We start from the raw sequence: 113805 nt of genomic DNA on the forward strand, positions 1-113805 counted from the left end.
ACGACCTCAACCATGCCGCGCGCTACGCCGATCACATCATCGCGATGCGCGACGGTCGGATCCTCGCGGAGGGCCCGCCGGCCGACGTGGTCACGAGCGAACTCGTGGAGCGGATCTACGACCTGCCCAACGTCGTCATCGCCGATCCGATCACCGGCGGGCCGCTCGTGGTCCCCCGCGCCGCGCCGCTCTCGCAGACCGCGCGCACCGCGACGGAGCGAATGCGATGAATGCCGCTCCGTCACGGCCCTGGGAGTACAGCGCGTTCCGCGTGCGCGTCGATCGGACCGCCCGGCTGAGCCCCGGTTTCGTGCGCATCACCCTCGCCGGGGACGCGCTGCGGAATTTCGCTCCGTGGGGGCTCGATCAGCGCATCAAGCTGGTGCTGCCGATGCGCGACGGCACGACGCCCGAGTTCGGCCTTCAGACGGATCCGACGCCGCATCCGCGGGAGTGGTACGCACGGTGGAAGGCGCTCCCCGAGGATGAGCGGAACGTGCTGCGCACCTACACGCCGTCGGCGATCCGGTCGGATGCCGGGGAGATCGACGTGGACGTGTTCGTGCACGAGCCCGCGGGTCCCGCGTCGACGTGGGCGATGACGTGCGCGCCGGGCGACGAGCTGACGATCACCGGTCCCGATGCGCGCGCGGGCTGGACGGGCTACGGCATTCACTTCGTGCCCCCGCACGGGTGCGAACGCCTGCTGCTGATCGGCGACGAATCGGCGTTGCCCGCCGTGCGCAACATCGTGCGCGCGATGCCGACGACGGCTACGGACGCGCTGCTCGAGATCGCCGATCCCGACGATGCGGTGCTCGCGGCATCCGTCGCGCCGGAGAGCCGGGCACGTATCCGGGTCGTCGAGCGCGACGGGATGCCGGGAGAGAGCCTCGAGAAGGCGGCACGCGCGTGGCTCAGAGCGCACGGCGGCATGCTCGCGGGCGCGTATGCATGGATCGCCGGCGAGGCATCCACGACGACGCGCATCCGCGGGCTGCTCACCGCCGCGGGCATGACGAAGGAACAGGTCGCGTTCCTCGGGTACTGGAAGAGCGGAGGCCCGCTCGTCGGCTGATACCGGGGCGGTGCCGGGCGCGCCCGTCGCAGGCCGACATCGCCCGCCGGTAACCTGGCCGGACCGACGAAAGGACCCTCGATGAACCTCGCCGCCCTGCAGCGCTTCGCGGCGGTGGTCGATGCGGACCTGCATCTGCCGCGCGCAGCCGACGCCCTCGGCATCCCGCTCGCGTCGCTGCACACCTCGATCGACAGGCTCGAAGCCGACGTCGGGCACCCGCTGATCGATCGTCGCGGTACGCCGTGGCGCCTCACGCAGGCAGGGATGCTGCTGCTCGAGGAGGCCCGCCGGCGCATCACCGAGGCGCCCGCGCCGGTCGCACCGGCGACGCCCCGAGCCGCCGCCGGCGGCAAGGCGAAGGCTTCGAAGGGCCGCGGCCGCGCGCCCATCGTGAAGGGCCAGCCCAAGCCCTACAAGAAGCGCCAGGGCCGATAGCTCGCCTCCCTGGCGCTCGCCTGCCCGGTTTGGGGTCGTGTGGGGCCGCTCCGCGGCGCGGACACCGACCACACGAGGCCCCGAACCCACCCCACACGGCCCCAGGAGACCCCCGACCACCGGATCCGACCACACGGGACCCCAATCCACGGTGGCGCCCCGCGCGCCGGTTTCGGGTCGCGTGTGGTCGCTCCGCGGCACGGATGCCGACCACACGAGGCCCCGAACTCACCTCACCCGACCACACGGGGTCACGCCCTGGGTGGCGGGGATCCGATCTACGCTGGATCGGTGCGCATCCGGCCCGAGCAGTTGCCGCCGTGTCCGACGTGCGGTGACCCTCTCTCGTTCGAGATCCTCGACGATGAGAGGTTCCTGGTGGCCTGGTCATGCCTCGGGTGCGGACTCATCCGGACCACCGAACCGGTCTGAGTCCGGCCGCTGCGTCAGTGGCCGCGGATGTCGAACTCTTCGAACAGCTCACCGGGCCCGTCGCCCCAAGCCCACACGATCCGCGTGCCCGATGGCAGCCCAGCGCCGATCGGGCCCCCGTGCATGTCGTCGAGGGCACCGGCATCCGAGACGGTGACGGACAGTCCGGTGGAATCGCTGGCGTCGTCGTAGTACGCCTGGAGGTCTGCGATGCTCAGCTCACTTCGGACGAAGATCGCTCCCAGATACTGCATGCCGTTGCCGTTCCCGGTCAGCTTGGCCGCCCGGGATGCGGAGCCCACCCGTTCGGTGCAGGCCGGCAGCGGCAGCGCGACCAGCTCGTTCTCGATGCGCCGAGCGGCGGCGTCGTTGACGAGAGTGATGGTGACGGGCAGCCCGACGACGACAGCGACGACGATGACGATCGCGCCGAGGCATCCGCCGCGGCGACCGCGCCCGCGCGAGGGGCCGGGCGCCGGTCCGGACGGCATCGCTGTGGCATCCATCGTGCTCACACGCCGGCGTCGCGCACGACGCCCCGATCGACGCTCCACCGGCGATCGACCCGCACCGCGTCGAGCATGCGACGGTCGTGGGTGACGAGCAGCAGAGTGCCGTCGAAGGAGTCCAGCGCCTGCTCGAGCTGCTCGATCGCGGGCAGGTCGAGGTGGTTCGTGGGCTCGTCGAGGACGAGCACGTTCACGCCGCGCGCCTGCAGCACCGCGAGTGCGGCGCGTGTGCGCTCACCCGGCGACAGTTCGCCCGCGGACCGGTCGACGTGATCGGCACCGAGCCCGAACTTGGCGAGGAGCGTGCGCACCTCTTCGGGGCTGAGCTCCGTGACGACGGCACCGAACGCATCGCGCAGCGGACGGTCCCCCGTCAGCAGCGAGCGGGCCTGGTCGACCTCGCCGATCCGCACGTTGGAGCCGAGGGCCGCGGTGCCCCCGTCGGGACGGATGCGTCCGAGGAGAGCAGCGAGCAGGGTCGACTTGCCGGCGCCGTTCGGGCCCGTGATGCCGATGCGCTCGCCCGCGTTGACCTGCAGCGACACCGGTCCGAGCGTGAACGAACCGCGCCGGTAGACAGCGCCGGAGAGCGTGGAGACGACCGTGCCCGAGCGGGGTGCGGCTCCGATCGTGAACGACAGCTGCCACTCCTTCCGCGGCTCCTCGACCTCGTCGAGGCGCGCGATGCGGCTCTCCATCTGGCGTACCTTCTGCGCCTGCTTCTCGCTCGATTCGGTCGCCGCACGACGGCGGATCTTGTCGTTGTCGGGGGACTTCCGCATCGCGTTGCGCACGCCCTGGCTCGACCATTCGCGCTGAGTGCGCGCTCGCGCGACGAGGTCGGCCTTCTTGTCGGCGAACTCGTCGTAGCGCTCGCGGGCGTGACGACGCAGCGTCGCGCGCTCTTCGAGGTACGCATCGTATCCCCCGCCGTACAGGTGGTGCGTGTGCTGGGCGAGGTCGAGCTCGAGCACACGGGTGACCGACCGGGCGAGAAACTCGCGATCATGACTCACCAGCACGATGCCCGAGCGGTGCGAGCGCACGAACTCTTCCAGCCTTGCCAGTCCGTCGAGGTCGAGGTCGTTGGTGGGTTCGTCGAGGAGGGCGATGTCGAAGCGGCTCAGGAGCAGGGCGGCAAGGCCGACGCGGGCCGCCTGCCCTCCCGAGAGCGAGGTCATGAGGGCATCCGCTCCCACCTCGAGCCCGAGGTCGGCGGCGACGGTCGGGAGCCGGTCGTCGAGGTCTGCCGCGCCGCTCGCCAACCACCGATCGAGCGCGACCGAGTAGACGTCGGCGGGGTCGGTTCCGGGCTCCGCGAGGGACGAGTCGGCGAGGGCGGCGGATGCCTGATCGAGGTCGCGCGTCGCATCCGCGCACCCCGTGCGGCGGGCGATGTAGGCGGCGACGCTCTCGCCGTCGCGACGCTCGTGCTCCTGCGGCAGAAAACCGACGAACGCATCCGCCGGGGCGAGTGAGACTCGCCCCGCGAGTGGCCGATCGACGCCGGCGAGCAGACGCAGCAGAGTCGACTTGCCCGCACCGTTGGACCCGACGACCCCGACCACGTCGCCCGGAGCAACGGTCAGGTCGACACCGTCGAAGAGCACGCGATGGCCATATCCGCCCGACAGGTCCTGGGCGACGAGAGTGGCGGTCATCCCCCTATCGTGTCATCTGAAGGCCGCAGGGACGCCCCGTGGCAGCAGGATCAGACCGGATCGGCGACGAGCTCGACCTTGAACCCGGCGGAGTTCTCGAGCCAGCCCGCATAGTGATCGGGACCGCCGGCGTGCGGATAGCGATCGTGATACAGCGGGCGCCAGCCGTGACTGTCGGATGCCTCAATGATCGCGTCGACTCGTTCGCGGGACCCCGCCGAGAATGCCAGATGGTTCATCCCCGGCGCTCGACGGTCGTGGACCGCGCCGGAGAGATTCGGCGATGTCGTGAGCGTGAGGTAGGCCGAACCGGCAGACCACGATTCGCCCTCGGGCCATTCGGTCGCCGGCTGAAAGCCCGCTTCACTCAGCAGCCAGCCCCATTCGGTTCGTGCCTGGTGGAGGTCGGCAACCCAGACCTCCACGTGATGAAATCCCGCCACGCCACCAGTCTGACGCCTCGGGGCTGCGCGCCTGACCGGATTCCGGACCTCAGTCGCTGCAGGAAGCGTTCCCGTATCGTCGCCTGAGCACCGGGGATCGGCGTGCTGTCAGGACAGAACCTTCTTGACGACGCTCGACTTCAGCTGCATCTGCCCGAAACCGGGGACCTTCGCGTCGATGTCGTGGTCGTCCACCCCATCGGCGATCAGCCGGATGCCGCGGACTTTCGTCCCGACCTTGACGACGCCGCCGCCCGCACCCTTCACCTTGAGGTCCTTCACGATGGTCACGGTGTCGCCGTCAGCGAGGACGTTGCCGACGGCATCCTTCACCACAGGGTCGCCTGCCGGGTCTGCCTGGCCGTCCGCACCGGGCGCCCATTCGTGGCCGCACATGGGGCAGGTGAGCATCGCGCCGGACTCATACGTGTAGTCCTCGGCGCACGCGGGACAGGCAGGCAGACCGTCAGACATTGAAGCGGAACTCCACGACATCGCCGTCCTGCATGACGTAGTCCTTGCCCTCGAGGCGGGCTTTGCCGGCAGCGCGCGCGGCGGCGACCGAGCCGGTCTCGACGAGGTCGTCGAACGAGATCACCTCGGCCTTGATGAAGCCCTTTTCGAAGTCGGTGTGGATGACGCCCGCCGCCTGCGGCGCCTTCCAGCCCTTGCCGATCGTCCAGGCTCGGGCCTCTTTGGGCCCTGCGGTGAGGTAGGTCTGCAGGCCGAGGGTGTCGAAGCCGATCCGGGCGAGCTGGTCAAGGCCCGACTCGTCCTGCCCGGTCGAGGCGAGCAGCTCAGCGGCATCCGCGGGGTCGAGGTCGATGAGCTCCGACTCGATCTTCGCATCGAGGAAGACGGCCTTCGCGGGGGCGACGAGGGCCCCGAGCTCGGCCTTGCGCGCATCGTCGGTGAGCACGCCCTCGTCGACGTTGAAGACGAACAGGAAGGGCTTGGCGGTCAGCAGCCCGAGCTCCCTGATGGGGTCGAGGTCGAGGCCGGACGCCGACAGCAGCTCGCCGCGCTGAAGGGCGTCGCGGGCGGCGACGGCGGCCTCGAGGACGGCGGGGTCGAGCTTCTTGCCCCGGACCTCCTTCTCGTAGCGCGTGATGGCCTTCTCGAGGGTCTCGAGGTCGGCCAGCTGCAGCTCGGCGTTGATGGTCTCCATGTCGGAGGCCGGGTCGACCTTGCCGTCCACGTGCACGACGTCGCCGTCGGCGAAACCGCGGACGACCTGCGCGATGGCGTCGGCCTCGCGGATGTTCGCGAGGAACTTGTTGCCGAGGCCCTCGCCCTCGCTCGCGCCGCGGACGATGCCGGCGATGTCGACGAACGAGACTGCGGCGGGCAGGATCCGCTCCGAGCCGAAGACCTCGGCGAGCTTCTCCAGCCGCGGGTCGGGCAGGTTCACGACACCGACGTTGGGCTCGATCGTCGCGAACGGGTAGTTCGCCGCGAGCACGTCGTTCTTGGTCAGCGCGTTGAAGAGCGTCGACTTGCCGACATTGGGGAGACCGACGATTCCGATGGTAAGAGCCACGGGAGACCAGTCTAGATGGGGGCGCTCCCCGTCATCGCCCGGAAGGCGTACGTCACGTACGGGAGCGCGACGACGGCATCCCCCACGGCGCCGATCTCGTCGAAGAGCGCCGAGATCTCGTGATCGATCCGGGCGCGCTCGTCGGCGGATGCCGTGATGACGTAGCTGCGGGAGTGTACGAGCGATGTCAGCCCGGCCCGCGTGAGCGGGCGCGTCCACGTCCACGTGCGCACCTGGAGGTCGCCGAACGGCGCCGCGACGACCGGACCACCGCCGGCGAGGAGTTCCTCGGCGTGGCTGCCTTTCATGATCTCGCCGAGCCGCGCGACCCACGGCGTGGTCTCGTCGCGGATGTTCCAGACAAGGCCCAGTACTCCCCCGGGCCGGAGCACGCGACCGACCTCCGCCGATGCCGCGACGGGGTCCACCCAGTGCCAGGACTGTCCGAACACGGCCGCGTCGACGCTCGCGTCGGGCAGATTCAAGCGTTCCGCCGTGCCGACGAGGGTCTCCACTCCGGGCAGCGCCGCCCGCAGGGCGTCGAGCATCGCCGCATCCGGCTCGACGGCGATGACATCCGCGCCGCGCTCGGCGACCAGAGCAGCGACGACGCGTGTGAGTTTGCCGGTGCCCGCCCCGACGTCCGCGATCCGCGGATGCGGGCCGACCGTCTCGAGCAGCCACGCCACCGCCTCGGCCGGGTAGTCGGGACGCCCCTGCTCGTACGCCGCCGCAGCCGCCCCGAAACTCATCGCCAGCTCATCGCGCGTCACCATGCTCCAACGATACGCCGCAGCGCCCACGCGGCGGCAGAACCCGACCCTGCGCGGCCGAGGGCCGCCTCGCAACCACATGCAACGTTGCCGCGCCTACCGTCGAGGCCATCGGGCGGAATGGCTCCGCCGAGAGGAAGTGATGTCAATGACGACTCTGACCGACACCCCCACCGTCACCGAGCGCACCGCCGGCACCGACACGATGCGCGCCGCGGTCGTGAAGACCGCCGGCGAACCGCTGGTGGTCTCGGACGTCCCGATCCCGACGCCCGGACCGCACCAGGCCCTCGTCAAGGTCATCACGAGCGGTGTCTGCCACACCGACCTGCACGCCGCGCACGGCGACTGGCCCGTCGCTCCCAAGGGCGACCTGATCCCCGGGCACGAGGGCTACGGCGAGGTCGTCGCCCTCGGCCCCGACGTCACAACCCTCGAGGTCGGCCAGAAGGTCGGCAACGCGTGGCTCTGGTCGGCGTGCGGCGTCTGCGAGTACTGCCGCACCGGCTGGGAGACGCTCTGCCCCGAGCAGCAGAACGGCGGCTACTCCGTCGACGGCAGCTTCGGCGAGTACATGCTCGTCGACGAGCGCTTCGCCGCCCGCATCCCCGAGGGGGCCGACCCCGTCGAGGTCGCGCCGATCCTGTGCGCCGGCGTCACCGTGTACAAGGGCCTCAAGATGACCGGCGTCCGCCCCGGCGAGTGGGTCGTCATCTCCGGCATCGGCGGCCTCGGCCACATCGCGGTGCAGTACGCGCGCGCCATGGGGATGCGCGTCGTCGCGGTCGACGTCGACGACGCGAAGCTCGCGCTCGCCCGCAGCCACGGCGCCGAAGTCACCGTCAACGCCGCCGAGCACGAACCCGGTTCGAAGATCCAGGAGGTCACCGGCGGTGCGCACGGCGTGCTGGTCACCGCCGTGCATCCTCGCGCCTTCGACCAGGCCCTCGGCGCCGTGCGCCGGGGCGGCACGATCGTCTTCAACGGTCTGCCTCCGGGGACGTTCGACGCTGACATCTTCGACATCGTGCTGCGCGCCATCACGGTGCGCGGCTCGATCGTCGGCACACGTCAGGACATGATCGAGGCGCTCGACTTCTACGCCCGCGGTCAGATCCACCCGACGGTGGCGGTCGAGACCATCGACGACATCAACGACATCTTCGATCGGATGCAGCGCGGCAAGATCGAGGGCCGCATCGTGATGAAGTACTGACGCCACGAAGACCCCCGGCCCGGCGCACGCCGGACGCGGAGAACCGGCGGGGAGCGATCGCAGCAGGATCGCTCCCCGCTGTCGTGCGCGACGCCGCTCGCGACCGGCGCGCCTTCGCGGCAGTGTCGGCGCCCGGAGAGAGAGTGGGGGCGTGCCCCTGGATTTCACCGCCATCGACTTCGAGACGGCGAACTCTTCGAGCGCCTCGGCCTGCGCCGTGGGGCTCGCTCGGGTGCGAGACGGGCGCGTGGTCGAGACGGCCGGCTGGCTCATCAAGCCGCCGCCGGGTCACGATCGCTTCTTCGAGCTGAACATCGGCATCCACGGGATCCGCCCCGAGCACGTCGAGCACGCCGACGACTGGTCGACCCAGCTGTCCGATCTGTCGGCCTTCGCGGGTGACGACGTTCTGGTCGCGCACAACGCCGGTTTCGACATGAGCGTGCTCCGTCGGACGTGCGAGGCGACGGATGCCGCGTGCCCGCCGTATCGGTACGTGTGCAGTCTGCAGGTCGCCCGCAAGACGTATGAACTCGACTCCTACCGGCTGCCGTCGGTCGCGGCGGCGGCGGGATTCCTCGATTTCGCCCACCACGACGCGGCCGCCGACGCCCTCGCCTGCGCCCACATCATGATCGACGCCGCACGACGCGCCGGCGCCGAGGATGTCGTCGAGTTGGCGATGCTGCTCGGTGTGCGGGTGCCGCGGATTCCGGCGGCGCGCGCCGCGGCCGGCGCCGTGCTGCACGCCTGAACCGATCCCCGACCCCGGCCGCGCGACGACCGGTCCGGGCGGCAGCGCGACGTGTCGCGGCAGCGATGTCGCTGGCCCGCGACACACTGTGGTCATGGATGCCGCCCTCGTCACCGTCCTCGCCATCGCCTGTCTGGTGGCGGGCTTCGTCGCCGGCTGGTTCGGTCAGTCCGCACGCGCCGCCGAGCGATCCGCGACGGATCGGGCGGCGCTGAGCGAGCGCGCCGCCGCCGCCGAGTCCGCGGCGCGCTCGCTCGCGGATCAGCTCGAGCAGCAGCGCGCGGTGACCCGTGACCTGGGCGCACAAGCCCGCGCCGATCAGGCCGCCCAACACGATCGGGAACGGCGCGAGCAGGTCGTCCTGCGCGCCCTCGCACCGGTGCAGGAGACACTGCAGACGATGCAGCACAAGGTCGACGAGCTCGAGCGCGAGCGTCAGCAGCAGTACGGATCGATCGCCGAGCAGCTCCGGCGCGCGCACGATTCCGATGAGGCGCTGCGGGCGACGACCGAGTCCCTCGCCGGTGCGCTGCGCTCGAACGCCACCCGCGGCGTGTGGGGCGAGACCCAGCTGCGACGCGTCGTCGAATCGGCCGGCCTCACCCGGTACGTCGACTTCGACACGCAGTCGTCGCTCACATCGGATGCCGGGGCGGGGCGGCCGGACATGGTCGTCCGCCTGCCCGGAGGGAAGGCGCTGGCGGTCGACGCGAAGGTGCCGCTGGATGCCTACCTCGAGGCATCGGCGATCCCCGCGACCGCTCAGGGCGAACAGGCGGCTCGACGCACACAGCTGCTGCAGAAGCATGTGAAGGCTGTGCGGGCCCATGTGGACGCGCTCGCGGCGAAGCGCTACTGGACCGGACTCGAGTCCAGTCCCGAGTTCGTGGTCTGCTTCATCCCCAGCGAGTCACTGCTGGGCGCCGCACTGGAAGAGGATCCCGCTCTGCTCGACTACGCGTTCTCGCGTCGCGTGGCCCTGGCCTCACCCGTGAACCTGTGGGCCGTGCTGAAGACCGTGGCGTACACGTGGACGCAACAGGACGTGTCGACCGAGGCGCGACGCCTGTTCGATCTCGGGAATGAGCTGTACCAGCGCCTCGGCGCTCTGGCGACGCACACGGACGACCTCCGACGTGCGATCGAGCGCACGGTCGACAGTTACAACCGCTTCGCGGGGTCTCTCGAATCGCGCGTGCTGGTGAGTGCCCGCCGCTTTCCGGGGATCGACGACACGAAGCTCGCCTCCACCGCGACGCCGTCCGCGATCGAGAAGACGCCCCGCCGCCTCATGGCCTCGGAGTTCACCGAGCATCTGGAGGGCCTCGGGTCTCCCGCCGAACAGCCGGGCGACACCTCGACGGACGATCAGAGGGACACCGATGCGCTCACCGCGGATGTCGGGCAGGTGCGCGACCGTCTGGTCTGACTCCGCCCGGAGGCCGCGGTCATCGCCGCCCCGGCTCGCTGCCAGGTGATGCGAGCCGCCTCAGTAGCCGCTGGGGAAGAGGTTGAGCAAGCCCACCACGGCGACCGTGACGCCGACGAATGCGCCGATCATCCACCACGCGCTGACCTGGTGGCCCTCCGGCATCCGGCGTCGAAGAAGGACATCGGGCCGACGCGCCGCGTCGACGGGGACCGCGAACTGACCGGTCCGAGGACTGCTGGTTGCTGCGGACATGTGGGAACCCCCGGTGATGACGTGGACGACGTACAGGTCATCGGTGACCGGGATCCATTGTGCCAGAGCGCCCCGCGATAGCGGGAGGAGCGACCGTTTCTTTGCCGAAACGAGATCTATCCTCGCAGGGGGCCGCTCACCACGGACGCCGTCAGAGCCACTTCGACGTCAGATGCTCCGAGCTGATGCGACGGAGAGTCCCGGAGGCCCCGCGCAGCACGATGCTCTCGGTGTACACGAAGTCGCCGTCGCGACGCACACCGGCCACCAGTTCTCCGTTCGTGACTCCCGTCGCGACGAAGATCGTGTTCTTGCCGGTGACCATCTCGTCAGCCTCGTACACGTAGTCGTCGAGCTTGAGACCGGCGTCGATGCCCCGCTGCTTCTCGTCGTCGTCGCGCGCCCACAGTCGGCCCTGGATGTGCCCGCCCAGTGCCTTGATGGCGCACGTCGTGGCGACGCCCTCGGGGCTTCCGCCGATGCCGATGCACATATCGGTGCGCGCGTTGTGGCGTGCGGCGTTGATCCCACCGGCGACGTCGCCGTCGCTCATCAGGCGCGTGCCGGCGCCGGAGGCACGGATCTCCTCGATGAGCCGCGCGTGGCGCGGACGGTTCAGCACCGAGACCACCAGCTCGTCCACAGGCTTGCCAAGCGCCTTGGCGAGCAGCCGGATGTTCTCGCCGACGGGCAGCCGGATGTCGACGACGCCTACGCCGGCCGGTCCGGTCACCAGTTTGTCCATGTAGAAGACGCTGGACGCGTCCAGCATCGCACCCCGGTCGGCGACCGCGAGCACCGAGAGCGCGTTGTTGCGCCCCTCGGCGGTGAGGGTCGTCCCGTCGATCGGGTCGACGGCGATGTCGCACTGCGGTCCGCGCCCGGTGCCCACATGCTCGCCGTTGTAGAGCATCGGCGCGTTGTCCTTCTCGCCCTCGCCGATGACGATCACGCCGTCGAAGTTCACCGTCGTCAGGAAGGCGCGCATGGCATCCACCGCCGCACCGTCGGCCAGCTCTTTCTGCCCCCGACCGATGAAGGGCACGGAGCGGATCGCCGCCGCCTCGGTGGCGCGCACCAGCTCGAGCGCGAGGTTCCGATCGGGATGCAGCGGACTCATGTCCGCGGTCAGGCTCACCATGCCCCGAGCCTACGTCCAACACGGTGCACGTCGAGGAGAATTCTCCTGTCTCGGGCGTGAAGGATTCGGCATTCTTACCGATGCGGCAACGGGGGGTGCGCGCCCACGATCGGAGCGCCCTCGCATCGCCGGCAGTGTTCGCGCTCACACCGCGACGTTGCTGCTTTTGCCCGGTGTCCCGACCGATGCACCCCCATGCCCTTCGATAGAGTGACGGTGCAGACAATCGCACACCTGAGGAGTGGAAATGCCCGTCGCAACCCCCGAGCAGTACGCCGAGATGCTGGACAAGGCGAAGGCGGGCGGCTATGCCTTCCCCGCGATCAACGCCGCGAGCTCGCAGTCGATCAACGCGGTCCTGCAGGGTCTGACCGAGGCCGGTTCCGACGGCATCATCCAGGTCACCACCGGTGGCGCCGACTACTTCGCCGGACACACCGTCAAGGGCCGCGCCACGGGCGCGATCGCGTTCGCGAAGTTCGCCACCGAGGTCGCCAAGAACTACCCGATCACGGTTGCGCTGCACACCGACCACTGCCCCAAGCCCGCGCTCGAGGACTTCGTCCTGCCGCTCATCGCGGCCTCGGAAGAAGAGGTCAAGGCCGGTCGCAATCCGCTGTTCCAGTCGCACATGTGGGACGGATCGGCCGTTCCGCTCGATGAGAACATCGAGATCGCGAAGGAGCTCCTCCCCCGCATCAAGAACATCAACGCGATCCTCGAGGTCGAGGTCGGCGTCGTCGGCGGCGAGGAAGACGGTGTGAAGCACGAGGGTTCGAACGAGGCCCTGTACACCACGACGGCCGACGTCTCGAAGTTCGTCGACGCTCTCGGTCTCGGTGAGAACGGCCGCTACATCGCGGCGCTGACGTTCGGCAACGTGCACGGCGTGTACAAGCCGGGCAACGTCAAGCTCCGCCCCGAGCTCCTGGGCGAGATCCAGGCCGGCATCGCCGAGAAGTTCGGTACCGCCGCGAAGCCGCTCGACCTCGTCTTCCACGGCGGCAGCGGCTCGACTCCCGAGGAAATCGCGCTGGCAGTCGCGAACGGCGTGGTCAAAATGAACATCGACACCGACACCCAGTACGCCTTCACGCGCTCGGTGGCGGGTTTCATGTTCCAGAACTATGACGGCGTGCTCAAGGTCGACGGTGAGGTCGGCAACAAGAAGGCCTACGACCCGCGGGCGTGGGGCAAGGTCGCGGAAACCGCGATGGCCGCCCGTGTCGTGGAGGCCACGACGCAGCTCGGCTCGGCTGGTCACTCGATCAGCGCCTGAGCCTCACCGGACACGGACGCCCCGGACCTCCCGACTCGGAGGGCGGGGCGTCCGTTCTTTCTTCGACGAGGCCAAGGATGCCTCCAACACCGGACTTCCGCGGGCAGCAGAGGCCAAACCCAGCGCCCAGAGCCGATACCGCTCAGCGCGAGAAGTGCGCCACGACGGCGGGATCGGACAGCAGCGGCACCGTGAGGCACACGCTGACGATGAGGAAAGTCACGATCGCGCCGACGAGCGGGATCCACCAGCTGAGCCGTGAGCGACGCAGCGATCGCCACGAGATCACGGCGGTGACGAGCCAGCCGAACACGAAGACACCCGCGCCGATGCGGCCCCACAGGTCGCCTTGCGCGGTGTTGGTGAAGGTCGCGTCGATGCCGGCCAGGGTCATCCACGTCTGGGCGAACTCCGCGAAGGTCCACAGCTGCGGCACCGCGCTGAGAACGGTGATGAGTCCATAGGCGAGGAGCGCGACAGTGATGATCCGGTCGGCAGTTCGGGTGGGCCGTGCCGCACTGGTGGTGGGGTGCGGACGGGTGGTCGGCTGAGCCGGCGCATGCGGAAGAGGCGCGTGGGGCGCAGGAGAGCCGGTGCCTTCGGGCGTCGACTCAGCGGGTTGCCGGATGGCGGCGCGCTGTTCTTCGGGCGTCGCGTACTCACCGTACGCCGGACGGGGACGCGGCTCGGAGGTCTGGTCGCTCACGACCGCACTCGACCCCCCAGCGCACGCCCATCGCGCGCGCCCGAGGCATCCTGGCGGAGTTCCTTCGGCAGGGAGAACATGAGGTCCTCCTCCGCGGTGCGGATCTGCTCGACGTCGCGGTAGCCCGCGCCCGACAGCTCTTCCAGCACCTCTTGCACGAGCACCTCGGGAACCGACGCACCGCTGGTCACGCCGACGGTTGCGACGCCGTCGAGCCAGCTCTGCTGGATCTCGTGGGCGTAGTCGACGCGATACGCGGCAGCCGCGCCGTACTCGAGGGCCACTTCCACCAGACGCACCGAGTTCGACGAGTTGGCCGAACCGACCACGATCACGAGATCGGCGTCCGCGGCGACCTTCTTGATCGCGACCTGGCGATTCTGCGTCGCGTAGCAGATGTCGTCGGACGGCGGGTCGTTCAGCTCGGGGAAGCGTTCCCGCAGACGGCGGACCGTCTCCATGGTCTCGTCGACCGAGAGCGTCGTCTGAGAGAGCCAGACCACCTTCGAGGGATCCTTCACCTCGACGAGGTCGGCGTCGTCGGGCGAGTTGACGACCGTGACATGGTCGGGCGCCTCGCCTGCGGTGCCCTCCACCTCTTCGTGACCGTCGTGGCCGATCAGCAGGATCTCGAAATCATCGCGGGCGAAGCGGACCGCCTCACGGTGCACCTTAGTGACGAGCGGGCAGGTGGCGTCGATGGCGTGCAGGCCGCGGTCGGCGGCGGCGCCGACGACGGCCGGCGAGACGCCGTGGGCACTGAAGACGACGTGCGCGCCCTCGGGGACCTCGTCGACCTCATCGACGAAGATGGCGCCCTGCGCCTCGAGCTCGGTGACCACGTGGATGTTGTGGACGATCTGCTTGCGCACGTACACGGGCGCACCATACCGCTCGAGCGCCTTCTCGACCGCGATGACGGCACGATCGACGCCGGCGCAGTAGCCGCGCGGCGAGGCGAGCAGCACCTTCTTGTGTCCGGCCACGGGGTTATCCTGAAGCCGTCCACGCGGGCCCGGAACACGGGGCGAGGGAAGACGGACGGCAGTGCTGCTCACCCTTGCGATTGTACGGATCCGAGGCTGGGTGCGGGCCGCACGTGCTCCGCTCGTCGCGCGCGCTCACCGATCCGACCACGAGACGATCCCTCCGGATCCATGAGAGGAGACCCAGCGATGGCCTCGTTCACTGCGGCATCCGGTCAGACGCCCCCGCCCGATGCGGTGCATCCTCGGGATTCCGCACCGGAGTCACCGACCTCGGTCACGCGCCTGAACGAGACCATCCGCGGCTTCGTGGCGAACTGGGGCGCCGTGTGGGTCGAGGGCGAGATCACGGCGTGGAACCTGCGCGGAGGTCACGTCTTCGGTCGCCTGAAGGATGCCTCCGCCGACGCCATGATCTCCTTCCGCCTGTGGTCTTCGACGCTGCAGCGCCTGCCCGACGATCTCAAAGTCGGCGACCGGGTGGTCGCGTGCGTCAAGAGCGATTACTTCGTGAAATCCGGCGACTTCACGTTCACGGTGTCGTCGATGCGTCGCACGGGCCTCGGCGACCAGTTGGAGCGTCTCGAACGACTGCGGTCCCAGCTGCGCGGCGAAGGCCTGTTCGACCCGTCGCGTAAGCGGCGACTCCCGTTCCTGCCCCAGGTGATCGGTCTCATCACGGGCGAACGCAGCGACGCCGAGAAAGACGTGCATCGCAACGCGGAGCTGCGCTGGCCGGGTGTGCGCTTTCGCACGATCCACGCCGCCGTCCAGGGCGACCGCTGCGTGCCCGAGACGATCGCCGCCCTCGGCACACTCGACGCCGATCCCGACGTCGATGTCATCATCATCGCGCGCGGCGGGGGCGACCCGCAGACGCTGCTCGGCTTCAGCGACGAGCGCCTGGTGCGCGCGGTCGCCGCGGCGACCACGCCGGTCGTCTCGGCCATCGGTCACGAGAACGATCATCCGCTGCTGGACGATGTCGCCGATCTGCGCGCGTCGACGCCGACGGATGCCGCCAAACGCGTCGTCCCCGACGTCGCCGAGCAGCGCGCACTTGTCGCACAGCTGCGCTCTCGCGCGCGTTCGCGGCTCACGCAGCGCCTGTCGCACGATGTCGCGCAGCTGGAACAGTTGCGCACGCGCCCGGTGCTTCGCACCCCAGAGACGATGCTGACCACGCGAGCGCACGAGCTGTGGACCCTCACGGCGCGCGGACGCGACCGGGTGACCCGCGCGATCGAGGCCGGGGAGCGGGTCACCGCGCAGCTGCGCGCATCGCTGCGCGCCCTCTCCCCCGGCGCGACGCTGGCCCGGGGCTACGCCATCGCGCATCTGGACGGAGGCGTCATCGTGCGCACGGCGACCCAGGCGCCCGCCGGCGCCGGGGTCGTCGTGACGGTCGCCGAAGGATCGTTCGCGGCCGTCTCGGACGGCCCCGTCGCGGAGTCGGACGCGTGAGGCGACGTCGGCCGTCCGCCGTAGGATGGACCTCATGAGCGCCGACACCGCAGCCGATGTCGCCACCCTCTCGTTCGAGCAGGCGCGCGACGAGCTCGTGCGCGTGGTCGCCGAACTCGAGCAGGGCGCCCCGACGCTCGAGCAGTCGCTGACGCTGTGGACGCGCGGTGAGGCGCTCGCCGCGCGGTGCGAGGAGTGGCTCTTGGGCGCGAAGCGCCTGCTCGACGAGTCACGTCCGGCGGATGCCGCTTCGTCCGCACGCGTCGACGAAACCGGGCGGTGAGCTGATGGGTGCGCCCCGTATCGTCGCCGAGCTCGGCCGTCCCGAGACTGCGCAAGAGACCGCCGACCGCAAGGCGGCCGCATCCGCCGCGTACCGGTCGAGCAAGACCTTCCGCAATCTCATCGCTGCGCTGCTCATCACCGTCGCGGTGGTCGCCGTCGTCTATCTGGGGGTTCCCCGGGGGTCGTTCGCCGAACCCGAGCCCGTCGATGTGCCTGCCGCTGCCGCGTCGGCGACGGCGTCGCTCGGGCATCCGCTGATCGTGCCGACCGCCCCGGCGGACTGGCGCGCGAACTCGGCGGGACTCGAGGGCGGCACCTGGCGCGTCGTCTACGCGTGGCCGTCCGGTTTCGTGCGGGTCGCGCAGGGAATCGATGCGCCCACGGGCTGGGCGAGCCGGCAGCTCGGCGGTTTCGCACCGACCGGAACCGTGACGATCGACGGGGTCGACTGGGACGAGTACCGGATCTCGACGTCCGCCAGCAAGGACTCGATCTCGTACGCTCTGGCCACGCCCGCGGGGCGCGACACCGTGCTCGTCTACGGATCGACGGACGCCGCCAGCGCGGCCACCGTCGCCTCGGGCCTCGCCGACCAGATCCGATCCCTGCGTGAGGAGACACCATGACGGATGCCACGACCGAGGCCCGGCCGACGCCGACGGCGGTCTGGGACGACATGCGCGACGGCAACGCGCGCTTCGTCGCCGGAGAGCCGCGCCACCCGCGTCAGGACGTCGAGCGTCGTCACGAGCTCGCATCGGCTCAGACGCCGCGCGCCGCACTCTTCGGCTGCGCCGATTCGCGCCTCGCCGCGGAGATCATTTTCGACCAGGGGCTCGGCGACCTCTTCGTGGTGCGCAACGCCGGCCAGGTCGCCTCGGACTCGGCCATTGCGAGCCTCGAATACGCGGTAGCAGCCCTCGACGTTTCGCTCATCATCGTGCTCGCGCACGATGCCTGTGGTGCGGTGCGCGCGGCGATCGACTCCACGGCACTCGACAGCCCCGAGCTGCCGCCGCACATCTGGCGCCTCATCGCGAAGATCGTGCCCGCGGCCCGCACCGTGCTCCGCAAGAGCGGAGGGGTCGACCCGCGCGAGCTCGACGCGGAAGACGTCGGGATCGAGCACCTGGGCAACACGATCGATGACCTGCTGGCGTCGTCTCGCCTGATCAGCGACGCCGTTGCCGAAGGGCGCCTGGGCATCGTCGGCGCGAACTACCGCCTCGGCGAGGGCACCGCCGTGCCGCACGTCACCGTCGGCATCGACGGCTGACCCGCACCGAATCCCACCGAACCACCGCGAATCACACGAGGACGTGACCATGACAGAGAACATCGAGTACCGGATCGAGCACGACACCATGGGCGAGGTGCGCGTCCCCAAGGACGCGCTGTACGCGGCCCAGACGCAGCGCGCGGTCGAGAACTTCCCGATCTCGGGCACGGGCCTCGAATCCACCCAGATCGCCGCCCTCGCCCGCATCAAGAAAGCCGCGGCTCTGGCCAACAAGCGCCTCGGAACCCTCGACGGTGCGATCGCCGATGCGATCGCCGCTGCTGCCGATGACGTGATCACCGGTCGCTACGACGCGCAGTTCCCCGTCGACACGTACCAGACCGGTTCGGGCACCTCGTCGAACATGAACATGAACGAGGTGCTCGCCACTCTCGCGACCCAGAAGCTCGGCGCTCCCGTGCACCCCAACGACCACGTGAACGCCTCGCAGTCCTCGAACGACGTCTTCCCCACGTCGGTGCACATCGCCGTCACCCAGGCCCTCATCGACGACCTGATCCCGGCGCTCGACCACCTCGCCGTCGCCCTCGAGACCAAGGCGGAGCTCTGGAAGACCGCCGTCAAGTCGGGTCGCACGCACCTGATGGATGCCACGCCGGTCACCCTCGGCCAGGAGTTCGGCGGCTATGCGCGCCAGATCCGTCTCGGCGTCGAGCGCGTGCAGGCGGTCCTCCCCCGCGTCGGAGAGGTCCCGCTGGGCGGCACCGCCGTCGGGACCGGCATCAACACGCCCCTGGGTTTCCCGCAGAAGGTCATCGAGATCCTCGCGGCCGAGACCGAGCTGCCGATCACCGAGGCGAAGGACCACTTCGAGGCGCAGGCGAACCGCGACGGCCTCGTGGAGGCATCCGGAGCGCTGCGCACGATCGCGGTCTCGCTCACGAAGATCAACAACGACATCCGCTGGATGGGCTCGGGCCCGAACACAGGTCTCGGAGAGCTGCACATCCCCGACCTGCAGCCCGGCTCGTCGATCATGCCCGGCAAGGTCAACCCGGTGGTCCCCGAGGCGACGCTGATGGTGTGCGCGCGCGTCATCGGCAACGATGCGACCGTCGCATGGGCGGGTGCATCGGGAGCGTTCGAGCTGAACGTCGCGATCCCCGTGATGGGCACGGCGCTGCTCGAGTCGATCCGCCTGCTGTCGAACGCGATGCGCGTGCTCGCCGACAAGACCATCGACGGACTCGAGGCCAACCTCGACCGCTCCGCCGCGTACGCGGGCATGTCGCCCTCGATCGTGACCCCGCTGAACAAGCTGATCGGCTACGAGGCCGCGGCGAAGATCGCCAAGCATGCCGTGGCGAAGGGCATCACCGTGCGCGAAGCCGTCATCGACCTCGGCTACATCCAGCGCGGGGAGCTCACCGAGCAGCAGCTCGATGAGAAGCTGGATCTGCTTTCGATGACGCACGCGGGCTGAGCCTTCCGGGGGTCATAATCGAAGCGTGAACCGCACCGTCGACGTCGCGGCCGGCCTGCAGCGTCGGCGCACCGTGAGCCTCGTGGCCGCGTGCGTCGCGGCCGGGTTCGCGGTGTCGGCGATCGCCGTGCTGATGGCTCTGGCGGTTTCCGGCGCCGACGTGTCGTGGCCCGCCGTGTCGGTGTTCTGTGCGGGCGCCGTGGCGACCGTCACGGTCACGGGCTTCGTCACGTGGCATCTGGCCGTTCCGCCGTACGGCGACGCCGCGAACGATGTCGCCGACTCGGCCATAGAGGCCCAGCGCCGGCTGCTCGACGACGTCCGCCACGAGCTGAAGACCCCCATCACGATCGTGCGTGGCCACCTCGAGGTGATGGATCCGCGCGACCCCGACGATGTCGCCGCGACGCGCGCGCTGGGCATCGAGGAGCTCGACCGCATGACCCGGTTGGTGGGCGACATCGACCTGCTCGCCAGCGTCGAGTCCGACGGGTTCACGGTCGACGACGTCGACCTCGAGCATCTCACCGAACGCGTGTTCGGGCTCGTCGGGGTCATCCCCGATCATGCCTGGCATCTCGAACAGATGGCACGCGGCGTGATCCGCGGCGATCGCGACCGGCTGGTGCAGGCGTGGTTGCAACTGGCAGACAACGCCGCGAAGTACACGCCGGCGGGCACGCCGATCGAGATCGGCAGCGCGCTGTACGCCTCGGGCGTGCAGTTCTGGGTGCGAGACCACGGCCACGGCATCCCCTCCGCGATGCGGCACCGCGTCTTCCGCCGCTTCGATCGCGGCGCAGGAAGTCGCACGGTGGGCGGGTCGGGGCTCGGCCTGGCCATCGTCGACACGATCGCGAAGGCGCACGGCGGGCGATGCCACGTCGGCGACACGCCGGGCGGCGGTGCGACGTTCACGCTCGACATCCCGCTCGCAACGTCAGCCACCCTGCCCGCGCCGGTCCGCGCGGGCGATGTCCTGCTGCAGCGGGAGGCCATCGGATGACCCGCATCCTCGTCGTCGACGACGAACCTCACATCGTCTCTCTCATCGAGCGAGCCCTGCATTCGGAGGGGTACGACACCGCCTCGGCGGCCGATGGGCCGCAGGCGCTCGATCTGGCCCAGGAAGGCGGCATCGACCTCCTCATCCTCGACGTCGGCCTGCCCACGCTCGACGGATTCGAGGTGCTGCGAACGCTCCGATCGGCGGGGCACCGGATGCCGGTGATCATGCTCACTGCGCGCACGTCGACGCGCGACACCGTGGACGGCCTCGATGCCGGTGCGAGCGACTACATGCCCAAGCCCTTCTCGGTCGCAGAGCTGCTGGCGCGCGTGCGCTCGCGCCTGCGCGATCGCGCCGAGGCGACGGAGGCTGTGCTCACCCACGCCGACGTGTCCCTCGATCTGCTGTCGCGCCGGGCGAGCGTCGCGGACGAGCACGTCGAGCTGTCGGCACGCGAGTTCGCCCTGGCAGAGCAGTTCCTGCGCCATCCCGGTCGCGTCCTGACCCGCGAGATGCTGCTGAGCCGGGTTTGGGGCATGGACTTCGACCCCGGCTCGAACGTGGTCGACGTGTACGTGCGGTACCTCCGCACCAAACTGGGGTCGGCGCACATCGTCACCGTGCGCGGCGAGGGCTACCGCTGGGACTGACGGGGAAACCCCGTACAAGGCGCGCCCCGGCATCCGTTTCTCGAGGGATGCCGGGGCGCGCCCGGGTGCTCAGCTGAGTTCGCCCTGTTCGAGCAGATCGGTCACGAGCGCGGCGATCGCGGAACGCTCGGAACGCGTCAGCGTGACGTGCCCGAACAGGCCATGACCCTTCAACGTCTCGATCACCGAGGCGATGCCGTCATGGCGTCCCACGCGGAGGTTGTCGCGCTGGCCGACGTCGTGCGTGAGGACCACGCGCGAGTTCTGACCCATGCGACTCAGCACGGTGAGCAGGACGTTGCGCTCCAGCGACTGCGCCTCATCGACGATCACGAACGCGTCGTGCAACGAGCGACCGCGGATGTGTGTGAGGGGCATGACCTCGAGCATCCCGCGTTCGGCCACCTCGTCGAGGACATTGCCCGAGACGACCGACCCTAGCGTGTCGAACACCGCCTGCCCCCACGGGCTCATCTTCTCGGCCTGGTCGCCGGGGAGGTACCCGAGCTCCTGGCCGCCGACGGCGAAGAGGGGACGGAAGACGATGATCTTCTTCTGCTGCTGGCGCTCGAGCACTGCTTCGAGTCCGGCGCACAGCGCGAGGGCGGACTTTCCGGTGCCGGCACGGCCGCCGAGCGACACGATGCCGACCTCGGGGTCGAGCAGCAGATCGATCGCGATCCGCTGCTCGGCCGAGCGCCCATGCAGACCGAACACCTCGCGATCGCCGCGGACGAGCTTATACCCGCCGTCGCCGGTCACGCGTCCGAGAGCGGACCCGCGCTCGGAATGGATGACGAGCCCCGTGTTGACAGGAAGGCCGCGCACCTGCTCGCTTGCGGCCACCTCGCTCTCGTACAGATCACTGATGTCATCGCCCGAGACATCGATGTCGGCGATGCCGGTCCATCCGCTGTCCACGGCCTGCTCGGCCAGGTACTCCTCGGCATTGATCCCGAGAGAGGCCGCTTTCACGCGCATGGGCAGGTCCTTCGAGACGACCGTGACCTCCTGGCCGTCCGAGGCGAGGTTCGCCGCGACGGCGAGGATCCGGGTGTCGTTGTCGCTCAGTCGCAATCCTGTCGGCAGCACCGAGGCATCCGTGTTCGCGAGTTCGACGCGCAGCGTGCCTCCCTCGCCGACCGGAACGGGGAAATCGAGACGGCCGTGCTCGACCCGAAGCTCGTCGAGGTGTCGCAGCGCCTGGCGGGCGAAGTAGCCGAGCTCGGGATCGTGGCGCTTGCTCTCGAGCTCGCTGATCACCACCACCGGGACGACGACGGAGTGCTCGGCGAAGCGGAAGAATGCGCGCGGATCACTGAGGAGGACGGACGTGTCGAGCACATAGGTGCGCAGGTCCTGATCCACCTCCGAGTCCCGCTCGATGCTCAGCTGCTGCTCTGGAACTCGTGTGGTCACAACCCACTCCCGCCCCGGGTGGATCACCCGGCAGTCTCGAGTCGACCAGGGCCACGAGTCGTGGAGAGGCCGACTCGATCGGGCTCCTTGCCCGATGTGATGACCGTACGTCGCCGGCAGGGAACGTGTCGCGCCCGACACGCCGCCGAGCGGTTGCGCGCAGGTTAAATCTGCACGGACTCGCGGTGCTCGTCGTCGCCCGATACGTCGGCGTCGGACTCGCCGTCACTGTGGACGATGAGCGGTACGTCCGCGCCAGAGGACGCGTCCGAGGCATACGGGTCGGTGTCGTCCTCGACCGTCGCGATCACGACCTCGGCCGTGTCGCTGGCGGCGATCTCCACCTGAGCGATGTTCCCGTCGAAGGCGACGGCCTCATCGGACTGTTCGGGCGTGCCGTCGTCGGTCGCATCGCTCGGACGTGCCAGCAGAGCATCCTCCTCGGGGATCTCGATCGTGAAGACCTCGGAAGCGCTCGGGTCGGGTCCCCGTTCGGCGCTGAAGTCGATGGCCACGACCCGACGAGCCGCGGCGTCGGCGAGAGCTGCACCCAGCAGGTCGATGCTCGCCGATCCGCTGCCCAGATGGGTGGACACGCGGATACTGGACCCCCGCGCGGTGACGGTCACACCGTGGTTGGCGAAGGCGGCCGCCAATGCCGCGGCGTCGGCGGGGTCGGGAAGGAGAGCGACGATGCCCGCGTGGGCGTCGCGCGGCGTGAGCACGGGCACACCGAACGCGTCGGCGAGGGAGATGACGTCGCGGGCGCGATCACGCACGTGCGCCGCGACATCCGCGACGCCGACGTCGAGCAACTCCCGCAGTGACGCCGCGAGCCGCGAGGCCGCGAGCGGGTCGGAGGGAGCGACGGAGTACGCCGCAGCGCCCTCGCGCGGGGCGGGAAGACCGAGGGTGCCCGCATCGCCCACCATTCCGGAGATTCCCGACAGGACGGGGACGATGCGCTCCCGCGCCCGGGGTGAGAACCGGGCGAACCCGGTGCCGCGCCCGGCGCGCAGCCACTTGTAGCCGTTTCCGACGACGACATCGGCGAGCCCCCAGTCGACGTCGACGACGCCGAAGGCCTGGATGGCGTCGACGATCAGCAGACGGTCGCCGATCGCCTCGCGCAGCCCCGCCAGATCGACGAGCGCACCGGTGCGGAAGTCGACCAGACTCAGGGCGACCGCCGTGACGTCGTCGGTGAGCGCGGCAGCGACGTTCTCGACGCGGACGATGCCGTCGGGCGGATCGATCTCGCGCACCGTGAGCACACCGCGCGCCTCGGCGGCGCGCCCCGCGGCGACACGTACGGCGGGGAACTCCCGCGCCGGCACGAGCACGGTGCCGGCGAGACCGAACAGGGCATGACTGAGGCCGTGGGTCGTGGACGGCTGGAGCACGATCTCGTCGGCGGGGAGCTCCATCAGCCGGCCCAGCAGCTCGCGCGCCTCGGCGGTGCGGTCGCTGACCAGGTCGATGCCGGAGGGACGACCCGTGCCGAGCATCTCGGCGTCGGCGTGCATCTCGGCGCGCACCGCAGGCGAAAGCGGACCGAAGCGCGCCCAATCCAGATACCCCGGCGCGACGTCGCCGAACGAATCGATCATCGATTCCAGTTCACTCACCGGTACATTCTGACACGCGTGTCATACCCTGCCGCGGCCGGCACCGATCCGCGCGCCGACGAGGTCGTGTCAACCGCCGTAGCGCCGATCGCGTGTGGCGTAGTCGCGGATCGCCCGCAGGAAGTCGACCTCACGCAGATCGGGACCGAGCGCTTCGACGAAATAGAACTCCGAGTGCGCCGACTGCCACAGCAGAAAGTCGCTGAGCCGTTGCTCTCCCGAGGTCCGGATGACGAGATCGGGGTCGGGCTGTCCCCCGGTGTAAAGATGCTCGCCGATCTGCTCGGGCGTGAGGCTCGCCGCGAGTTCTTCGAGAGATCCGCCGTCGCGCTGATGCTGCGTGATGATGCTGCGGACGGCATCGACGATCTCGCCCCGACCGCCGTAGCCGACCGCCAGGTTGACGTGCAGCCCGGTGTTGCCCCGAGTGCGGCCCTCCGCGTCGGCGAGCACACGGGCGAGCTCGGGGGGAAGGCCGGTCGAGCGGCCGACGTGCTGCACCCGCCAGCCCGGTTCGAGCGAGAGCTCGTCGGCGAGCTCGGCGATGATCTCGATGAGGTCCGAGAGCTCTTGGGAGTCGCGTTTGCGGAGGTTGTCGTGCGAGAGCAGGTAGAGCGAGACGACGCGGATGCCGAGGGCATCGCACCAGCGCAGGAACTCGTGCATCTTCGCCGCACCGGCGCGGTGCCCGTCGGCGACCGTCGCAAGGCCCGCCTGGCGCGCCCATCGCCGGTTGCCGTCGATCATCATGGCCACGTGGTGGGGCACCGTCGCATCGGTCAGCTGGCGCCGCAGGTGCGAACTGTAGAGCCGGTAGAGGAACCCTCTGCCCTCACCCGAACGCGTCGCTGTCACAGCCCCTAGGCTATCGCGCGCGCACACCCGCTCCCCGTATGTGCGCTCCGGAATGCCCATCGGTCTAGGCTCGGCTCTGTGCCCGAGAACATCCCCGCTGAGGGCGTCGACATGCCGCAGTTGCCGCTGATCGAGGCGGCCTCCGTCGATGCGCACGTCGAACTCAAGCCCACGTGGCGCGGATGGATCCACGCGGCGACCTTCCCCATCGCGATCGCGGCGGGAATCGTGCTGATCGTCCTCGCCGACGGTGCGCCCGCGAAGTGGGCCTCCGCCGTGTTCATGGCGACCTCGGTACTGCTGTTCGGAAACTCCGCGCTGTATCACCGCTTCCACTGGGGCCCGACGACCAAGGCCGTCCTCAAGCGGATCGACCACGCGAACATCATGCTGCTGATCGCCGGCACCTACACACCGATCGCGACGCTCGCCCTGCCCCCGCAGAAGGGTCTGCTGCTGCTCGTGCTCGTGTGGGCGGGAGCACTGCTGGGCATCCTGTTCCGCGTCTTCTGGATCGGCGCCCCGCGCTGGCTCTACGTCGCGCTGTATCTGTTGCTGGGCTGGGCGGCCGTCATGTACCTCGTCGATCTCCTGCAGGCGAGTGTCGCCATGATGGTGCTCGTCGTCGTCGGCGGTCTGCTCTACACGGGTGGGGCGATCTGTTACGCGCTCAAGCGTCCGAACCCGTGGCCCGGGCACTTCGGGTTCCACGAGATCTTCCACGTCTGCACGGTGCTCGCCTTCCTCTGCCACTGGACGGCGTGCCTGCTCATCGCCCTCGACCCGGTCGTGCCGTCGCTCGGCGCGGCGGGCTGACCGGGCCCCATGGGCTGAGACGGCGCCGTCCGCTCCGCGCTCGCGTGGCGTGGTTCAGGCCCGCGGGCGGTCCTCCGTCGACGCGCTCGGCGCACCGGCATCCGGGTCGATGTCCTGGTCGTCGACCTCGCTGTCTCGCACAGCGGCATCGGCCTGGGCTTCAGCCTCGGCGTCGAGCTGTTCGTTGACGTCGGCGCGGTAGCCGGCGCGACGGATGCGGCGAAGCATGTCGATCAGCAGGAAGACCACGATGACGGCGATGACGGCGATCGCGACGAAACCCACGAATCCCGGGGTGACCGCGTCGGGGTCGACCGTCATCGAGGGCGACGGCGTCGCGAGCCCCAGGCCCCGGCCCTCGCCGGCGATCCACGTGGCGGCGGTGGAGAGAGTCAGCATCGTTCCTCGGTTCGTCATTCGTCGGTCGTCGTTCGCCGGGCGTGCGCGTTCGGCGTAGCCTGGAAGTCCAGCCTAGATCTCTCCCCCGCATCGGATCCGACATGACCACTGCGCCGCCGACCAGCGACCTCTCCGACGAGGTCCGCGCCGAGCTCGACGATCGGTACGGCAGGCGCACGAGCGGCCCGCGGAGGCGGTGGGCGTGGATCGTCACGGGTGCCGTCGCCGTCGCCCTCGTCGGGTATTTCGGATGGAGCACCGTGGCGCAGTCGATCGATGCCGTCGATGTCGACAACACCGCCTTCCGGCTGATCGATCCGCACACGGTATCCGTCGAGTTCCAGGTGACGCTCCGCCGGGGCGCCGCCGTCACCTGCGCCATCGAAGCACAGGACACCGATCACGGAATCGTCGGATGGCGGATCGTGCAGTACCCCGCCGACGATGCGCACAGCCGTCGCTTCACCGAGACGATCCCCACCGTCGCCGAGGCGACGACCGGGTTGGCGACTTCCTGCTGGATCCCGTAGGCTGGCCGGATATGACGCGCCCCGGCAGACGCCGGGGCGTTCGGTTTACCCCGGACGAGACCCACAAGGAGACACGCGTGGCCGAGAACACCGACACCTTCCTCACCCAGGATGCCTACGACCGGCTCGCTGCGGAGCTCGAGCACCTCTCGACAACGGGTCGCACCGAGATCGCGGCCCGCATCGAGGCGGCACGCGAAGAGGGCGACCTCAAGGAGAACGGCGGCTACCACGCGGCCAAGGACGAGCAGGGCAAGCAGGAGGCGCGCATCCGCACCCTCCAGGCGCTTCTGAAGGATGCCGTCGTCGGCGAGGCACCCGAGGCCGACGGCGTGGTGCGCAGCGGCACCGTCGTGACGGCGGTCGTCGCGGGCGGAGAAGAGGTCTTCCTGCTCGGCAGTCGCGAGATCGCCGCCGGCTCGGAGCTCGACGTGTACAGCGAGGCATCCCCCCTCGGCGCGGCGATCCTCGGCCTCGCGGAGGGCGAGACGTCGAGCTACACCGCTCCGAACGGGCGCGAGATCTCGGTCGAGATCGTGAAGGTCGAGACCTACACCGGCCAGTGATCGAGCCGCACTGATCGTGCAGCTCGTGGGGGCGTTCGCAGTCGCACGGTGAACGCCCCGGAGAACGGGTGCGCGCACGGTGCGGACCGCAACGGTCATCGGATGGGTGAGGACGCCGCACGTCCGCAGCCAGGCGCGATGCGCCGCGGTGTCAGTCCTGCACCACGCGCGGAGCGAAACCCGCGTCCTCGAGCACATGGATGACGTGCGCCCGGTGCTCCTCGCCACGTGTCTCGACGCTCAGCTGCAGGATGACGTCGCTGATCTGCAACCCCTGCCCATGACGGGTGTGCATCGCTTCGGTGACATTCGCCCCGGCCTTCGCGAGGAGCTCCGACACACGGGCGAGCTGTCCCGGGCGGTCGGGCAACGGGATCTGCAGGGTCATGTAGCGACCGGATGCGGCGAGCCCGTGCGCGACCACGCGCTGCAGCAGCAGCGGATCGATGTTGCCGCCCGAGAGGACGACGGCCGTCGGTCCGTTCGCGGTGATCTTGCCGGCGAGGATCGCCGCGACGCCGACGGCGCCCGCCGGCTCGACGACCTGCTTCGCGCGCTCCAGCAGCACGAGCAGTGCGCGCGCGATGTCGTCATCACTGACGGTGACGACCTCGTCGACGAGCTCCTTGATCACCGCGAAGGGCACGTCGCCCGGGCGTGCGACCGCGATGCCGTCCGCGATCGTCGGGGTCGTGGCGACTTGCAGCGGCTCACCCGCCGCAAGCGATGAGGGGTAGGCGGCGGAGTTCTCCGCCTGCACGCCGATGATGCGGACGGTACGCCCCTCGGCGGCGGCACGAGCCTTGACGGCGGCGGCGACGCCTGCGATGAGGCCGCCCCCGCCGATGCCGAGCACCACCGTGTCAAGGTCGGGGATGGCGTCCCACAGCTCCAGGCCGAGCGTCCCCTGCCCGATGATGACGTCGCGGTGGTCGAACGGGTGGATCAGCACCGCTCCGGTGCGTTCGGCGAACTCGGCCGCGAGGCGCAGCGGCGTCTCGACCGTCTCGCCGTCGAGGACGACCTCGGCGCCGTACCCCCTCGTCGCGAGGAGCTTCGGCACGGGCACACCGAGCGGCATGAAGATCGTCGCGGGGATGCCGAGCTTCTGCGCGGCCGAGGCGACGCCCTGCGCGTGATTGCCCGCGGATGCCGCGACGACCCCGCGCGCGCGCTCGTCTGCGGTCAGACGCGAAAGACGGTAGGTCGCGCCTCGGATCTTGAACGAGCCGGTGCGCTGCAGGTTCTCGAGCTTGAGGTGCACGGGCGCGCCGAGCACGTCGGTGAGGTGCTCGGACACGTCGAACGGGGTCTGGACGATGACGTCGCGAAGGACGGCGGCGGCGTCCTCGAACTCCGCCAGGGTGGGGATGGTCACGCGGGGTTCCTCCTGCTGCGGGGGACGGTGCTCCAGATGAGATCCGGCGTGGGCGCGGGCGCGCCCCGGGTGTGCCGGGTGGAGAGATGGACGGCCACGACGTTGACGAATGCGGCGAGCGGTACGGCGAACAACGCCCCGGGAATGCCGGCGATCATCGCGCCGCCCGCGACGACGAGGACGACGGCGAGGGGATGGACCTTGACGGCCGAGCCCATGAGCAGAGGCTGCAGCACGTGCCCCTCGAGCTGCTGGACGCCGAGGATGACGACGAGCATCCAGAGTGCGATCCAGGGCCCGTTGTACACGAGGGCGAGGAACACCGCGAGCGACCCGGTGATGATCGCCCCGACGAAGGGGACGAATGCGCCGAGGAAGACGAGCACGCCGACAGGGATGGCGAGGGGGACGCCGAGCAGGAAGGCGCCCAGGCCGATGCCGACGGCATCGATCGTTGCGACGAGCAACTGCGTGCGCGCGTAGGTGACGACGGTCGCCCAGCCGGCACGGCCGGCACCGTCGACATCGTGGCGGGCTCGGCGCGGGAACAGGCGCACTACCCAGCGCCAGATCCCTCCGCCGTCGGCGAGGGTGCACAGCAGGATGAACAGGGCGAGCACGGCCCCGGTGGCGACGTGGCCGACGGTGGATCCGATGACGAGGGCGCCCGACCAGAGCACCTCGACCTGTTGCTGGAGCAGCGACCACGCCTGGCCGAGCAGCTGATCGATCTGCGCGGCGGTGAGGTGCAGCGGGCCGTCGATGAGGTACTGGCGCAGCTGCTCCACGGCCTCGAGAGTGCGCACGCGCACACTCCCCCATTCGCGCGTGATCTGCCAGACCGCGAGCCACAGCAGACCACCGACGACGGCGAACGTGCCGAGGACGGCGATCACGACGGCGAGCCAGCGCGGAACTCCCTTGCGCAGCAGCCAGGTGAACGCGGGCCACAGCAGGGCGGTGACGAGGATCGACACGAGCAACGGCACGACGAGGAGCTTCAGCTGAATGACGAGCCAGACGAGGATGCCCGCCGCCACGGCGATCACGACGAAGCGCCATGCATAGGCGGTCGCGATGCGCAGGCCTCGCGGGAGACCGTCGGTCACCTCGTTGCTGACGGTCCGGGTGCGCAGCGCGTCGAAGAACGTTCCGCGCGGGCGCTCCCCCGCGGCCTCGGCTTCACGAGAGGTGCGGCCACCACTGCCGGAGTCGACGCCGCTCATCCCGCCAGTCTAGGACGGGACATATGCCGCCCGCGTCACGGGTGGTCAGAACTGGATGCGCGGGGGCTCGGCGATCGCGACACCGCCGGTGACCTCGAAGAACTCGCGCTCGTGGAAGCCGAGGTTGCGGGCGAAGAGGTTGTTGGGGAACACCTTGATCTTCGTGTTGAGCTCGCGCACTCCGCCGTTGTAGAAGCGGCGGGATGCCTGGATCTTGTCCTCGGTGTCGACGACCGACTGCTGCAGCTGCAGGAAGTTCTGGCTGGCCTGCAGCTGCGGGTACGCCTCGGCGACCGCGAACAGCGACTTGAGCGCCTGCTGCATGTGTCCCTCCGCGACGCCCGCTTCGGCGGGTGACGAGGCGCCGATGGTCTCGGCGCGGGCGCGGGTGACGTTCTCGAAGACGGCCTTCTCGTGCGCCGCGTAGCCCTTGACCGTCTCAATGAGGTTCGGCAGCAGGTCGGCGCGGCGCTTCAGCTGCACGGTGATGTCGCTCCATGCCTCGTCGACGCGCACGTTGAGCGCGACGAGCGAGTTGTACGTCGCCCACAGATAGACGCCGACGATCACCACCAACGCGACCACGATCAGAACCGGGATCAGCCACGCCATGTCCATTAGGACCCCCCTCGATGCTGTGATCAGCCTATCCGTCCGCTCATGCGTGGTTCGGCACGCACAGACGTACTCTCAGCGGTTACTCACCGAGCACGCGAGCGAGGTAGGGATTGCGGAACGCGCGGCGCGGGTCGAGGCGATCCCGCAGAGCGACGAAGTCGTCGAAGCGCGGGTAGCGTTCGCGCAGGCGCGTGGCATCCAGCGTGTGCATCTTGCCCCAGTGCGGGCGCCCGCCGTGGGCGAGAGCGACCTCTTCGACCGCGGCGAAGTACGCCGACGGATCGGCGCGCCAGTAGCGGTGGACGGCGATGTAACCGCTCGGTCTGCCGGAGGCGGTGGAGAGCCACAGATCGTCGGCGGACGCGGTGCGCACCTCGACGGGGAACTCGATGCGCCATCCGTTCTCGACGATGACGCGCTGCACGTCGCGGAACGCAGCGCCGAGCCGGTCGAGGGGAACGGCGTACTCCATCTCGCGGAAGCGCACGCCGCGACGGGTGGTGAAGACGCGATGCGACACGTCGGAGAATGTGCGGTCGCCCCAGACCCGGGCCGAGACGCGGTTGATGACGGGCACCGCGACGGGCAGTGCGCGCCCGACGCTGCAGACAGCCTGATGCACGACATTGCCGACGACAACGTCGTCGACGAAGCGAGCGGCCGCGGACAGCGGCGCGGTGGGTGCGTCCGCGCCGAGGCGGGTGTGGGTCTTGGTGAGGGCGACGTCGGTGTGCGGGAACCAGTAGAACTCCATGTGGTCGGCCTCGGCCGTCCGCAGCGGCAAGTCGTCGAGGACGACGTCGAGAGGCTCGGGGCGCTCGACGGCCGCGAGCCCGAACGCCGGCACGCACTGGACCGTGACGTCGACCAGGACCCCGAGAGCACCGAGCCCGAGAGCGACCGCGGGCAGGAGATCCGGCTCGTTGTCCTCGTTGATCGCGAGGAGGTCGCCGTCGGCAGTGACGAGGGTGGCCGCGACGATCTGCGTCGCCAGGCCGCCGAAGCGCACTCCGGTACCGTGCGTGCCCGTGGAGATCGCTCCCGAGATCGACTGGCGGTCGATGTCGCCGAGGTTCGCCATGGCGAGTCCGTACGGCGCGAGCAGCGCCGGAATGCGGTGCAGGCGGGTGCCGGCGAGCATGCGCGCCCGCCCGCGCTCGCGATCGACCGAGACGAGACCGCTGAGCTCGCTGAGATCGAGCAGCGTGCCGGGCGCGACGGCGATCCCCGAGAAGCTGTGGCCCGTGCCCACTGCTTTGATCGGGCGACCGCGTGTCGCCGCGGAGCGCACCGAGCGGCGCACCGCCTCGATCGTGGACGGATACTCGACGAGCTGCGGGCGCACGCTCTCGGTGCGCGCCCAGTTCTGCCATCTGCCGCCGGGCCTGGTCACAGGAACGCCTTTCCCTCACCGCGATACGTCACCGCCTCGCCCACCGGGTGCTCGCCGGAGGTGAGGAGGTAGCGGTCGACGCGCTCGGAGAGCTCGCCGCTCTTGGCGTGGCGGAACCACACGCGGTCGCCGATCGCGAGCGCCCGGGCCGCGTCACCGTGAAGGGGCGTCTGCACCTCGCCGGCACCTTCGCGGGCGAGCGTGCGCAGCCCGGCCGGCCATACGGGTAGCGGCTGGCGCGACGGCAGCGGTGGCCCCGATGCGATCCATCCACCGCCGAGGACGGTGGCGGTGTCGGATGCCGGGCGGCGCACCACGTCGAGTGAGAAGGCCGCCGCCGGTGCGGGAGCGAAAGCGCGATAGAGGTCGAAGAGGTGTCCGGCGAGAAGTCCGCTGCCGGCCGTGGACTCGGTGACGGCGAGGTCGGATGCCGTCACCTCGAGGGAACCCGTGCCGCCGCCGTTGACGAACTCGAGTTCGGTGACCTCACGGAGTGCGGCGACGATGGCGGCGCGGCGCTCGAGGAGTTCCTGTCCTGATCGACGTTGCATCCACCGGATCGCGGCGTCGCCGGAACCGGTGTCGTCGGGCTGGCCGGCGATCTGCGCTTCGTACATCATGAGCCCGACGAGGCGGAAACCCGCCCGTGCCGCGATGCCGCGCCCCAGTCGCGCGACCTCGGCGGGATCGTGAACGGGCGAGCGGCGGACGCCGATGCGGCCGAGTACGGGCGCGCGCCACGAGGCATCCGCATCGATCGCGACGCGCAGCTCGGCCCGTGAGCCGGGCGCGGCGACCGCGTCGATGAGGTCGAGCTGGGCCAGGTCGTCGACCATGAGCGTGATGCGCGCGGCTTTCGCCTCGTCTCGCGCGAGCGTACCCAGCGCCGCGCGGTCGACCGTCGGATACCCGAGCACGATGTCGTCATGCCTGTCGGCGAGCCAGAGCGCTTCGGGCAGGGTGAAGGCGAGGATGCCACGGTATCCCGGCACGGCGAGCGTGGCATCCAGCACCTCGCGGATTCGGATCGACTTGCTCGCGACGCGGATCGGGACGCCGCCGGAGCGAACGACGAGATCAAGCGCGTTGTAGCGCAGGGCGTCGACGTCGATCGCGGCGACGGGGCCCGATTCTCCCGCGATCGCCGCCGCGCGAGCGCGCCAGTACGCGGCGGGGTCGTCGACCCACGGCCGCGCCGAGCGGGTCGGGACGGTCGATTCGGCGAGCAGGTCGATACTCATGGCCCTCCTTCGCGCGGGTGTGCTCAGCCTAGTGAGCCACGGCACGTCGGTGACGGGTCACCGCTGGCGCGCGGAGCGCTTCTCACCGCGAGGCACCCACCTCCACCACATGATGTGGTAATCACCCTGCTCCACGTCGAAGATGCGGCCGCACACCGTGCATTCGCACGCGTAAGTCATCGACCATCCCGGCTCGCTCGTCGAGAGGATGCGCACATGGCCCGCGACCATGGTGTTCGAAAAGCTCGTCTAGCCTGGCCGGCCACTCCCGTCGGCCTCCGGGAGCGAAGCGCGCATCGGGCTCGTGCCCGCCGTGGTGTCGGCCGGCGCGGCGCGACGGCGATCACTGCGTACCCCCGGACGGACTCGAACCGACACTGAAGCGATTTTAAGTCGCCTGCCTCTGCCATTGGGCTACGGGGGCCCTCCCCCAGGGTAATGCGCCCGGATGCGACGAACCCCCGCCGCCGACTGTCGGCCGAGGGCGGGGGTTCGCGAGAGTAGCGTCAGGCGGAGGCGTCCGCCGTGGCGGGAGCCTTCTTCTCGGCGGGAGCCGACTCGGGAGCCTTGCCCTCCGCCTCGGCCTTCACCGACTTGGGATCGATCGGCGGAGCGGCCGGAGCCTCGACGGGAGCCGCCGGGCGCGGGCGCGCGGCGAACTCCTCGAAGACGTAGCGCGGGTTCTGCACGGCCTGCAGCGACACGTTGTCGCGGTGCAGCCAGAAGTTGTGCCACCAGTCGCCGATGACGCGCCACTTGCGCTCCCACGACGGCATGGCCAGGCCGTGGTAGCCACGGTGCGCGCACCAGGCGATGAAGCCCTTGAGGGCGATCTTGCCCGACTGGAACACACCGTTGTAGAGGCCCAGACCGGCCACGGCGCCCAGGTTCTTGTGGATGTACTCGCGGGGCACCTCGCCGCGCAGCACGGCCACGAGGTTCTTCGCGAGCAGCTTGGCCTGACGCACGGCGTGCTGGGCGTTGGGGACGCAGTAGCCGCCGACGCCCTTGCCGGTGAGGTCGGGAACGGCGGAGACGTCGCCGGCAGCCCATGCGCCCTCGACGACCTCTTCGGGCGTGCCGACGCGCAGATCGGCACGGGTGCGGATGCGACCCCGTTCCTCGGCGGGCAGGTCGCTGCCGCGCACGACGGTGGGGTTGGCCATGACGCCCGCGGTCCAGATGATCAGATCGGTCGGGATGACCTCACCCGTCGACAGCTCGACGTTGCCGTCGACCGCGCCGGTGAGCTGCGTGTCGAGGTGCACGTTCGCGCCGCGCTTGGCGAGGTCCTTCAGCACCCATTCGCTCGTCTGCAGCGACACCTCGGGCATGATGCGGCCCATCGCCTCGACGAGGTGGAAGTGCGTGTCTTCGAAGCTCAGCTGCGGGTAGTCCTTCAGCAGTGACGACGCGAGGGCACGCGTCTCGGCGAACACCTCGATGCCGGCGAAACCGCCGCCGACCACCACGACGGTCAGCAGGCGATCGCGCTCGGGACCGGCGGGCAGGTTCGCCGCGCGGTCGAAGTTCGTGAGGATGCGGTCACGGATCGCGACGGCCTCTTCGATCGTCTTCAGGCCGATCGCGTTCTCGGCGATGCCGGGGATCGGGAAGGTGCGCGAGACGGCACCGGCCGTGACGACGATCTGGTCGTACGTCTCCTGCCAGGCCTCGCCCTCGGCCGGCGTGATCGTCGCGGTGCGGTTCGCGTGGTCGATGCCGGTCACCTTGGCGGTGATGACGCGCGTCTTCTTCAGGTGGCGACGCAGACCCACGATGACGTGGCGGGCCTCGATCTCACCCGCGGCGACCTCGGGCAGGAACGGCTGGTAGGTCATGTAGGGCAGCGGGTCGACGACGGTGACCTCGGCCTCGCCCTTGCGCAGGTGCTTCTCGAGCTTCCAGGCCGTGTAGAAGCCGGCGTAGCCACCACCGACGATGAGGATCTTGGGCACCGCACGAACGGCAGTGCTGGACGCTGTGTCAGTCACAGGTGAGGGAACTCCTTGGATGGGCGGCTCGAAGGGCGCGGTGCGCGCTCCGATCGGATTCGCCGGGCAGCAGCAGTGACGCCGAGCGCCACCAGTATAGCGGCCAGAGTGCCCGCAGCGAGCGGCACACTGCCATACAGCAGGGTGTCCGTGCTCGGCAGCAGCGGGGAGCGCGCATCGGGGCGATCCGCCTCGGGAAGGTCGGGAACCACGAACGCCGACGACGACGGCGCGGGAGCCGGTGAGGCATCCGCCCGGCGGAACAGCCGCACCCACTCGTGCAGGTTGCCCATGGGGTTCGCGTCGACGGATGCCACGCTGCCGGTGACGGCGGCGTTCGCATCCACGAGCCCGTAGCCGTACTTCTCATCGGGCACGCTCGTCGCGCCCGCCGCGGGTCGCGCCGTGCGGATGATGCGGTTGATGACGTTGTTCGAGTCGAGGTCGGGATGCGCGGCGCGCACGAGCGCGGCGATGCCTGCGACGATGGGCGCAGCGCCGCTCGTGCCGTTCCACTGCACGAGCTGGCCATCGGACGAGACCCCCAGCAGCTGCTCGCTGGGTGCCGAGATGCCGATCGTGATGCCCTGGGTCGAGGCCTCTTCGCTGGCCACCTCGGTGCGTCCGACCCCGCCGACGGTGAGCACGCCGGGAATGGTCGCGGGAGCTCCCACCTCGTCGGTGCCACTCCCCTTGTTCCCCGCGGCGACGACGACCACGACGTCGTGGTCGAACGCGTACAGGAACGCGTCGTCCCACGCACGATCCCACGTGAGGGTGTTCGTCGTGAAGGACAGGTTGATGACGTCGGCACCGTGGTCGACCGCCCAGCGCATGGCATCCGCCACCTGCTGCACGAACGGCACCGACGACGTCGCCCCGAATCCGATGGAGATCGACAGCAGGCTCGCCTCGGGAGCGACCCCGATCATCCCGGTGTCGGGGCCAGTGCCGCGCGCTGCGGCGAGGGATGCCACCCAGCTACCGTGGTTCGCGTCGACGGCGCCGACCGGCTGACGCCCGTCCGAGGCGCCGACGCCCGAGAAGTCCGTGCCACCCACGACCGCCCCGGAGAACTCGACCGGGCCGCGTCCGATGCCGGTGTCGATGACGGCGATCGTCGTTCCCTTGCCCCGTGTGGTCTGCCACGCCGAGCGGATGCCGTACTGATCGAGCCAGTACTCGGCCGCGCGGGCCGGGTCGGCTGTGGGCGTCGGGTCGACGACCGGTACACGGCCGTCCGTTGCGACCGACGCGGATCGCTCGGCGGCCGGCGCACCCGTGATCGACGGCGTGGCGGCGGCGGTCGCGCCCGCAGCATCGGCGACGCCGGGCAGCGCGGCGATCCCGGAGAGAAGCGCCGCGATGGCGAGGGCTGCCGGGACGCGGCGACGCGCGCGACGAGGCATCCGGATCACGAGGATCCCCGCGGGTGCGCGCAGGTGCACCGCGTCGGCGACCAGTCCCCGCGCTCCAGGGCGAGATCGCCGATCGGGTTGACGCCCGGGCCCGCGGCGAGGGCATGCCCCGCGAGAGCGTGCAGGCACTTGACGCGGGTGGGCATGCCACCGGCGGAGATCCCGTCGATCTCGGGGACCTCCCCGTAGACCGCGCGGTCGTCGAGGTAGGCCCGGTGCGCGACCGCATAGCCGGCGGCGACCTCCTCATCCTCGGCGAGCAGGTCGGCGAACTCGCGCATCACCTGCGTGGCTTCCAGCGCCGACATCGCCGCCGTCGCGCCCGGATGCGTGAGGTAGTAGAACGTCGGGAACGGAGTTCCGTCCGGCAGACGCGGCTCGGTGGCGACGACGGTCGGATTGCCGCAGACGCACCGCGCCGCGATCCCCACCACACCGCGCATGGGCCTGCCCAACTGCTCGCGCATGACCTCGAGGTCGGCGTCGGATGCGGGCGTCAGAGAGGGATGTGGCACCGCTCCAGGGTACCGGGAGCGGCTGACGGGCGGCTGGACCGGCGCGGGCGCCGCGCGGTCAGGGCGCGGGGGTCGCCGGGGTGCCGGGCGCGTCCGGCACGGTCGCCGTTTGCGTGAGTCCGGCGCCGGTCACCGAGCGCACGAGCTGAGCCATCCAGTCCGACCGGGTGACCTCGACATCCTTGCTGACGGGCGCCTCGTTCTGCGGGATCGCCGAGGCGGGGAGGTCGTTGTCGACGAGATAGACGATCTCGTCCGGCCGCTTGTAGTAGAGACGCGCCCGGGCCTGCGAAGTGATGAAGGCGGGATCGTTCCAGCGTTCCTTCTGCTGCTGGAGAGCCGCGACCTGCGCGGTCGTGAGCGTCACCGACTGTTCCAGAGCCGCGATCTGCTGACGCTGCGACACGTATGTGCCGACGGTGGGGACCAGCACGAACACCGCCAGCACGACCAGGCCCAGCATGATCGCGGTGAACGCAGAGAAGCGGATGCCCCCGGCCCACTCGCGGACATCGACAGCCCGGCGGGGCGTCGCTCCGGCACCGGATGCGCCGCCGGTACGGGGACGGGAAGAGGGAGCCGGCGCGGTGCGCACGGCTCCCTCTTTCGTCATGGTGAACAGCCTAGGCCTCGCTCGCGCGATGACCCGGCGGCACTCCGGACGGTTCGGCGAATCCTCAGTCGGATCCGCTCCGCGGGGCGGGGCTCAGCCCTTGAAACGCGGGAACGCGGCGCGGCCGGCGAAGACCGCGGCGTCGCCGAGCTCCTCTTCGATGCGCAGCAGCTGGTTGTACTTCGCGACGCGCTCGCTGCGGGCGGGCGCACCGGTCTTGATCTGACCGGCGTTGACCGCGACCGCGAGGTCGGCGATCGTCGTGTCCTCGGTCTCGCCCGAACGGTGCGAGAGCATCGAACGGTAGCCGTTCTGGGTCGCGAGAGCGATGGCATCCAGCGTCTCGGACAGCGTGCCGATCTGGTTGACCTTCACGAGCAGCGCGTTCGCGACACCGAGGTCGATGCCCTTCTGCAGGCGGACCGGGTTCGTGACGAACAGGTCGTCGCCGACGAGCTGGACCTTGTCGCCGATGGCGTCGGTGAGGTGCTTCCACGCATCCCAGTCGTCCTCGGCGAGGGCGTCCTCGATCGTGACGACGGGGTAGTTCGCGACGAGGTCCGCGAAGTAGTCGGTCAGCTTCTCGGCCGACCACGCCTTGCCCTCGACGGTGTAGACGCCGTCCTTGTAGAACTCGGTGGCGGCGACGTCGAGGCCCACGCCGATGTCGGTGCCGGGCGTGAAGCCGGCCTTCTCGATCGCCTTGATGAGGAAGTCGAGGCCCTCACGGTTGCTGGGCAGGTCGGGGGCGAAGCCGCCCTCGTCGCCGAGGCCCGTGTTGAAGCCGGCGGCCTTCAGTTCGCCCTTGAGGACGTGGTAGACCTCGGTGCCCCAGCGCAGCGACTCGCCGTAGCTCTCCGCACCGATCGGCGCGAGGAAGTACTCCTGGAAGTCGATGCCGTTGTCGGCGTGCTCGCCGCCGTTGATGACGTTGAACAGCGGCACGGGCAGAACGTGCGCGTTCGGGCCGCCGAGGTAGCGGAACAGGGGCAGGTCGGCGGCGTCGGCCGCGGCCTTCGCGACGGCCAGCGACACGCCGAGGATGGCGTTCGCGCCGCAGCGGGACTTGTTCTCGGTGCCATCGGTGGCGATGAGGATCTCGTCGATGACGCGCTGCTCGCTGGCATCCACACCCTCGATCGCCGGTCCGAGCTCGTCGATGACGGCGTTCACGGCCTTCAGCACGCCCTTGCCGCCGTACCGGCTCTTGTCGCCGTCGCGCAGCTCGTACGCCTCGAAGGCGCCGGTGGATGCGCCGGAGGGGACGGCCGCGCGCTGGACGATGCCGTCGTCGAGCAGCACCTCCACCTCGACGGTCGGGTTGCCACGCGAATCCAGGATCTCGCGTGCGCCTACAGCCTCGATCAGTGCCACAGGGGACTCCTTGCTTGTGGAGGATGAGTTCGGAGCGTCACGTGTGTGCACCCGCTCCGTCATCGAGCATAGTGACCGGATGCCGCCGCCACAGCGACGCCGCCCGGAACAATCCGCGACCGACGGGCGTCAGACCACGAGCGCGAGGGCGATGCCGTCCCACCCCTTGGCATCCAGCGTCTGCAGCGCCGTCGCGTCGAATCGCGGGTCGTCACGGAGCATCTCGAGGCCCGCGCGCACACCGGCGACCTGAGCGGTCTCGTCGAGGGGGTCGGCGACGCGTCCGCCGCGGACGACGTTGTCGAGCACGACGAGGGTGCCAGGCCGCCCCAGCCGCGCCGCCCAGTCCAGGTAGAGCGTGTTGGACTCTTTGTCGGCGTCGATGAAGACGAGGTCGAACGGGGCCTCTCCTTCCAGCGACGGCAGGACGTCCTCGCCGCGGCCCTCGCGGATCTCCACCTTCTCGCCCACCCCGGCGCGGTCCAGGCTCGCGCGCGCGACCGCGGCGTTGGCGGACTCCGCCTCGATCGTCACGACGCGTCCGTCCCCCGGCACACCGCGGGCGAGCCAGATCGTGGAGTAGCCGCCGAGGGTGCCGATCTCGAGCACGCGGCGTGCGACGATCGCGCGGGCGAGGAGGTGCAGGAGCTTTCCGCCGGTGGGCGCGACCTCGATGTCGGGCAACCCCGCGGCGCGCTGATCGGCGACGGCCGCATCGAGCGCATCGTCGTGCGCGATGAGGGTGCCGACGAGGTAGTGGTCGACGGCACGCGCACCCGCGGGTGTGAGCTCGGTCATCCCGTCAGCCTCACGCGAGCGGAACGCGTCGTCAAGGTACGCGGCGGCCGCGGCGTGCGAGCGACGGTCGCACTCTCAGCCGCGCGCGGCTCGGGCGACCAAAGCCTGCAGCACCGCGGCTCCGGTCTCGGCGTCGTCCACGGTGACCGTGAAGACCTTGCCCGAGCGCCGCCGCACGCGGATGCCCTCTCCCGTTCGCAGCACCACGCCGAATCCACCGCCGAGCGCCCAGCGCAGACCCCATCCACCGAACTCGCCCATGGGCGACACGTGCGCGGCGCTCACCTGATCGATGTCCTGCAGCGGAATGTGGATGCGGGGGAACCCGAACACCGAGGTGACGCTGAGGCCCGACGCATCGACGCGGACATGGAACGCCGTCGCCATCGCGACGGCCGCGACCATGAGAAGTGTGACCGCCGCCATCATGAGGACGACCGGGAGCGGGGCCGTGAGGATCGTGAAGACGAGACAGGCCACGATCAACAGCAGCGAGACACCGAGGACGATCATGCCGCTGACGGCGATGCGGACGCTCTGCAGCCAGACGACCCGTTCCGTCGGTTCCAGCGCGACGCGGTCCAGATCGACGGGTGTGCTCGGGCGGTAGGGCTCGTCGGGCTGCAGTCGCCAGCCGAGCACGCCCGCTCCCGCCGCCGCGACGAAGGCGACGATCGCGGGCAGGGTCGCGGAGGGGGCGTCGGCGGCATCCGCCAACCCCGCCTGCATGAGGGTCGTCCACGTCACGAGCACCGCGATCAGGGTGCTCTCCCCCAGCGCGACGGCGCCGAGGAACCGATAGGTGGCCCCGCGGTCGCCGCGGCGCAGCCCGTTGAGCACCGACGCAGCCAGCAGGAGCGGCAGGCCGAGGCCGACGGCGCCGGTGAGCACGAGCGGCACCCAGACCGGGCCGAAGCCGTTCGGGCCGCCGCCCAGCCCCCAGTGAGTGGCGATCGGATCGGGCAGGGTCGGCACCACCGCGATCTGGGCGATCAGCGACAGGAGTGTGAGCGCGATCGGAAGAGTGATCGCGACCAGCACGAATCGACGGACGGCTGTCGAGCGGGGCGGGGTCATCGGATCTCCTTCTGTCGAGGCCAGGGCGTCGGGCCGAATGCGGGCGTCACTCGCCCGCGGGGCCCGCGGGCGTGAGCGCGGCGGATCGCACGAGGGCTGCGAGGGCATCGGGGGCGACACCGCACTCGCGCGAGAGACGCACGATCGCCGCGATCTCGGAGCCCAGCTCTTTCAGCTGCGCTGCGACGTCGGTCACCACCGCCCCGCGCCCGCGATGGAGGTGCACGAGGCCCTCGTCGCGCAGCAGCTGGTAGGCGTGCAGCACGGTGTGCAGGTTCACGCCGAGCCCGGCGGCGACCTCCCGCGCCCCCGGCAGCCGATCACCGGCGCCCCGTCGGCCCGCGGCGATGTCGGCGCGGATGCCGTCGGCGATCTGGGCGAAGAGGGGAACCTCGCTCGCCGCGTCCACTCGAATCAGCACGCACAAATTCTAGTACAACTAGAACAATTTGCGAGCGCTTCCGCGCGCACGGCGGGGACGAGAGAGGACTCCCGGACGGTCAGCGCGACTCGTCGGCGGCGGCGGGTGCGCTCTCTCGCGCTCGTCACGCTTCCGCGAGGCCCTCCGCGATCGTTCCGGCGCGGGTGTCGGGCATCGAGCGCGCCGCCCCGGCGAGCGCGGCGACGACCTCGGGTACGAGTGCGTCGGCGGTCCGCCGGTAGCCGAGTGCGCTCGGATGGAAGCGGTCGAGGCTGAACATGTCGTCGGGGTTCGCGACGAACAGGTGCCCGACGGCGCGGCGCAGCGAGACGACCCGCGCCCCGGCCCGCGCCGCCGCCCCCGCCTGAGCGCGGGCGAGCTGGCGGGATGCCTGCGCGCCGATGCTGCGCAGCGGCTGCGGCACCGCCAGCAGCGCGCCCAGGTCGGGGCACGTGCCGACGACGACCTCGGCGCCCCGCGCGCGCAGCCGGACGACGGCCTCTTCGAGCTGGGCGGCGGCGACGCTCACGTGCGTGCGATGGGTCACGTCGTTGCCACCGACGATCACGACGGCCACATCGGGCCGGTAGCCGGCCGGGAGTCGATCGATCTGGCGCGAGAGGTCGCGCGATTCCGCCCCGACGGATGCCACCGTGCGCACCTGCACGGGACGTCCGAGGAATCCGGCGACACCCTTCGCGATGCGCGCTCCGAGCACGTCCTTCGGGCGCTCTGCCCCGAGACCTGCGGCGATCGAATCGCCCAGGATCAGCAGTTCGACCCGCGTTCCGCCGAGCTTCGGCCGCCAGACGCGATCGGCGTCGAGGGCGATCTCGCCGAGCGGCTTGCCGATGCGGCGACGGGCGATGGCCGCCTGTCGCGTCAGAAGGGCGCGCGTCGCGAACGCGGTGGCGGCGATCACGGCGGCGACTCCGGCCGCGGCGAGCGCGAGCTGACGGGAATCGCGGTGGCCGGACACACGACGATTGCACCCCCCGCGAGTGAACGGCAGGTGGCCGAGTACCCACGGGCCCGTGGTGACGTGGTTCGGAGCGTCCTCCCGGCGCGCAGGGCTAGACTCCCGCCCAACCCCCGAGCGCTGCGGCGCGATGCGCGGCTCCGCGTCCTCGGACGGTCCCGTACCCCGATGCCGACGGTCACGAAAACAGTCGCCTCCATAAGAGCGCGGGGGTCCCGCCAGGAGAGAGCACCGTGAGCCCACGCACAGATCGCCCCGCACCCGCCCGGCGCCCCGTGGCGCGCCACGGGGTCTTGAGCTCGCCGCGTCCCGTCGGGCAGGTGCTGACCTTCCTGGGGGCGCTGCTCGCGGTGATCGTCGTGAGCGCCGGTGCCGTCGGTGGGTTCTACGTCTGGAATGGGGTGCAGGCGATCGAGGACGCGGGCGTCGCGATCGGGGAGGACGACGCGCCGCTGCCGCCGTCGATCGGCGAGATCGAGGGCGGTGTCAACCTGCTCGTCGTCGGCACCGACTCGTGCGAAGGCCCGAACGCCGCCCTGTCGGGGGCGTGTCAGGAGCACGACACCGACGGCGAGCGCAACGACGTCACGATGCTGGTGCACATCAGCGACGAGCCGCGCCGGGTGACGGTGGTCTCGTTCCCGCGCGACATGCTGGTGCCGATCCCCTCGTGCACGGGAGAGGACGGCACGCAGCATCCGGCGATGAGCGAGCAGATGCTCAACGTCTCGTACATGTACGGCGGCCTGAAATGCACCGCACTCACGATCTCGGAGCTCACCGGGGTGGACATCCGGTTCGCGGCCGCGACGCGGTGGACCGGTGTGATCAACATGTCCGACGCGATCGGCGGCGTCGACGTCTGCGTGCAGAACGACGTCCACGACGCGTACACGGGACTCGACCTGATGGCGGGGACGCACACGCTGGAGGGCGCGGCCGCGCTGCAGTTCCTGCGCACCCGCTACGGCATCGGCGACGGGTCGGACCTCGGTCGCATCTCGAACCAGCAGCAGTTCATGAGCTCGATGGTGCGCAAGCTCCAGTCCGGCGGCGTGCTCGGCGACCCCGCCGCGCTTCTGAACCTCGCGACGACGGCGGTGCGTCAAGTGACCAGCGGCGAGATCACCCTCAGCCGTTCGCTGTCGAACCCTCAGAGCATGGTGCAGATCGCGATGGCGATGCGCAGCGTGCCGTACAAGGACATCCTCTTCGTGCAGTACCCCACCGCGTACGGCGCCGCGGATCCGAACCGGGTGGAGCCCGTCACGAGCGCCGCCGACGTGCTCTTCCAGGCGCTCGCCGCGAACCAGCCGCTCCAGCTCACCGGTGCCGCCAGCGGCGGGTCGAGCACCGAGGTCGTGGGAGAGGCCAGCGCGCCTGCACCGACCGAGGCCGCGTCGCCGGAGCCGATCGCCACAGATGCCGCGCCGTCCGCGGCGGCACCCGTCGCCCTCCCCGCCTCGATCCCGGGGCAGACGTCCGCGGAGGTCACCTGCACCGTCGGTCGGCGTTGAACAGAACGCCGTCCTGACCGATCGGGCCCATCGCGTCCACCGGTCCCTCGGGGTGGGCGCGGGTATTGGGACGGGCACTCCCCGGTCACCGCCGCCCGCTAGGGTGCGCGCATGGCATCCCCCGCCCTCGAACGCCGTCTCGGTCTCGGTGACGCCGTCGCGCTCGGACTCGGGTCGATGATCGGTGCCGGCGTGTTCGCCGTCTGGGCTCCCGCCGCGCATGCCGCCGGCAGCGCGCTGCTCGTCGGGCTCGGGATCGCCGCGACCGTCGCCTTCGCCAACGCGACCGCATCGGCACAGCTCGCCGCGGTGCATCCGACCTCGGGCGGCACGTACGCGTACGGTCGCGCGGAACTCGGTCCCTGGTGGGGATTTCTCGCCGGGTGGTCGTTCGTCATCGGCAAGACGGCGAGCTGCGCCGCCATGGCGATGACCTTCGCCGCGTACGTGGCACCGCCCGGCGCCGAGCGCGTCGTGGCGATCATCGCGGTCCTCGCCCTCACGGCGACGAACCTGCTCGGGGTGACGCGCACGGCGCTGCTCACCCGTGTCGTCGTGGTCGTCGTGCTGATCGGGCTCGCCGTGGCCGTGGGCGGCGCACTCGCCGCGCCCGACGCCGAGGGCCGGCTCACCGGCATCCCGTATGGCGGTGACCTCTACGGCGTGCTGCAGTCGGCGGGCCTGCTGTTCTTCGCCTTCGCCGGGTATGCGCGGATCGCGACACTCGGCGAAGAGGTGCGAGATCCGCAGCGCACGATCCCCCGCGCCATCATCGTGACCTTCGCGGTCGCCATCGTCGTCTACGTCGCCGTCGGGGTGGGAGTGCTGCACGCACTCGGCCCCGACGGCGCGGCTTCGTCGGCCGATCCGGTGGCCACCGCCGCCACGACGGGCTGGCCCTGGGCGGGACCGATCGTCCGCGTCGTCGCGGCGGCCGCATCGTTGGGGGCGCTTCTGGCGCTCATCGCCGGGATCGGTCGCACATCGTTCGCGATGGCGCGCGAAGGCGATCTGCCGCGGGCTCTGGCCGTCGTGCATCCGACCCGTCATGTGCCCCACCGCGCGGAGCTCGCCCTCGCCGTCGTCGTCGTGGCGCTCGTCGCGACGATCGACCTGCGCGGCGCGATCGGCTTCTCCTCCTTCGGCGTTCTGCTCTACTACGTCGTCGCGAACGTCGCCGCCTGGCGACAACACGGCGAAGCGCGACGGTACCCGCGCGCGCTCCAGGTGATCGGCGCGGCGGGATGCCTCGTCCTCGCGTGCACTCTGCCGTGGCCGAGCGTCGCGATCGGAGCGGCGACGGTCGCCATCGGCATCGTCTACCGGATCGTGCGCCTACGCATCGGCGACCACCGGAACTGTCCCCGCTAAGGCGCGGTTGGTCGCTCAGCGCTTCGCTTCGCCGGACCGCGGGCCGACGAGAACAGCGGCGAGGGCCAGAACGACGAGCGCGAGGATGCCGTCGAACACGACGCCGGCGAGCAGTTCGGTGCGTCCGGTCCACGAGGATGCCGTCGCCATCGTCCCCATCGCGATGACGCCGAGCGAGAGGCCGAGCTGCTGCACCGTGCTGAACATGCCGCCCGAGAGTCCCGCAGCCTCGACCGGAACCTCACGAACCACGATCTGGGTGAGAGGAGAGAAGATGAGCGCCTGACCGATGCCGAGGAGCACGAGCGCCGGCTGCAGCCACCAGATGAGCGCGTCGCCCCACGCGATCGCCGTCGTGACGCCGAATCCGAGAAGCGCCACGAGCTGGAGGGCCACGCCCCACACCAGCGTCCTGTCGCCGAGTCGGCGCTGGACGCGGGTGACCGAGAGCGAGACGACGGCGAACACGGCCGCGAACGGCAGAAGCAGCAATCCGGCATCCAACGGGCCGTAGCCGAGCCCGGCCTCGACGGCGCGCGGGATGACGTAGAGCACGGCGGCGTAACCGGCGAAGAACAGGCCCGCCGTGAGCAGCCCGAGCCGCAGCGGACGCAGCCTCAGGACGCTCGGCGGCAGCAGCGGCACCCGCCCGCTGCGCTCGATGCGGTTCTGATGCGCCCACATGACGACGAGCATCGCAGCCCCGCCGGCGAGCGCGGCGAAGGCGGGCCACGTCCAGCCGAGGGCGGGACCGAAGGTCAGCGCCGAGGCGATGAGCAGGATGCCTGCGCCCAGCTCGACGGTGCCGGCGAGGTCCATGGCCACCGCTTCGTGTGCGCGCGAGCGGGGAGCGAGCCGGGCGAGCACGATCGCGGCGACGGCTGCCGCAGCAACGACGACGTAGACCAGACGCCACCCCGAGACCGGCCCGACGGCGACGCCGGCGAGCGCGCCGCCGATGACCTGTCCCGCTGCCGCACCGATGCCACCGCTGGCACCGAACGCCGCGATCGCGCGGGCTCGAGCCGGCCCGGTCGAGGTCGCCTGGATCGTGGCGAGCACCTGCGGCGTGCACAGCGATGCACCGATGCCCTGCACGATGCGTGAGACCACGAGCATCTCGATGGTCGGGCTGAGCGCGCATCCGAGCGCGGAGACGAGGAACAGCCCCATGCCGGCGACGAACATCGCGTGCCGGCCGAATCGGTCGCCCAGACGCCCGCCGAGGATCAGCAGAACAGCGAACGGGATCCCGTACCCGGCGACGACGAGCTCGAGCTGCACCTCCGACGCGGCGAAGGCGGCGTGCACCTGGGGCATGGTGACGGTCACCGCGTTGAAGGCGAACGTTCCCACGCCCGGACCGATGAGCAGTCCGAGGTAGCGCCAGGTCGGCACGGCTCCGGGGAGGGTACGGATCGACGCGGTGGGAGCGTCGGCGAGTGCAGTGGTCATGCGCCCAGCATCGGGCGCAGTTCATGCTGGTACCAGGAGTGTGTTCATCCTGGTACTGGCAGCACTCCTCCCACGGCGCGCGGGAGCGCGCGGGAGGTCTACCCTGGCGGGAGAAGGCCGCACCGATCCGGCCCGAGGAGAACGGCGATGAGTGGACAGAGCGAACGTCGCGAGGAGTTCGCGGCGTTCCTGCGCACCCGCCGGGAGCGCCTGCAGCCCGCCGACGTCGGGCTGCAGGCCGGGAGCCGTCGCCGTGTCGCGGGGCTCCGACGCGAAGAGGTCGCGCAACTGGCCGGCGTCGGGCTCACCTGGTACACGTGGCTCGAGCAGGGGCGCCCGATCGCGGCATCCGATCAGGTGCTGAACGCGATCGCCCGCGCGCTGCGGATGTCGGAGGACGAGCGCGACCACCTGTTCGCTTTGGCGGGTGTTGCCCCGCCCGGGCGCGACGAGCGCGCCTGTGTCGAGCCGGCGCACCTCGACCTGCTCGCGAAGCTCATGCCCTACCCGGCCGCGGTGCAGACGGCGCGCTTCGACATCCGCGCCTACAACCGCTCGTACCGGTTCCTCTTCGACGACTTCGACGCGTACCCGGCCGACGAGCGCAACTGCGCCGTGCGCATCTTCACCGACCCGGTCTGGCAGCGCGCTCACCTGGACCTCGACCATGCCCAGCACCGCATCGCGTCGCGACTGCGCGCGGCGTACGGCCGCCATCACGACGAGCCCGGGTGGCAGCAGTTCGTCGGCCGGCTCGAGCGCGACTCCCCCGTCTTCGCCGACCTGTGGCGACGGGGTGACGTCGGCGGCGAGCAGAGCACGCGGAAGAACCTCCTGCACCCCGAGTTCGGCCCCCTCCACCTCGAGATGACCAGCCTGTGGATCGGTGAGAGCGGAGCGTCTCGTGTCGTCTGGTTCTCGCCGGTCGACGAGGCCACCGAACGTGCGGTCGAAAGGCTCTCCCGGGTCGCGCCCGGCGATCCCGTCGTCTCGACGCCGTCCTCGGCGATTCCCGAACCGGCCGACGGCCGTCGCGCGCTCGGCGCGACCGCCTGATCAGGCGAGCGGCTTCACCTCGAGGTCGTGGCGTTCCTGCCCAGCGGCGACCGTGGCGAACGCGGTGTAGCCGTCGGACGCGGCCCGCTCGAGCAAAGCCTTCAGGTTCTTCGTGCGCTGCTCGAGGCGCACGCGCGATCCCTCCCCGATGAATGCGGCCTTCAGCGCCACGAGGTCGCCGACGGGCACGTCGCGCTCGTGCACCAGAACGACGGCGGCGACACCGGCATCCGTCTCGGATTCCAGCAGCTCCACGAGCCGCTCGAACCCGAACGAGAAGCCCACGGCGGGAACGTCGGTGCCGAGGAATCGGCCGATCATGCCGTCGTAGCGCCCGCCGCCTCCCAGGGAGTAGTCGACGCTCGGGTGCGCGAGCTCGAAGATCGTGCCCGTGTAATAGCCCATGCCCCGCACGAGGAACGGGTCGAACGCGAGCGGCACCTCGGCGACGGCACCGGCGTCGACCGGGCGTGCCGCGGCGACGGCGGTTCCGATCGCGACGAGGTCCTGGACGATCTCGTCCGGCGCCCCGTCGGGAAGCGCCTGTCGGATCTGGCTCTCCCCGAAGGGCCGGTGCTCGAACGTCTGCGGGCGCCCGAGGAAACGCGCGAAAGCGTCGACCGCGGATGCATCCGCGCCGCGTCCGTGCAACTCGGCGACGACACCGTCCGGACCGATCTTGTCGAGCTTGTCGATCGTGATCAGGACACCCGGTCGCTCCCCCTCGGCGAAGCCGAAGTGTCCGAGCATCCAATTCAGGGCTCGGCGATCGTTGATGCGGAACGTGCCGCCCTCGAGCCCGAGGGCATCCAGCGCGTCGAGGCTCGCGACGAGCAGTTCGGCCTCGGCACGTGCGGTGCCGTCGCCGATGATGTCGATGTCGCACTGCACGAACTGGCGGTAGCGCCCCTTCTGCGGCCGCTCCGCGCGCCAGACCGGCGCCATCTGGATCGACCGGAAGACGCTCGGCAGCTCTGCTCGGTGCGTCGCGTAGAACCGCGCGAGCGGCACCGTCAGGTCGTAGCGCAGGCCCAGGTCCGACAGCGCGGCCGGGTCGCCTCCGGCTGCGCGGACCGCCTCGGCGTCGAGGCCGCGCTTCAGGATGTTGAAGGCGAGCTTCTCGTTGTCGCCGCCGATTCCCGCGTGCAGGCGGCCGTACTCCTCGAGGACGGGCGTCTCGATCTCATCGAAGCCGTGCGCACGGTAGCGCCCCCGGATCACGGCGAGGATGCGCTCGCGTCGGGCCTTGTCGACGGGGAGGAAGTCGCGCATGCCGCGCGGCGGGTTCACGGATGCCACGCGCCCATTCTTCCAGGTCCATCGCGGCGCAGCCGCGCAGCGCGGCGCGCCACGACACGGAGTGACTCGCGCAGCGCGGGAGCGCTACCCGGTCTGCTCCGCGGTGCGGATATCGCTCTCGAGTCGCCGGATCGCGCTGCGGAGCGCGCGCTCGGCATCCCAGCCGTTCGCCCGGGCGCTGCCGACGAGGGCGAGCAGCCGCTCCCCCAGCTCGTCCTCGGAGCCGGCCTGGAGGTCGCCGGCGGCCCCGTCGGCCGGTGACGTGATCGCGACGCGAGCGGGAAGCGCTGCGGCGCGACCGAGGAGTTTCTGCGCCAGCGCGAGTGAGGGCATGTGCGCCGAGACCCCGTCGAGCACCGATCGGCGATCGCTCTTCTCGGCGGCTTTGGCCGCGTTCCAGTGCACGAGCACGTCCTCGGGCGTCGTGGCGACCGCGTCGCCGAAGACGTGCGGATGCCGTCGCACCATCTTCTCCACCAGGACGGCGGCCACGTCGTCGATGTCGAACGGGTCGTCGGCGTCGTCCGCCGCGACCGCCGCATGGAAGAGCACCTGCCAGAGGAGGTCGCCGAGCTCCTCGCGCAGGTCGGCGCGCGTTCCGGTCTCGACCGCATCGATGAGTTCGGCCGACTCCTCGACGAGATACGGCACCAGATCGTCGTGGGTGATCCGCTGCGACCAGACGCACCGCTCGCGAATCGCGCGCATCGTCTCCACCGCCGCACGCAGAGCGTCGCCGGCCGCCTCGCTCGACGGGGGAAGGACGCCCGACGACGCCTCGTCGCCCGCGACGCCGGCGAGGCTCATGGGATGTCCGGAATCGTCGCCGGAACGGGACGCGCGCGTCGATGATGCCATGACCGCCACGATACGAGCATCGCCGCGACGACGAGCGCGATCGACGATCCCGCCAGCACACCGAGCGTCGCCTGATCGCGCGTGTCCGGCTGCCCGGCGAAGGCGAGATCGCCCAGCAGCAACGAGACCGTGAAGCCGATGCCGCCGAGCGCGGCGACCGCGAGCAGGTCGCCGAACGCCAGCCGCTCCGGATGCGGAACGCGCAGCACCACGGAGCCCAGGGCCGTCGCCACGGCGATGCCGAGGAGTTTTCCGAGCGGAAGCGCGACGACGACACCCCAGAACGCGGGTGACAGCTCCGTCACCGATGCCGCGGGTAAGGGCACGAGCGCGGCGGTCAGCGCGAACAGCGGCAACACGACCACGGCGACCCACGGCTCGAGCGCGTGTCGGGCGCGAGCGGCGCCGCGGGGCGTCATCGCGAGCCCGAGTGCCACGCCCGCGATCGTCGCGTGCACCCCCGATGCGTGCACGGCGCCCCAGACGGCGACGGCCAGCGCGATCAGGACGACGCGCCAGGCCACGCGCACCGTGACACTCTCGCTCGCGCGCATCGAGACGTGCCGCACGCTGAGCCATCCGAAGACGACGACCAGGATCGCGGCGATGCCGAGTGGCACGACCTCGAGGTGCGCGGTGAACAGGACGGCGATCAGCACGATCCCGACGACGTCGTCGAGAATCGCCAGCGCGAGAAGGAACACGCGAACGCCCGCCGGGAGGCCCGGCCCGAACACGGCCAGCACGCCGAGCGCGAACGCGACGTCGGTCGCCGTCGGGATCGGCCAGCCGCGCGCGGTATCCGATCCGCCCGCGATCACGAGGTAGACGAGGACCGGCACGACGACCCCGCCGGCGGCGGCAACCGCCGGGAGCAGCGCGCGACGAACGGATGCCAGCCGTCCGCGCGTCAGCTCGTGCCGCAGCTCGACGGCGGCCGCGAAGAAGAACAGCGCGAGGAGGCCGTCCGAGACGACGTGTCTGCCCGAGAGCTCGATCAGCCCGGGCACGCCGACACGGGCATCCGCGATCTCGAAGACGGAGTCGCGCATCGGCGAATTGGCGAGCAGCAGCCCGGTCGCTGCGGCCAGCAGGAGCAGAACGGCGGGGAAACGGGGCGAGCGCGTCAACGGCATCGGCACCTCCGGGGTCGACGGACGAGAACCGCCGACCAGACTTCCCGGCACACCAGGACGAATCCTACCGTGTGACGCGCGGGAAACATCCCGGGACTACCGTGGAGTAATGCGCGAACTCACCCGCACGGAAGCCATCGATCTCGTCGGCCGCGACGAGGCCGAGCAGGAACTGCCCGAACGCATGCGCGCCGACGTGCGGCTGCTGGGCTCGCTCCTCGGCCGCGTGCTCCGCGAAAGCGGCTCGCCCGGACTCTACGAAGACGTCGAACGCCTGCGCCGCGCCACCATCGCCGCGTATACCGACGAGTCGCCGGAGGCGTTCGAACGCGCCGCCGCGATCGCCGAGTCGTTCTCGATCGAGCGCGCCGAAGAAGTGGCGCGCGCCTTCACGGTGTACTTCCACCTCGTCAACCTCGCCGAGGAGCATCAGCGCGTGCGCGTGCTGCGCGAGCGCGACGGCCGCCCCGACAAGGAGGAGGCCGCCGACTCCGTCGCCGCTGCCTTCGTCCGCCTGTCGGCCGAGGTCGGCGACGACACCGCGCTGCAGCGCCTCCGCGACCTGCGCTTCCACCCCGTGTTCACGGCGCACCCCACGGAGGCACGTCGCCGCGCGGTGTCCTCCAGCATCCGCCGGCTCGTGCGCCTGCTCGGGGAGCGGGACTTCCTGCTGAGCGGTGGCGCCGACGAGCGCCGCGCCGAGCGCCGGATGCTCGAAGAGGTCGACACCCTGTGGCGCACCGCGCCGCTGCGTGCCGAGAAGCCGACCCCGGTCGACGAGGTGCGCGCGATCATGGCGGTCTTCGACGAGACCCTCTACACGGCGGTGCCGCACGTGTACCGTCGCGTCGACGACGCCCTGCAGGGCCCCGCCGCGGGAAGCAGAGCCCCGATCGTGCGCCCCTTCGTGCGCCTCGGCACCTGGGTCGGCGGCGACCGCGACGGCAACCCGTTCGTCACCGCGTCGATCACCCGCAAGGCGGCGGGGATCGCCTCCGAGCACATCCTGCTCGGCTTGGAGAAGTCGTCGCAGCGCATCGCGAAGACCCTCACTGCTGCCGCCGAGACGACCCCGGCCAGCACGGAGCTCGAGGCTCTGCTGCAGCGCCTCACCGCCGCCGACGAAGACGGGGCATCCGACTCCGCCAAGCGCGCCGCCACCGAGCCGCACAAGCGGGCGATGCTGCTGATCACCCGCCGCATCGGCGCCACGCGGCGTCGCGACGCCGACCTCGCGTACCGCGAGCCCGCGCAGCTGCTGGCCGACCTGCGCGTCGTGCAGGAGTCGCTCGCCGCCGCCGGCGCGCCCCGGCAGGCCTACGGCCATCTGCAGCAGCTCGTGTGGCAGGTCGAGACGTTCGGCTTCCACCTGGCCGAGCTCGAGGTGCGGCAGCACTCGGCCGTGCACAGGAAGGTGCTCGCGGAGTGCGAAGCGCTCGCCGCGGGCGAGGGCGGTGCGCTCAGCACGCAGGCCGAAGAGGTGCTCGAGGTCTTCCGCACGATCGCGCAGATCCAGCGCCGCTACGGGCCCGACGCCGCCGGTCGCTACATCGTCTCGTTCACGCAGTCGGCCGCCGACCTCGCGAACGTGCGCACGCTCGCACGGTTCGCCGTCGGTGCCGGCGGCACTCCCCCGGTGCTCGACGTGATCCCGCTGTTCGAGACGTTCGCCGACCTGCAGGCCGCACCCGAGATCATGGCGGAGATCATCACCGACGCCGAGTTCGCCGCACGCTTGGATGCCACCGGCCGCCGCCTCGAAGTCATGCTCGGCTATTCGGACTCGTCGAAGGACGTCGGCCCGGTCGCCGCGAACCTCGCGCTGTACGAGGCGCAGGCGAAGATCGCCGCGTGGGCGCAGGACGAAGGCATCCGCCTCACCCTCTTCCACGGTCGCGGCGGCGCGCTCGGCCGCGGCGGCGGCCCCGCCAACTCCGCGATCCTGGCTCAGCCTCCGCATTCGGTCGACGGGCGTTTCAAGCTCACCGAGCAGGGCGAGGTCATCTTCGCGCGCTACGGCGACCCGAACATCGCGATGCGCCACATCGACCAGGTCGCCGCGGCGGTGCTGCTGGCATCCGCGCCGTCGATCGAAGAGCGCAACAGCGCGGCGGCAGAGCGCTACGCCGAGGTCGCGGCGACGATGGATACCGCGTCGCGCGAGCGGTTCTTCTCGCTGGTGAAGGCGGACGGCTTCGCCCCGTGGTTCGCGACCGTGACGCCGATGGAGGAGATCGGTCTTCTCGCCCTCGGCTCGCGGCCCGCCCGTCGCGGGCTGTCGGTCGAGTCGCTCGAAGACCTGCGCGCGATCCCGTGGGTGTTCGCCTGGTCGCAGGCCCGCATCAACCTCGCCGGCTGGTTCGGCCTCGGCACCGCCCTCGAGGCCGTCGGCGACGTCGAGCTGCTGCGCCGGGCCTACGACGAGTGGCCGCTGCTGCGCACCGTGATCGACAACGTGGGCATGAGCCTCGCCAAGGCGGACGAGCGCATCGCGCAGCGCTACCTCGGCCTCGGCGACCGACCCGACCTCGCGGAGCTCGTAGCCGACGAGATGGCCCTCACCACGCGCTGGGTGGTCGCGATCGCCGGCGGCGACGAGCTGCTCGCGAACAAGCCGGTGCTGCAGCGCGCCGTGAAGATGCGCAGCCCGTACGTCGACGCGCTGTCGCTGCTGCAGCTGCGGGCCCTGCGGACACTCCGGACCGCCGAGGTCTCCGAATCGAATCTGCCGCGCTGGCAGCGGCTTCTGCTGCTGTCCGTCTCCGGCGTCTCGGCCGGACTCCAGAACACGGGGTGACACTCGGCGACGCCCGATCACGACGGCCTCTCGACACCCCGGTTCCCGCGCGGAATCGGCGCGGCGAGGGGCCGTCGTGCGTGAACCCGCCGGTGTGCGAGGCCGCTGCTCGCGAAGAGGACACCGGCGAGACGCCGGCACAGCCCTCGAAGCCTCGGAGAGGCGGGATCAGTCCAGGCGGCGGTCGTCCCCGTGACGGGCGAGGGCTGCGGCGTAGCGCTCGGTGAGCTGGACCATCAGATCGGGGGTGTCACGGTCGAGTCCGAAGACATAACCGGGAAAGTCGAGCTCTTTCTGCAGCGCCCAGATCTCGTCGTGCCGGTCGGGTGAGAGCACCCGCGCAGGATCACCGACCGCGACCCATCCGATCGGGACGACCGAATCGGCGGGAAGGACGGTGCGCAGGTGCACGATCGCGCCGATGCGCACTTCGCTGCGGTCGCCGACACGCGCGCCGTTGAACACGCGGATGCCGGTGGCGAGGAAGACCTCGTCGCCGATCGTCGCCCCGGCGATGCTCGCGGTCGGCCCCACCAGCACATGCGAGCCGATGTGGACGGGGTGGGTCGAACTCGCCCGGATGAGCGCGTTCTCCATGACGATGACATGGTCGCCGAGGGTGACTGGGCCGCCCTCGGCGGTGATGACCGCGCCGTGCAGCACCTGGCATCCGGCACCGATCGTCACGTCGCCCGAGACGACGGCCGTGGGCGCCACGACGGCATCCGGATGAATCCGGGGCTGCGCCCCCAGGTGCTCGAATCGCATGTCGACCTCCATCGCCAGCGTAGAGCCGGATCGTCATGTGCGTCGAGCGACCGACATGCGTCGATACAGTGGAAGCTCCCGTGCCCGCACGCCTCTGCGGCGGGCCGTATCGTCTGTCGTCCGGCCAGAAAGCTCCACCGTGCCCGAAACGCTCTCCCCCCTGCCCGCTTCCGTCGCCCCCGTGTTCGAGGCCGTGCTCGCACGCAGCCCTCACGAGCCCGAGTTCCAGCAGGCGGTGCACGAGGTGCTCGGATCGATCGCACCGGTGCTCGATCGGCATCCGCAGTTCGTCTCGGCGGGAGTGCTGCCTCGGCTGGTCGAGCCGGAGCGCCAGATCATGTTCCGCGTGCCGTGGGTCGATGATGCCGGCACCGTGCACGTCAACCGCGGCTACCGCGTGCAGTTCTCGTCGGTGCTCGGTCCGTACAAGGGCGGCCTGCGGTTCCATCCTTCGGTGAACCTCTCGATCATCAAGTTCCTCGGCTTCGAGCAGATCTTCAAGAACGCCCTCACCGGGCAGGGCATCGGCGGCGCGAAGGGCGGCAGCGACTTCACCCCGCACGGCCGCTCGGACGCCGAGATCATGCGCTTCTGCCAGTCGTTCATGAGCGAGCTGTGGCGTCACCTCGGCGAGCACACCGACGTCCCCGCGGGCGATATCGGCGTCGGCGCGCGGGAGGTGGGCTACCTCTTCGGCACCTACCGCAAGATCACGAACCGCCACGAGTCGGGCATGTTCACCGGTAAGGGCGTGCAATGGGGTGGCGCCGAGGTGCGCACCGAGGCGACCGGCTACGGGGCGGTCTTCTTCGCGGAAGAGATGCTGCGCGTTCACGGTGACTCGCTCGATGGCAAGCGTGTCGCCGTGTCGGGCTCGGGCAATGTCGCGGTCTACGCGATCGCGAAGGCTCTGCAGCTCGGAGCGACGCCCGTCACGGCATCCGACTCGTCGGGCTACGTCGTCGACGACGCGGGCATCGACGTCGACCTGCTGCGTCAAGTGAAGGAGATCGATCGCGCGCGCATCTCTGCGTACGCGGCCCAGCGGCCCTCGGCCCGGTTCGTGGAGGGCGCGCGGCCGTGGGATGTGCCGGTCGATGTCGCGATCCCCGCCGCCACTCAGAACGAGCTCGACGAGGACGACGCGCGTGCGCTGATCGGACGGGGCGTGCGCGTCGTGTCGGAGGGCGCGAACATGCCGTCGACGCCCGGAGCGGTCGCCGCGTTCCAGGAAGCCGGTGTGCTGTTCGGCCCCGGCAAGGCGGCCAACGCCGGCGGTGTGGCCACCTCGGCGTTGGAGATGAGCCAGAACGCGTCGCGTCAGCGGTGGAGCTTCGACGACAGCGAGCGCAAGCTGCGCGACATCATCGCCGACATCCACGCGGCCGCCTTCGACGCCGCGGAGCGATACGACCGTCCAGGCGATTACGTCGCCGGCGCGAACATCGCCGGTTTCGAACGTGTCGCCCACGCGATGCTCGCGCAGGGCGTGATCTGACGCGCTCTCGGGCGTTCCCGGCCGTTCAGGGCGCAGTCCTGCAGCCGCACATCTGGGCGTCGCGTATCTAGAACGGCGCGGGATCGGCCGAAACGGGGATGGTCGGCGTGAAGTGGACGGGTGGGGCGGGGGCATCCTCGCGGTAGATGCGCCCCGTGGGCGAGGTCCATTCGAGGACTCCGCCGCCGAGTTGGCGCGCCCGCCACCGGGTGAACTGCTTCATACTGTGATGCCGTTGACACAGGTGCGCGAGATTCCACAGTGCGGTCGGTCCGCCGAGGGCCGCATCGACGGTGTGGTCGATCTCGCAGCGGATCGCAGCCCTCCGGCATCCCGGGAATCGGCAGTGCTGGTCGCGCGCCCGCAGGAAGCGCCGTTGCGGCCACGGCGTGCGGTACCGATCGACGGCGAGAACCGTGCCCTCGACCGGCTCGGTCAGCACCCGCGCCCAGCACGAGGCGTTCGCCGCCAGCGCTCGCGCGGTCTCGGCGTCGATCGGTGACCGTCCCACCAGGTCGGCGGGACCGTCGTCGGCACCCAGCAGCGTCAGCGCCGGAACGATCACCTGCACCTGCGCGCGGATCGCGCCGAGGCTACCCGGGCCGTCGCCGCCCGCGGTCGGGTCGAGGGATGGCGCGCCCGCGAGGAGCAGATCGGCGAACACATCAGCACGCACCTGGTCGATGCGGCGATCATCCTCGTCATCCGACTCTCGCGCATCGACCACGGCCCGCGCCTGCTGGGTGAGTCGATCGAGGATGCCGTCGGCGATGATCGTGGGAAGATCGGCCACGAGCTCGGACATCCCGTCCCGCCCCGGCACGACCCGCACGCGCCGATCGCTCGCGGCGATGCGATGCCTCTCGCCGAAAGAGACCTCTGCCACCCGCTGCGCGAGGATCTCGATCTCCGCACGCACGCGGTTCGGCGTGTCGCGCGCGCACCGGTCGATCGCCTCGCGCTCGAAATCTGCACGCCGCTCTGACGGGACGACGTTTCCCGCCTCCACGATCACCCGCACGTGCCCACGGGTGATCCGGCCCGACTCCCACGCCGCCAGCGCAGCCGGGTACCGCTCGACGATCTCGCGCGCCTCATCGATCCGCACCTGCACGGTGCGGTCGGTGACGCGCAGCACGCCGCCGAGCTCCGCCGCCACCGACCGCAGCGCCATATCGTGCACGCGCATGTTCTCGGGCGACCCGGCCGCCTGTCGCGCGGCGAGCTGCCCGGCACGGGCCAGCAGGCGCATCTGCGCGACCTGCGCCGCCGTCAGCTGCGCATCGACGGACGCGACGCCGGCGACGATCTCGGCCAGCACGGCGATGTCGCCGTCGCTGCCCGAGATCGTCGCAAGCTTCTCCATAACCCCATTCTGACCGGGGGTTCCGACATCGCATGGTCGCTGCATCACCCGCACCCCGCACCGCCCCGCACGCAACCTGACACCGCACCCGAGCGCCCACACTGTCCCCGCCAAACCTCGCGTATGTCACGCAAAACGCCCCGAAACCGTACATACGGGAGGTTTCGCGGGGCATCCAGCTCCGGAACACCGGCGCCATTGAGGCCGGTCCCCGACCACGAGGAACGACCGCGACAGCGAGGGGCACCCGGGCAGCGCGCGGCGAGCGTCAGGCGGCGTCGGCAGGTTCAGGCAAGGGGTAGAGCTGATCGAGCAGTTGCTCGACCCATGCGATGAGGTCCGCGCCGGGCACGGGCTCCCCGCCGGCGTTCGGCAGCGGCACGACCATCGCCTCTCCCCCGGCCAGCACCTTCGACTTGGGGTAGAGCCGCTGCAAGCGCACGCGCAGCGAATCGGATGCCGGGGCCGGCACGACCCGCAGGTTTGGGCCCATCGCGACGACGTCGCTCAGCTGCGACTGCGCAGCCCGCCGCCGCAGACGCGCGATCCGGAACAGTCCGTCGACCTCCGCCGGCGCCTGTCCGTAACGGTCCTCGAGCTCCTCGCGGACGAGGTCGATCGGGTCACCGGCATCCGCCCCCTGCGGCCGCGTCGGCGACGCCGCGGCGGACAGCTTCTGATACGCCTCGAGGCGCAGGCGCTCGCTGTCGATGTAGCTCTCGGGGATCCGCGCATCGACGGGGAGCTCCAGGCGCAGTTCGGCGGGCCCCTCGACCTCGTCGCCGCGGAAGGTGGCGACCGCTTCGCCGATCATGCGCAGGTACAGGTCGAATCCGACCCCGGCGATGTGCCCCGCCTGCTCGGCACCGAGGAGGTTGCCCGCGCCGCGGATCTCGAGGTCTTTCAGCGCGACCTGCATGCCCGAGCCGAGGTCGTTGTTGACCGCGATCGTCTCGAGGCGGTCGGCGGCCGTCTCGGACAGCGGCTTCACGTCGTCGTAGAGGAAGTAGGCGTACGCGCGCTCGCGCCCGCGACCCACACGGCCGCGCAGCTGGTGCAGCTGGCTGAGGCCGTACTTGTCGGCGCGGTCGATGATGATCGTGTTGGCGTTCGAGATGTCGAGCCCGGTCTCGATGATCGTCGTCGAGACGAGCACGTCGTACTTGCGCTCCCAGAACCCGTCGACCACCTCTTCCAGCGCGTGCTCGCCCATCTGGCCGTGCGCGACCGCGATCCGCGCCTCGGGCACGAGTTCGGCCAACTGCGCGGCCACCCGCTGGATCGACTGCACCCGGTTGTGCACGTAGAAGACCTGACCTTCGCGCAGCAGCTCGCGCCGGATCGCGGCAGCGATCTGCTTGTCGCTGCGTGCACCGACGTACGAGAGGATCGGATGCCGGTCCTCCGGCGGGGTCGCGAGCGTCGACATCTCGCGGATGCCCGTCACCGCCATTTCCAGCGTGCGCGGGATCGGCGTCGCGCTCATGGCGAGGATGTCGACGTTCGTCTTGAGCTTCTTCAGCGCGTCCTTGTGTTCGACGCCGAACCGCTGCTCCTCGTCGATGATCATGAGCCCGAGATCCTTGAAGATCACCTTCTCGGTGAGGATGCGGTGCGTGCCGATGACCATGTCGACCGTGCCGTCGGTGAGCCCCGCGAGGGTCTCGCGCGCCTCTTTGTCGGTCTGGAAGCGCGAGAGCGGGCGGACTTTCACCGGGAATCCGGCGAAGCGCTCCTGGAACGTCTCGAGGTGCTGCTTGACGAGCAGTGTCGTGGGCACGAGCATCGCCACCTGCTTGCCGTCCTGGATCGCTTTGAAGGCGGCGCGCACGGCGACCTCTGTCTTGCCGAAGCCGACGTCGCCCGACAGCAGCCGGTCCATTGGGATCGACCGTTCCATGTCGGCCTTGATCTCGTCGATCGTCTGCAGCTGGTCGGGCGTCTCGGCGAACGGGAAGGCTTCCTCGAGCTCACGCTGCCACGGGGTGTCGGGACCGAAGGCGTAGCCCTTCGCGGCCATCCGGGCGGAGTAGAGCTTCACGAGCTCGACGGCGATGTCGCGGACCGCCTTTCGGGCCTTGCCCTTCGCCGCCGCCCAGTCGCTGCCGCCCATCTTCGACAGCGTCGGCGCCTCGCCGCCGACGTAGCGGCTCAGCAGATCGAGCTGGTCGGTCGGCACGAACAGCTTGTCGCCCGGATGACCCCGCTTGGAGGGCGCGTACTCGAGCACGAGGTACTCGCGCGTGGTCTTCACGGCGTTGCGTCCACCGCTGGACACCTCGCGCTGCACGAGCTCGACGAACCGGCCGATGCCGTGCGTGGAATGCACGACGATGTCACCGGTCTTCAGCTGCAGCGGATCGACGACGTTCCGCCGCCGCGAGGCGAGCTTCTTGACGACCCTCCCGTCGGCGCCGATCGTGCGGCCGTAGAACTCCGCCTCGGTGAGCACGGCGAGCTTCGCCTCGACGAGCTCGAATCCGCTCTCGAGCACGGCGAGCACGGTCGTGACGACCCCGGGCTGGGGGGCATCGTCGAGCGACTCGGCGGTACGCGCGGCGATGCCGCGCTCGGCGAGGACATCGCGCGCACGGTCGACGAGGCCCGCGCCCGATGCGGCCACCACGACGCTCCAGCCGTCGGCGACGAGCTCTCCGACGTGCGCCGTCGCACCGTCGACGTTGCCCTGGAAAGAGGGCACCGCGCGTGCCGGAACACGCACCACGTCGCTCTGGCCGAGCCCTTCATCGGCGGCATCCGCCTCACCGGAGTCGAATCCGCTGAACGACCACCACACGCCGCCGCGCTCACGTGTCGCCGCCGCGAGATCGGGCAGCGCCAGGAAGTCTCCCGACGCCAGATCCACGGGGGTGTCGGCGCCGGCGACCGCCGCGCTCCACGCCGCTTCGAGGAACTCGCGGTTCGTGTCGCCGAGGGTCATCGCGCGCCGTACCGAACGTTCGGGATCGACGAGCGCGACAGCGGTGCCTCGCGGCAGGTAATCGACGAGCGGGACGACGGCATCCGCGACGGCAGGAAGCAGCGATTCCATGCCCTCGACGGGGATGCCCTCGCTCATCTTCTCGATCATCGCCTGCAGGCCGGGGAACCGGTCGCGCAGCGCTGCGGCGCGCTCGCGGACATCGGGCGTCAGCAGCAGCTCGCGCGCCGGCAGCAGCGTCACACTGCGGATCTCGCCCGGCAGGGAGCGCTGATCGGCGACGGAGAACGCCCGGATCTGATCGACCTCGTCGCCGAAGAATTCGACGCGATACGGGTGGTCGGCGACGGTCGGGAACACGTCGAGGATGCCACCGCGCACGGCGAACTCGCCGCGCCGCGACACCATGTCGACGCGCAGATACGCGAGGTCGACGAGGCGGCGGGCGACCGCCTGCAGGTCGTGCCCCCGCCCGGACACCGCGAGGTCGAGCACGCCTGCGTCGGTGAGTCCGGCCGCGAGCGGCTGCAACGCTCCGCGCACCGACGCGGTGACGATGAGAGGCGCGCGCCCGTCCCAGGCGGCGGCCTCCCGCAGCACGGCCAGGCGACGCCCGACCGTCTCGGTCGAGGGGCTGAGACGTTCGTGCGGCAGAGTCTCCCACGCAGGGAAGTGGTGCACGGAGGCATCCGGCACCAGGCTCTGCAGCGCCGGACCGATGCTCTCCGCACGCCGCCCGGTGGGCGTGATCACGAGGAGAGCCGGAGGCAGAACGCCTGAGCCCCTCCTCGCGTCGAGGAGCGCCGCCAGAAGAGGAGCGTCGAGTCCGCCGAGCATCGAGAAGTCGGTGTCGACGCGGGCCGCTTCGAGGGCTCGGCCGACGGATGGAGCCTGCGTCAGGGCGCGCGCGATCCCGGAAACTGTCACCGGACGAGTCTAGGGCGCCCCACGGACACCGGATCTGACCCCCGCCTAGGATGAGCGTGTGAGCCAGGACCCGCAGTCACCCGCACCGGGTGCGTCCCCGCAGCCGCCCGCGCCGGCCCCTGCGGTGCTGTTCGTCCAGCCGTCGCCGGGAGCACCGCCCGTTCCAGTCGCACCGGGTGGCCCGGCGGCACCGGCGCCGGTGTCCTCCGGCGCACCGTGGCCGGCTCCGGCCGGACAGACGACGCCGTACCCGGGCGGGACGACCGCCTCGCACGGCGAGCTCTTCTCCGCCCCTCGTGCCTCGCCGGCCGCGCCGACGCGTTCGACATCGCTCGGGCTCATCGCCCTGGTCGTCGCGCTCGTGGGCGTGGTGGTGTCGATCGTGCTCAGCGCAGCGACAGGCCTCGCCGCGGCGGAGGGCGCCGTCCGACACGCGTCCAGGCTCGGCTCGGACGAGCTGCAGTACATGTCGGAGCAGGAGCTTCTGCGACTGCTGACCCCTGTCCGCGCTCTCGTGCTGTGGGCCGAGATCGGGTACTGGATCGGCACCGCGCTGGGGCTTGCGGCGCTCGGACTCGGCATCGCCGCCATCGCGACGCGACGCGGACGAGGGCAGGGCATCGCGGCGGTCGTGGTCGCCGCCGCGGGCCCGTTCGTCTACGCCGTGATCGTCGGGCTGTGCATCCTCACTGGGATCGGCGCCGGAGCGTCCTGACCCCAACGGGCCCGGGCGTCGCCGTGCGGCGAGCCGCCGCGGGCGATCTCACGCGCGCGGCGCGTGGTGTTTCTGCTGCGCAGCGAGCAGGCCCTCGCCGATGAGCTGCTCCACGGCATCCGCCGCATCGCCGATCACCAGCGGAAGCTGCGTGCGTTCCGCGGACGAGAACGGGTCGAGCACCCAGTCGGCCGGATCCTGACGCCCCGGCGGACGCCCGATCCCGACGCGGACGCGGGGGAACTCGGCCGTGCCGAGCGCCTTCGCGACATCGCGGATGCCGTTGTGTCCGCCGTGCCCACCGCCGGTCTTGAGCTTGATCGTGTCGAAGGGGATGTCGAGCTCGTCGTGCACGAGCACGACCCGCTCCGCGGGGATGTCGTAGAACCGGGCCAGCTGCGAGACCGGACCGCCGGAGGTGTTCATGAACGAGTTCGGGGCCGCCAGCACGATCTTCGCGGCGCCGGGGCGCAGCCAGGTCTCTGCGACACGCGCGTTCGCCTTGTGGGCGCGCAGCGTCTCGGAGCGTCGAGCTGCGAGTTCCGCGATCACCATCTGACCGACGTTGTGACGCGTGCTCTCGTATCGCGGCCCGGGGTTCCCGAGCCCGACGACGAGCCAGGTCTCAGCCATGCTCTCCCTCTCTGCGATCCCCGTTCGCGGCGAAGCCCGCCCCACCAGTATCGGTGGCGGCGGGCTTCGCGCGATGCGAGGGGATGCCTCGTGCCGTGATTACTCGGCGGCCTCTTCGGACTGCTCCTCGGCGACGGCCTCGTCGGCCGCCGCGATCTCATCGGCCTCGGCCAGCGTCGCGGCGGGAACCGAGATCGCCACGACGAGCGTCTCGGGCTCGGTCACGAGCGACGCGCCCTTCGGGAGCGTCAGGTCGGCGGCCGTGATGTGGGTGCCGTCCTCGAGACCCTCGACGTCGACCTCGACGTTCTCGGGGATGTGCGTGGCCTCGACCTCGAGCGACACGGTCGCGTTGTCGAGGTTCGCGATCGTGCCCGAGAAGGGCTCGCCCACGATGACGACCGGAACGTCGACCTGGATCTTCTCGCCCTTTTTCACGACGAGCAGGTCGATGTGCTCGATGATCTGGGTCACCGGGTCCTTCTGCACGTCCTTGACGAGCGCGAGCTGCTCCGCACCGGCGATGTCGAGCTCGAGCACCGCGTTCGCACGACGGATCAGCAGCGCGACCTGGTGGCCCGGCAGCGAGACGTGGACGGGGTCGGTGCCGTGACCGTAGATGACGGCGGGGATGCGGCCGGCGGCACGCAGGCGGCGGGCGTAGCCCTTGCCGAAGTTCTCGCGGGTCTCGGCGACGACCTTGGCGTCGTTCTCTGCAGACATGGTGTTCTCCTTGGGTGGGATCCGCGCGGTGCGGATCCGATCGTGGTCTGGGTCTCGACTCGAACGCTCGCACGTGAGGAGATCCCGCCCCGGACATCCGGAGAACAGGTGCTTCATCACCGCGTCGATCACGGATGTCCGTCGCCGAGAGCTCCCGGCGCCCGGCATCCCTCGCCGAAGTACGCCACGAGTCTATCAGCGGCCCCGCTACGATGGTGACGACCCGTTCCGAACCGAGGAGGACCCATGGACTACGGCTGGATGTCGCACGCGCTGATGTGGCTCGTCGGTCTGATGTCGTTGGGAGCGACCGTGGGTGCGATCGGCGCAATGTTCGCGCTGGGACGCTCGAACTACCGCAAGGACTGAGACTCCAGGGCGGCCACGATCCGCGCGACGACCTGATCCAGACCCGCATCGTCGGCGATCCGCACTCCGCGTTCGTCCGACAGCAGGGCGTCGATCGGCGACTCGTCCGGCTCGATCCGCTGACACCGGCGGCGACGACGCGGAGCTGGCTGTTCTCCCGGCATCGGGACGAGTTGCACGAAGACGATCGACGGCACCGCGGAGCGGAGCCAGTCGCGCTCCGGTCGTGAGACGCGCTCGATGCCCACCACCGCGTCCGGCGCGCCGAGTGCGGAGATCACGCCGCGCAGGCGCATCTCGCGCATCGAGATTCCGGGAACGACGGCGGGCCGGATGGCATCGCCGTCCGTGAAGACGGCCCTCGCACGCGCCGCCAGCGCGGCCCCGACCAGTGCGTGCCCCATCGCGCCGAACACGACGATGCGGGCGCTCATCGGGCGCTCTCCGCCGCGACGGCCTGCATCGCCTGGTCGGCCTCGGCGACGATGCGCGTCATCGCCGCGGCCGCCTCGTCGCCCCGGCCGCTGACGACCGCGAAGGCCACGTCGTGGTGCCACCGGACGGCGTCCGGATTGGCGTCGTGGGGCATGAGCGCGTGCGCCGTCCGTCCGACCAGCACGGCTTCGACGACGTCCGCCAGCGCGGCGAGCATCGAGTTGCCCGAGCCGACGAGCAGGCTCCGATGGAACAGGATGTCCGCCCGCAGGTAGTCGTCCTCGTGCGCGGCGTGCTCGGCTCTCGCCATCTCGACCACGGCTGCCATGAGGTCGTGGCGTTGCTGCTCGGTGGCCTCGCTCGCGGCCAAGCGCGCCGCGAGCGGTTCGACCGCTCCACGCAGCTGACTGAGCTCCGAGAGCTGACGGTCGCGCCCGGGTCCGTCGAGCCGCCACGCGATGATCTCCGGCGCATAGACGTTCCATCGGTCCACCGGCAGGACGGCGATGCCCGCTTTGCGGCGCACCTCGACCATGCCGAGCGACTCGAGCACCCGCACCGCCTCACGGGCGGCGGACCGGGACGATCCGGATTCGTCGGCGAGCTCGCCCGTCACCAGCCGCGTTCCCGCCGGGTACTCGCCGTGCACGATGGCGGCGCCGAGGCGGTCCACCAGGGCGTCGTGCACGGGGCTTCCGTGGCTCGCGTCGCTCATGTGTCGATTATCCGCTGTGAAGCCACCGCGAGCACGATCCGCCACGGGACGATATTGGTCGTGCAAAAAAGTGGCGTATGTGGTTTTATGTACGACAAATAGCGACGCTGTCGTCCACTATCGCCGGATCGAGGAAGTTCATGGCCCTTTCGCCCACCCTGCCGCTCGCGCTCGCAGCGGCCGCATCGGATGCCCCCACCGCCCCCGCCGGGCAACTGATCGCCGCGGCGCTGATCGGCATCGCGATCATCGTCGTGCTCATCACCTGGGCGAAGCTGCATCCGTTCCTCGCCCTCACGATCGGTGCACTGCTCACCGGGGCGATCGCCGGCATGGGCATCGCCCCGTCCGTCACGAGCTTCACCGGCGGATTCGGCAGCACGATGGCCGGAGTCGGCATCCTCGTCGCCTTGGGCGCGATCTACGGCAAGCTCCTCGCCGACTCCGGTGGCGCCGACCGCATCGTCGACACCCTCGTCGCCCGCGCGGGAGCGCGCTCGCTCCCCTGGATGATGGGGCTCATCGGCGCCATCATCGGCCTGCCGATGTTCTTCGAGGTGGGCCTCGTGCTGCTCGTCCCGGTCATCATCCTGGTCGCCCGCCGGTCCGGCCAGCCGCTGATGAAGATCGCCATCCCGACCCTCGCCGGCCTGTCGGCGATGCACGCGCTCGTCCCGCCGCACCCCGGCCCGCTCGCCGCGATCTCCACCCTCGGCGCCAACCTGGGGCTCACGCTGGCCTTCGGCGTCATCGTCGCGATCCCGGCGATCATCGTGTCGGGGCCGCTGTTCGGACGCCTCGCCGCACGCTGGGTCGACGTCCCCGTACCCGACCTGTTCATCGCCGACGAGACGGACGGCGAGATGCGACGCCCCTCGTTCGGAGCCACCCTCGCCAGCATCCTGCTGCCGGTCGTCCTCATGCTCGCCAAGGCGATCGCCGACATCGCAGCACCCGGCTCGGACGCCCTGTGGAAGACCGTCGTCGACTTCCTGGGGATGCCCGTGATCGCGCTGCTGATCACCGTCATCGTCGGGTTCTTCGTCCTCGGTCGGGGCGCCGGCTTCGACCGCACCCGCATCACCGGCATCGTCGGCGAATCCCTCGGCCCGATCGCCGGCATCCTGCTCATCGTCGGAGCGGGCGGCGGGTTCAAGCAGGTGCTGGTCGACACGGGCATCGGCAAGGTCATCGCCGATCTGGTCGCAGGGTCGTCGGTGTCCGTGCTGATCCTCGCCTGGCTCGTCGCCGTAGTCATCCGCGTCGCCACCGGTTCTGCGACCGTCGCCACGATCACCGCAGCCGGCATCCTGCAGCCACTCACCGAGACGCTCGACTCTCCGATGGTCGCGCTGCTCGTGCTCGCGATCGGCTCCGGATCGGTGTTCCTGTCGCACGTCAACGACGCCGGCTTCTGGCTGATCAAGGAGTACTTCCGCCTCAGCATTCCGCAGACGCTCAAGACGTGGAGCGTGCTCGAGTGCCTCATCTCCGTCACCGGCCTCGCCGGGGTCCTCCTGCTGAGCATCTTCGTCTAAGGAGCCTTCGATGCACATCGCCTCACCCATCCTCGTCTTCATGGGCGTCTCCGGCACGGGCAAGTCGACCGTCGCCGGCATGCTCGCGGGGCGCCTCGGCTGGCCCTTCCAAGAGGGCGACGACCTGCATCCGGCGGCGAACGTCGCCAAGATGGCCGCAGGGCACGCCCTCACCGACGAAGACCGCCAGCCGTGGCTCGAGACCGTCGCAGCCTGGATCGACGAGCGCCGCGCGGCCGGCGAGTCAGCGATCGTCACGTGTTCCGCGCTGAAGCGCCGCTACCGGGACGTGCTCCGCCGCGACAACGTCGTCTTCGTCAACTTCACCGGCGACCGCGATCTCGTCCTGCAGCGAATTCTGCGTCGGCAGGGGCACTTCATGCCGCCGGCGCTCCTCGATTCGCAGTTCGCGACGCTGGAGGAGCCCGGCCCCGACGAGCAGGCGATCCGGATCGATCTCGCGCTCTCCCCCGACGAGCAGGTCGCCGAGGTCGCCGCGCAGCTGCGCGCGATCATGGGCGACTGAGGGCCCACCGTGGCCGCGTCGCCGCCGTCAGAAGAACTCGACCGTGTCGACGACGGCGAGGGGCGCCTCGCCGTCGATCACGCGCGTCGCATCGGCGGCGAACCGACGGGCGATGCGCTCCTCCTCGCGGCTGCTCAGTGCCGCGGTGTGGGGCGAGACGAGCACGCGAGGGTGTGCCCACAGCGGCGAGTCGACGGGGAGCGGCTCAGTCTCGAAGACGTCCAGCGCGGCGAAAGCCACGATGCCGTCGTCGAGGGCGTTCCGAAGCGCGCCTTCGTCGATGACGATTCCGCGGCCGACGTTCACGACGATCGCTCCGGGTCGGAGCGCTCCGAAGACCGCCGCATCGATCAGGTGATGGGTCTGATCCGTGCCGGGAAGGGTGACCACGACGGCATCGACCTCGGCCGCCGCCTCGCGCAAGCGGTCGAGCGGGACGAGCCGGTCCACGCCCTCGACGGTGGCGCCGCTGCGCGTCGTGCCCCAGACGGTCGCCCCGAGTGCGTGGAATCGGCGGGCGCACGCCGATCCGATCCCGCCGAGGCCCACGACCAGCACCGTCATCTCATCGAGCTGGCGCATCTCCCAGCGCTCCGGCCAGAGCGCGGCATCCTGATCCACGCGCAGGCGCGGCAGGTCTTTCGCGCCGGCGAGCACGCCGAACACGGCGAACTCCGCCAGCGGGCCGCCGTGGACTCCAGCAGAGGTGGAGAAGACGATCCGACCGAGTGCGGCGTCGTCGAGGCCCGCGGCCTTCACCTGCGCTCCCCCTCCCGCCGCCGTCGTCATCACCCAGCGCAGGTGCGGGTTCGCCGCGACCGTGCGCGCGAGCGCCGAGGGATCGACATCGGGAATGCCGAACAGCGCCTCGGCGCCGTCGAGCATCCGCTCGTAGGCCCGCTGCTGCGCCGCGGTGCGATGGAAGGCCGGGTCGCCCGACCAGTCGGCCGGTCCGCGCATCGGGGGTGTCAGCGCGTGGTCGCGCTCGAGTCGCACGCGCGGCTCGAGCTGCTCGATCAGGCGGCACAGGTCTTCGCGCAGTGGCACGGCGACCGCCGCGCGCAGTCGGATCGGTGCGGTCTCGGACATCTCATTCCCTCCGTCGCGGATGTCCAGTCTCTCAACACGTCCGGGCGGCAGCGCGCCCGGTGCCGCCGCGCACTCCGCGACGGCGGACTACGCTGATCCAAGAATCCCCGCTCGACACCTGAGGAGTTCGACGTGCCCGAACAGACCCCTGCAGAACCCACGACCTCCCCGGCCGCCAACATCGGCGTCGTCGGCCTGGCGGTCATGGGCTCCAACCTCGCCCGCAACCTCGCCAGCCGCGAAGGCAACACGGTCGCGGTGTACAACCGGTCGCGATCCAAGACCGACGAGCTCGTCGCCGAACACCCCGAGGCGGAGTTCGTGCCGGCGTTCTCGTATGAGGAATTCGCCGCGTCGCTGCAGAAGCCGCGCACCGCGATCATCATGGTGAAGGCCGGCGGCCCCACCGACGCCGTCATCGACTCGCTCATGGACGTGTTCGAGCCCGGCGACATCATCATCGACGGCGGCAACTCGCTGTTCACCGACACCATCCGCCGCGAGAAGGCCGTGCGGGAGCGCGGCTTCAACTTCGTCGGCATGGGCGTGTCCGGCGGCGAAGAGGGCGCCCTCCTCGGCCCCTCGCTCATGCCCGGCGGCCCGGACGAAGCGTGGGTGACTCTCGGCCCGATCCTGCGTTCGATCGCCGCCGTCGCCGAGGGCGAGCCGTGCGTGACACACGTCGGCCACGACGGCGCCGGCCACTTCGTCAAGATGGTGCACAACGGCATCGAGTACGCCGACATGCAGCTCATCGCCGAGGCGTACGACCTCATCCGGCGCGGCACGGGCAAGTCTCCCGCCGAGATCGCCGACGTGTTCGCCGAGTGGAACCGTGGCGAGCTCGAGTCCTACCTGATCGAGATCACCGCAGAGGTCCTGCGTCAGACCGATGCCGCGACCGGCCAGCCGCTCGTCGACGTCGTCGTCGATGAGGCGGGCGCCAAGGGCACGGGCGCCTGGACCGTGCAGACCGCCCTCGACCTGGGCGTTCCGGTGTCGGGCATCGCCGAGGCGACCTTCGCGCGTTCGCTCTCGAGCCACCGCGAGCAGCGCGACGTGTCGGGCGGCCTCCCCGGGCCCGCCGAGGACGCCTTCACCGTCGCGGACGCCGACGCGTTCATCGAGCAGGTGCGTCTCGCGCTCTACGCGTCGAAGATCGTCGCCTACTCGCAGGGCTTCGACGAGATCCGTGCCGGTGCCGCGCAGTACGGCTGGACCATCGACCTCGGCGCTATCAGCCGCATCTGGCGCGGCGGCTGCATCATCCGCGCGCAGTTCCTGAACCGCATCGCCGACGCGTACGCCGCCGAGCCGGAGCTGCCGGTCCTCCTCACGGCCCCGTACTTCGTTGAGGCCCTCGGGCGGGCGCAGGACGCGTGGCGCGACATCGTCGCGACGGCGGCGGCCGCCGGCATCCCGTCGCCGGCCTTCTCGTCGTCGCTGGCCTACTACGACGGCCTGCGCGCGCGTCGCCTCCCCGCCGCCCTCATCCAGGGGCAGCGCGACTTCTTCGGCGCGCACACCTACAAGCGCATCGACAAGCCGGGCACGTTCCACACGCTGTGGTCGGCGGACCGCACCGAGGTCGAGGCCGAAGACACCCACTGACACCGCACGCGGTGACCGCGAAGAGGTCGGATGCCGGGGGACGTGCCCCGGTATCCGACCTCTTCCACGTCACGAGGCGCGAGAGCCGTCCTTCGCGACGATCACAGCCAATCGCGCTTCTTGAAGACGATGTACAACCCGACGCTCACCGCGGCCATGAGGGCGATCGCGAACGGGTACCCCCACATCCAGGACAGTTCGGGCATGTGCTGGAAGTTCATCCCGTAGATCCCGGCGACGAGCGTCGGCGCGAAGCCGATGGCCGCCCACGACGAGATCTTCTTCACTTGATCGTTCTGCTCGATGCTCGTCTCGGTCATCCGTTGCATCGCCTCGTTGCGACGCTGGTCGACGAGCGTCGCATGGATCGTGAGGGCGTTGTCGAGCGTGCCGCGAAATCCCGACACTCGCGCATTCACGAAGCGCGCTCGCTCCGCCAGCTCGCGGAACCCGGGCGCGTCGGCGGTGTGCGCACGGCGCTCCGAGACGCGTTCCAGGCGTTGCAGGATGTCATCGAGTGGGGCGGTCGCGTGCCAGAGGTCGATCACTTCGCGCTGCAGCGCGAAAATGCGGCGCGACACCCCCTCGTCGTCGCCGAACAGCTGCTCCTCGATCTCGTCGATGTCGTGCTCGACGCCGTCGAGGACATCACGGTACCCGCGCGTCACGTACTCGAACATCCCCCAGAGCACGCCGTACGGGCCGCGATCGAGGATCGGGGAATGCTCCTCGAGCAGCGCGCGCATCCTCTCGAGGTCGACGACGGGATCGGCGGCGAGGGCGATGAAGAAGTCGTCGCCGACGATCACGTCGACCGCGTGACACTCGACCGTCTCGGCGGCGTCGTCGTACTGCGCGGGCTGCGCGACGACGAAGAGGTGCTCACCGACCCGAGTGAGCTTGGAGCGCTGCTGACCGCGCAGGATCGACGCGACCCCGAGCGGCTCGAGAGCGAACGTCGCCGCCAGCTCCCGGATCTGCTCCGGCGTCGGCTGACTGATCGAGAGCCAGAGCATGCCGCCGATGCTGCGTGCCTGCGCCAGAGCGGCGGCGGGATCCGAGTCCGTGGTGACCGGTGTGTGACCCGAATAGACGACGAGGTGCGGCTGGCCCATGCAGTCACCATAGATGCCCGCGGTCCCGCCGGAGCGCCGCCGCGGCATCCTCGACGACGCAGATCCCGCCCCCTCGTGACGACTCGTGGCCGAGGATGGGCGAATTCATAGCGTCCGCACAACCTTCACCATAGGTCCCACACAGGCGGCGCAAGACAATGGACTCATGACCACTCCCGTCGCCAGCCCCGCACTCCGCCGTCCCGACGGCTCTCCGCTGCGCCTTCTCGTCGTCGACGATGAGCAGATGCTCACCGACCTGCTCTCGATGGCGCTGCGCATGGAGGGGTGGGAGGTACGCACGGCCGGATCCGGGTTCGAGGCGTTGAACATCGCCCGCGAGTTCGATCCGGATGCGCTGGTGCTCGATGTCATGATGCCCGACCTGGACGGCATGGCGGTGCTGCAGCGGCTGCGCCATGCGGGCAACGACGTGCCGGTGCTGTTCCTCACCGCGAAGGACTCGGTGTCGGACCGTGTCGCAGGACTCACGGCCGGCGGCGACGACTACGTGACCAAGCCGTTCAGCCTCGAGGAGGTCGTCGCACGTCTGCGCGGTCTGATGCGTCGGGCCGGAACCGCGATGGCAGGCGGGGCCGACCCTATTCTCCGGGTGGGCGAGCTCACCCTCAACGAGGATTCGCACGAGGTGGAGCGCGCCGGCGCCGACATCGAGTTGACCGCGACCGAGTTCGAGCTCCTGCGCTTCCTCATGCGCAATCAGCGCCGAGTGGTGTCGAAGGCCCAGATCCTCGACCGAGTCTGGAACTACGACTTCGGCGGGCGGTCTTCGGTCGTCGAGCTCTACATCTCCTACCTGCGCAAGAAGATCGACGCCGGCCGCGAACCCCTCATCCATACGGTGCGTGGCGTTGGCTACATGATCAAAGCCCCGCAGTGAGCACCGCCGCGCGCGCCGCCAGACCCGCGCGCCGCCGCTGGAGCCTGCAGACCAGGCTCATCGTCACGGTCGTCTCGTTCGTCGCGCTCATCCTGACCGCGATCGGCTTCGCGACGGGGGCGGCGCTGCGGACGATCATCTCGGAAGGCCTCGACTCGAAGATCAACGCCGCCGCCTCCAGCGTGCGGCTCGTGACGGGCATGACGGCCACCGACGTCCTGCAGAACCCTCCGCAGCAGCCGCAGGGCACCGTGCTGATCGTGCAGACCTACGAAGGCCTCAGCGGCGCGTACATCGCAGGCGACGGCGACGTCGTCTCGCTCACGAGCGAAGAGATCGGGCAGATCGTCTCGGCCGTTCAGCAGACCGGATATGCCACTCTGCCGGTTCTCGACCTCGGCGAGTACCGCGTCATGGCGAAGACGCTCGGCAACAGCGGGTTCGTGATCCTCGGTCTGCCGGCCGCGGAGCAGCTCGAGCAGATCGCGAAGATCCTCACGACGGTGGCCCTCCTCACCTCCGGCGGCCTGATCCTTCTCGCCGCGATCATCGCCTACGTCATCCGCCGCTCGCTGCGCCCGCTGCGCTCGGTCGCCGAGACGGCGACGCGCGTCGCCGCCCAGCCGCTGGCATCCGGCGACGTCACGATCACCGAACGGGTGCCCGCTGCCGAGGCCGACAGCTCGGACGAGATCGGTGCCGTCGGCGCCGCGCTGAACACGCTCCTCGATCACGTCGACCAGTCCCTCGCCGCTCGTCAGCACAACGAGGAGCGCATGCGCGCCTTCGTCGCCGACGCGAGCCACGAGCTGCGCACGCCGCTCGCCGCGATCCGCGGGTACTCCGAGCTCTCGCTGCGCTCGCTGCGTCAGACGCAGGATGCCGCGGGACCCGGCGCCGTCGCACGCACGAGCGCCAGCGTCGAGCAGTCTCAGCAAGCCCTCGAGCGCATCCAGGCGGCGTCGCTGCGGATGACGACCCTGGTCGAAGATCTGCTGCTGCTCGCCCGCCTGGACGAGGGCAAGGAGCTCGTCTACGGTGCGGTCGACCTCACCCGGGTCGTCGTCGACGCGGTCGCCGACGCGCAGGTCGCCGGCGCGGACCACGAGTGGGTCATCGACGTTCCCTCCGACCCGGTGGTCGTCGCGGGCGACGCGGTGCGCCTGCACCAGGTGATCGCCAATCTGCTGACCAACGCTCGCGTGCACACACCCGCCGGCGTGCAGGTGACGGCATCCGTCGGGGTCGAGGACGGCGAGGCGGTCGTGCGCATCGCCGATGACGGGCCGGGCATCGATCCGGCCGTCGCCGACGAACTGTTCGAGCGTTTCGCCCGCGCGGACTCGTCGCGGGCGCGTCAGACCGGCGGCACCGGACTCGGGCTCTCGATCGCCAAGGCGATCATCACGGGGCACCGCGGCTCGATCCGCGTCGACAGCCGCCCGGGTGCGACCGTCTTCGAGGTGCGCATCCCCGCCCGCCCCGCCGACCCGAGCACGGACTGACCACACGTCCCGCGGGATCGCCGGACGCTCCCCGATGCCACGGACACCCCATCAGGGAGCGCGGACGCCGAGGCGCACGCTCCCCGAAAGCGGTGTCGCTCAGTACCCCGAGAACGCGTCGGTCGTGATCGACCGCGCTTTCTCGAGCGCGGGAGCGAGATCGGCGATCAGCCGCGGCGGGCCGGACACGTACGCGTGGCGGGCCGAGAGGTCGGGAACGACCTGTTCGAGCCCGGCGGCGTCGAGCCGCACCCCCTGAGCCCAGCGCCAGTGCGGCGGCAACGCCGTCGGTTCGGTGCGGGTGAAGACGATGACGGGGATGCCCGCGGCCTCCAGATCCTCCCGGAAGGCGAGCTCCTCGGCATCCGAGGCGACGTACACGAACACGACGTCGCGGCTCTCACCGGACAGCCGCAGATGCCGCAGCTGCGACACGAACGGCGTCACGCCGATTCCCGCCGCGACCATGAGCACGGGCGCCGCGGCGCGCGCGGGCAGGACGAAGTCGCCCCAGACCCCGGTCACCGGGAGGCTCTGCCCCGGTTCGACGAGGGCGAGCGCCTTCTTGTAGCTCGACGGCGATCCCTCGCGCAGCGCGATGCGCACCTCGGGCAGCTCCTCGGGCGCCGACACGATCGAGAACTCGCGCCGGGTGCCCCGGGCATCGGGCCGCGCGTGCGGCACTTCGAGTTCGAGGTACTGCCCGGCCGAGAACCGGAACCGACCGGTCGCACGGAACACGAGCTCGCGCACCGTCGGGGTGAGCACGATCCGCTCGACGAAGCGGAGGCGCACGGCCGTGCGCACCGTGAAGGCGAATGCGAGGAGGTTGCCGATCAGGAGGGCCCGGTCCTGGCCGAGGGTGATCTCGCCCAGGTCGATCGGCCACCCGGCGAGCACCCCGACGAGGACGGCGACGCAGTACTGCTGCCACCGCCGCGGAGGCAGGGTCAGCGGCTCCGAGAGCATGAACGCGCCCAGGAAGAGGAACGGCGACGAGAAGAGTGCCGTGAGGAGGACCTTCCCCGGGTCGACCGCGAGCCCGGCCTGCTGCAGCTGCAGCACGGTCCGCGCGAACGCGACGGCGGCCGCGATGACGACGAATGCCGCGACGACCCGGACCTTCTCGGTGCGCGCCAGCACGACGAGGCCCAGCACGATCACGGGGGCGGCGAGGACGGACGACCCCACCCACCACGCGGCCGAACCGAGATCGGGCAACCACACGCCGAGCACCGTCAGGAACGCTGCTCCGAAGGCCGCGGGGTTGAGAATGTGCCGACCCTGCCAGGCGATGACGTACTTGGATGCCGATGCCGCCACTCCCGCCAGAGCGAGCCCCACGAGCCCGAGGGGCTCGAGGGTGGGTCGCAGGACGAACAGCAGGATCAGCACCGTGATGAGCGAGGACTCCCAGCGCCATGCCTTCGACAGCACGCGGGATGCCACGGCGTCCGCACCGGCGCAGGCGAGCGCAAGGACGGCCCACGAGACGAGCAGTTCGATCGGCGACGGTGTGACGAGGCCGAAGAGCGACAGCAGGAACGCGATCGCGGCGAGGGAGGCAAGGGAGACGACGACCAGACGGTACATCGAGACGCGCCCGACGACGGCGAATGCACGGTTCCACGCGGCGGTGAGCGAGGCCATCACGCGAACACCTCCGCCGGCGCGCCGGGAGACCATTCGACGCGGCCGTCGGTGAGCATCCGCACCCACGCGACCCCGAGGCGGGCAGCCAGACGCGTGCCACCGTCGAAGAAGAGCGCCGAGGCGATGCCGTCGGCGACCATCGCCTCGGGCGCGGCCGCCCACGTCGCCGCGACGGTGCGCACCGGCTCGCCTGTGCGGGCGTCGAGCACGTGGTGCAGTCCCGAACCGTCCAGGCCCGTCCACGCGCGCCGTCCGGTCGCGGACGCGCACAGCGCGCCGTCGCCGACCTCCCACACCCCGATCGCGCGACCGGGTCGGAAGGGGTGCTCGAGCGCGACCCGTTCGGGAGCGTCAGAGGGCGCGCTGCCGACCCGCAGGTCACCGCTCGCGTCGACGACGAACCTCTCCACGGATGCCGCGGACAGTTCGCCCGCCACGAGGTCGACCAGTCGGCCTTTGCCGACCGCCCCGACATCGAGGAGGGCGGGCTCGCGGAGCGTCAGTTCCTCGCCCGACCACGACAGGATGGCCTGCCAGCCGGCGGGCGCGGGCTGCGCGCCGCGATCGGCGAGCGAATAGGCGGCATCGTACCCGCGTCGGGCCAGCACATCGCCGATCAGCGGATTGATCGCGCCCTGGGTGGCATCGTCCAGGTCGACGTACAGATCGAGCATCGCCCGCGTATCGGCGGGCGCTGTGCGCGAGCCGCCGTGGCGGGAGAGGTCGGTGACGAGGGAGTCCTCGCGAAACCGCGACCACGCGCGGTCGAAGCGCTCGATCAGCGTCTCGATGCGACGTGCGACCTCGGCCTTCAGCGGCGTGGCGGTGTCGATGCGCCACCGCGTGCCGATCGCCGAGAACTCCCACGTGCTGCGCAGGGCGACAGCCGTGGCATCCATCACGCGGCCGCTTCGGCCTTGATCTTCTCGACGGCCTGGTTGAAGCCTTCGCTGGTCAGCGACGATCCGGCGACGCGCGAGACCGAGATCGCGTCGATGTCTTTGCCGACCACGACGTCCGTGATGCCGCCGATGAACTCGCCCTGGTACCGGCGCGACTCGGCCTTCTGCGGGTCGCCGGTGACCTCGACGGCGGTGATCACGTCTCCGGCGAGGGTGACCTTCACGTTCACCTTCTCGACGGACTCGGGCGTCTGGTACGAACCGTCGGCGCTGTAGGTGCCGTCCTTGTAGGTCGTGCCGGCGGCCGCGCCGCCGGTCGCAGCGGCGGTCGGCTTCGCGGGGGCGGCCGACGTGGAGGGGGCAGCGGCATCGGTTGCGGGCGACTCGGCGGTCGCGGCGCCGGAGCAGCCTGCGAGGGCGACGATGCCGAGCACGGATGCCGCGGCGAAGCCCGTGCGGACGGGGGCCGCGATGCGCGGACGAGCAACGGCGGTGGTGCGGATCATGATGGTCCTCCTTCTGTCGTGCCGTCCGCAGGGTGCGGTGGCGTCCGTCCACGCTAACCCGGCGCTCGTCCTCGACGCCCGAGAATACCTATGCATTGGCATAGAACCGTGCCCCTCGGACCCGGCGACGATTCAGCGCCGCGCGCGGGAGCGCACCGCTTTCAGCATCTCGACGGCGAGGAAGATGGCGACCGAGAATCCGATCGGCAGCGCCCAGCCGACGAGGGTCAGCGGCTCGGAGCCGAACAGCGCGTGCATGAACGGCGCGTACGTGTAGACCAGCTGCAGCGCGACGAGCGCACCCGCCGACCACCAGGTCACCGGATTGCCGCGCAGGATGTCGAGGGTGAGACTCGTCCTGCCCAGGAACCGGCAGTTCAGCAGGTAGGCCAGCTGCCCGAACGCGAGCATCGCGACCGCCTCGGTGCGCGCGACGTCGATATCGGTACCGAGCGACAGCGAGATGCCGAAGACGCCGAGCGTCGCCCCACCGATCAGCACGGAGACGACGCCGACGAACCCGAGCTCACGGCCGGCGATGAGCGATCCACCGGGCCCTCGCGGCGGACGCGCCATGATGCCACGCTCGGCGGGTTCGTAGGCGAGCGCGAGCGACAGCGTGACCGCCGTGACCATGTTCACCCACAGCACCTGCACGGGGCTCAGGGGCAGCGTGAACCCGAACAGCACAGCGGCGAGGATCACGAGCGACTGCGCACCGTTGGTCGGGAGCAGGAACACGACCGACTTGCGGAGGTTGTCGTAGATGCGCCGCCCCTCCGCGATCGCGCTGCGGATCGTGGCGAAGTTGTCGTCGGCGAGGACGATCTCGGCGGCCTCCTTGGTGGCCTCGGTGCCCTTGATCCCCATCGCGATGCCGACGTCGGCACGCGTCAGCGCGGGCGCGTCGTTCACGCCGTCGCCGGTCATCGCGACCACTTCGCGGTGCGATTGCAGCGCGCGGACTATGCGGATCTTGTGCTCCGGACTCGTCCGCGCGTACACGTCGACGCTCTGCACGACCTTCGCGAGCTCGTCCTGGCTCATGCGCTCGAGCTCGGCGCCCGTGAGGACCGGCGCGTCGTCGCCTGTCACGAGCCCCATCTCGCGGCTGATCGCGACAGCGGTGCCGGCGTGGTCGCCCGTGATCATCTTCACGCGTATGCCCGCGGCATGGCAGTCGGCGATCGCATCGATCGCCTCGGGGCGCGGCGGGTCGAGGATGCCCCACAAACCCAGAAACTCCAGGTCGACGAGATCGTCGGCGGATAGATCGTCCGCGCGCGTGGGCTTGCGTGCGCCGGCGAGCACGCGCAGGCCCTCGGCGCTGAGCGCGTCGACGGCCGCCTCCCAGAACGGGATGTCGAGCGGTTCCGAGCCGTGCGCGCCGCGCTGTGTGAGCGAACGCTCGAGGATGCGATCGGGAGCGCCCTTCACGAGGATCGCGCGCGAACCCGAGCCGGCTTCGTCCAGGGTCGCCATGAACTTGTGCGCCGAGTCGAACGGCACGACGGCCAGGCGCCGCGTTCCGCCGCCCTCGACGCCGCCCTTCATGGCGACGACCTTGAGCGCGCCTTCGGTCGGCTCGCCGATGAGGCTCCACCCGACGGTGCGAGCGCCCTCCGGCTGCGCACCGGCGAAGACCCGTTCGAGGTGCGCGTCGTTGCAGAGGTCCGCGACGGCGAGCAGTGCGGAGAGGTCTCCCCCGCCACCGGGCGCGATCGCCCCGTCGGGGTCGTAGCCGAGCCCCGACACCTCATACCGGCGCACCGGTGTGATCATCGTCCGGACGGTCATCTCGTTGCGGGTGAGCGTTCCCGTCTTGTCGGAGCAGACCGTGGTGACCGAGCCGAGCGCTTCGACGGCGGGGAGCTTGCGCGTGATCGCGTTGCGACGCGCCATCTGCTGCACACCGAGGGCGAGCGTGATCGTGACGAGCGCCGGCAGTCCCTCGGGGATCGCCGCCACGGCGAAGCCGATCGTCGCCGAGATGAGCTCGGGAAAAGGCATCTGGTGCAGATAGCGGCCGATCAGCATCATGACGGCCGCCATCCCGAGGATGACCAGCGTGAGCACCTTGCCGAACGCGTCGAGCTGCTTCGTCAGCGGTGTCGCGAGGCTCCCCGCGTCGCCGACGAGCTGTTGGATGCGTCCGATCTCCGTCGCCGACCCCGTGGCGGTGACGATGGCCACCCCCTGGCCCGCCGAGACGATCGTGCCGGAGTACGCCATCGACGATCTGTCGCCGATCCCTGCATCCGACGCCACGGCATCCGTCTGCTTGGACGACGGCACCGACTCCCCCGTGAGCGCCGCCTCGTCGATGCGCAGCTGTGCCACCTGGATCAGCCGGGCATCCGCCGGCACCTTGTCTCCCGGAGCGAGGCGCACCACGTCGCCCGGCACGAGATCGCGCGCGGCCACCGTCGTCCACGAGCCGTCGCGGCGCGCCGTCGCATCGGCCGACAGCATGCCGCGGATGCCGGCCAGTGCCTTCTCGGCGCGCCCTTCCTGCACGTAGCCGATGACCGCGTTGATGACGGCGACGGTCATGATGACCCAGAAATCCAGCCAGTCGCCCATCACGGCCTTGATCGCGGCGGCACCCAGCAGGATGTAGATCAGCGTGTCGTTGAAGTGGCCGAGGAAGCGCCGCCATGCGGGGGTCCGGGCAGGCTCGGGCAACTCGTTCGCACCGACCTGGTCACGGCGCGCGCGGGCATCGCTCGATGACAGACCGCCTTGCGTCGTGCGCAGCGCACGTTCGACGGCAGCTGCGTCCTGGGCGTACGGTCGATCGATCACGAGGCCTGGGGCGGAGAGGGCGGACATGGCGCGATCCTACGCCGCGCCGACGCCCGTCCCCCGTCGCCGCGGCCGGAGCTTTCTCAGGCCGCGCCGTCGAACATGCTCGTGACGGAGCCGTCTTCGAAGACCTCTTTGATCGCTCGTGCCAGCAGAGGCGCGATGGGCAGGATCGTCAGCGCGTCGAACCGCTTCTCGGGCGGCAGCGGGATCGTGTCGGTCACGACGACCTCGTCGATCGAGGCATCCTGCAGACGCTCGGTGGCGGGCGCGCTGAAGATCGCGTGGGTCGCGGCGACGATGACGCGCTCGGCGCCGTTCGCCTTGAGGGCCTGAGCGGCCTTGACGATCGTGCCGCCCGTGTCGATCATGTCGTCCACCAGCAGGCAGACTCGGCCCGACACGTGACCGACGATCTCGTTGACCGTGACCTGGTTGGCGACGTTCGGGTCGCGACGCTTGTGGATGATCGCGAGCGGCGCGCCCAGTGAGTCCGACCACTGGTCGGCCACACGCACACGGCCGGTGTCGGGAGAGACCACCGTCAGCTTGGCGCGATCTTCAGCGGACAGGCTGTTCTCGAAGTACTCCAGCAGCACCGGCTTGGCGAACAGGTGGTCGACGGGGCCGTCGAAGAAGCCCTGGATCTGCGCCGCGTGCAGATCCACGCTCATGACGCGGTCGGCCCCCGCCGTCTTCAGAAGGTCGGCCACGAGACGCGCCGAGATCGGCTCGCGCCCACGGCCCTTCTTGTCCTGACGCGAGTACGGGTAGTACGGCGCGACCACCGTGATGCGCTTGGCGGATGCCCGCTTGGCGGCATCCAGCATGATGAGCGTCTCCATGAGCCACTCGTTGACCGGCGGCCCGAAGGACTGGATGATGAACGCATCGCAGCCGCGGATCGAGACCTCGAAACGCGTCAGGATCTCGCCGGATGCGAACGTGCGGTGCTCGGTCGGGACCAATTCGGTGCCGAGGGCGCCCGCCACCTGCTCCGACAGGGCGGGGTGCGAGCTGCCGCTCGCGACGACCAGACGCTTCTTGGTCTTGGCGACCAGCCCGGGAGCGATCCCGCGCTCGACGTCCAGATCAACCGTGTGCTTCTTGCGCGCCATCGTCCGCTTCCTGTGCGGACCGGGCCTGCGCCGCGGCGTGCGCGGCGGCGGTTCCCGGTCGGTGTTGTTCGACCCATCCCTCGAGGTTGCGCTGGGGGGCCACGCTCATGGCCAGCGCACCGGCGGGGACGTCCTTGCGGATCACCGCGCCGGCGCCGGTCTTGGCGCCGTCTCCGATCCTAACGGGCGCGACGAACACGTTGTGCGACCCGGAGTGCACCTCGTCACCGATCTCGGTGCGGTGCTTCGTGATGTCGTCGTAGTTGGCCGTGATCGCGCCCGCGCCGAGGTTCACGCCACGACCGATCGTCGTGTCGCCGATGTAGGAGAGATGCGGGACCTTGCTCCCCTCCCCGATCGTGGAGTTCTTCGTCTCGACGAACGTGCCGATCTTGCCCTTCGCCGCGAGGATCGTGCCGGGTCGCAGATAGGCGAACGGGCCGACCGTGGCGCCGGCGCCGACGACGGCCAGCGTCGCATCGGAGCGCCGCACGGTCGCTCCTTCGCCGATCTCGCAGTCCTCGAGGGTGGTGTCGGGCCCGATCGTCGCGCCCGCGGCGACGGTCGTCGCGCGCAGCACGTGGGTGTTCGGCAGCACGGTGACATCGGGGGCGAGTGTGGCCGTCACATCGATCCACGTGGTCGCCGGATCCTGGATCGTCGCGCCCTCCAGCTGCCAGCGGCGCACCGTGCGCGCGTTCAGCAGCCGGCCCGCCTCGGCCAGCTGGGCGCGGTCGTTGACACCGAGGGTGAGCGTGACATCCGAGACGACGGATGCCGTGACCGCGAGCCCGTCGGCGCGCGCCAGCCCGACGACATCCGTCAGATACTTCTCGTGCTGCGCGTTGTCGGTGCCGACGCGGGCGAGCTGCGTCCGCAGCGAGGCCGCGCGGAAGACATAGACGCCGGCGTTGATCTCGGTGACGGCCGCCTCCGCCGCAGTGGCATCCTTCTGCTCGACGATCCGCTCGACCGCGCCGTCGGTGGCGCGGATGATCCGGCCGTACCCGGTCGCATCGGGAAGGATCGCCGACAGCAGCGTCACGGCGGCGCGAGAGGCGCGATGGTCGCGCACGAGCGCGGCGAGGGTGTCGGCGTCGAGGAGCGGGACGTCGCCGGAGAGGACGAGCACGTCGCCCGCGAAGTCGGGCACGGCAGCGAGCGCGACCTCGACGGCGCGGCCCGTCCCGGGGATCTCGTCCTGATCGACGACGGTGACCTCGGCGGCGATGCCGGTCACGGCCTCGGCGACCTGGTCGCGCTCGTGACGCACGACGACGAGCACATGGGCCGGGCCGAGGTCGCGCGCCGTGTCGAGCACGTGGCCGACGAGCGGGCGCCCGCCGATCCGATGCAGCACCTTCGGCAACGCGGAGCGCATGCGCGTCCCCTGCCCTGCGGCGAGGATGATGACGGCGAGGGACTCGTCGAGCGTGTTGTACGTCATGCTCCGCCGCCAGGATTCGAACCTAGTCCTCACAGCTCCAAAGGCTGTCGTGCTGCCGTTACACCACGGCGGACCACCGGCCCGCGAGTCGGCGGAGCGGCAGGTACCAGTCTGCCAGGCTCCGCCGACTCCGCGAGACGCCGGGCGCACGCGGGCGCGCATCGCCGCCCCGCGGCGCCCGCGGAGGTGCTCAGGCGAGCATCAGGAAGAGCTTCTCCAACTCGTCCGCCGTGACGCCGTCTGCCGCTTCGGCCGCCTCGGGATCGGCGAGGCACTCGCGCAGAGCCGTCGAGACGATCGCGAAACCCGCGCGGTCGAGCGCGCTCGAGACGGCGGCGAGCTGCGTCACGACCTCGCGGCAGGGGCGCCCCTCCTCGACGGCAGCGATAACGGCGTCGAGTTGTCCGCGCGCGCGTCGCAGCCGGTTCGCGATCTTCCGCTGCGCCTGCAGGTCGTGGGCGGGCACGCCGCCGGATGCCTCGTCCATCAGCGGCCGAACAGTCGCGAGAAGAATCCATCGCCGGCAGCCTTCTCGTGTCCGGGGCAGCGCTGGGCGGCGGGAACGTTCCGCATCACCTGGTCGACGTGCTGTCCGCAGCCCGCCCAGGTCGTCTTTCCGCAGGTCGTGCAGGTCACTGCTGAGCACATGGGGTGTCCTCGTCTTTCTGTTCCATCGGTGTGAGGTGTGTGTCGAGAGGGTGGGTGCGGGGCGTCAGACCGTCACGGAGCCCGTGACGAGAGTCGCATCGGCACGGTCGCCGAGTGCGGCGCGGAGGGTCAGCATGCCGCCCGAGAGCGATGCCGAGTCGAAGCCCGCCTGCGCGAGCACCCGGTGCGCGATGGCCGAGCGGACGCCGGACTGGCACATCACGCGTACCGGGCGCCCGGCGGCGGCCTGGCGGACCTCTCCGAGACGCGCGCGCAATTCGGTGTGCGGGATCGCGAGGATGCCCGGGAGGTGGCCCGTCGCCCGTTCGGCCGACGTGCGGACATCGAGCACCAGCGCATGCTCGATGACGTCGGCCAGATCCTGCGCGTACCAGAGCCGAAGCGTGCCGGTGCGGACGTTCTCGCCCACCATGCCCGCGAGGTTGACCGGGTCTTTCGCCGAGCCGTAGGGCGGCGCGTACGCGAGGTCGAGGTCGATCAGGTCGTCGATGCGCCACCCCGCGCGGATGGCGGTCGCCAGCACGTCGATGCGCTTGTCCACGCCGTCGGGGCCGACGGCCTGAGCGCCGACGATCCGAGCATCGTCGCGACGCACGTGCACGACGAGGTGGATCTGGGCGGCGCCCGGAAAGTACCCGGCGTGCTGCCCCGGGTGCAGGTGCAGTGTGTCGACCGCGATACCCGCCTCGGCCAGCGCCGCGCGGTTCGCACCCGTCAGTGCCACGGTCTGACGCCCGACGCGGACGATCGCCGTGCCGATCGGCTGCGGAATGGGGCGTGCGGTGTCGGGACGCAGGATCGCGTCGGCGACGAGCCGACCGGCACGGTTCGCGGGGCCGGCCAGCGCGACGGGGCGCACGGCTCCCGTGACGGCGTCGACGGAGGCGGTGGCGTCGCCGACCGCGTAGACGTCGGGCAGCGAGGTGCGCCCGTGGTCGTCGACGAGCATGGCTCCGCGTGCGCAGACCACACCTGCCGCCTCGAAGACGGCCGTGTCGGGGCGGACACCGACCGAGAGCACGACGAGGTCGGCATCGAGCCGCGCTCCGTCGTCGAGGACCACGGTGTCGTGTTCGGTGCCGGACTCGATCGCGGTCGCCGCCGTTCCGGCGCGGACGTCGATGCCGAGGGCGCGCAGCTCCGCGGTCACGAGCGCGGCCAGCTCGTCCTCGACCGGAGGCAGCACGTGCGGCGCGAACTCCACCAGGGTCGTGTGCAGCCCCCGCTGAGCCAGCGCCTCGGCCGCTTCGACACCGATGAACCCTGCACCGAGCACCACGGCACGCCGGGCGCCGTGGTCGACCCGGTCGCGGAGAGCCACGGCGTCGTCCACCGTCCGCAGCGTGCGGACGCGGGGTGAATCGAGACCGATGATCGGCGGACGCGACGCGACGGCGCCCGGGGCGAGCACGAGCGCGTCGTAGGCGAGGGTGTCGACGCCCTCCGCGGTCGTCACGGTGATGGTTCTCGCCGCGGCATCCAGCGCCGTGACGTCGTGCCCGGTGCGCACGTCGAGGTCGAGCGCGGCCTTCAGGGACGCGGGCGTCTGGACGAGAAGGGACGACGGGTCGGCGATCTCGCCGCCCACGAGGTAGGGCAGTCCGCAGTTCGCGAACGAGACGTGATCGCCGCGCTCCAGAACGATGATCTCCGCACTCTCATCGAGTCTGCGGGCGCGCGCCGCGCAGCTCATCCCCCCGGCGACGCCTCCGACGATCACGATCCGCATCAGTTTCTCCCTGTCTGTTGGAACCACCTTATACCCCCGGGGGTATTTTTTACCAACGGATGGAGCGATGCCCCCGCGATAATGGAGCCATGACCGCCGAGCACGACGAAGTCGACCGGATCGTCGACGCGTGGGGCTCACAGCGTCCCGACCTGGATTTCTCGCCCCTCGAGGTACTGTCCCGCGTCGACCGCCTTTCCCGTCACCTCGATCGGGCGCGCCGCGAGGCCTTCCGCCGCAGCGACCTCGAGCCCTGGGAGTGGGACGTCCTGTCGGCGCTGCGCCGCGCGGGCGAGCCGTATCAACTCAGCCCCAAGCAGCTGCTGCAGCAGACTCTCGTCTCGAGCGGCACCATGACCAACCGCATCGACCGCCTCGTCGGGCGCCGACTCGTACGCCGTGAGGCCGACCCCGCCGACGGGCGCAGCGTGCTCGTCACGATCACCGATGACGGCAAGATCCGCGTGGATGCCGCGATCACCCGCCTCGTCGACGCCGAAGCGGAGCTCCTCGCCGGCCTGTCGCGCTCGGACCGGGAGCGCCTCGCCTCGCTCCTGCGAAAGCTCTCGCTCGGCTTCGATGCCTGAGCGGCGCGCGTGAGAATCATCATCGATTAGCTAGACATATTGCAATTCGTTTATACGTCTGCTGGTATCGACGTATGGAGGTCGAGCCGGGGGTCGCTGCCGCCGCAGAGCTGTTCAAGATCCTCGGCAGCGAACCACGGCTGACCCTCCTGCGGTTCATCCGCACAGCGCCCTCGACCGTCGGAACCATCGCCGACGCGACCGGAATGTCGCAGCCGCTCGTCTCGCAGCATCTGCGCACCCTGCGTCAGGCCGGCCTGGTCGCGGCGACCAGGTCGGGCAAGGAAATGACCTACCGACTCTCGGACGACCACGTCGCGCACGTGATCGACGATGCGATCGCGCACACGCAAGAGCCGCGCACCGCCGCGTCGGCGCATCCGCCCCAGACCACCACAGAGCACCACCGAACGAAGGACACGCCATGACCACCGAAGAGATCCACGCCGAGCACACGACGGCCGAGCACACGCACGGCGACGACTGCGGCCACGAAGCGGTTCCCCACGAGGACCACCTGGACTACGTCCACGGAACCCATCACCACGCGCTGCACGGCGATCACTACGACGAGCACGAGTCGGTCGCGGAGCACACCGTCTCGGAGCACGCCCACGGCGAGGACTGCGGCCACGAGGCCGTCGCGCACGAGGACCACGTCGACTACGTGCACGACGGGCACAAGCACGCCGCGCACGGCGACCACTACGACGAGCACTGAGGGCGTCGAGAACCAGAACGCGGCGGCGAGGACATCCTCGCCGCCGCGTTCGCACGTTCACCCGGGCACGATCAGCCGATCAGCTCCGTGAGCTCGAACCATCGCTCCTCGAGCGCCGCGATCTCGGTCTCCAGCTCGCCGATCTCGCGCATCCTCTCGCCGAGACCGACGTAGTCCGCCTGATCGTGGTCGGCGAGGGCCGTGCGGGCGGCGCCGGCTTGGGCGGTCAACTTCTGGATGCGACGCTCGGCCGCAGCGAGCTCCTTCTGCGCGGCGCGCAGGTCGGAGCCCGCGAGCGCCGGCGCCGGCGGTGCGGAAGACCCGGCCGCGGTGACGCCCGCTGGTGTCGATGCCGCGGCATCCCCCGCGCGACGTTCGATGTCGCGCAGCCTCAGGTACTCGTCGATGCCGCCGGGCAGGTGACGCAGCCGCCCACCGAGCACGGCGTACTGCTGATCGGTCACCCGCTCGAGGAAGTAGCGGTCGTGCGAGACCACGAGGAGGGTGCCGGCCCACGAGTCCAGCAGATCTTCGATCGCGGCCAGCATGTCGGTGTCGAGGTCGTTGGTCGGCTCATCGAGGATCAACACGTTCGGCTGGTCGAGGAGGATGAGCAGCAGTTGCAGCCGGCGCTGCTGACCGCCCGAGAGATCCTTCACCGGCGTCGAGAGCTGCGCCGACGAGAACCCCATGCGCTCGAGCAGCTGACCCGGCGTGAGATCCGCCGCCTTGGAGCCGGTGCCGATCGTGTAGCTCGTGCGAAGACCCGAGATCACGACGCGCACGGGGTCGTCGAGGTACTGATCGAGCTCATCCATGCGCTGGGTGAGGGTCGCGACCTTCACCGTCTTGCCGCGCTTGACACGACCGCTCGTCGGTTCGACGGACCCCGAGACGAGGCCGAGGAGCGTCGACTTGCCGGCGCCGTTGACGCCGAGGATGCCGGTGCGCTCCCCCGGCGCGATCCGCCACTCGACATCTCGCAGCACCTCGCGCTCGCCGTAGCGCACGCCCGCGTCGAGCAGGTCGACGACGTCCTTGCCGAGCCGTGAGACGGCGAGCGACTGCAGCTGCACGGGGTCGCGGATCTCGGGGACGTCGGCGATGAGGATGTTGGCCGCATCGATGCGGAACTTCGGTTTGGCGGTGCGGGCGGGCGCGCCGCGCCGCAGCCAGGCGAGCTCCTTGCGCGCGAGGTTCTGCCGGCGCTGCTCGACCACCGCAGCCTGCCGGTCGCGCTCGACGCGTTGCAGCACGTAGGCGGCGTAGCCGCCTTCGAACGGCTCGACGATCCGGTCGTGCACCTCCCACGTCGTCGTGCATACCTCGTCGAGGAACCATCGGTCGTGAGTGACGACCAGCAACGCCCCGGAGTTCTTCGACCAGCGCGTCTTGAGGTGACCGGCGAGCCAGGCGATCGCCTCGACGTCGAGGTGGTTCGACGGCTCGTCGAGGGCGAGCACGTCCCAGTCGCCGACCAGCAGCCGGGCGAGGGCGACGCGCCGGCGCTGCCCTCCGGACAGTGTGCCGAGTGCCGCATCCCACGGCAGGTCGGAGACGAGGCCCGCGATCACGTCCCGGGTGAGCGCCGAGCCCGCCCACTCGTGTTCGGGCGCGTCGCCGACCACTGCGTGACCAACGGTGTCGTCGTCATCGAGCACATCGGCCTGATCGAGTACGCCGACGCGCACCCCGCTGCGGACGGTCACGCGTCCGCTGTCAGGGGCGAGGCGCCCGGAGAGCATCGCGAGGAGGGACGACTTGCCGTCGCCGTTGCGGCCGACGATGCCGATGCGATCGCCCTCATCGACGCCGAGGGACACGGAGTCGAAGACGACCCTCGTCGGGAATTCGAGGTGGAGTGCTTCGCCTCCGAGCAGGTGCGCCATCCGCTCCACGCTACGGCATGCGGGCCGCCCTCCCGGGCGCGGATCTGCCGTATCTCACATGCGGAGCATAGGCGTCGCACATTCCCTCCCTAGAATGGCCGATGGCCTTCGGCCGTCGCGTGTGGGGGCACGCCGCTTCACCGCCGCGAGCGGAGACACGCCGCCCCCGGCGCGCGATGACCGGCGCCCGCCACACAGAAACCGGAGAGACAGACATGAACAAGACCATCGTGACCCGCCTGAGCGGCGCCGCCGCTGTCATCGTGCTCGCGACGACGCTGTCGGCGTGCGCCGGCGGCCAGAGCGTCGCCGAGGCGTGCAAGATCGCTCAGGACGAGCTCGCCACGGCATCCAGCACGATCTCGAGCGACCTGAGCTCTTCGATGAGCAAGGCCGCCACCGGTGAGAACGTCGATTTCGGCGCGCTGTTCCAGCCGGTGATGGACGGCCTGACGGCGGCACAGTCCAAGGTCACCAACGCCGACGTCAAGGCTCCCCTGACTGCGTTCACGGACGAGTTCTCGAGCTTCATCCAGACGCTCGAAGGCTTCGAGATGCCCGACGTGTCGAAGATCGACCCGACCGATGCCGCGGCGATGGAGAAGCTCCAGGCCGCACAGGAGAAGGCTCAGGAGATCTCCACGAAGAGCCAGGAGGCGAGCACCAAGCTCGGCGAGCAGGCGAAGAAGCTGCAGTCGGTCTGCGGCGCCTGACGTTCACCCTGCCGGAATGGACGGCCCCGGGATGACGACGCGGATTCCCGGGGCCGTGCCACTCAGTACCAGAAGCTGAGTCGCGGCGCCGCCGGCGTCGCGAACATGCGCGCGAGCAGCGCCGGATCGTCCGTCTGGATGCGCCCGGCACGCGCGAGCGCGACCGGCGAGACGCCGCCCAGGAGAACAGACGACAGCTCGGCCACCCCGAGCCGGACGAGGGGCACGCCCACGGGCGCATCGTCCACGACGTCGACCGAGGCGGTTCCCCCGGCATCCGTCGTCAGCACGAACGTTCCGTCTGCGATCTCCAGCGAGTCGGCGACCTCGAGGACGACGGTCTCGGCGACGTCGTAGCGACGGGAGGCCAGCGCCGCCGGGACGTCGAGGATGCGCAGGTACTGGTGGTCGCGACCGGTGATCCTCGCCGCCCGCTGGTCGGCGATCATCCACCACAACGGCTCGTCGACCGCGAGCTCGGATGCCCGCAGCGTGCCGATCAGGTCCATCGACAGGAAGAAGTGCCAGAGGCCCGCGTAGGCCTCTTCGGTTACGGCGAGAAGAAGAATCACATCGATCGCCGACTTCGTGAAGTCGTCCGCGTTCTCGGTCGCCTTATAGACCGCGACGCCCTCGACGTCGCCGGCCACGCCGGCGTCATCGACCGAGCGGTACTGCACGACCCGCAGCTGATCGGCTTTGTCGGCATCGGGGCGAGTGCCGAAGATCCGGTCCCAGTGACCCCCCGGCATCGAGAGCTCGCCCGGCGACACCCGACGGAAACGCTCGTGGAGCGGTTCGACAAGGGCGCGCCCCTGCGCGCGGGAGACGAAGTCGACGCGCCCCGGCGCGTCGGGACCGACCCAGCGGGCCCGTGGCACGTCGAGCTCCCAGGTCGCCGCGAGTACCGCCGGCCCGAAGCCGAACCGGCCGTAGATCGTCGACTCACTCACCGTCAGTGCAGCCGCGGGCAACCCGTGCTCGGCAGCGAGGCGTAGCTCTCCCGCCATCATCGACCGCAGCAGCCCCCGCCGACGATGCGTGGGGGCCACCGTCACCGAGGTGATGGCACGCACCGGCATCGCGCCGCCGGGCACGGTGAGCTCACCCGTCCAGGACGCGAACGTCGCGACGGGCTCGTCGGGCTGCGGCGCCTGCGCATCGTAGACCCCGAGCTTGCGCTGGTACCCCATCTGGTCGATGAATCCCCGGCGCCGCGCCTCTGCCGGGGCCGCTTCGAGGAATCCGCGCGTCACCGCATCGAACCACCGGCCGACCTGCGCGTGATCGGCGCCGTCCACCCGATCGAGCCTGAGCCCGCGGGCGGCGACGCGCTCGGCGGCGTGGGCGTCGACGGGGGCATCATGGAGATCCTGATCGCGATCGGTCATGTCCCCAGGCTACGCGGTGCCTCCGACGCGCCCGGGGATCAGTCGACGATGCGCGCGCCCGGCACCGGGCCGTGCGCGACGAAGGCCTGCCTGCCGGGGCGTTGCAGCGCCGCGGCGATCCGCTGGGCCTCATCGGGGTCGGCCGCGAGGTAGGCGAGCGTCGGACCCGATCCCGACACGAAGGCGGCGAGGGCGCCCGCCTGCTCACCGGCGCGCAGGTCGTCTCGGAGATCGGGCAGCATGCTGCACGCGGCGGGCTGCAGGTCGTTGCGGATCGCGCCGGCGAGGTCGTGCGCACTACCCGACCGCAGCGCGTGCAGAACGGCGGGGTCGGCCGACGGAGTCCCCCGCGGCGGCAGGATGTCGACCGCCGCGCGCAGCCGATCGAGCTCACCGTAGACCGCGGGCGTCGACAGACCGTCGTCTCGGGTCACCAGCACCCAGTCGAAACGGCCGCGCACGAGCGCGGTCACCAGCTCGTCGCCGCGACCCGTGCCGACGGCCGTCCCGCCGAGCACGGCGAACGGCACGTCGGCACCGAGTTGCGCCCCGAGGAGCTGCAGGTCGAGCGGGCCGAGAGAGCCGCCCAGCAGCTCGTTCATCGCGACGAGGGCCGCCGCGGCATCCGCCGAACCGCCGCCCATACCACCGGCGACGGGCACGCCCTTGTGGATCTCGAGCCGGATGCCGCCGGCGTACCCCACCCGCGCCGCCACGAGCCGGGCGGCGCGGAGCGCCAGGTTCGAGGCATCCAGCGGCACGCCGCTGACGTCCACGTCGCCCGTGACGACGATCTGGTCGTGGTCGGAGAGCGACGCCCACAGGTCCTCGTGGAGCGAGACGGCCTGATAGACGGATGCCACGTCGTGATACCCGTCGGGCTGCACGTCTCCCACCTCGAAGAAGACGTTGATCTTCCCCGGGGCGCGCACGTGGACGCGTCGGGCGTCCTCCCGCGCGCTCACGCGGTCGCCGACCCCGCCCACAGGTCGACGTCGATGGCATCCGCGACGGCATCGATGCGCTCGAGCTCTTCGGTCGTGAACGCCGGGCCGTTGAGGGCCGCGAGGTTCTCGTCGAGCTGTTCGGTGCGTGAGGCGCCGATGAGCGCCGAGGCGACCACCGGGTTGCGCAGCACCCACTGGATCGCGAGCTGCGCGAGGGTCTGGCCGCGCTCCTTCGCGACGATGTCGAGGCTGCGGAGCGCCGCCAGGGCGTTCTCGCTCAGGCGTCCGCCGGGAAGCGACGAGCGCTGCTGGGAGCGGTCCGCGGTGCCGTCGCCGAGGTACTTGTCGGTCAGTAGCCCTTGCGCGAGCGGGGTGAACGCGATCGCGCCCATTTCTTCCTGACCGAGCACGTCGGTCAGGCCGTCCTCGACCCAGCGGTTCAGGATCGAGTACGACGGCTGGTGGATGACCAGCGGGGTGCCGAGCGATCGAGCGATGGCCTTCGCCTCGGCCGTGCGCTCGGCGCTGTAGGACGAGATGCCGACGTAGAGCGCCTTACCCTGGCGCACGAGCGTGTCGAGTGCGCCGATCGTCTCCTCGAGCGGTGTCACGGGGTCGTAGCGGTGCGAGTAGAAGATGTCGACGTAGTCGAGCGACATGCGGGTGAGTGACTGCTCGGCGCTCGCCAGCAGGTACTTGCGTGAGCCGTAGGTACCGTACGGACCCGGCCACATGTCCCACCCGGCCTTCGACGAGATGATCAGCTCGTCGCGGTACGGCGCGAGGTCCTCGCGCATCATGCGACCGAAGTTCGTCTCGGCCGACCCGTAAGGCGGGCCGTAGTTGTTGGCGAGGTCGAAGTGCGTGATGCCGCGATCGAACGCGTGACGCAGCAACGCGCGCTGGCGGTCGAAGGGGATGTTGTCGCCGAAGTTCCACCAGAGGCCGAGGGAGAGCGGCGGCAGGTAGAGCCCGCTCGTTCCCACCTGCCGGAACGTGGCGCTCTCGTAACGGTCGGCAGCAGCGGTGTAGGTGCGATGGATGTCTCCGCCCCGCGTCGGCGGGAAGCGATTCTCGGTGTCGGTCACGCCTCCAGGCTATCGGCGCCCGCCGACCCGCGGGCGAGGCGGGTGAGTGCGCGCGCGGAGCCGCAGCGTGTCGGTGTCGACGGCGATCCGCTCACAACGAGGACTCGGCGACACTCTCCCCGCCGCGCACGAGGGGCGCGTGCCGCATCGCGATCAGCCGGTCGATGGTCTCGAGCAACCGCACCGCGTCGGGGCGCGTGTCATCGGCCGGGTGATGCATCAGGGTGCGCAACGACGTCAGCGCCAGCACGATTGCGGCGTCGGCGACGTCCGGCGAACCGGCACGCTCCTCGACGAGCAGGGCGAACTCCGCCTTCAGCGCGCCCATCCACTGGGTGAAAGTCGCGATCAGCTGCGGCTGCTCCGCCAGGAGCTTCTTGAGGCGGGACCGCTCGACGCCGGAGCTCATGGCGTCAGCCAGGAGTGCGCAGACCGCCGGGACCAGCTCCCCCTCGGCAGCACGGAACCGCTGTGCCGCCGAGGGGGAGATGATCTGATCGGGCAGGTTGAGCGCCGCCGCGGTCTTCGACGGGAAGTAGTTGAAGAATGTGCGAGGCGAGACCCCCACCTCTTCGCAGATCTGCTCCACCGTCGTGCCGTCGAAGCCATGACGTTCGACCAGGCGCAGGGCAGCATCGTGCAGGGCCGCCCGGCGCTGCGTCTTCTTGCGTTCGCGGAGGCCCGATGCCTCCGGCGTCTCCCCTGCGCACTGGTCATCGGTCATGTCAGACCTGCACCCCGATCGTTCCCGTGTCGCTGACCCCCGCCTTGTCGGCACGCTCCTGGAGAGCCGAGCGGGTGCGCAGCGGCGGCGCGCGGAAGAACCAGCTCAGCACGAACGCGAGCATCAGCACGCCGAAGCCCACCCAGTAGATGACATCGACGGCCTGCGTGAAACCGACCATGAACGGTGCCGTGAGGGCGGGGTCCGCCCCGTTGAGGAACGACGTGTCGCTGACCGAGGTGCTGGCGCCCCCCGAGCCGCCCGACCCCGCGCTGTCGAGCGTGTCGGCGATGCCGGGAACGAGCGTGTCGACCCAGTACGTGCGCTGGCCGGCATCGCTCCAGTCGACCGACACCGTGCCGCCGACCACCGAGGCGTGAGCCTGGTCGGCGACGGTCTGCAGCGCCTGCGCCTCGGCGCCCGGGAGAGCCTCGGCGACCTTCTGATCGATCACGGTCTGAGCCGCCGATGCGGGCAGCTGCCCCGCGGCGACCGCCTGATTCACGGCGTCGGTGACCTGTCGGGTGACGACATCCGACGCCGCCGTCTTGGCCTTCGCCGCACCCTCGTCCAGCTGCGTCTGCACATTCTGCTGCAGCGGCTCCACGATCGGAGCCCACAACTGCGTCATGACGGCCTTGTTGTGCGGGGCCTCCGCCACCGCGGGGTCCAGTGCCGCGTTCAGCCCCGCGGTCAAGGTCGGCTTGTCGGCCATGCTGTGCACGATGTTGGCCGGCAGCAGCGTGAACAGCACCGACAGCATGATCGCGGTGCCGAGCGTTCCGCCGATCTGTCGGAAGAACGTCGCGGCGCTCGTCGCCACGCCCATGTCCGGAGCCTCGACGGCGTTCTGGCTCGCCATGGTGAGCGACTGCATGAGCTGGCCGAGGCCGAGGCCCACCACGAACATCCCGATCATCATGAACCACACCGGACTGTCGGCCGAGACGAAGGTGAGGATCAGGAAGCCCATCGCGGTGGTGAACGTGCCGGTGCGCGGGAAGAATCCGTACTTTCCGGTGCGCGCGGTGATCTGGCCCGCCGTCATAGACGAGGCCATCAGACCGATCACCATCGGCAGCATGGCGAAGCCCGACTCAGTCGGCGTGAGCCCCGCCACGATCTGCATGTAGAGCGGGATCGTCATCATCGCACCGAACATGCCGAAGCCGACCAGAACGCCGATGACGGTCGCCCACGAGAACGCGTTCGAGCGGAAGAGCCGGACCGGGATGATCGCATCGTTCTTCATCGCGATCTCGATCAGGACGAACCCGATCGCTCCGAGACCGCCGACGACGTAGCAGGCGATGGCGCCCGGCGAGCCCCAGCCCCACTCGCGGCCCTGCTCGGCCACGAGGAGCAGCGGCACCAGCGCGACGACCACCGCGGTCGCCCCCCACCAGTCGATCCGAGGGGTAGCGTGCGCACCGACCTTCGGCAGATGCAGGAACGCGATGACCATGAACAGAGCGATCAGACCGATCGGCAGGTTGATCAGGAACACCCAGCGCCAGCCGGCGATCCAGAGGATCTCGTTCGCGCCGGCGAACAGTCCGCCCACGAGCGGACCGATCAGCGACGAGATACCGAAGACGGCGAAGAAGTAGCCCTGGTATTTCGCCCGCTCGCGCGGGGCGAGCATGTCGGCCATGATCGCGAGCGGCAGCGACATGAGCGCTCCCGCCCCGATGCCCTGGAAGGCGCGGAACCCGGCGAGCATCAGCATCGAGGTCGAGAACGTCGACAGCACGGATCCCAGAATGAACACCGAGATGCCGAAGATGAACAGCGGGCGACGGCCGAAGATGTCGGAGAGCTTGCCGTAGATCGGCACCGAGATCGTCGAGGTGATGAGGTAGGCGGTGGTTACCCACGCCTGCTGGTCGAGCCCCTGCAGATCGTCGCCGATGGTGCGGATCGCGGTTCCGACGATGGTCTGATCGAGGGACGAGAGGAACATGCCGGCCATGAGGCCGTAGATGACGAGGAGGATCTGCCGATGCGTCATGATCGGCTTCGACGCCTCGGAGCGCGCGATCGGGACGGCCCCGGTGCGAGTGGTGACAGTGGACATTCCAGCCTTTCCCAGGCTCACAAATTTTTGCAGACGCGCAATATTACATGACTGCAAGTTTTGTGCCAGCCGAGAGGGGCCGGCACGGACGCGCCCCCGGCGCGCCGGGGCGCGGCGATGTGCGGCGCCCGGCACCCGCGCGCGGGATCGCTGCTCGTCACCTGCCGGCGATCCGTCGGCCAGGCTTCGGCTGTGACGCCCGTGCGTGCGTCACGGACAGATCAGACGGCGCCTCCGGCGTGGATGCGCGCGACGGCGACGAAGTCGTCGATCGTCAGCTGCTCGCCCCGCAGCGTCGGGTCGACACCCGCGCGGGTGAGGAGGTCGCTCGCGGATGCCGCGGAACCGCCGATCACCGGGGCGAGGGCCTGCCGCAGCATCTTGCGGCGCTGCTGGAAGGCGGCGTCGACGATACCGAACGTCGCGCGCCGCAGGTCGTCGTCGCCGCGCGGCTCAGGGTCGCGACGAAAGCCGACGAGCACACTGTCGACGTTCGGGACGGGCCAGAACACCTGGCGCGACACGGTGCCGGCGAGCCGCCACGATCCGTACCAGGCGGCTTTGACGCTCGGGGCGCCGTACACCTTCGATCCGGGCGGGGCGGCGAGCCGCTCCCCCACCTCGGCCTGCACCATGACGACACCGCGCTCGAGCGCGGGAAAGGTCTCCATGAAGTGCAGCAGCACGGGCACGCTGACGTTGTACGGCAGATTCGCGATGAGCACGGTGGGGTCGCCGGGCAGCTCCGTGACGCGGAGCGCATCGGCATCCACGACCGTCAACGCGCCCGCGGGCACGCCGTGCGCGGCGGCGGTGGCCGGCAGACGCTCGGCGAGACGGTGGTCGATCTCGACGGCGGTGACGGAGGCCCCCGTCTCCAGGATCGCCAGGGTCAGCGACCCGAGCCCCGGGCCCACCTCGACGACGCGGTCGGCGGCGGTGACCTCGCCGACGTGCACGATCTTGCGGACCGTGTTGGCGTCGACGACGAAGTTCTGCCCCAGCTTCTTGGTGGGTGTGACGTCGAGGTCGGCAGCGAGCGCGCGGATCTCCGCCGCGCCGAGGAGAGTCACGGGCATGGCATCCACCCTATCCGCCGCCCTTCGCGCTGCCCGCTCCCCTGGGCTCGCGGACTCGATCCGCCGCGGATGCCGGGCGCGCCGCCGTCACGAAGTCCGCAGAATGCCGCGTACTCCGCACGATCTGGGCCCATTCGTGCGGAGTACGTGACATCCTGCGGAGATGGTGCGCCGGAGCCGCAGCGCCGGAGCGGGTGCAGCGCGGCTCAGCCGACGGCCGCGCGCGCCGCAGCGGGCAGCGCGTCGACGATCCGCGCGATCACCTCGTCGTCGTGCGCCGCCGTGACGAACCAGGCCTCGAAGGCCGACGGCGGCAGCGAGACCCCCTGGTCGAGCAGGGCGTGGAAGAACCGGCCGTAGGCATCCGCGTCCTGCCGCTGCGCCGTCGCGTAGTCGGGCACGCCTCCGGCGACCTCGACACCGAAGAACACGCTGAACAAGGTGCCCGCCCGCTGGACGACATGCGGCACGCCGGCCTCATCGAGAGCGTCGTCGACGGCTCGCGAAAGGGTGCCGGATGCCTCGGACAGCCGCGCGTACACGGCGTCGTCCGCGAGTCGCAACGTCGCGAGCCCCGCGGCGACCGCGACGGGGTTCCCGCTCAGCGTTCCGGCCTGGTAGACGGGGCCCACGGGGGCGAGCAGGTCCATGACGTCGGCGCGTCCGCCGACGGCGGCGACGGGGAGGCCGCCGCCGATCACCTTGCCGAACGTGACCAGGTCGGGGACGACGTGCTCCCCCGCCTCGGCGAGCACCTGCGCGTAGCCGCCCGCCGCAGCGCGGAAGCCCGTGAGCACCTCGTCGCTGATGAGCAGCGCGCCGTTGTCCCGGCAGAGGCCCGCGAGGAACGACGTGAATCCGGATACCGGCGCCACGACCCCCATGTTCGCGGCGGCCGCCTCGGTGATGACGGCGGCGATCCGGCCGGGGTGCGCCGCGAAGACCGCCTCGAGCGCGGCACGGTCGTTGTAGGGCACGACGAGGGTCTGCGCGGCGATCGCCGCGGGTACCCCGGCCGACCCGGGCAGCGCGAACGTCGCGAGCCCCGATCCCGCCGCGGCGAGCAGTCCGTCGGAGTGGCCGTGGTAATGGCCGGCGAACTTCACCAGCAGATCGCGCCCGGTCGCACCGCGCGCGAGGCGGATCGCCGTCATGGTCGCCTCGGTGCCCGTCGAGACCAGGCGCGCCTTCTCGACGGCGGGCACCCGTCGGACGATCTCCTCGACGAGCTCGGCCTCGGCGGGGGTCGGCGCGCCGAACGAGAGACCGCGGGCCGCGGCATCCTGCACGGCGGCGACGACCTCAGGGTGGGAATGACCCACCAGCGCGGGCCCCCAGCTGGCGACCAAGTCGATGTAGCGGCGCCCCTCGGCATCGGTGATGTACGCGCCCTCGGCGCTCGTGACGAAGCGGGGTGTGCCGCCGACGGAGCCGTAGGCGCGCACGGGCGAGTCGACGCCCCCGGGGATCACCGCGCGGGCGCGCGCGAAGAGCTCGTCGTTGGTCGTCGTCATGTCAGGCTCCGCCCCTCGTTCAGCCATCCGGCGACCTCGATCGCCCAGTACGTCAGGATCGCTTCGGCACCCGCGCGACGGATGCCGATCAGGCTCTCGCCGATGGCCCGCTCACGGTCGATCACCCCGGCTGCCGCGGCGAGCTCGATCATCGCGTACTCCCCCGACACCTGGTACGCCCAGACCGGCACGCTCGAGACGCCGGCGACATCGGCGAGCACGTCGAGGTAGGGGCCCGCGGGCTTGACCATGACGATGTCGGCACCCTCGTCGATGTCGGCGAGGGCCTCGTTCCGGCCCTCGCGCCCGTTCGCGGCGTCGAGCTGGTACGTGCGCCGGTCGCCCGTCAGGGTGGATTCGACGGCGTCGCGGAACGGTCCGTAGAACGCCGAGGCGTATTTCGCGGAGTAGGCGAGGATCACGACGTCGCTGCGGCCGGCGGCATCCAGCGCGGCGCGGCACGCGGCGACCTGGCCGTCCATCATGCCGGAAAGCCCCAGGATGTCGGCACCGGCATCCGCCTGGGCGAGCGCCATGCGCGCGTAGATCTCGAGCGTCGCATCGTTGTCGACCGAGCCGTCGGCGGCGAGCACACCGCAGTGGCCGTGGTCGGTGAACTCATCGAGGCACAGGTCGGCCTGCACGGTGATCCGCCCCGCGGCGGCCCGCGCCGCCACCGCGATCGCCCGGTTCAGGATGCCCGCGGGGTCGGTCGCTCCCGATCCGACGGCATCGCGCACCTCGGGCACGCCGAACAGCATGATGCCGCCGATGCCCGCCGACACCGCCTGCTCGACGAGGACCGGCACCGCCTCGAGGGGATGCTGGGCGACACCGGGCATGCTCGCGATGGGCTGTGCGGCGTCGATCCCCTCTTTCACGAAGACGGGGAGCACGAGGCGCCGGGGGGTCAGATCGCTCTCGGCGACGAGACGGCGGAGCACCGGGTTCTGGCGCAGCCGGCGGAGCCGGCGCACAGGGTAGGCGGTCATGACGAGCCTTTCGTGTGGGCGAGCGCGGCGCCGTCGAGTTCGGCGAGGAGCGCATCGACGCTCTGGGTGCGGGCGGTATGCGAGACGGTGAACCCGAGGCGCTCGGCGTCGCGCGTGGTGCCCGGTCCGATCGAGGCTACCCGGACGCCGTCTCGGAGCGGCCCGACCTGCCGACGCAGCTCGCGGGCCACGCTGAGCGAGGTGAGCAGCACGACGTCGATGTCTCCGGATGCCAGCTCGCGGGCGACCTCGACCGGAAGGTCGACTCCGACCGTGCGGTAGGCGATGCAGACGTCGACCGCGAAGCCGCGCAGCTGCAGCTCGTCGCTGACGACGGCGCTGGCGAGGTCGGAGCGGACCACGAGGGAGCGTCCGGATCGAGCGGGTGTCCGCCCGGCGCACCACTGGGTCGCGAGCGCTGCGGCAGACGACTCTCCGGCGGGGACGAAGGCGGCCTCGACGCCCAGCGACGCGACGGCTCGCGCAGTGGCGGGGCCGACGGCGGCGATCCGGGTCTCACGCGGCACGTCGACCCCGTGCGAGACGATTTGCTCGATGCTCGCCGCGCTCGTGACGAACAACCACGAGTAATCGCCCGCCGCCAGTGCGGCGAAGGCGCGATCCCGCTCGGCGGCGTCGCGCGGCGGGGCCGAGGCGATGAGCGGGGCGATCACCGGCTCGCCGCCCCGCCGCGCGACCTCGCGCGCGACCCGATCTCCCCACGACCCGCCGCGGGGAATGAGCACGCGCGCGCCGCGCAGCGTGCGCGCGGCGGCAGGGCCTGCGATGCCGCTCACCGGCTGCTCCCGGGGAGATCGGCGAGGTCGGCGGCACCGCCTGCCAGAAGCTCGTCGACGACGTCGGCCGCGGCGGCATCCCGCCCCGCATCGTCGCCGATATCCGTGCGGGCGAGCGCGCGCTCGACCCGCACGCTGCGCACGCCGTCGACGGCGTAGACCTCGGCGAGCAGCACCACGGATCCCGCGGGATCGACGCGCGCCGAGATCCCCACCGGAGCGGCGCATCCGGCTTCGAGGCGGCGGAGCACCGCACGCTCGAGCAGCGCCGTGGCCTCCGTGTCGGCATCCGTCAGCGCAGCGAGTGCCGGCGCGAACGGATCGTCGCTGCGCACCTCGACGGCCAGCGCCCCCTGACCGGCCGAGGTCGGCCAGGCATCCGTCTCGAACGCGTCGTCGATCCGGTCGGGGCGGCCGATGCGCGCCAGGCCGGCCTCGGCCAGCACGACGGCGTCGTACTCGCCCTCGTCGACCTTGCGCAGCCGCGTGTCGACGTTGCCGCGGATGCCGCGGACGACCAGGTCGGGTCGTCGACGCAGCAGCTGGGCGACGCGTCGCGGCGAACCGCTGCCGACCACGGCGCCCTCGGGGAGGTCGTCGAGCGTCAGCCCGCTACCGGCGCCGTCGCGCTCGAGGCGGGCCGGGCGGGCGGTGCACAGGACGTCGCGCATGGATGCCCGCTGCGGCACGGCGCCGATGCACAGGCCGTCGACGGGCCCGGTCGGTAGATCCTTCATGGAGTGCACGACGATGTCGCAGTCTCCGCGCAGCAGCGCATCGCGCAGCGCCGCGACGAACACTCCCGTTCCGCCGAGCTGCGCCAGCGGCCCGGTGAGCACGTCTCCCGCGGTCGTGATCGGCACGAGCTCCACCGTGCGCCCGGTGGCCGCGCGGACCGCCTCGGCGACCGTGCCCGACTGCGTCGTCGCGAGCAGGCTCGCGCGCGTGCCGAGGCGCACCGGCGGGTGGATGCCTCGTGCGTCGGCGACGGCACCGGTCACGGAGCCACTCCCGCCAGCGCCGGCTGGAATCCGAGGCGCTTGTTCTCGCAGCATCCCGGGCGGCATACGTCGTACCAGGGGCCGAGCGCGGTCTCGTGCGGACGGTCGGCAGGATCCGTGCCCTCGATCCGCTCGACGACCAGGTCGACGAGACCGGTCACGTACGCGGGATGGGTGCCGGGGGTGGGCGTACGGACAGCCGTGAGGCCGAGCTCCTGCGCCGTCTCCATCGCCTCGGTGTCGAGGTCCCACAGCACTTCCATGTGGTCGCTGACGAACCCGAGCGGCACGATGAGCACGGCGCTCCGACCGCGGGCGGGCAGCTCTGCCATCGCGTCGTTGATGTCGGGCTCGAGCCACGGCACCTGCGGGGGGCCGGAGCGGCTCTGGTAGACGAGCTGCCAGGCGCAGTCGGTGCCCAGGCGCGCCACGATCGCCTCGGCGACCGCGGTGTGCTGCGCCACGTACGCGCCTCCGGTTCCGAGCTCACGCTCGGGAGGCCCGGAGCGGTCGGCGTCGCTGTTCGGGATCGAGTGCGTCGAGAAGAGGATCTCGATCTCGTCGTCGGAGAAGCCGTCGGCGTGCAGCGCGTCGAGCCCTGCTGCAACCCCCTCGGCGAACGGCGTGACGAAGCCCGGGTGGTCGAAGAACTGCCGCACCTTGTCGATCTCGACGAGACCCGACAGGCCCGTCGCCTCGACGGCGTCGGCCAGGTCTTCGCGGTACTGCCGGCACGAGGAGTACGAGCTGTAGGCGCTCGTCGCGATGGCGAGCAGGCGCGTGCGCCCGGCGTCGTGCGCGGCCTGCAGAGCATCGGCGACGTAGGGCATCCAGTTGCGGTTGCCCCAGTAGACGGGAAGGTCGATGCCGCGCGCGGCGAGCTCGACGTCGAGCGCCGCCTTCAGCTCGCGGTTGTGCTCGTTGATCGGCGAGACGCCCCCGAAGTGGCGGTAGTGGTGGGCGACCTCTTCGAGACGCTCATCGGGGATTCCGCGTCCGGCGGTGACGTTGCGCAGGAACGGGATCACGTCCTCCTGCCCCTCCGGGCCGCCGAAGCCCAGCAGCAGGATGCCGTCGTACGGCGTCGGCTGCGAGACGTGCGCGGGCCCCGGCGCTGCGGCCGCGGTCGCAGCGGGCACACGGCATCCGTCGCCGTCGATCGACGTGCACGCGGGCGCGGCGCTCGCGCGCGGCGGCTTCGGACGGAACCCGTCGCCGGTGGATGCCAGGCGGTCGGCGGCCATCAGTCCAGCACCTCGGCGAGTTCGGCGATCTCGAGTCGACGCCCCGTGTAGAAAGGCACCTCTTCGCGCACGTGGCGGCGGGCATCCGTCGCGCGGAGATCGCGCATCATGTCGACGAGGTGGATGGGGTCGTCGCTCTCCAAGGGCAGCAGCCACTCGTAGTCGCTCAGGCCGAAGGTCGAGACGGTGTTGGCGAGCACCTCGCGGAAAGCCGCGCCCTTGCGCCCGTGCTCGGAGAGCATCGCGGAGCGCTCCTCGTCGGGCAGCAGGTACCACTCGTAGCTGCGGACGAAAGGGTACAGACACAGCCAGCCGCGGGCGTGCTCGCCGCGGAGGTATCCGGGGACGTGGCGCTTGTTGAACTCCGCCTCACGGTGCACACCCATGACGCTCCACACGTTGTCGAACTCTGCAAGCGCGTCCGTGCGGCGGAGGGCGCGCAGCGCGCGCTGGAGCGTGGCGGGGTCTTCGGTCGATCCGGGGAGCGTGTGCAGCCACACCATCAGGTCGGCCTCGGCGCGCATGCCGGTGACGTCGTAGAGACCGCGGAGGGTGACGCCGTCGGCCTCGAACGAGGCGACGACGCTCTCGAGATCGGCGAGGGCGGCGGCGTCGGGGGCGGTCCCGCGGGGGCGCGGGCCGGCGAGCACGGCGAACAGGGTGTAGCCGAGAGGGATGGATTCGGTCATGCGAGGCTCCTCGTGGGTGCGGCGGACGGGGTGGGTTCGGGGGCGTCGGACGACGCGAGAAGAGCGGCGGCGAGGGCGCGCGCATGCGGGATGACCGAGGCGAGGCCGGTACCGGCGGCGGTGGCACCGGCCAGATGCAGGCCGCGCTCGGCGGCGACGCGGCCGAGGGTCTCGGTGCGACCGGATGCCACGGCATCCGACCATTCCTGGACGACGAGGTCGACGACGTCGCCGCCGCGGATGTCGAGGCCGGTCAGGAGCGACAGAGCGCGCGCGACGTCGTCGGCCGTATCGAGTCCGGCGGCGGCGCTGTCGCGGGCGGAGAGCCGGACGAGGTGCCGGCCGGAGGGCGTCGCGGCGTCGGCCCAGTCCCACTTCGCGTTCACGTGCGTGAGCGCTTTGGCGGCGGACGCGAGGGCGGGGTCGACGATCACTCCGGAGCCGACGGGGAACGCATCCAGGCCGGCGTGGTCGACGGCCGCCGCGACGACGCGCACGGGCGCGGGGCAGGGGTCCGCGCGGCGGGCGGCGTCGCCGTGGGCTGCGGACCCGATGCCGGTGTCGGCACCGAGCAGCCTCGCGGCGACGGCGGGGCCCGTCGCGACGACGACGTCGGGCGCCGTGAACGATCCGGCCGACGTGTGCACGACGACGCGCTCCCCCGTGCCCGTCACCGCGTCGACGACCACGCCGGTGCGGATGGCGGCGCCGTGTGCGCGGGCCGCGGAGGCGAGGGCGGCGGGCAGACGCCACATGCCGCCGGAGATTCCGCCGACGGCGGCGCCGGCGCGGGCGGTCTGGGCGACCTCGGAGGCGGCGGCCGTGAGCGAACCGTGCGCCTGGACGGCTCGCCACATCGCGGGGTTGAGTGCGGAGAGCCGCAGCTCGGCGGCCGGTCGCGAGTAGACGCTCCGGCAGAGGGTGTCGACGAGACGCTCCGCGACGCGGGGGCCGCACCGCTCGGCGACGAGATCGAACAGCGACGGCTCGGCGTCCAGCTCCGCGCGCGTCAGCGCGGGAAGATCGATCTCCGTCGCGGCGCGCGCGGCGGCATCCGTCCCGATCAGGGCGACGACGTCGGGCGCGAGCGGATCGGCGGGGATGCCGAGGACCGTCCGCCGCGGCAGCGGCGCGCGGACGGCTCCGTCCCCACGCGACGGGGCGGCCAGGGCGAGATGCGCCCCGCCCCCACGGGGCGACACGACGTCGAGGTCGAGCGCGGCATCCGCGATGAGGGAGGCGACCGCGTCGGTACGGGTCGCGAACGATTCGGCGCCGAGGTCGAGGTCGATCCCGGCGAGACGGCCGCGCCGCAGCAGTCCGCCGGGCTCGTCGGCCGCCTCGAGCGCCACGACACGGCGTCCGCCCCGCGCGAGGTCGTGCGCGAGGGTCAGGCCGGCGATGCCCGCGCCGACGATGAGGACGTCGGCGTCGGTCACGGCCTGCGCCAGTCGTGCACGGTGCGCACGAGGTCGGTGAGGACGGCAGGGTCGGTGTCCTTCGGCACACCGTGGCCGAGGTTGAACACATGGGCGCGGGCCGCGAGCCCGGCCGTGAGCGTCTCGTGCACGGCGGCGCGCCGGGCCTCTTCGGGCGCGAACAGCAGCGCGGGGTCGAGGTTCCCCTGCAGGGTGAGGTTCGCGCCGACCCGAGCGGCGGCGACGTCGAGCGGGATGCGGTAGTCGACACCGAGGGCGTCGATGCCGATGGATGCCATGTCGGCGAGGATCTCGCCGGTTCCCACCCCGAAGTGGATGATCGGCACACCGTCGGGAACGTCGGGCAGAGCCAGCGACCGCACGGGTTCGAGGGCTGCGGCGGAGGCCGGCAGCACGGCACGGCGATAGTCGGCGGGAGCGAGCGCGCCCGCCCACGAGTCGAACAACTGCGCCGCGCTCGCACCCGCGCGCACCTGAAGGGCGAGGAAGCGGCCGGTCACCGCGGCGAGCCACTGGGTGAGGTCGTGCCAGGCGGCGGGGTCGGCGTGGATGAGGCCACGGGCTCCGAGGTGGTCCTTCGACGGGCCGCCTTCGACGACGTACGCGGCCAGGGTGAACGGCGCGCCCGCGAATCCGATGAGAGGGATCGGCTCACCGCGCTCGTCCGAGACCTCGGCGAGCATCTCGGTCGTACGGACGACGGCCTCGGCGATCGCGTCGCCGCGCTCGAGCACGAGATCGGGGTCGATCTCGACGAGCCGCGCGATCTGCGCGGCGGTCTGGACCGGTTCCGCGAAGACGGGACCGCGTCCTGCCGCGATCTCCACATCGAGGCCGATCAGCTTCAGCGGCACCACGATGTCGCTGAAGAACACCGCGGCATCCACACCGTGCCGGCGCACCGGCTGGAGGGTGATCTCGCTCGCGAGGGCGGGATCGAGACAGGCCTCGAGCATGGTGCCGCGGCTGCGCAGCGCCCGGTACTCGGGAAGGGAACGGCCCGCCTGGCGCATGAACCACACCGGGGTGACATCGGGGCGTTCGCCGCGCAGGGCGCGCACCAGACGAGAGGAGGCGGTGTCATGCAGGGCGAGCGGGTGCGAAGCGGGCAACGGGAGCCTTCGAGTGGGCGCGACGACGCGCGCGGACGGAGCGGGGTTAATCGTTATACTACTCACGATCCGAATCGAGGTTTTCCGCCGTGCTCGTCTGTCTGACCGCGCATCAGCGCACCACGCCGCTCGAGGATCTCGAACAGCTCTCGGTCCTCGGCGACCGCGCCGCCGCCGAACTCGCCCGCGCCCACGAAGCGATCCGCGGCGCCGTCGTGCTCGCCACGTGCAACCGGTTCGAGGCCTATTTCGACGTCGCCGACGCCCCCGATGCCTCGCCCATCCCGGCGATGGACGCAGCGATGGAACGGATCTCCGGTCTCACCGCGCTCCCCTTCCGACGCCTGCGCGACACGGTGGACTTCGCGCACGGCAACGGCGTCGCCCAGCATCTCTTCTCGGTCGCCGCCGGCCTCGACTCGGTCGCCGTCGGCGAGGACGAGATCTCCGGCCAGGTGGGCCGCGCGCTCGAGGCCGCGCGCCGCGACGGAGCCACGACCGCACCGCTCGAGCACCTGTTCCAGCGCGCGACGGAGACCTCCCGCGCCGTGAAGAACTCCACCCGCCTGGGCGAGTCCGGGCGTTCGCTCGTGCGTCTCGCCGTCGAGCTGGCCGGATCGCGCGTCGGCGCGTGGGAGGACGCGCGGGTCCTCCTCGTCGGCACGGGGCGGTACGCGGCGGCATCCCTCGCCGCGCTCCGTGCGGTGGGCGCAACGGATGTCCGTGTGCACTCCCCGTCCGGGCGCAACCGGTTCGCAGAGCGCGAGAACCTCGTCCTGGTCACCGGCGACCGCTTCGCCCACGAGGCGGCCGAGGCCGACGTGATCGTCACGTGCACGACGACGACGGCCGATGCGTTCGTCCTCACCGCCGAGGGGCACCGTGCGGCACGCGCCTCAGCCGGCACCGCGCAGCGCGAGCAGCTCGTGATCGATCTCGGAATGCCGCGCAACGTCGACTCGGGGCTGCGCTCCCTCGACGGCGTCGAGGTGCTCGATCTCGACACGATCCGCGTGCACGCGCCGATCGACGAGTTCGCGACGATCGACGAGGCCCGCCTCATCGTGCAGACCGCCGCCCAGCGGCACGCGACGGCGCGGCGGGTGCACGAGGTCGCACCCGCGGTCGTCGACATGCGCGCCTACGTGCACGACGTCCTCGGGGCCGAGATCGCCCGCGCCCGCTCCCGCGGGGCCGGAGAGGACACCGAAGCGGCGCTCCGGCACTTCTCGGGCGCCCTGCTGCACGGGCTCATCGCGCAGGGGCACGCCCTGGCATCCGCCGGCGACGGCACGGCGTGGCGCGATGCCGTCGCGACCGTCTTCCCCGATGCGACGCGCCAGTCTTCGGCACGGATCGAGCGCCCCCGAGACCCCGGGCGCGACCTCGGATGAGCCGGGTCACGCTGCGCGATGTGGCCGAGCGCGCCGGCGTGTCGACGGCGGCGACGAGCCAGGCGCTCAACGATCGCGGCAGCATGCGACCCGAGACGCGCGAACGCATCAAGGCGATCGCGGCGGAGCTCGGCTACTCCCCCAACAAGCACGCCGCGGCGCTGCGGAGCGGCCGGGCGATGTCGATCGGCTTCGTCATGGCGGCCACCTCACTGCAGGACGGACGGCGGGCACTCCAGCGCGCGCGGCAGCTGGACGCGCTCGTCGGCGCCGGTGCGGTACGCGGCTTCACCGTGACGGTGCTGCCCGATTCGCGACCCGACCTGCTCGCCGGCGCCGAGATCGACGCCCTGTTCTTCCCCGATCCGGCCGATGATCGCGCGATCCTGCGCGAGGCCGTCGCCGCGGGCATCCCGGTGGCGGCGAACGACCTGAGCGTGCCCGACGGCCTCACGATTCGCACCGGCTACCCCACCGCGGTGCGGCTCGGGCTCGCGCACCTCGAGCAGACCGGCGCCGAGCGGATCGGCTTTCTCGTGGACGAGAGCGCCGTGCCGCGCGACCAGCTGGGCGAGAGTGCATACCTGGCGTGGAGCGCCGTGCGGGGGCGCACGCCCATCGTCGCCCGCGTCGACGCGGGCCGCCGACGCCTGATGAGCTCTCTGCACACTCTGCTCGACGCCGGAGTGGACGCGGTGTTCGCGTTCTGCGAGGAGGGCCCGGAGATCTACCTGCATCTCGAGGAGATCGGCATACTCATGCCGCGCGACGTGCAGCTGATCGCCCTGTGCACGGGCGACTGCTCGCTCGGCGAACGCCTCGGCATCACTCAGGTGTGCCTCTACCCCGATCGCGCCGCCGACGCCCTGTTCGCCGCGATCGACGAGGGCACCGTCACCCCGGCATCCGTTGAACTGCCCATCGACCTGATGCGCGGCGCGACCACCCGCTGACCCCGCCGAGCGGCGCTGTGTCGGGGACCATGCGGGGTCTGTCCCAGTTTCGGCAGGGCATGTCCCACTTTCGGCGCGGCATGTCCCACAAACTGTCGCTTCGCCAGGTGCAGAACGACAGATAGTGGGACATGGATGCCTGGCCGCCCCGATCCAGCGCGGCGGCGGCATCCCACTGACGCAGATTCCGCGCGGGCGACCCGCCTTCGGCCGCCCATGGCGCATATGCCGCTTTCCGCGACGCACCCGGCATGTTCCGCTTTCGGCAGGGCATGTCCCACTTTCGGCAGGGCATGTCCCACTTTCGGCGGAGCATGTCCCAAAAACTGTCGCTTTGCCGACCGGAGAACGACAGATAGTGGGACACGGATGCTGCGGCGAGATCACCCCGGCCCGCCCTGCCTTTTCGCGCGCTCGGCGAGAAACCACCGCAGGCTCGGGAAACCACATCAGAGCTGATTTCTCGTGACCAGACTGGTTTCTCACCCGCCAGAGCTGATTTCCCGTGACCAAACTGATTTTTCGCCCCCTGGGGAAGGGTCCACGCTCGCCCGAACAGGTTCGTCACCCACCAGAACATGCCCTCGAGGCCAGCCCGGTCGCCCGCCTCCGGCACGGCTCGGCTCAGCTCGGCTCAGCTCGGCACGGCTCGGCACGGCTCGGCTCAGCTCGGCTCGGCTCAGCTCGGCTCGGCTCGGCTCGGCTCGGCGGAGCGTGCCCTGGGCCGAGCCCGACGAGCCCGACAAGCCCGATAAGAACGACGAGCCCGAACGGATGCCATGCCTCGCTAACCTGGGACGATGCCCCTCGTTCTCGTGACCGGTGCCGCGCGCGCCGACAGCATCGCTGCAGGCGTCGTGCCGCGACTGCGCGACGACGGCTGGGACGTCGTCACCAGCGATCTGGACACGGGCGACTATCCGTGCGATCTCGCCGATCCGGATGCGCCGACCGCGCTGATCGAGCGGGTCGTCGACGAACGCGGACCCCTGTCGGGCCTCGTCCTGAGCCACGCGCACTGCGTCGAATCGGGGATCCTCGACACCAGCGCGGCGAGTTTCGACCGCCATGTCGCCGTGAACGCTCGCGCGACGCTGCTGATGATCGCGGCCTTCGCTCGGCACGCGGATGCCGGCGGAGGGGCGATCGTCGCCTACACGAGCGATCACACGACCGGCAACCTGCCCTACGGCGCATCCAAGGGTGCCCTCGATCGGATCGTGATCTCCGCCGCGCGCGAGCTCGGCCCCCGGTCGATCTCCGCGAACGTGGTCAATCCGGGCCCCATCGACACGGGATGGATGGATGCCGCGACACGCGCGGCGCTCACCGCGCAGCATCCGCTCGGCCGCGCTGGCACGCCGCGCGATATCGCCGCGATCACCGCATTCCTCCTCTCGCCCGACGGACGATGGATCAGCGGACAGCTGCTGCACGCCGACGGCGGATTCTCCGCGCGGTTCTGAGATGCCCGACGAAGAACTCCTGAGCGGAGGCAATGTCGCGCCCGCCGTCGTGAGGATCGGACGGACGGTGCGAAAGCCCTGGACTGCGTCGACCGCGAGCGTGAGCCACTTCGTGGCGTTCCTCCGCTCCGCCGGCGTCGACGCGCCCGCCGCACACGGACGGGACGAGCAGGGACGTCACGTCCAGGAGTACGTCCCCGGCAGGCTCGCGATCGACGCGGCACCCCTGACCCACGATCAGTTGCGCCGCGTCGGTGCGATGGTGCGTGGCATCCACGATGCGAGTGCTCATTACGTCGCCCCGCCGGATGCCGTGTGGGACAGCGCGATCCCCGCGCCCGGAGCCGAGTTCGTCTGCCACAACGATCTGGCCCCCTGGAACCTCATCCTCGGCGATCGCTGGGTGTTCATCGATTGGGATGCCGCCGCGCCGAGCACTCGGCTGTGGGATCTCGCCTATGCCGCGCAGACGTTCACCCTGAACGATCCCGGGCGCGAGCCTGCCGGCGCAGCGGAAGACCTGGCCGCCTTCATCGACGGGTACGGAGCCGAGGACGCTCTGCGCCGCCGCCTGCCAGGGGTGCTCGCTCGACGCACGGCGGCGATGTACGAACTGCTCCGCTCTTCCCGTGAGCACGGCACAGAACCCTGGGCGTCGATGTACTCGGCGGGCCACGGGGAGCACTGGCGTGCGGCGGCCGCGTACGTCGCGGCGCACAGCGCGATCTGGGCCGCCGCCTTATAGGGCGACTCCCCGGGCACCGTGCGCACCGCGCTCACCTGGCTCACGCCGAGAAACCACAACAGGCTCGAAAAACCGTGTCAGGCGTGGTTTCTCGCCACGGATATGGTTTCTCGTGCAGCTGGGGCGGCTGCCTGGGTCACGCGCCGAGCCGCAGGCTCGCCCACCCCACCGCAGACGCGCCCCGCGCCCCGGCCCCGCCGATCAGTCGTCGAACGATCCGTAGACCTCGAGCGTGTTGGCAGCGAGCTGAGCGCAGAGTTCGTCGAGCGGCATCCCCAGCTCGTCGGCCATGAACCGCACCGTCACGGGCACCAGGTACGGCGCGTTCGGGCGGCCGCGCAGCGGCGTCGGGGTGAGGAACGGGGCATCCGTTTCGACAAGGATCCGCTCACGCGGCGCCACGGCCAGCGCATCGCGCAGGTTTTGGGCGTTCTTGAACGTGACGTTGCCCGCGAAGCTCAGCCAGTAGCCGCGCGCCGCGGCGATCCGCGCCATGTCGGCGTCGCCCGAGAAGCAGTGGAACACCGTCTTTTCGGGCGCGCCCACACGGCGGAGTGTCTCGAGAACCGCGTCGTGCGCGTCGCGGTCGTGGATCTGCATCGCGATCCCGTGCTTCTTCGCGAGCGCGATATGGGCTTCGAAGCTCTCGAACTGCGCGGGGCGCCCGTCCTCGGCCGTGCGGAAGAAGTCGAGTCCGGTCTCGCCGATCGCCCGCACCCGCGGCTGCGCGGCGAGTTCATCGATCACGGCGATCGCCTCATCGAGCCGACCCTCGGCGGCGTACGCAGGCGCCTCGTTGGGGTGGATCGCGACGGCGGCGAGCACGCGCCGGTGGGATGCCGCGGCCCATGCCGCCCAGCGACTCGACTCGATGTCACCGCTGGCCTGCACGACGCCGACGACGCCGACGGATGCCGCACGCTCGAGGTGCTCGTCGAGGGGCAGCCCCTCACCGTCCTCGATCTCGAGGTGGCAGTGGTTGTCGTAGACCGACACGGGGAGCGGATCGGGCAGCGGCGGGTACGACACGTCGCGCGAGCCCTTCTCGCGCACCCGCACGTAGCTCGACGGGTCCGAGGACGGTTCGGTCATGGTGTGCTCCTCTGACTGTGTTCGTCGTGGATGCCTCGTTCCGGCATCCGTCGCGTGCTCGTACTCTCTCGCGGTACCACTGCCCCGCCCCCTCCGAGCATGTCCCACTTTCTGCTGCTCACAGCACCGGGAAGCAACACTTTTCGGGACATGCCCCGCCGAAAGTGGGACACGGCCCGCCGAAAGTGGGACACCCCCGCCGACACTCCGGCCACGCCCCGCCGAGAGCGGCATACCCCCGCCGACACCCCAGTCACGCCCCGCCGACAGCGAGACACCCGCCGCCGCAGGCGAGACACCCCCCGCCGACAGCGGGACAGGCCACGCGGAAGAGAAACCTACTGCTCGATGCGCGGGAAGAGCGGCGCGAGGCCGTTCACCGAGGTGCCGGGCGCGAGCTGGCCCCAGCGGCCGGCGTCGCGGAGCGGCTGGTCCTGCAGTCGGCCCGGGTGCCCCAGTGCGGCCCAGAGCTTCTCGGTCGAGGCGGGCATGACGGGGCTCAGCAGCACCGCGAGAGCGCGCAGACCCTCGGCGGTCGTGTAGAGCACCGTGTTCAGGCGTGCGCGCTGAGCGTCATCTTTCGCGAGCACCCAGGGCGCGTTCTCGGTGATGTAGCCGTTGAGCGCGTCGACGATGGTCCAGATCGCGGCGATCGCCTCGTCGGGGCGGAAGCGCTCCATCGCCGCATCGGCGTTCGCCGCGGCATCCGCCACGATCCGCTGGATCTCCAGGTCGCCGTCGGTGTAGTCGGATGCCGGGGGCACGATGCCCTCGACGTATTTCTCGATCATCGCGGTCGTCCGCGACGCGAGGTTGCCGAAGCCGTTGGCGAGTTCGGCCTGGTAGCGGGCCGACAGGTCTTCCCACGAGAACGAACCGTCCTGACCGAAGGCGATCGCCGACAAGAAATAGAACCGGTAGGCATCCGACCCGAACACATCGGTGATCTCGGTGGGGGCGATGCCGGTGAGCTTCGACTTCGACATCTTCTCGCCACCGACCAGCAGCCAGCCATGGGCGAACACGCCTCGGGGCACATCGAGCCCCGCCGCCATCAGCATCGCGGGCCAGATCACCGCGTGGAAGCGCAGGATGTCCTTGCCGACCACGTGATACGCCGGCCAGCGGCGCTCGAACTGCTCGGGGTCGGTGCCGTATCCGACGGCGGTCGCGTAGTTGAGCAGCGCGTCGACCCACACGTAGATGACGTGCGACGGGTCCCACGGCACCGTGATGCCCCAGTCGAACGCCGACCGCGAGATCGACAGGTCCTTCAGCCCCGACCGCACGAACGAGACGACTTCGTTGCGCGCCGACTCGGGGCGCACGAAGTCGGGCTCGGTCTTGTAGAGCTCGAGCAGACGGTCCTGGAACTCGCTCAGCTTGAAGAAGTAGTTCTTCTCTTGCAGCAGTTCCAGCGGCTTCGAGTGGATCGCGCAGACCTTGAGCCCCTCGAAGGCCCCCGTGCCGTCGACGATCTCGGCCTCGGGCTTGAACTCCTCACAGCCGACGCAGTACAGCGCCTCGTACTCGCCCGCGTAGATGTAGCCGCGGTCGTAGAGCGCCTTCACGAACTCCTGCACGCGCTCCTCGTGGCGCGGCTGGGTGGTGCGGATGAAGTCGTCGTTGGCGACGTCGAGGGTCCGAAGCAGCGGGAACCACGACTCGGTGACGAGCTTGTCGACCCACTCCTGCGGGGTCACGCCGTTGGCCGCGGCGGCGCGCAGCATCTTCTGACCGTGCTCGTCGGTGCCGGTGAGCATCCAGGTGTCGTCGCCTGCCTGCCGGTGCCAGCGCGCGAGGGTGTCGACGGCGACCGTCGTGTACCCGTGGCCGATGTGGGGAAGATCCGACGGGTAGTAGATCGGCGTCGTGATGTAGAAGGACTGACCGGTGCTCACCCGAAGATTCTAGTTGGGGCTCCGGAACTCGATCGGCGTGTGACGGCGCTCAAGCGCTCTCGCGCACGACGAGGCTCGTCGGCAGCACGACGGGCTCGCGGGGTGTGCCGTTGATGATGTCGAGCACCATGTCGACCATCGTCGAGCTGATCTGCGACCAGGGCTGGCGCACCGTGGTGAGCGGAGGGCGGTGGGTCTCGGCGAGCCCCGAGTCGTCGAAGCCCGCGACGGCGACGTCCTCGGGCACGCGGCGCCCGGCACGGCGAAGGGCCTCGATCGCGCCGACGGCCATCACGTCGCTCGCCGCGAAGACCGCGTCGATGTCGGGTGCGCGTTCGAGCAGGCGCTCCATCGCGGCGTCGCCGCTCGCCGCCTCGTAGCTGCCTGTTTCGACGAGCTCCGGGTCGAAACGATCGCCGAGCTCCTCTCGGAACCCTTCCAGACGCAGACGTCCGCCCGGCGTGTCGAGGGGTCCGGTGATGAGCGCGATCCGGCGGTGTCCACGCTCGATGAGATGACTCGTCATCGTCCGCGCCGCCTCGATCTCGTCGATGGCGACGTGCGGCACGACGACATCGCCCTGCTGGGGAATCCCCGAGCACACGGTCGGAACACCGGTGGCGACGAGCGTGGCAAGGAGCGAGTCGGATGCGTGCGACGACACCAGCAGCACACCGTCGACGTGTCCCGCGCTCACGTACCGCTCGACGCTGAGCTGCTCCTGCGCGGTGTCGGCGATGAGCAGCACGAGCGTCATCGACCGCTCGGCGAGCGCCGCCGTCGCGCCGCGGAGAAGGAGCGCGAACGTCGGGTCGGAGAAGAGGAGTTGCTGCGACTCGGTCAACAAGAACGCGAGCGAGTTCGATTTGCCCGTCGCGAGGGTGCGTGCCGCGTGGTTGGCGGTGTACCCCGTGGTGCGGATCGCCTCTTCGACGGCGGCGCGCGCTTCGGGAGAAACCCAGTGCCCGCCGTTGATGACCCGAGAGACCGTGCCGTGCGACACGCCCGCGACCGCCGCCACGTCGCGGATCGTGGGTTTTCTCGCACTGCCGATCGAGCTCACGACAGCCGACTATACCCTCCGCTACGGTGTGCTATCTTGGTCAGACCACAAAACCTGTGACCGGTCACAGTTCGATAACGAACACCTCACCGACGGGCTCACGGAGCGCACAATGGCACTGCGCGCGTTCAGCGCGGTGACAGCACCAGGCGACGGGGCCGACGCACGATCGGCCTCACGCCGCAATGAAGAGAGGCACACCGATGAAGGTGAAGAAGAAGGGCATGCTCGCCACGGGCATGGTCGTCGCGGCGAGCATCCTCGCCCTGGCGGGCTGCTCGAGCAGCGGGACGACGGCCACGCCGACCGACGACGGCACCGCCGCAAGCGGAACGCTGACCGTCTGGGTCGACGCCGACCGCGCCCGCGCGCTCGAAGACGTCGCGAAGACGTTCGAGCAGGAGAAGGGCGTCAAGGTCAACCTGGTCGTCAAGGACTACGGCAAGATCCGCGACGAGTTCACGGCGCAGGTTCCCACCGGCAAGGGCCCCGACATCACGATCGGCGGCCACGACTGGATCGGCGCGTTCGTCAAGGACGGCATCGTCGCCCCCGTCGAGCTCGGCGACAAGTCCGCCGACTTCGAGAAGGTCGCCGTCGAGGCGGTCACCTACGACGGCAAGACCTATGGACTGCCGTACGCGATCGAGAACATCGCCATCCTCCGCAACACCGCGCTGGCGTCGTCGACCCCGGCCACCTACGACGAGATGATCGCCGCCGGCCGTGCCGCGGGCACCGAGTACCCGTTCGTCGTGGGCCTCGACCCCCAGGCATCCGACCCCTACCACCTCTACCCGTTCCAGACCTCCTTCGGGAGCTCGGTCTTCGCTCGCAACGCCGACGGCTCGTACGACGCGTCGAAGCTGACGATCGGTGACGAGTCCGGCCAGGGCTTCGCCGCGTGGCTCACCGCGCAGGGCGACACCGGCACGAAGGTGCTGAACCTCAACCTGTCGGGCGACCTCGCCAAAGAGGCCTTCAACGCCGGAAAGTCGCCGTACTTCCTGACGGGTCCGTGGAACGTCGCCGACGCTCAGAAGGCCGGCATCGACGTCTCCGTCGACGCCATCCCGAGCGCGGGCGGGCAGACGGCCCAGCCGTTCGCCGGCGTGCAGGCGTTCTTCCTGTCGGCCAAGAGCAACAACGCGCTCATCGCCAACGAGTTCCTCGTGAACTACATCGCGACCGCCGACGTGCAGACGAAGCTGTTCGAGGCGGGGGGGCGTCCGCCCGCGCTGACCGAGTCGTTCAAGGCGGCGCAGTCCGACCCGATCGTCGCCGGTTTCGCGGCCGTCGGCCAGAACGCCGTGCCGATGCCGAGCATCCCCGAGATGGGTTCGGTGTGGGATGACTGGGGCAAGACCGAGGCCGCGCTCATCAAGGGCTCGTCCGACCCGGCCGGTGACTGGGTCAAGATGGCTGATTCCATCCAGGCGAAGCTCGGCTGACCCTGACCGGGGGC

Annotated in this window: 106 protein-coding genes and 2 tRNA genes (1 of these 108 cut by a window edge); 38 read left to right on the top strand and 70 right to left on the bottom strand. The window is 70.6% G+C overall.

Features of this window, described 5'->3' with window-relative positions; genetic code table 11:
• The 3 genes from JOE64_RS08975 to JOE64_RS08985 form a co-directional block, all read left to right on the top strand.
• Positions 1–230, top strand: partial view of an ABC transporter ATP-binding protein gene (locus tag JOE64_RS08975; RefSeq protein ID WP_239532101.1) — the end only. Its footprint begins 580 nt before the window's first position; only the last 230 of its 810 coding nucleotides appear in the window; the start codon falls outside the window, past its left edge; its stop codon occupies positions 228–230.
• Positions 227–1078, top strand: coding sequence for a siderophore-interacting protein (locus JOE64_RS08980; protein WP_204963935.1), 852 nt, complete (start codon positions 227–229; stop codon positions 1076–1078). The genes JOE64_RS08975 and JOE64_RS08980 overlap by 4 nt, the downstream gene beginning before the upstream one ends.
• Positions 1079–1159: 81 nt before the next feature.
• Entirely contained in the window at positions 1160–1516 is a 357-nt protein-coding gene (locus tag JOE64_RS08985; protein ID WP_204963936.1) for a LysR family transcriptional regulator, read from the top strand.
• Positions 1517–1962: 446 nt separating this feature from the next.
• Here the strand turns inward: JOE64_RS08985 and JOE64_RS08990 are convergent, their stop codons facing one another.
• The 6 genes from JOE64_RS08990 to JOE64_RS09015 all read right to left on the bottom strand — a co-directional run bounded on the left by JOE64_RS08990 (position 1963) and on the right by JOE64_RS09015 (position 6877).
• The gene (locus tag JOE64_RS08990) at positions 1963–2454 is read right to left on the bottom strand and encodes a hypothetical protein (RefSeq protein ID WP_204963937.1); all 492 of its coding nucleotides are present in this window, start codon (positions 2452–2454) and stop codon (positions 1963–1965) included.
• Positions 2455–2459: 5 nt separating this feature from the next.
• On the bottom strand, positions 2460–4118 hold the full coding sequence (locus JOE64_RS08995) for an ABC-F family ATP-binding cassette domain-containing protein (protein ID WP_204963938.1): 1659 nt from the start codon (positions 4116–4118) through the stop codon (positions 2460–2462).
• Positions 4119–4168: 50 nt separating this feature from the next.
• Complete coding sequence (locus JOE64_RS09000; protein ID WP_204963939.1) at positions 4169–4561, bottom strand: VOC family protein; 393 nt, start codon at positions 4559–4561, stop codon at positions 4169–4171.
• 108 nt (positions 4562–4669) lie between these two features.
• Positions 4670–5035 carry a zinc ribbon domain-containing protein YjdM gene (locus tag JOE64_RS09005; protein ID WP_204963940.1) on the bottom strand — a complete coding sequence of 122 codons (366 nt, stop codon included), beginning with the start codon at positions 5033–5035 and terminating at the stop codon, positions 4670–4672.
• Positions 5028–6101: a redox-regulated ATPase YchF gene (gene ychF / locus JOE64_RS09010; protein WP_204963941.1), complete on the bottom strand. Its 1074-nt coding sequence runs from the start codon at positions 6099–6101 to the stop codon at positions 5028–5030. Before ychF ends, JOE64_RS09005 begins: the two co-directional genes overlap by 8 nt.
• Positions 6102–6112: 11 nt before the next feature.
• Positions 6113–6877: a class I SAM-dependent methyltransferase gene (locus JOE64_RS09015; protein ID WP_204963942.1), complete on the bottom strand. Its 765-nt coding sequence runs from the start codon at positions 6875–6877 to the stop codon at positions 6113–6115.
• A 145-nt stretch (positions 6878–7022) separates the two neighbouring features.
• Between JOE64_RS09015 and adhP the strand changes: the two genes are divergently transcribed.
• From adhP to JOE64_RS09030, 3 genes are all read left to right on the top strand, one after another.
• Positions 7023–8090, top strand: a complete 1068-nt coding sequence (adhP, locus tag JOE64_RS09020) for an alcohol dehydrogenase AdhP (protein ID WP_239531735.1) — start codon at positions 7023–7025, stop codon at positions 8088–8090.
• 151 nt (positions 8091–8241) lie between these two features.
• Positions 8242–8844: an exonuclease domain-containing protein gene (locus tag JOE64_RS09025; protein WP_204963943.1), complete on the top strand. Its 603-nt coding sequence runs from the start codon at positions 8242–8244 to the stop codon at positions 8842–8844.
• 94 nt (positions 8845–8938) lie between these two features.
• Positions 8939–10273 (top strand): DNA recombination protein RmuC, encoded by a 1335-nt coding sequence (locus JOE64_RS09030; protein ID WP_204963944.1) that lies wholly within the window; start codon positions 8939–8941, stop codon positions 10271–10273.
• Between the two features lie 60 nt (positions 10274–10333).
• Here the strand turns inward: JOE64_RS09030 and JOE64_RS09035 are convergent, their stop codons facing one another.
• Positions 10334–10528, bottom strand: a complete 195-nt coding sequence (locus JOE64_RS09035; protein ID WP_204963945.1) for a UDP-N-acetylmuramyl pentapeptide phosphotransferase — start codon at positions 10526–10528, stop codon at positions 10334–10336.
• Between the two features lie 151 nt (positions 10529–10679).
• Positions 10680–11669: a class II fructose-bisphosphatase gene (glpX, locus tag JOE64_RS09040; protein ID WP_204963946.1), complete on the bottom strand. Its 990-nt coding sequence runs from the start codon at positions 11667–11669 to the stop codon at positions 10680–10682.
• Positions 11670–11916: 247 nt separating this feature from the next.
• Between glpX and fbaA the strand changes: the two genes are divergently transcribed.
• Positions 11917–12948: a class II fructose-bisphosphate aldolase gene (gene fbaA / locus JOE64_RS09045; protein WP_204963947.1), complete on the top strand. Its 1032-nt coding sequence runs from the start codon at positions 11917–11919 to the stop codon at positions 12946–12948.
• Between the two features lie 142 nt (positions 12949–13090).
• Here fbaA and JOE64_RS09050 read toward each other — a convergent pair whose 3' ends face one another.
• Positions 13091–13654 carry a DUF6264 family protein gene (locus JOE64_RS09050; RefSeq protein ID WP_204963948.1) on the bottom strand — a complete coding sequence of 188 codons (564 nt, stop codon included), beginning with the start codon at positions 13652–13654 and terminating at the stop codon, positions 13091–13093.
• Entirely contained in the window at positions 13651–14640 is a 990-nt protein-coding gene (locus JOE64_RS09055) for a 4-hydroxy-3-methylbut-2-enyl diphosphate reductase (RefSeq protein ID WP_307821517.1), read from the bottom strand. Before JOE64_RS09055 ends, JOE64_RS09050 begins: the two co-directional genes overlap by 4 nt.
• Positions 14641–14829: 189 nt before the next feature.
• Here JOE64_RS09055 and xseA point away from each other — a divergent pair, with 189 nt between their 5' ends.
• From xseA to JOE64_RS09090, 7 genes are read left to right on the top strand one after another with little or no spacing between them, the layout of a single operon-like run.
• A complete protein-coding gene (gene xseA / locus JOE64_RS09060) occupies positions 14830–16104 on the top strand; it encodes an exodeoxyribonuclease VII large subunit (protein ID WP_204963950.1) in 1275 nt (424 codons plus the stop codon).
• Positions 16105–16129: 25 nt separating this feature from the next.
• Positions 16130–16387 (top strand): exodeoxyribonuclease VII small subunit, encoded by a 258-nt coding sequence (locus tag JOE64_RS09065; RefSeq protein ID WP_372432888.1) that lies wholly within the window; start codon positions 16130–16132, stop codon positions 16385–16387.
• Between the two features lie 4 nt (positions 16388–16391).
• Positions 16392–17015, top strand: coding sequence for a DUF4245 family protein (locus JOE64_RS09070; protein WP_204963952.1), 624 nt, complete (start codon positions 16392–16394; stop codon positions 17013–17015).
• Entirely contained in the window at positions 17012–17665 is a 654-nt protein-coding gene (locus tag JOE64_RS09075; protein WP_204963953.1) for a carbonic anhydrase, read from the top strand. Before JOE64_RS09070 ends, JOE64_RS09075 begins: the two co-directional genes overlap by 4 nt.
• Before the next feature lie 49 nt (positions 17666–17714).
• On the top strand, positions 17715–19112 hold the full coding sequence (locus JOE64_RS09080) for a class II fumarate hydratase (RefSeq protein ID WP_204963954.1): 1398 nt from the start codon (positions 17715–17717) through the stop codon (positions 19110–19112).
• 25 nt (positions 19113–19137) lie between these two features.
• A complete protein-coding gene (locus JOE64_RS09085) occupies positions 19138–20118 on the top strand; it encodes a sensor histidine kinase (protein WP_271202525.1) in 981 nt (326 codons plus the stop codon).
• Positions 20115–20771 (top strand): response regulator transcription factor, encoded by a 657-nt coding sequence (locus tag JOE64_RS09090; RefSeq protein ID WP_204963955.1) that lies wholly within the window; start codon positions 20115–20117, stop codon positions 20769–20771. Before JOE64_RS09085 ends, JOE64_RS09090 begins: the two co-directional genes overlap by 4 nt.
• 69 nt (positions 20772–20840) lie before the next feature.
• Here JOE64_RS09090 and phoH2 read toward each other — a convergent pair whose 3' ends face one another.
• The 3 genes from phoH2 to JOE64_RS09105 all read right to left on the bottom strand — a co-directional run bounded on the left by phoH2 (position 20841) and on the right by JOE64_RS09105 (position 24673).
• Positions 20841–22190, bottom strand: a complete 1350-nt coding sequence (gene phoH2 / locus JOE64_RS09095; RefSeq protein ID WP_204963956.1) for an RNA 5'-3' helicase PhoH2 — start codon at positions 22188–22190, stop codon at positions 20841–20843.
• A gap of 164 nt (positions 22191–22354) precedes the next feature.
• On the bottom strand, positions 22355–23818 hold the full coding sequence (locus JOE64_RS09100) for an aminotransferase class V-fold PLP-dependent enzyme (RefSeq protein WP_271202524.1): 1464 nt from the start codon (positions 23816–23818) through the stop codon (positions 22355–22357).
• 69 nt (positions 23819–23887) lie between these two features.
• Positions 23888–24673, bottom strand: a complete 786-nt coding sequence (locus JOE64_RS09105) for an isoprenyl transferase (RefSeq protein ID WP_271202523.1) — start codon at positions 24671–24673, stop codon at positions 23888–23890.
• A gap of 111 nt (positions 24674–24784) precedes the next feature.
• On the opposite strand from JOE64_RS09105, the gene trhA reads away from it, so the two are divergent.
• Positions 24785–25489 carry a PAQR family membrane homeostasis protein TrhA gene (trhA, locus tag JOE64_RS09110; RefSeq protein WP_204965030.1) on the top strand — a complete coding sequence of 235 codons (705 nt, stop codon included), beginning with the start codon at positions 24785–24787 and terminating at the stop codon, positions 25487–25489.
• A 54-nt stretch (positions 25490–25543) separates the two neighbouring features.
• Here trhA and JOE64_RS09115 read toward each other — a convergent pair whose 3' ends face one another.
• Positions 25544–25888 (bottom strand): hypothetical protein, encoded by a 345-nt coding sequence (locus JOE64_RS09115; RefSeq protein ID WP_204963958.1) that lies wholly within the window; start codon positions 25886–25888, stop codon positions 25544–25546.
• A gap of 101 nt (positions 25889–25989) precedes the next feature.
• Between JOE64_RS09115 and JOE64_RS09120 the strand changes: the two genes are divergently transcribed.
• Together JOE64_RS09120 and greA are read left to right on the top strand one after the other, a co-directional pair.
• Positions 25990–26418, top strand: a complete 429-nt coding sequence (locus tag JOE64_RS09120; RefSeq protein WP_204963959.1) for a DUF4307 domain-containing protein — start codon at positions 25990–25992, stop codon at positions 26416–26418.
• A 77-nt stretch (positions 26419–26495) separates the two neighbouring features.
• Entirely contained in the window at positions 26496–26984 is a 489-nt protein-coding gene (gene greA, locus JOE64_RS09125) for a transcription elongation factor GreA (RefSeq protein ID WP_204963960.1), read from the top strand.
• A 151-nt stretch (positions 26985–27135) separates the two neighbouring features.
• Here greA and ilvA read toward each other — a convergent pair whose 3' ends face one another.
• The 15 genes from ilvA to JOE64_RS09200 form a co-directional block, all read right to left on the bottom strand.
• The gene (gene ilvA, locus JOE64_RS09130) at positions 27136–28362 is read right to left on the bottom strand and encodes a threonine ammonia-lyase (protein ID WP_204963961.1); all 1227 of its coding nucleotides are present in this window, start codon (positions 28360–28362) and stop codon (positions 27136–27138) included.
• The gene (locus JOE64_RS09135) at positions 28359–29588 is read right to left on the bottom strand and encodes an AI-2E family transporter (protein WP_204963962.1); all 1230 of its coding nucleotides are present in this window, start codon (positions 29586–29588) and stop codon (positions 28359–28361) included. The genes ilvA and JOE64_RS09135 overlap by 4 nt, the downstream gene beginning before the upstream one ends.
• A 45-nt stretch (positions 29589–29633) precedes the next feature.
• Entirely contained in the window at positions 29634–30200 is a 567-nt protein-coding gene (locus JOE64_RS09140) for a LemA family protein (RefSeq protein ID WP_204963963.1), read from the bottom strand.
• Between the two features lie 85 nt (positions 30201–30285).
• Positions 30286–31599 (bottom strand): D-arabinono-1,4-lactone oxidase, encoded by a 1314-nt coding sequence (locus tag JOE64_RS09145; protein ID WP_204963964.1) that lies wholly within the window; start codon positions 31597–31599, stop codon positions 30286–30288.
• The gene (locus tag JOE64_RS09150) at positions 31596–32840 is read right to left on the bottom strand and encodes an alanine racemase (protein ID WP_204963965.1); all 1245 of its coding nucleotides are present in this window, start codon (positions 32838–32840) and stop codon (positions 31596–31598) included. Before JOE64_RS09150 ends, JOE64_RS09145 begins: the two co-directional genes overlap by 4 nt.
• Before the next feature lie 351 nt (positions 32841–33191).
• Positions 33192–33264, bottom strand: a tRNA-Leu gene (locus tag JOE64_RS09155).
• Between the two features lie 82 nt (positions 33265–33346).
• On the bottom strand, positions 33347–34798 hold the full coding sequence (locus tag JOE64_RS09160; RefSeq protein WP_271202566.1) for an NAD(P)/FAD-dependent oxidoreductase: 1452 nt from the start codon (positions 34796–34798) through the stop codon (positions 33347–33349).
• Positions 34799–34830: 32 nt separating this feature from the next.
• Complete coding sequence (locus JOE64_RS09165; protein WP_239531737.1) at positions 34831–36243, bottom strand: S8 family serine peptidase; 1413 nt, start codon at positions 36241–36243, stop codon at positions 34831–34833.
• A gap of 5 nt (positions 36244–36248) precedes the next feature.
• Entirely contained in the window at positions 36249–36719 is a 471-nt protein-coding gene (locus JOE64_RS09170) for a DUF501 domain-containing protein (protein WP_204965032.1), read from the bottom strand.
• A gap of 106 nt (positions 36720–36825) precedes the next feature.
• The gene (locus JOE64_RS09175) at positions 36826–37380 is read right to left on the bottom strand and encodes an FtsB family cell division protein (RefSeq protein ID WP_204963966.1); all 555 of its coding nucleotides are present in this window, start codon (positions 37378–37380) and stop codon (positions 36826–36828) included.
• A 93-nt stretch (positions 37381–37473) separates the two neighbouring features.
• On the bottom strand, positions 37474–38754 hold the full coding sequence (eno, locus tag JOE64_RS09180; protein ID WP_204963967.1) for a phosphopyruvate hydratase: 1281 nt from the start codon (positions 38752–38754) through the stop codon (positions 37474–37476).
• A 129-nt stretch (positions 38755–38883) separates the two neighbouring features.
• Entirely contained in the window at positions 38884–39552 is a 669-nt protein-coding gene (locus tag JOE64_RS09185) for an O-methyltransferase (RefSeq protein ID WP_204963968.1), read from the bottom strand.
• A 75-nt stretch (positions 39553–39627) separates the two neighbouring features.
• The gene (locus JOE64_RS09190) at positions 39628–40629 is read right to left on the bottom strand and encodes a DUF1648 domain-containing protein (RefSeq protein WP_204963969.1); all 1002 of its coding nucleotides are present in this window, start codon (positions 40627–40629) and stop codon (positions 39628–39630) included.
• 46 nt (positions 40630–40675) lie between these two features.
• Positions 40676–41050 (bottom strand): GntR family transcriptional regulator, encoded by a 375-nt coding sequence (locus JOE64_RS09195; RefSeq protein ID WP_204963970.1) that lies wholly within the window; start codon positions 41048–41050, stop codon positions 40676–40678.
• A 124-nt stretch (positions 41051–41174) separates the two neighbouring features.
• The gene (locus JOE64_RS09200) at positions 41175–42029 is read right to left on the bottom strand and encodes an SGNH/GDSL hydrolase family protein (RefSeq protein ID WP_204963971.1); all 855 of its coding nucleotides are present in this window, start codon (positions 42027–42029) and stop codon (positions 41175–41177) included.
• 233 nt (positions 42030–42262) lie between these two features.
• Between JOE64_RS09200 and JOE64_RS09205 the strand changes: the two genes are divergently transcribed.
• Both JOE64_RS09205 and JOE64_RS09210 read left to right on the top strand, forming a co-directional pair.
• Positions 42263–43546 carry an LCP family protein gene (locus JOE64_RS09205; protein WP_271202522.1) on the top strand — a complete coding sequence of 428 codons (1284 nt, stop codon included), beginning with the start codon at positions 42263–42265 and terminating at the stop codon, positions 43544–43546.
• 111 nt (positions 43547–43657) lie between these two features.
• Complete coding sequence (locus JOE64_RS09210) at positions 43658–44917, top strand: APC family permease (RefSeq protein ID WP_204963972.1); 1260 nt, start codon at positions 43658–43660, stop codon at positions 44915–44917.
• A 15-nt stretch (positions 44918–44932) separates the two neighbouring features.
• Here JOE64_RS09210 and JOE64_RS09215 read toward each other — a convergent pair whose 3' ends face one another.
• Positions 44933–46372 carry an MFS transporter gene (locus JOE64_RS09215; protein ID WP_204963973.1) on the bottom strand — a complete coding sequence of 480 codons (1440 nt, stop codon included), beginning with the start codon at positions 46370–46372 and terminating at the stop codon, positions 44933–44935.
• 147 nt (positions 46373–46519) lie between these two features.
• On the opposite strand from JOE64_RS09215, the gene JOE64_RS09220 reads away from it, so the two are divergent.
• On the top strand, positions 46520–47428 hold the full coding sequence (locus tag JOE64_RS09220; protein WP_204963974.1) for a helix-turn-helix transcriptional regulator: 909 nt from the start codon (positions 46520–46522) through the stop codon (positions 47426–47428).
• Here JOE64_RS09220 and JOE64_RS09225 read toward each other — a convergent pair whose 3' ends face one another.
• From JOE64_RS09225 to JOE64_RS09235, 3 genes are all read right to left on the bottom strand, one after another.
• Positions 47429–48700, bottom strand: coding sequence for a histidine--tRNA ligase (locus JOE64_RS09225; protein WP_239532112.1), 1272 nt, complete (start codon positions 48698–48700; stop codon positions 47429–47431).
• 111 nt (positions 48701–48811) lie between these two features.
• Positions 48812–49435, bottom strand: a complete 624-nt coding sequence (locus JOE64_RS09230) for a MazG nucleotide pyrophosphohydrolase domain-containing protein (protein WP_239532113.1) — start codon at positions 49433–49435, stop codon at positions 48812–48814.
• Between the two features lie 95 nt (positions 49436–49530).
• Complete coding sequence (locus JOE64_RS09235) at positions 49531–50721, bottom strand: Na+/H+ antiporter NhaA (protein ID WP_204963977.1); 1191 nt, start codon at positions 50719–50721, stop codon at positions 49531–49533.
• Between the two features lie 109 nt (positions 50722–50830).
• Between JOE64_RS09235 and JOE64_RS09240 the strand changes: the two genes are divergently transcribed.
• Positions 50831–53518, top strand: a complete 2688-nt coding sequence (locus JOE64_RS09240; RefSeq protein WP_204963978.1) for a phosphoenolpyruvate carboxylase — start codon at positions 50831–50833, stop codon at positions 53516–53518.
• Positions 53519–53686: 168 nt separating this feature from the next.
• Here the strand turns inward: JOE64_RS09240 and JOE64_RS09245 are convergent, their stop codons facing one another.
• A complete protein-coding gene (locus JOE64_RS09245) occupies positions 53687–54286 on the bottom strand; it encodes a gamma carbonic anhydrase family protein (protein ID WP_204965034.1) in 600 nt (199 codons plus the stop codon).
• A 139-nt stretch (positions 54287–54425) separates the two neighbouring features.
• Here JOE64_RS09245 and gdhA point away from each other — a divergent pair, with 139 nt between their 5' ends.
• Entirely contained in the window at positions 54426–55784 is a 1359-nt protein-coding gene (gene gdhA, locus JOE64_RS09250) for an NADP-specific glutamate dehydrogenase (RefSeq protein ID WP_271202521.1), read from the top strand.
• Between the two features lie 67 nt (positions 55785–55851).
• On the opposite strand, the gene JOE64_RS09255 is transcribed toward gdhA, so the two are convergent.
• Both JOE64_RS09255 and mfd read right to left on the bottom strand, forming a co-directional pair.
• Positions 55852–57150 (bottom strand): HNH endonuclease signature motif containing protein, encoded by a 1299-nt coding sequence (locus JOE64_RS09255; RefSeq protein WP_204963980.1) that lies wholly within the window; start codon positions 57148–57150, stop codon positions 55852–55854.
• Between the two features lie 268 nt (positions 57151–57418).
• Positions 57419–61018, bottom strand: a complete 3600-nt coding sequence (gene mfd / locus JOE64_RS09260; RefSeq protein WP_204963981.1) for a transcription-repair coupling factor — start codon at positions 61016–61018, stop codon at positions 57419–57421.
• Between the two features lie 58 nt (positions 61019–61076).
• Here mfd and JOE64_RS09265 point away from each other — a divergent pair, with 58 nt between their 5' ends.
• Positions 61077–61733 carry a hypothetical protein gene (locus tag JOE64_RS09265; RefSeq protein ID WP_204963982.1) on the top strand — a complete coding sequence of 219 codons (657 nt, stop codon included), beginning with the start codon at positions 61077–61079 and terminating at the stop codon, positions 61731–61733.
• Between the two features lie 48 nt (positions 61734–61781).
• Here the strand turns inward: JOE64_RS09265 and pth are convergent, their stop codons facing one another.
• Both pth and JOE64_RS09275 read right to left on the bottom strand, forming a co-directional pair.
• Entirely contained in the window at positions 61782–62366 is a 585-nt protein-coding gene (gene pth, locus JOE64_RS09270) for an aminoacyl-tRNA hydrolase (RefSeq protein ID WP_204963983.1), read from the bottom strand.
• A 99-nt stretch (positions 62367–62465) separates the two neighbouring features.
• Complete coding sequence (locus JOE64_RS09275) at positions 62466–63089, bottom strand: 50S ribosomal protein L25/general stress protein Ctc (RefSeq protein WP_204963984.1); 624 nt, start codon at positions 63087–63089, stop codon at positions 62466–62468.
• A 246-nt stretch (positions 63090–63335) separates the two neighbouring features.
• On the opposite strand from JOE64_RS09275, the gene JOE64_RS14690 reads away from it, so the two are divergent.
• Entirely contained in the window at positions 63336–63458 is a 123-nt protein-coding gene (locus tag JOE64_RS14690) for a hypothetical protein (RefSeq protein ID WP_271202520.1), read from the top strand.
• Here the strand turns inward: JOE64_RS14690 and JOE64_RS09280 are convergent.
• Entirely contained in the window at positions 63443–63892 is a 450-nt protein-coding gene (locus tag JOE64_RS09280) for a hypothetical protein (protein WP_204963985.1), read from the bottom strand. The two genes, JOE64_RS14690 and JOE64_RS09280, sit on opposite strands and share 16 nt — an antisense overlap.
• A complete protein-coding gene (locus JOE64_RS09285) occupies positions 63889–64608 on the bottom strand; it encodes a FadR/GntR family transcriptional regulator (RefSeq protein WP_204963986.1) in 720 nt (239 codons plus the stop codon). The genes JOE64_RS09280 and JOE64_RS09285 overlap by 4 nt, the downstream gene beginning before the upstream one ends.
• Before the next feature lie 140 nt (positions 64609–64748).
• Here JOE64_RS09285 and JOE64_RS09290 point away from each other — a divergent pair, with 140 nt between their 5' ends.
• Positions 64749–66146 carry a GntP family permease gene (locus JOE64_RS09290; RefSeq protein WP_204963987.1) on the top strand — a complete coding sequence of 466 codons (1398 nt, stop codon included), beginning with the start codon at positions 64749–64751 and terminating at the stop codon, positions 66144–66146.
• Between the two features lie 10 nt (positions 66147–66156).
• On the top strand, positions 66157–66672 hold the full coding sequence (locus tag JOE64_RS09295; RefSeq protein WP_204963988.1) for a gluconokinase: 516 nt from the start codon (positions 66157–66159) through the stop codon (positions 66670–66672).
• 27 nt (positions 66673–66699) lie between these two features.
• On the opposite strand, the gene JOE64_RS09300 is transcribed toward JOE64_RS09295, so the two are convergent.
• Positions 66700–67761, bottom strand: coding sequence for a D-2-hydroxyacid dehydrogenase (locus tag JOE64_RS09300; protein ID WP_204963989.1), 1062 nt, complete (start codon positions 67759–67761; stop codon positions 66700–66702).
• 132 nt (positions 67762–67893) lie between these two features.
• Here JOE64_RS09300 and gnd point away from each other — a divergent pair, with 132 nt between their 5' ends.
• Positions 67894–69372 carry an NADP-dependent phosphogluconate dehydrogenase gene (gene gnd / locus JOE64_RS09305; RefSeq protein WP_204963990.1) on the top strand — a complete coding sequence of 493 codons (1479 nt, stop codon included), beginning with the start codon at positions 67894–67896 and terminating at the stop codon, positions 69370–69372.
• 101 nt (positions 69373–69473) lie between these two features.
• Here gnd and JOE64_RS09310 read toward each other — a convergent pair whose 3' ends face one another.
• Complete coding sequence (locus JOE64_RS09310; protein WP_204963991.1) at positions 69474–70487, bottom strand: magnesium and cobalt transport protein CorA; 1014 nt, start codon at positions 70485–70487, stop codon at positions 69474–69476.
• A 166-nt stretch (positions 70488–70653) separates the two neighbouring features.
• On the opposite strand from JOE64_RS09310, the gene JOE64_RS09315 reads away from it, so the two are divergent.
• Together JOE64_RS09315 and JOE64_RS09320 are read left to right on the top strand one after the other, a co-directional pair.
• Positions 70654–71388, top strand: coding sequence for a response regulator transcription factor (locus JOE64_RS09315; protein ID WP_204963992.1), 735 nt, complete (start codon positions 70654–70656; stop codon positions 71386–71388).
• Positions 71385–72893 (top strand): sensor histidine kinase, encoded by a 1509-nt coding sequence (locus tag JOE64_RS09320; RefSeq protein WP_204963993.1) that lies wholly within the window; start codon positions 71385–71387, stop codon positions 72891–72893. Before JOE64_RS09315 ends, JOE64_RS09320 begins: the two co-directional genes overlap by 4 nt.
• Positions 72894–72992: 99 nt before the next feature.
• Here the strand turns inward: JOE64_RS09320 and JOE64_RS09325 are convergent, their stop codons facing one another.
• The 10 genes from JOE64_RS09325 to JOE64_RS09370 form a co-directional block, all read right to left on the bottom strand.
• Positions 72993–74543, bottom strand: a complete 1551-nt coding sequence (locus JOE64_RS09325) for an FAD-dependent oxidoreductase (protein WP_204963994.1) — start codon at positions 74541–74543, stop codon at positions 72993–72995.
• Positions 74543–75445 carry an FAD:protein FMN transferase gene (locus JOE64_RS09330; RefSeq protein WP_204963995.1) on the bottom strand — a complete coding sequence of 301 codons (903 nt, stop codon included), beginning with the start codon at positions 75443–75445 and terminating at the stop codon, positions 74543–74545. The genes JOE64_RS09325 and JOE64_RS09330 overlap by 1 nt, the downstream gene beginning before the upstream one ends.
• Positions 75445–75954: an FMN-binding protein gene (locus tag JOE64_RS09335; RefSeq protein WP_204963996.1), complete on the bottom strand. Its 510-nt coding sequence runs from the start codon at positions 75952–75954 to the stop codon at positions 75445–75447. The genes JOE64_RS09330 and JOE64_RS09335 overlap by 1 nt, the downstream gene beginning before the upstream one ends.
• Positions 75955–76086: 132 nt before the next feature.
• Entirely contained in the window at positions 76087–78786 is a 2700-nt protein-coding gene (locus JOE64_RS09340) for a cation-translocating P-type ATPase (RefSeq protein ID WP_204963997.1), read from the bottom strand.
• Positions 78787–78842: 56 nt separating this feature from the next.
• Positions 78843–79877: a ribose-phosphate diphosphokinase gene (locus JOE64_RS09345; protein WP_204963998.1), complete on the bottom strand. Its 1035-nt coding sequence runs from the start codon at positions 79875–79877 to the stop codon at positions 78843–78845.
• On the bottom strand, positions 79852–81324 hold the full coding sequence (gene glmU, locus JOE64_RS09350; RefSeq protein ID WP_204963999.1) for a bifunctional UDP-N-acetylglucosamine diphosphorylase/glucosamine-1-phosphate N-acetyltransferase GlmU: 1473 nt from the start codon (positions 81322–81324) through the stop codon (positions 79852–79854). The genes JOE64_RS09345 and glmU overlap by 26 nt, the downstream gene beginning before the upstream one ends.
• A 1-nt stretch (position 81325) precedes the next feature.
• Positions 81326–81397, bottom strand: a tRNA-Gln gene (locus tag JOE64_RS09355).
• Positions 81398–81514: 117 nt separating this feature from the next.
• On the bottom strand, positions 81515–81811 hold the full coding sequence (locus JOE64_RS09360; RefSeq protein ID WP_204964000.1) for a metal-sensitive transcriptional regulator: 297 nt from the start codon (positions 81809–81811) through the stop codon (positions 81515–81517).
• The gene (locus tag JOE64_RS09365; RefSeq protein WP_204964001.1) at positions 81811–81972 is read right to left on the bottom strand and encodes a DUF8730 family Cys-rich protein; all 162 of its coding nucleotides are present in this window, start codon (positions 81970–81972) and stop codon (positions 81811–81813) included. The genes JOE64_RS09360 and JOE64_RS09365 overlap by 1 nt, the downstream gene beginning before the upstream one ends.
• Before the next feature lie 64 nt (positions 81973–82036).
• A complete protein-coding gene (locus JOE64_RS09370) occupies positions 82037–83722 on the bottom strand; it encodes an FAD-dependent oxidoreductase (RefSeq protein WP_204964002.1) in 1686 nt (561 codons plus the stop codon).
• A gap of 89 nt (positions 83723–83811) precedes the next feature.
• Here JOE64_RS09370 and JOE64_RS09375 point away from each other — a divergent pair, with 89 nt between their 5' ends.
• The 3 genes from JOE64_RS09375 (at position 83812) to JOE64_RS09385 (ending at position 85030) form a co-directional block, all read left to right on the top strand.
• Positions 83812–84309 carry a MarR family winged helix-turn-helix transcriptional regulator gene (locus tag JOE64_RS09375; RefSeq protein WP_204964003.1) on the top strand — a complete coding sequence of 166 codons (498 nt, stop codon included), beginning with the start codon at positions 83812–83814 and terminating at the stop codon, positions 84307–84309.
• 74 nt (positions 84310–84383) lie between these two features.
• On the top strand, positions 84384–84737 hold the full coding sequence (locus JOE64_RS09380; RefSeq protein ID WP_204964004.1) for an ArsR/SmtB family transcription factor: 354 nt from the start codon (positions 84384–84386) through the stop codon (positions 84735–84737).
• Entirely contained in the window at positions 84734–85030 is a 297-nt protein-coding gene (locus JOE64_RS09385; RefSeq protein ID WP_204964005.1) for a hypothetical protein, read from the top strand. The genes JOE64_RS09380 and JOE64_RS09385 overlap by 4 nt, the downstream gene beginning before the upstream one ends.
• A gap of 71 nt (positions 85031–85101) precedes the next feature.
• Here the strand turns inward: JOE64_RS09385 and JOE64_RS09390 are convergent, their stop codons facing one another.
• Positions 85102–86919: an ABC-F family ATP-binding cassette domain-containing protein gene (locus JOE64_RS09390; protein ID WP_204964006.1), complete on the bottom strand. Its 1818-nt coding sequence runs from the start codon at positions 86917–86919 to the stop codon at positions 85102–85104.
• Positions 86920–87134: 215 nt separating this feature from the next.
• Here JOE64_RS09390 and JOE64_RS09395 point away from each other — a divergent pair, with 215 nt between their 5' ends.
• A complete protein-coding gene (locus tag JOE64_RS09395) occupies positions 87135–87632 on the top strand; it encodes a hypothetical protein (RefSeq protein WP_204964007.1) in 498 nt (165 codons plus the stop codon).
• Positions 87633–87694: 62 nt separating this feature from the next.
• Here the strand turns inward: JOE64_RS09395 and JOE64_RS09400 are convergent, their stop codons facing one another.
• The 14 genes from JOE64_RS09400 to hemE all read right to left on the bottom strand — a co-directional run bounded on the left by JOE64_RS09400 (position 87695) and on the right by hemE (position 103678).
• The gene (locus JOE64_RS09400; RefSeq protein ID WP_204964008.1) at positions 87695–89023 is read right to left on the bottom strand and encodes a GNAT family N-acetyltransferase; all 1329 of its coding nucleotides are present in this window, start codon (positions 89021–89023) and stop codon (positions 87695–87697) included.
• A 38-nt stretch (positions 89024–89061) separates the two neighbouring features.
• Entirely contained in the window at positions 89062–89988 is a 927-nt protein-coding gene (locus JOE64_RS09405; RefSeq protein ID WP_204964009.1) for a 4-(cytidine 5'-diphospho)-2-C-methyl-D-erythritol kinase, read from the bottom strand.
• On the bottom strand, positions 89985–91058 hold the full coding sequence (locus JOE64_RS09410) for an aldo/keto reductase (protein WP_204964010.1): 1074 nt from the start codon (positions 91056–91058) through the stop codon (positions 89985–89987). Before JOE64_RS09410 ends, JOE64_RS09405 begins: the two co-directional genes overlap by 4 nt.
• Positions 91059–91149: 91 nt before the next feature.
• On the bottom strand, positions 91150–91782 hold the full coding sequence (locus JOE64_RS09415) for a TetR/AcrR family transcriptional regulator (RefSeq protein WP_204964011.1): 633 nt from the start codon (positions 91780–91782) through the stop codon (positions 91150–91152).
• 1 nt (position 91783) lies between these two features.
• Positions 91784–93859: an MDR family MFS transporter gene (locus tag JOE64_RS09420; protein ID WP_372432889.1), complete on the bottom strand. Its 2076-nt coding sequence runs from the start codon at positions 93857–93859 to the stop codon at positions 91784–91786.
• Positions 93860–94080: 221 nt separating this feature from the next.
• Positions 94081–94938, bottom strand: coding sequence for a 16S rRNA (adenine(1518)-N(6)/adenine(1519)-N(6))-dimethyltransferase RsmA (gene rsmA, locus JOE64_RS09425; protein ID WP_204964012.1), 858 nt, complete (start codon positions 94936–94938; stop codon positions 94081–94083).
• A 206-nt stretch (positions 94939–95144) separates the two neighbouring features.
• A complete protein-coding gene (gene hemL, locus JOE64_RS09430) occupies positions 95145–96452 on the bottom strand; it encodes a glutamate-1-semialdehyde 2,1-aminomutase (RefSeq protein WP_204964013.1) in 1308 nt (435 codons plus the stop codon).
• The gene (gene hemB, locus JOE64_RS09435) at positions 96449–97444 is read right to left on the bottom strand and encodes a porphobilinogen synthase (RefSeq protein WP_204964014.1); all 996 of its coding nucleotides are present in this window, start codon (positions 97442–97444) and stop codon (positions 96449–96451) included. The genes hemL and hemB overlap by 4 nt, the downstream gene beginning before the upstream one ends.
• Positions 97441–98241: a uroporphyrinogen-III synthase gene (locus JOE64_RS09440; protein ID WP_271202519.1), complete on the bottom strand. Its 801-nt coding sequence runs from the start codon at positions 98239–98241 to the stop codon at positions 97441–97443. Before JOE64_RS09440 ends, hemB begins: the two co-directional genes overlap by 4 nt.
• Positions 98238–99242 carry a hydroxymethylbilane synthase gene (gene hemC / locus JOE64_RS09445; RefSeq protein WP_271202518.1) on the bottom strand — a complete coding sequence of 335 codons (1005 nt, stop codon included), beginning with the start codon at positions 99240–99242 and terminating at the stop codon, positions 98238–98240. Before hemC ends, JOE64_RS09440 begins: the two co-directional genes overlap by 4 nt.
• Entirely contained in the window at positions 99239–100486 is a 1248-nt protein-coding gene (locus JOE64_RS09450; RefSeq protein ID WP_204964016.1) for a ferrochelatase, read from the bottom strand. The genes hemC and JOE64_RS09450 overlap by 4 nt, the downstream gene beginning before the upstream one ends.
• Entirely contained in the window at positions 100486–101175 is a 690-nt protein-coding gene (gene hemQ, locus JOE64_RS09455) for a hydrogen peroxide-dependent heme synthase (RefSeq protein ID WP_204964017.1), read from the bottom strand. Before hemQ ends, JOE64_RS09450 begins: the two co-directional genes overlap by 1 nt.
• On the bottom strand, positions 101172–102614 hold the full coding sequence (locus JOE64_RS09460; RefSeq protein ID WP_271202517.1) for a protoporphyrinogen/coproporphyrinogen oxidase: 1443 nt from the start codon (positions 102612–102614) through the stop codon (positions 101172–101174). Before JOE64_RS09460 ends, hemQ begins: the two co-directional genes overlap by 4 nt.
• Positions 102611–103678 (bottom strand): uroporphyrinogen decarboxylase, encoded by a 1068-nt coding sequence (hemE, locus tag JOE64_RS09465; protein ID WP_239532121.1) that lies wholly within the window; start codon positions 103676–103678, stop codon positions 102611–102613. Before hemE ends, JOE64_RS09460 begins: the two co-directional genes overlap by 4 nt.
• Positions 103679–103815: 137 nt before the next feature.
• Between hemE and JOE64_RS09470 the strand changes: the two genes are divergently transcribed.
• The 4 genes from JOE64_RS09470 to JOE64_RS09485 all read left to right on the top strand — a co-directional run bounded on the left by JOE64_RS09470 (position 103816) and on the right by JOE64_RS09485 (position 108284).
• On the top strand, positions 103816–105120 hold the full coding sequence (locus JOE64_RS09470) for a glutamyl-tRNA reductase (protein ID WP_204964018.1): 1305 nt from the start codon (positions 103816–103818) through the stop codon (positions 105118–105120).
• A complete protein-coding gene (locus JOE64_RS09475; protein WP_204964019.1) occupies positions 105117–106073 on the top strand; it encodes a LacI family DNA-binding transcriptional regulator in 957 nt (318 codons plus the stop codon). Before JOE64_RS09470 ends, JOE64_RS09475 begins: the two co-directional genes overlap by 4 nt.
• Before the next feature lie 800 nt (positions 106074–106873).
• Entirely contained in the window at positions 106874–107539 is a 666-nt protein-coding gene (locus JOE64_RS09480; RefSeq protein ID WP_204964020.1) for an SDR family NAD(P)-dependent oxidoreductase, read from the top strand.
• Position 107540: 1 nt separating this feature from the next.
• Entirely contained in the window at positions 107541–108284 is a 744-nt protein-coding gene (locus JOE64_RS09485; protein ID WP_204964021.1) for a phosphotransferase, read from the top strand.
• Between the two features lie 201 nt (positions 108285–108485).
• Here the strand turns inward: JOE64_RS09485 and JOE64_RS09490 are convergent, their stop codons facing one another.
• The 3 genes from JOE64_RS09490 to JOE64_RS09500 form a co-directional block, all read right to left on the bottom strand.
• Positions 108486–109376: a TatD family hydrolase gene (locus JOE64_RS09490; protein ID WP_204964022.1), complete on the bottom strand. Its 891-nt coding sequence runs from the start codon at positions 109374–109376 to the stop codon at positions 108486–108488.
• 338 nt (positions 109377–109714) lie between these two features.
• Entirely contained in the window at positions 109715–111277 is a 1563-nt protein-coding gene (gene metG / locus JOE64_RS09495; RefSeq protein WP_204964023.1) for a methionine--tRNA ligase, read from the bottom strand.
• Positions 111278–111326: 49 nt separating this feature from the next.
• On the bottom strand, positions 111327–112340 hold the full coding sequence (locus JOE64_RS09500; protein WP_204964024.1) for a LacI family DNA-binding transcriptional regulator: 1014 nt from the start codon (positions 112338–112340) through the stop codon (positions 111327–111329).
• 203 nt (positions 112341–112543) lie between these two features.
• Here JOE64_RS09500 and JOE64_RS09505 point away from each other — a divergent pair, with 203 nt between their 5' ends.
• A complete protein-coding gene (locus tag JOE64_RS09505) occupies positions 112544–113791 on the top strand; it encodes a sugar ABC transporter substrate-binding protein (RefSeq protein WP_204964025.1) in 1248 nt (415 codons plus the stop codon).
• Positions 113792–113805: the final 14 nt, after the last annotated feature.

It is taken from the genome of Microbacterium dextranolyticum (assembly GCF_016907295.1).
GTDB classification, from domain to species: Bacteria; Actinomycetota; Actinomycetes; order Actinomycetales; family Microbacteriaceae; genus Microbacterium; species Microbacterium dextranolyticum.

What these genes read in the sequence shown, in the direction of transcription:
- pth (WP_204963983.1), bottom strand. Translation starts at nt 62,366, where the DNA reads ATGGCTGAGACCTGGCTCGTCGTCGGGCTCGGGAACCCCGGGCCGCGA.
- JOE64_RS09385 (WP_204964005.1), top strand. Translation starts at nt 84,734, where the DNA reads ATGACCACCGAAGAGATCCACGCCGAGCACACGACGGCCGAGCACACG.
- JOE64_RS09005 (WP_204963940.1), bottom strand. Translation starts at nt 5,035, where the DNA reads ATGTCTGACGGTCTGCCTGCCTGTCCCGCGTGCGCCGAGGACTACACG.
- JOE64_RS09300 (WP_204963989.1), bottom strand. Translation starts at nt 67,761, where the DNA reads ATGTCCGAGACCGCACCGATCCGACTGCGCGCGGCGGTCGCCGTGCCA.
- JOE64_RS09070 (WP_204963952.1), top strand. Translation starts at nt 16,392, where the DNA reads ATGGGTGCGCCCCGTATCGTCGCCGAGCTCGGCCGTCCCGAGACTGCG.
- JOE64_RS09210 (WP_204963972.1), top strand. Translation starts at nt 43,658, where the DNA reads ATGGCATCCCCCGCCCTCGAACGCCGTCTCGGTCTCGGTGACGCCGTC.
- JOE64_RS09230 (WP_239532113.1), bottom strand. Translation starts at nt 49,435, where the DNA reads ATGCGCGCGATTCGCGAGCGGTGCGTCTGGTCGCAGCGGATCACCCAC.
- JOE64_RS09065 (WP_372432888.1), top strand. Translation starts at nt 16,130, where the DNA reads ATGGACCTCATGAGCGCCGACACCGCAGCCGATGTCGCCACCCTCTCG.
- JOE64_RS14690 (WP_271202520.1), top strand. Translation starts at nt 63,336, where the DNA reads ATGGACTACGGCTGGATGTCGCACGCGCTGATGTGGCTCGTCGGTCTG.
- JOE64_RS08980 (WP_204963935.1), top strand. Translation starts at nt 227, where the DNA reads ATGAATGCCGCTCCGTCACGGCCCTGGGAGTACAGCGCGTTCCGCGTG.
- JOE64_RS09190 (WP_204963969.1), bottom strand. Translation starts at nt 40,629, where the DNA reads ATGACCCCGCCCCGCTCGACAGCCGTCCGTCGATTCGTGCTGGTCGCG.
- JOE64_RS09365 (WP_204964001.1), bottom strand. Translation starts at nt 81,972, where the DNA reads ATGTGCTCAGCAGTGACCTGCACGACCTGCGGAAAGACGACCTGGGCG.
- adhP (WP_239531735.1), top strand. Translation starts at nt 7,023, where the DNA reads ATGACGACTCTGACCGACACCCCCACCGTCACCGAGCGCACCGCCGGC.
- JOE64_RS09325 (WP_204963994.1), bottom strand. Translation starts at nt 74,543, where the DNA reads ATGGCCTCGCTCACCGCCGCGTGGAACCGTGCATTCGCCGTCGTCGGG.
- JOE64_RS09505 (WP_204964025.1), top strand. Translation starts at nt 112,544, where the DNA reads ATGAAGGTGAAGAAGAAGGGCATGCTCGCCACGGGCATGGTCGTCGCG.
- JOE64_RS09245 (WP_204965034.1), bottom strand. Translation starts at nt 54,286, where the DNA reads ATGCGATTCGAGCACCTGGGGGCGCAGCCCCGGATTCATCCGGATGCC.
- JOE64_RS08990 (WP_204963937.1), bottom strand. Translation starts at nt 2,454, where the DNA reads ATGGATGCCACAGCGATGCCGTCCGGACCGGCGCCCGGCCCCTCGCGC.
- JOE64_RS09340 (WP_204963997.1), bottom strand. Translation starts at nt 78,786, where the DNA reads ATGTCCGCCCTCTCCGCCCCAGGCCTCGTGATCGATCGACCGTACGCC.
- JOE64_RS09380 (WP_204964004.1), top strand. Translation starts at nt 84,384, where the DNA reads ATGGAGGTCGAGCCGGGGGTCGCTGCCGCCGCAGAGCTGTTCAAGATC.
- JOE64_RS09150 (WP_204963965.1), bottom strand. Translation starts at nt 32,840, where the DNA reads ATGAGTATCGACCTGCTCGCCGAATCGACCGTCCCGACCCGCTCGGCG.
- JOE64_RS09335 (WP_204963996.1), bottom strand. Translation starts at nt 75,954, where the DNA reads ATGATCCGCACCACCGCCGTTGCTCGTCCGCGCATCGCGGCCCCCGTC.
- xseA (WP_204963950.1), top strand. Translation starts at nt 14,830, where the DNA reads ATGGCCTCGTTCACTGCGGCATCCGGTCAGACGCCCCCGCCCGATGCG.
- JOE64_RS09165 (WP_239531737.1), bottom strand. Translation starts at nt 36,243, where the DNA reads ATGCCTCGTCGCGCGCGTCGCCGCGTCCCGGCAGCCCTCGCCATCGCG.
- hemL (WP_204964013.1), bottom strand. Translation starts at nt 96,452, where the DNA reads ATGACGACGACCAACGACGAGCTCTTCGCGCGCGCCCGCGCGGTGATC.
- hemQ (WP_204964017.1), bottom strand. Translation starts at nt 101,175, where the DNA reads ATGACCGAATCCATCCCTCTCGGCTACACCCTGTTCGCCGTGCTCGCC.
- JOE64_RS08985 (WP_204963936.1), top strand. Translation starts at nt 1,160, where the DNA reads ATGAACCTCGCCGCCCTGCAGCGCTTCGCGGCGGTGGTCGATGCGGAC.
- trhA (WP_204965030.1), top strand. Translation starts at nt 24,785, where the DNA reads ATGCCGCAGTTGCCGCTGATCGAGGCGGCCTCCGTCGATGCGCACGTC.
- JOE64_RS09450 (WP_204964016.1), bottom strand. Translation starts at nt 100,486, where the DNA reads ATGGCCGCCGACCGCCTGGCATCCACCGGCGACGGGTTCCGTCCGAAG.
- JOE64_RS09375 (WP_204964003.1), top strand. Translation starts at nt 83,812, where the DNA reads ATGACCGCCGAGCACGACGAAGTCGACCGGATCGTCGACGCGTGGGGC.
- JOE64_RS09225 (WP_239532112.1), bottom strand. Translation starts at nt 48,700, where the DNA reads ATGCGCGACTTCCTCCCCGTCGACAAGGCCCGACGCGAGCGCATCCTC.
- JOE64_RS09035 (WP_204963945.1), bottom strand. Translation starts at nt 10,528, where the DNA reads ATGTCCGCAGCAACCAGCAGTCCTCGGACCGGTCAGTTCGCGGTCCCC.
- JOE64_RS09240 (WP_204963978.1), top strand. Translation starts at nt 50,831, where the DNA reads ATGCGCGAACTCACCCGCACGGAAGCCATCGATCTCGTCGGCCGCGAC.
- JOE64_RS09475 (WP_204964019.1), top strand. Translation starts at nt 105,117, where the DNA reads ATGAGCCGGGTCACGCTGCGCGATGTGGCCGAGCGCGCCGGCGTGTCG.
- JOE64_RS09235 (WP_204963977.1), bottom strand. Translation starts at nt 50,721, where the DNA reads ATGCCGTTGACGCGCTCGCCCCGTTTCCCCGCCGTTCTGCTCCTGCTG.
- JOE64_RS09360 (WP_204964000.1), bottom strand. Translation starts at nt 81,811, where the DNA reads ATGGACGAGGCATCCGGCGGCGTGCCCGCCCACGACCTGCAGGCGCAG.
- JOE64_RS09295 (WP_204963988.1), top strand. Translation starts at nt 66,157, where the DNA reads ATGCACATCGCCTCACCCATCCTCGTCTTCATGGGCGTCTCCGGCACG.
- JOE64_RS09080 (WP_204963954.1), top strand. Translation starts at nt 17,715, where the DNA reads ATGACAGAGAACATCGAGTACCGGATCGAGCACGACACCATGGGCGAG.
- JOE64_RS09480 (WP_204964020.1), top strand. Translation starts at nt 106,874, where the DNA reads ATGCCCCTCGTTCTCGTGACCGGTGCCGCGCGCGCCGACAGCATCGCT.
- JOE64_RS09120 (WP_204963959.1), top strand. Translation starts at nt 25,990, where the DNA reads ATGACCACTGCGCCGCCGACCAGCGACCTCTCCGACGAGGTCCGCGCC.
- JOE64_RS09330 (WP_204963995.1), bottom strand. Translation starts at nt 75,445, where the DNA reads ATGGATGCCACGGCTGTCGCCCTGCGCAGCACGTGGGAGTTCTCGGCG.
- JOE64_RS09315 (WP_204963992.1), top strand. Translation starts at nt 70,654, where the DNA reads ATGACCACTCCCGTCGCCAGCCCCGCACTCCGCCGTCCCGACGGCTCT.
- JOE64_RS09170 (WP_204965032.1), bottom strand. Translation starts at nt 36,719, where the DNA reads ATGCGCGAGCAGTTGGGCAGGCCCATGCGCGGTGTGGTGGGGATCGCG.
- JOE64_RS09390 (WP_204964006.1), bottom strand. Translation starts at nt 86,919, where the DNA reads ATGGCGCACCTGCTCGGAGGCGAAGCACTCCACCTCGAATTCCCGACG.
- JOE64_RS09215 (WP_204963973.1), bottom strand. Translation starts at nt 46,372, where the DNA reads ATGACCACTGCACTCGCCGACGCTCCCACCGCGTCGATCCGTACCCTC.
- glpX (WP_204963946.1), bottom strand. Translation starts at nt 11,669, where the DNA reads ATGGTGAGCCTGACCGCGGACATGAGTCCGCTGCATCCCGATCGGAAC.
- JOE64_RS09255 (WP_204963980.1), bottom strand. Translation starts at nt 57,150, where the DNA reads ATGGAGAAGCTTGCGACGATCTCGGGCAGCGACGGCGACATCGCCGTG.
- JOE64_RS09090 (WP_204963955.1), top strand. Translation starts at nt 20,115, where the DNA reads ATGACCCGCATCCTCGTCGTCGACGACGAACCTCACATCGTCTCTCTC.
- hemB (WP_204964014.1), bottom strand. Translation starts at nt 97,444, where the DNA reads ATGACCGCCTACCCTGTGCGCCGGCTCCGCCGGCTGCGCCAGAACCCG.
- glmU (WP_204963999.1), bottom strand. Translation starts at nt 81,324, where the DNA reads ATGACGTACAACACGCTCGACGAGTCCCTCGCCGTCATCATCCTCGCC.
- JOE64_RS09275 (WP_204963984.1), bottom strand. Translation starts at nt 63,089, where the DNA reads ATGTCTGCAGAGAACGACGCCAAGGTCGTCGCCGAGACCCGCGAGAAC.
- JOE64_RS09285 (WP_204963986.1), bottom strand. Translation starts at nt 64,608, where the DNA reads ATGAGCGACGCGAGCCACGGAAGCCCCGTGCACGACGCCCTGGTGGAC.
- fbaA (WP_204963947.1), top strand. Translation starts at nt 11,917, where the DNA reads ATGCCCGTCGCAACCCCCGAGCAGTACGCCGAGATGCTGGACAAGGCG.
- JOE64_RS09400 (WP_204964008.1), bottom strand. Translation starts at nt 89,023, where the DNA reads ATGACCGATCGCGATCAGGATCTCCATGATGCCCCCGTCGACGCCCAC.
- JOE64_RS09185 (WP_204963968.1), bottom strand. Translation starts at nt 39,552, where the DNA reads ATGACCGAGCTCACACCCGCGGGTGCGCGTGCCGTCGACCACTACCTC.
- JOE64_RS09415 (WP_204964011.1), bottom strand. Translation starts at nt 91,782, where the DNA reads ATGACCGATGACCAGTGCGCAGGGGAGACGCCGGAGGCATCGGGCCTC.
- JOE64_RS09075 (WP_204963953.1), top strand. Translation starts at nt 17,012, where the DNA reads ATGACGGATGCCACGACCGAGGCCCGGCCGACGCCGACGGCGGTCTGG.
- JOE64_RS09140 (WP_204963963.1), bottom strand. Translation starts at nt 30,200, where the DNA reads ATGGCGTGGCTGATCCCGGTTCTGATCGTGGTCGCGTTGGTGGTGATC.
- JOE64_RS09490 (WP_204964022.1), bottom strand. Translation starts at nt 109,376, where the DNA reads ATGACCGAACCGTCCTCGGACCCGTCGAGCTACGTGCGGGTGCGCGAG.
- JOE64_RS09115 (WP_204963958.1), bottom strand. Translation starts at nt 25,888, where the DNA reads ATGCTGACTCTCTCCACCGCCGCCACGTGGATCGCCGGCGAGGGCCGG.
- JOE64_RS09015 (WP_204963942.1), bottom strand. Translation starts at nt 6,877, where the DNA reads ATGGTGACGCGCGATGAGCTGGCGATGAGTTTCGGGGCGGCTGCGGCG.
- JOE64_RS09395 (WP_204964007.1), top strand. Translation starts at nt 87,135, where the DNA reads ATGAACAAGACCATCGTGACCCGCCTGAGCGGCGCCGCCGCTGTCATC.
- rsmA (WP_204964012.1), bottom strand. Translation starts at nt 94,938, where the DNA reads ATGCCCGTGACTCTCCTCGGCGCGGCGGAGATCCGCGCGCTCGCTGCC.
- JOE64_RS09370 (WP_204964002.1), bottom strand. Translation starts at nt 83,722, where the DNA reads ATGCGGATCGTGATCGTCGGAGGCGTCGCCGGGGGGATGAGCTGCGCG.
- JOE64_RS09290 (WP_204963987.1), top strand. Translation starts at nt 64,749, where the DNA reads ATGGCCCTTTCGCCCACCCTGCCGCTCGCGCTCGCAGCGGCCGCATCG.
- JOE64_RS09135 (WP_204963962.1), bottom strand. Translation starts at nt 29,588, where the DNA reads ATGAGCGGCGTCGACTCCGGCAGTGGTGGCCGCACCTCTCGTGAAGCC.
- JOE64_RS09280 (WP_204963985.1), bottom strand. Translation starts at nt 63,892, where the DNA reads ATGAGCGCCCGCATCGTCGTGTTCGGCGCGATGGGGCACGCACTGGTC.
- JOE64_RS09175 (WP_204963966.1), bottom strand. Translation starts at nt 37,380, where the DNA reads ATGACGAAAGAGGGAGCCGTGCGCACCGCGCCGGCTCCCTCTTCCCGT.
- JOE64_RS08995 (WP_204963938.1), bottom strand. Translation starts at nt 4,118, where the DNA reads ATGACCGCCACTCTCGTCGCCCAGGACCTGTCGGGCGGATATGGCCAT.
- JOE64_RS09030 (WP_204963944.1), top strand. Translation starts at nt 8,939, where the DNA reads ATGGATGCCGCCCTCGTCACCGTCCTCGCCATCGCCTGTCTGGTGGCG.
- JOE64_RS09345 (WP_204963998.1), bottom strand. Translation starts at nt 79,877, where the DNA reads ATGGCGCGCAAGAAGCACACGGTTGATCTGGACGTCGAGCGCGGGATC.
- JOE64_RS09220 (WP_204963974.1), top strand. Translation starts at nt 46,520, where the DNA reads ATGAGTGGACAGAGCGAACGTCGCGAGGAGTTCGCGGCGTTCCTGCGC.
- JOE64_RS09485 (WP_204964021.1), top strand. Translation starts at nt 107,541, where the DNA reads ATGCCCGACGAAGAACTCCTGAGCGGAGGCAATGTCGCGCCCGCCGTC.
- JOE64_RS09420 (WP_372432889.1), bottom strand. Translation starts at nt 93,859, where the DNA reads ATGTCCACTGTCACCACTCGCACCGGGGCCGTCCCGATCGCGCGCTCC.
- JOE64_RS09310 (WP_204963991.1), bottom strand. Translation starts at nt 70,487, where the DNA reads ATGGGCCAGCCGCACCTCGTCGTCTATTCGGGTCACACACCGGTCACC.